Annotated in this window: 110 protein-coding genes and 1 tRNA gene (2 of these 111 only partly in view); 68 read left to right on the plus strand and 43 right to left on the minus strand. The window is 74.3% G+C overall.

Annotation, left to right across the window (positions count from 1 at the left end):
* A protein-coding gene (locus tag ACI784_RS01695) for a biotin carboxylase N-terminal domain-containing protein (RefSeq protein WP_456922299.1) crosses the window boundary here: on the plus strand, positions 1-132 show its end. The gene continues 912 nt to the left of window position 1, outside the view; only the last 132 of its 1,044 coding nucleotides appear in the window; the start codon falls outside the window, past its left edge; the stop codon is at positions 130-132.
* 51 nt (positions 133-183) lie between these two features.
* Positions 184-402 (plus strand): biotin/lipoyl-binding carrier protein, encoded by a 219-nt coding sequence (locus tag ACI784_RS01700; RefSeq protein ID WP_456922298.1) that lies wholly within the window; start codon positions 184-186, stop codon positions 400-402.
* A gap of 4 nt (positions 403-406) precedes the next feature.
* Here the strand turns inward: ACI784_RS01700 and ACI784_RS01705 are convergent, their stop codons facing one another.
* A complete protein-coding gene (locus tag ACI784_RS01705) occupies positions 407-913 on the minus strand; it encodes a GNAT family N-acetyltransferase (RefSeq protein ID WP_456922297.1) in 507 nt (168 codons plus the stop codon).
* A 92-nt stretch (positions 914-1,005) separates the two neighbouring features.
* Here ACI784_RS01705 and ACI784_RS01710 point away from each other — a divergent pair, with 92 nt between their 5' ends.
* Positions 1,006-2,490 (plus strand): sensor histidine kinase, encoded by a 1,485-nt coding sequence (locus tag ACI784_RS01710; protein ID WP_457012351.1) that lies wholly within the window; start codon positions 1,006-1,008, stop codon positions 2,488-2,490.
* 100 nt (positions 2,491-2,590) lie between these two features.
* Here ACI784_RS01710 and ACI784_RS01715 read toward each other — a convergent pair whose 3' ends face one another.
* Positions 2,591-2,881 (minus strand): WhiB family transcriptional regulator, encoded by a 291-nt coding sequence (locus tag ACI784_RS01715; protein WP_425432564.1) that lies wholly within the window; start codon positions 2,879-2,881, stop codon positions 2,591-2,593.
* 371 nt (positions 2,882-3,252) lie between these two features.
* Complete coding sequence (locus ACI784_RS01720) at positions 3,253-4,275, minus strand: diacylglycerol/lipid kinase family protein (RefSeq protein ID WP_457012352.1); 1,023 nt, start codon at positions 4,273-4,275, stop codon at positions 3,253-3,255.
* Between the two features lie 99 nt (positions 4,276-4,374).
* Between ACI784_RS01720 and ACI784_RS01725 the strand changes: the two genes are divergently transcribed.
* Positions 4,375-4,854, plus strand: a complete 480-nt coding sequence (locus ACI784_RS01725) for a hypothetical protein (protein ID WP_456922294.1) — start codon at positions 4,375-4,377, stop codon at positions 4,852-4,854.
* Between the two features lie 3 nt (positions 4,855-4,857).
* Here ACI784_RS01725 and ACI784_RS01730 read toward each other — a convergent pair whose 3' ends face one another.
* The 6 genes from ACI784_RS01730 to sodN form a co-directional block, all read right to left on the minus strand.
* Positions 4,858-5,670 (minus strand): HAD-IIA family hydrolase, encoded by an 813-nt coding sequence (locus ACI784_RS01730; protein ID WP_456922293.1) that lies wholly within the window; start codon positions 5,668-5,670, stop codon positions 4,858-4,860.
* Entirely contained in the window at positions 5,667-6,152 is a 486-nt protein-coding gene (locus ACI784_RS01735) for an N-acetyltransferase family protein (RefSeq protein WP_457012353.1), read from the minus strand. Before ACI784_RS01735 ends, ACI784_RS01730 begins: the two co-directional genes overlap by 4 nt.
* Positions 6,149-6,976, minus strand: a complete 828-nt coding sequence (gene pssA / locus ACI784_RS01740) for a CDP-diacylglycerol--serine O-phosphatidyltransferase (RefSeq protein WP_456922291.1) — start codon at positions 6,974-6,976, stop codon at positions 6,149-6,151. Before pssA ends, ACI784_RS01735 begins: the two co-directional genes overlap by 4 nt.
* Positions 6,977-6,987: 11 nt before the next feature.
* Positions 6,988-7,653: a phosphatidylserine decarboxylase gene (locus ACI784_RS01745; RefSeq protein ID WP_457012354.1), complete on the minus strand. Its 666-nt coding sequence runs from the start codon at positions 7,651-7,653 to the stop codon at positions 6,988-6,990.
* Positions 7,654-7,685: 32 nt separating this feature from the next.
* Entirely contained in the window at positions 7,686-8,972 is a 1,287-nt protein-coding gene (locus ACI784_RS01750) for a PP2C family protein-serine/threonine phosphatase (protein ID WP_457012355.1), read from the minus strand.
* 91 nt (positions 8,973-9,063) lie between these two features.
* Positions 9,064-9,465 carry a superoxide dismutase, Ni gene (gene sodN / locus ACI784_RS01755; RefSeq protein ID WP_072918931.1) on the minus strand — a complete coding sequence of 134 codons (402 nt, stop codon included), beginning with the start codon at positions 9,463-9,465 and terminating at the stop codon, positions 9,064-9,066.
* A gap of 51 nt (positions 9,466-9,516) precedes the next feature.
* Between sodN and ACI784_RS01760 the strand changes: the two genes are divergently transcribed.
* On the plus strand, positions 9,517-9,894 hold the full coding sequence (locus tag ACI784_RS01760) for a S26 family signal peptidase (RefSeq protein WP_456922288.1): 378 nt from the start codon (positions 9,517-9,519) through the stop codon (positions 9,892-9,894).
* On the opposite strand, the gene ACI784_RS01765 is transcribed toward ACI784_RS01760, so the two are convergent.
* On the minus strand, positions 9,877-10,482 hold the full coding sequence (locus ACI784_RS01765; protein WP_457012356.1) for a dTDP-4-dehydrorhamnose 3,5-epimerase family protein: 606 nt from the start codon (positions 10,480-10,482) through the stop codon (positions 9,877-9,879). The two genes, ACI784_RS01760 and ACI784_RS01765, sit on opposite strands and share 18 nt — an antisense overlap.
* A 53-nt stretch (positions 10,483-10,535) precedes the next feature.
* On the opposite strand from ACI784_RS01765, the gene ACI784_RS01770 reads away from it, so the two are divergent.
* Positions 10,536-11,744 (plus strand): NAD(P)-dependent malic enzyme, encoded by a 1,209-nt coding sequence (locus ACI784_RS01770; protein ID WP_457012357.1) that lies wholly within the window; start codon positions 10,536-10,538, stop codon positions 11,742-11,744.
* Positions 11,745-11,783: 39 nt separating this feature from the next.
* On the opposite strand, the gene ACI784_RS01775 is transcribed toward ACI784_RS01770, so the two are convergent.
* The 7 genes from ACI784_RS01775 to ACI784_RS01805 form a co-directional block, all read right to left on the minus strand.
* The gene (locus ACI784_RS01775) at positions 11,784-12,497 is read right to left on the minus strand and encodes a metal-dependent hydrolase (protein WP_456922285.1); all 714 of its coding nucleotides are present in this window, start codon (positions 12,495-12,497) and stop codon (positions 11,784-11,786) included.
* A gap of 65 nt (positions 12,498-12,562) precedes the next feature.
* Entirely contained in the window at positions 12,563-12,985 is a 423-nt protein-coding gene (locus ACI784_RS01780) for a DUF2269 family protein (RefSeq protein WP_457012358.1), read from the minus strand.
* A 58-nt stretch (positions 12,986-13,043) separates the two neighbouring features.
* Positions 13,044-13,229, minus strand: coding sequence for a DUF6104 family protein (locus tag ACI784_RS01785; protein WP_456922283.1), 186 nt, complete (start codon positions 13,227-13,229; stop codon positions 13,044-13,046).
* Between the two features lie 69 nt (positions 13,230-13,298).
* Entirely contained in the window at positions 13,299-17,132 is a 3,834-nt protein-coding gene (locus tag ACI784_RS01790; protein ID WP_457012359.1) for a multifunctional oxoglutarate decarboxylase/oxoglutarate dehydrogenase thiamine pyrophosphate-binding subunit/dihydrolipoyllysine-residue succinyltransferase subunit, read from the minus strand.
* 147 nt (positions 17,133-17,279) lie between these two features.
* Entirely contained in the window at positions 17,280-18,089 is an 810-nt protein-coding gene (locus tag ACI784_RS01795; protein WP_457012360.1) for an ankyrin repeat domain-containing protein, read from the minus strand.
* 56 nt (positions 18,090-18,145) lie between these two features.
* On the minus strand, positions 18,146-18,901 hold the full coding sequence (locus ACI784_RS01800) for an ABC transporter permease (RefSeq protein WP_457012361.1): 756 nt from the start codon (positions 18,899-18,901) through the stop codon (positions 18,146-18,148).
* Complete coding sequence (locus tag ACI784_RS01805; RefSeq protein WP_456922279.1) at positions 18,898-19,839, minus strand: ABC transporter ATP-binding protein; 942 nt, start codon at positions 19,837-19,839, stop codon at positions 18,898-18,900. The genes ACI784_RS01800 and ACI784_RS01805 overlap by 4 nt, the downstream gene beginning before the upstream one ends.
* 171 nt (positions 19,840-20,010) lie before the next feature.
* Here ACI784_RS01805 and ACI784_RS01810 point away from each other — a divergent pair, with 171 nt between their 5' ends.
* The 4 genes from ACI784_RS01810 (at position 20,011) to ACI784_RS01825 (ending at position 23,760) form a co-directional block, all read left to right on the plus strand.
* Entirely contained in the window at positions 20,011-20,469 is a 459-nt protein-coding gene (locus ACI784_RS01810; RefSeq protein ID WP_456922278.1) for a universal stress protein, read from the plus strand.
* A gap of 105 nt (positions 20,470-20,574) precedes the next feature.
* Positions 20,575-21,558, plus strand: a complete 984-nt coding sequence (locus ACI784_RS01815; RefSeq protein ID WP_456922277.1) for an adenylate/guanylate cyclase domain-containing protein — start codon at positions 20,575-20,577, stop codon at positions 21,556-21,558.
* A gap of 24 nt (positions 21,559-21,582) precedes the next feature.
* The gene (locus ACI784_RS01820) at positions 21,583-23,217 is read left to right on the plus strand and encodes an ABC-F family ATP-binding cassette domain-containing protein (protein ID WP_457012362.1); all 1,635 of its coding nucleotides are present in this window, start codon (positions 21,583-21,585) and stop codon (positions 23,215-23,217) included.
* 138 nt (positions 23,218-23,355) lie between these two features.
* The gene (locus ACI784_RS01825) at positions 23,356-23,760 is read left to right on the plus strand and encodes a YybH family protein (protein ID WP_457012363.1); all 405 of its coding nucleotides are present in this window, start codon (positions 23,356-23,358) and stop codon (positions 23,758-23,760) included.
* 11 nt (positions 23,761-23,771) lie between these two features.
* Here the strand turns inward: ACI784_RS01825 and ACI784_RS01830 are convergent, their stop codons facing one another.
* The 7 genes from ACI784_RS01830 to ACI784_RS01860 form a co-directional block, all read right to left on the minus strand.
* Positions 23,772-24,491, minus strand: a complete 720-nt coding sequence (locus ACI784_RS01830) for a hypothetical protein (RefSeq protein ID WP_457012364.1) — start codon at positions 24,489-24,491, stop codon at positions 23,772-23,774.
* An 81-nt stretch (positions 24,492-24,572) separates the two neighbouring features.
* The gene (locus ACI784_RS01835; protein WP_457012365.1) at positions 24,573-25,760 is read right to left on the minus strand and encodes an MFS transporter; all 1,188 of its coding nucleotides are present in this window, start codon (positions 25,758-25,760) and stop codon (positions 24,573-24,575) included.
* A 20-nt stretch (positions 25,761-25,780) separates the two neighbouring features.
* A complete protein-coding gene (locus ACI784_RS01840) occupies positions 25,781-26,332 on the minus strand; it encodes an N-acetyltransferase family protein (protein ID WP_456922272.1) in 552 nt (183 codons plus the stop codon).
* A complete protein-coding gene (locus ACI784_RS01845; protein WP_457012366.1) occupies positions 26,329-27,423 on the minus strand; it encodes an alpha/beta fold hydrolase in 1,095 nt (364 codons plus the stop codon). The genes ACI784_RS01840 and ACI784_RS01845 overlap by 4 nt, the downstream gene beginning before the upstream one ends.
* The gene (locus tag ACI784_RS01850) at positions 27,344-27,727 is read right to left on the minus strand and encodes a hypothetical protein (protein WP_457012367.1); all 384 of its coding nucleotides are present in this window, start codon (positions 27,725-27,727) and stop codon (positions 27,344-27,346) included. The genes ACI784_RS01845 and ACI784_RS01850 overlap by 80 nt, the downstream gene beginning before the upstream one ends.
* Positions 27,728-27,749: 22 nt before the next feature.
* The gene (locus ACI784_RS01855; protein WP_456922269.1) at positions 27,750-28,949 is read right to left on the minus strand and encodes an acyl-CoA dehydrogenase family protein; all 1,200 of its coding nucleotides are present in this window, start codon (positions 28,947-28,949) and stop codon (positions 27,750-27,752) included.
* Positions 28,946-30,445, minus strand: coding sequence for a long-chain-fatty-acid--CoA ligase (locus ACI784_RS01860; protein WP_457012368.1), 1,500 nt, complete (start codon positions 30,443-30,445; stop codon positions 28,946-28,948). The genes ACI784_RS01855 and ACI784_RS01860 overlap by 4 nt, the downstream gene beginning before the upstream one ends.
* Positions 30,446-30,599: 154 nt before the next feature.
* On the opposite strand from ACI784_RS01860, the gene ACI784_RS01865 reads away from it, so the two are divergent.
* A complete protein-coding gene (locus ACI784_RS01865) occupies positions 30,600-31,370 on the plus strand; it encodes an SDR family NAD(P)-dependent oxidoreductase (protein ID WP_457012369.1) in 771 nt (256 codons plus the stop codon).
* A 67-nt stretch (positions 31,371-31,437) separates the two neighbouring features.
* Here the strand turns inward: ACI784_RS01865 and ACI784_RS01870 are convergent.
* From ACI784_RS01870 to ACI784_RS01880, 3 genes are all read right to left on the minus strand, one after another.
* Positions 31,438-31,509: transfer RNA gene (locus ACI784_RS01870), tRNA-Arg, on the minus strand.
* A gap of 57 nt (positions 31,510-31,566) precedes the next feature.
* Entirely contained in the window at positions 31,567-32,229 is a 663-nt protein-coding gene (locus tag ACI784_RS01875) for a DUF305 domain-containing protein (RefSeq protein ID WP_457012370.1), read from the minus strand.
* Positions 32,226-33,020, minus strand: a complete 795-nt coding sequence (locus tag ACI784_RS01880; protein WP_457012371.1) for a DUF3105 domain-containing protein — start codon at positions 33,018-33,020, stop codon at positions 32,226-32,228. Before ACI784_RS01880 ends, ACI784_RS01875 begins: the two co-directional genes overlap by 4 nt.
* Before the next feature lie 229 nt (positions 33,021-33,249).
* On the opposite strand from ACI784_RS01880, the gene argS reads away from it, so the two are divergent.
* From argS to ACI784_RS01995, 23 genes are all read left to right on the plus strand, one after another.
* The gene (argS, locus tag ACI784_RS01885) at positions 33,250-34,911 is read left to right on the plus strand and encodes an arginine--tRNA ligase (protein WP_457012372.1); all 1,662 of its coding nucleotides are present in this window, start codon (positions 33,250-33,252) and stop codon (positions 34,909-34,911) included.
* On the plus strand, positions 34,908-36,401 hold the full coding sequence (gene lysA / locus ACI784_RS01890; protein WP_456922263.1) for a diaminopimelate decarboxylase: 1,494 nt from the start codon (positions 34,908-34,910) through the stop codon (positions 36,399-36,401). Before argS ends, lysA begins: the two co-directional genes overlap by 4 nt.
* On the plus strand, positions 36,398-37,693 hold the full coding sequence (locus ACI784_RS01895; protein ID WP_456922262.1) for a homoserine dehydrogenase: 1,296 nt from the start codon (positions 36,398-36,400) through the stop codon (positions 37,691-37,693). The genes lysA and ACI784_RS01895 overlap by 4 nt, the downstream gene beginning before the upstream one ends.
* Positions 37,690-38,775 (plus strand): threonine synthase, encoded by a 1,086-nt coding sequence (thrC, locus tag ACI784_RS01900; RefSeq protein ID WP_457012373.1) that lies wholly within the window; start codon positions 37,690-37,692, stop codon positions 38,773-38,775. Before ACI784_RS01895 ends, thrC begins: the two co-directional genes overlap by 4 nt.
* Entirely contained in the window at positions 38,772-39,722 is a 951-nt protein-coding gene (gene thrB / locus ACI784_RS01905; protein ID WP_457012374.1) for a homoserine kinase, read from the plus strand. The genes thrC and thrB overlap by 4 nt, the downstream gene beginning before the upstream one ends.
* A gap of 249 nt (positions 39,723-39,971) precedes the next feature.
* Complete coding sequence (gene rho / locus ACI784_RS01910) at positions 39,972-42,152, plus strand: transcription termination factor Rho (protein ID WP_457012375.1); 2,181 nt, start codon at positions 39,972-39,974, stop codon at positions 42,150-42,152.
* Positions 42,153-42,304: 152 nt separating this feature from the next.
* Complete coding sequence (gene rpmE, locus ACI784_RS01915) at positions 42,305-42,523, plus strand: 50S ribosomal protein L31 (RefSeq protein ID WP_456922258.1); 219 nt, start codon at positions 42,305-42,307, stop codon at positions 42,521-42,523.
* Between the two features lie 108 nt (positions 42,524-42,631).
* Positions 42,632-43,711, plus strand: coding sequence for a peptide chain release factor 1 (gene prfA / locus ACI784_RS01920; protein ID WP_457012376.1), 1,080 nt, complete (start codon positions 42,632-42,634; stop codon positions 43,709-43,711).
* Positions 43,712-43,725: 14 nt separating this feature from the next.
* Complete coding sequence (gene prmC / locus ACI784_RS01925) at positions 43,726-44,568, plus strand: peptide chain release factor N(5)-glutamine methyltransferase (RefSeq protein ID WP_457012450.1); 843 nt, start codon at positions 43,726-43,728, stop codon at positions 44,566-44,568.
* Between the two features lie 14 nt (positions 44,569-44,582).
* Positions 44,583-45,239, plus strand: coding sequence for an L-threonylcarbamoyladenylate synthase (locus ACI784_RS01930; protein WP_456922256.1), 657 nt, complete (start codon positions 44,583-44,585; stop codon positions 45,237-45,239).
* Positions 45,240-45,423: 184 nt separating this feature from the next.
* The gene (locus ACI784_RS01935; RefSeq protein ID WP_456922255.1) at positions 45,424-46,689 is read left to right on the plus strand and encodes a glycosyltransferase family 4 protein; all 1,266 of its coding nucleotides are present in this window, start codon (positions 45,424-45,426) and stop codon (positions 46,687-46,689) included.
* Positions 46,686-47,162, plus strand: a complete 477-nt coding sequence (locus ACI784_RS01940; RefSeq protein ID WP_456922254.1) for a hypothetical protein — start codon at positions 46,686-46,688, stop codon at positions 47,160-47,162. The genes ACI784_RS01935 and ACI784_RS01940 overlap by 4 nt, the downstream gene beginning before the upstream one ends.
* Before the next feature lie 131 nt (positions 47,163-47,293).
* The gene (locus ACI784_RS01945; protein ID WP_457012377.1) at positions 47,294-47,506 is read left to right on the plus strand and encodes a hypothetical protein; all 213 of its coding nucleotides are present in this window, start codon (positions 47,294-47,296) and stop codon (positions 47,504-47,506) included.
* Entirely contained in the window at positions 47,503-48,333 is an 831-nt protein-coding gene (gene atpB / locus ACI784_RS01950; RefSeq protein WP_456922252.1) for a F0F1 ATP synthase subunit A, read from the plus strand. The genes ACI784_RS01945 and atpB overlap by 4 nt, the downstream gene beginning before the upstream one ends.
* Before the next feature lie 64 nt (positions 48,334-48,397).
* Positions 48,398-48,625 (plus strand): ATP synthase F0 subunit C, encoded by a 228-nt coding sequence (atpE, locus tag ACI784_RS01955; protein ID WP_056288464.1) that lies wholly within the window; start codon positions 48,398-48,400, stop codon positions 48,623-48,625.
* Positions 48,626-48,674: 49 nt separating this feature from the next.
* Complete coding sequence (locus tag ACI784_RS01960; protein ID WP_456922251.1) at positions 48,675-49,253, plus strand: F0F1 ATP synthase subunit B; 579 nt, start codon at positions 48,675-48,677, stop codon at positions 49,251-49,253.
* The gene (locus ACI784_RS01965) at positions 49,253-50,071 is read left to right on the plus strand and encodes a F0F1 ATP synthase subunit delta (protein WP_457012378.1); all 819 of its coding nucleotides are present in this window, start codon (positions 49,253-49,255) and stop codon (positions 50,069-50,071) included. The genes ACI784_RS01960 and ACI784_RS01965 overlap by 1 nt, the downstream gene beginning before the upstream one ends.
* 71 nt (positions 50,072-50,142) lie before the next feature.
* Positions 50,143-51,780: a F0F1 ATP synthase subunit alpha gene (gene atpA, locus ACI784_RS01970; protein WP_456922249.1), complete on the plus strand. Its 1,638-nt coding sequence runs from the start codon at positions 50,143-50,145 to the stop codon at positions 51,778-51,780.
* Positions 51,781-51,782: 2 nt separating this feature from the next.
* Positions 51,783-52,754 carry a F0F1 ATP synthase subunit gamma gene (locus tag ACI784_RS01975; protein WP_456922248.1) on the plus strand — a complete coding sequence of 324 codons (972 nt, stop codon included), beginning with the start codon at positions 51,783-51,785 and terminating at the stop codon, positions 52,752-52,754.
* A gap of 72 nt (positions 52,755-52,826) precedes the next feature.
* Positions 52,827-54,263, plus strand: a complete 1,437-nt coding sequence (gene atpD, locus ACI784_RS01980) for a F0F1 ATP synthase subunit beta (RefSeq protein WP_456922247.1) — start codon at positions 52,827-52,829, stop codon at positions 54,261-54,263.
* Between the two features lie 189 nt (positions 54,264-54,452).
* Positions 54,453-54,626, plus strand: coding sequence for a hypothetical protein (locus ACI784_RS01985; protein WP_456922246.1), 174 nt, complete (start codon positions 54,453-54,455; stop codon positions 54,624-54,626).
* A 186-nt stretch (positions 54,627-54,812) separates the two neighbouring features.
* Positions 54,813-55,202, plus strand: coding sequence for a F0F1 ATP synthase subunit epsilon (locus ACI784_RS01990; RefSeq protein ID WP_456922245.1), 390 nt, complete (start codon positions 54,813-54,815; stop codon positions 55,200-55,202).
* Positions 55,203-55,241: 39 nt separating this feature from the next.
* Positions 55,242-55,643, plus strand: a complete 402-nt coding sequence (locus tag ACI784_RS01995; RefSeq protein WP_456922244.1) for a DUF2550 domain-containing protein — start codon at positions 55,242-55,244, stop codon at positions 55,641-55,643.
* A 13-nt stretch (positions 55,644-55,656) separates the two neighbouring features.
* Here the strand turns inward: ACI784_RS01995 and ACI784_RS02000 are convergent, their stop codons facing one another.
* On the minus strand, positions 55,657-56,268 hold the full coding sequence (locus ACI784_RS02000) for a cob(I)yrinic acid a,c-diamide adenosyltransferase (protein ID WP_456922243.1): 612 nt from the start codon (positions 56,266-56,268) through the stop codon (positions 55,657-55,659).
* A gap of 58 nt (positions 56,269-56,326) precedes the next feature.
* Here ACI784_RS02000 and murA point away from each other — a divergent pair, with 58 nt between their 5' ends.
* Positions 56,327-57,607: a UDP-N-acetylglucosamine 1-carboxyvinyltransferase gene (gene murA, locus ACI784_RS02005; RefSeq protein ID WP_457012379.1), complete on the plus strand. Its 1,281-nt coding sequence runs from the start codon at positions 56,327-56,329 to the stop codon at positions 57,605-57,607.
* 28 nt (positions 57,608-57,635) lie between these two features.
* Here murA and ACI784_RS02010 read toward each other — a convergent pair whose 3' ends face one another.
* Positions 57,636-57,956, minus strand: a complete 321-nt coding sequence (locus ACI784_RS02010; protein ID WP_457012380.1) for a hypothetical protein — start codon at positions 57,954-57,956, stop codon at positions 57,636-57,638.
* A gap of 95 nt (positions 57,957-58,051) precedes the next feature.
* Here ACI784_RS02010 and ACI784_RS02015 point away from each other — a divergent pair, with 95 nt between their 5' ends.
* Positions 58,052-60,070 carry a methylmalonyl-CoA mutase family protein gene (locus tag ACI784_RS02015; RefSeq protein WP_457012381.1) on the plus strand — a complete coding sequence of 673 codons (2,019 nt, stop codon included), beginning with the start codon at positions 58,052-58,054 and terminating at the stop codon, positions 60,068-60,070.
* On the opposite strand, the gene ACI784_RS02020 is transcribed toward ACI784_RS02015, so the two are convergent.
* Positions 60,060-61,085 (minus strand): Gfo/Idh/MocA family protein, encoded by a 1,026-nt coding sequence (locus tag ACI784_RS02020; RefSeq protein ID WP_457012382.1) that lies wholly within the window; start codon positions 61,083-61,085, stop codon positions 60,060-60,062. The genes ACI784_RS02015 and ACI784_RS02020 overlap by 11 nt on opposite strands.
* 86 nt (positions 61,086-61,171) lie before the next feature.
* Between ACI784_RS02020 and ACI784_RS02025 the strand changes: the two genes are divergently transcribed.
* The 4 genes from ACI784_RS02025 (at position 61,172) to ACI784_RS02040 (ending at position 64,960) form a co-directional block, all read left to right on the plus strand.
* The gene (locus ACI784_RS02025; RefSeq protein ID WP_457012383.1) at positions 61,172-62,386 is read left to right on the plus strand and encodes a diguanylate cyclase domain-containing protein; all 1,215 of its coding nucleotides are present in this window, start codon (positions 61,172-61,174) and stop codon (positions 62,384-62,386) included.
* A 9-nt stretch (positions 62,387-62,395) separates the two neighbouring features.
* Entirely contained in the window at positions 62,396-63,169 is a 774-nt protein-coding gene (locus ACI784_RS02030) for an enoyl-CoA hydratase-related protein (protein WP_457012384.1), read from the plus strand.
* A gap of 71 nt (positions 63,170-63,240) precedes the next feature.
* Complete coding sequence (locus tag ACI784_RS02035; RefSeq protein WP_457012385.1) at positions 63,241-63,369, plus strand: hypothetical protein; 129 nt, start codon at positions 63,241-63,243, stop codon at positions 63,367-63,369.
* A 232-nt stretch (positions 63,370-63,601) separates the two neighbouring features.
* Positions 63,602-64,960, plus strand: a complete 1,359-nt coding sequence (locus ACI784_RS02040) for a dicarboxylate/amino acid:cation symporter (RefSeq protein ID WP_457012386.1) — start codon at positions 63,602-63,604, stop codon at positions 64,958-64,960.
* 55 nt (positions 64,961-65,015) lie between these two features.
* On the opposite strand, the gene ACI784_RS02045 is transcribed toward ACI784_RS02040, so the two are convergent.
* Positions 65,016-65,870, minus strand: coding sequence for a hypothetical protein (locus ACI784_RS02045; RefSeq protein WP_457012387.1), 855 nt, complete (start codon positions 65,868-65,870; stop codon positions 65,016-65,018).
* A 79-nt stretch (positions 65,871-65,949) separates the two neighbouring features.
* Between ACI784_RS02045 and nucS the strand changes: the two genes are divergently transcribed.
* The 3 genes from nucS (at position 65,950) to ACI784_RS02060 (ending at position 68,777) form a co-directional block, all read left to right on the plus strand.
* Entirely contained in the window at positions 65,950-66,621 is a 672-nt protein-coding gene (nucS, locus tag ACI784_RS02050; RefSeq protein WP_456922232.1) for an endonuclease NucS, read from the plus strand.
* 61 nt (positions 66,622-66,682) lie between these two features.
* A complete protein-coding gene (locus ACI784_RS02055; RefSeq protein ID WP_456922231.1) occupies positions 66,683-68,464 on the plus strand; it encodes a 3-hydroxyacyl-CoA dehydrogenase family protein in 1,782 nt (593 codons plus the stop codon).
* A 7-nt stretch (positions 68,465-68,471) separates the two neighbouring features.
* On the plus strand, positions 68,472-68,777 hold the full coding sequence (locus ACI784_RS02060) for a hypothetical protein (RefSeq protein WP_456922230.1): 306 nt from the start codon (positions 68,472-68,474) through the stop codon (positions 68,775-68,777).
* 5 nt (positions 68,778-68,782) lie between these two features.
* Here the strand turns inward: ACI784_RS02060 and ACI784_RS02065 are convergent, their stop codons facing one another.
* The 5 genes from ACI784_RS02065 to mce all read right to left on the minus strand — a co-directional run bounded on the left by ACI784_RS02065 (position 68,783) and on the right by mce (position 73,636).
* A complete protein-coding gene (locus ACI784_RS02065) occupies positions 68,783-69,376 on the minus strand; it encodes a class F sortase (protein ID WP_456922229.1) in 594 nt (197 codons plus the stop codon).
* A complete protein-coding gene (locus tag ACI784_RS02070) occupies positions 69,373-70,131 on the minus strand; it encodes a DUF4397 domain-containing protein (RefSeq protein ID WP_457012388.1) in 759 nt (252 codons plus the stop codon). The genes ACI784_RS02065 and ACI784_RS02070 overlap by 4 nt, the downstream gene beginning before the upstream one ends.
* A gap of 101 nt (positions 70,132-70,232) precedes the next feature.
* Positions 70,233-71,606, minus strand: a complete 1,374-nt coding sequence (locus ACI784_RS02075) for a hypothetical protein (RefSeq protein ID WP_457012389.1) — start codon at positions 71,604-71,606, stop codon at positions 70,233-70,235.
* Positions 71,607-71,752: 146 nt separating this feature from the next.
* Complete coding sequence (ccrA, locus tag ACI784_RS02080) at positions 71,753-73,084, minus strand: crotonyl-CoA carboxylase/reductase (RefSeq protein ID WP_457012390.1); 1,332 nt, start codon at positions 73,082-73,084, stop codon at positions 71,753-71,755.
* 96 nt (positions 73,085-73,180) lie between these two features.
* Positions 73,181-73,636 (minus strand): methylmalonyl-CoA epimerase, encoded by a 456-nt coding sequence (gene mce, locus ACI784_RS02085; RefSeq protein ID WP_456922225.1) that lies wholly within the window; start codon positions 73,634-73,636, stop codon positions 73,181-73,183.
* Positions 73,637-73,817: 181 nt separating this feature from the next.
* Between mce and ACI784_RS02090 the strand changes: the two genes are divergently transcribed.
* From ACI784_RS02090 to ACI784_RS02110, 5 genes are read left to right on the plus strand one after another with little or no spacing between them, the layout of a single operon-like run.
* Positions 73,818-75,008 (plus strand): acetyl-CoA C-acetyltransferase, encoded by a 1,191-nt coding sequence (locus ACI784_RS02090; RefSeq protein WP_456922224.1) that lies wholly within the window; start codon positions 73,818-73,820, stop codon positions 75,006-75,008.
* The gene (gene meaB, locus ACI784_RS02095; protein ID WP_456922223.1) at positions 75,005-76,024 is read left to right on the plus strand and encodes a methylmalonyl Co-A mutase-associated GTPase MeaB; all 1,020 of its coding nucleotides are present in this window, start codon (positions 75,005-75,007) and stop codon (positions 76,022-76,024) included. Before ACI784_RS02090 ends, meaB begins: the two co-directional genes overlap by 4 nt.
* 23 nt (positions 76,025-76,047) lie before the next feature.
* Positions 76,048-77,517, plus strand: coding sequence for a phytoene desaturase family protein (locus tag ACI784_RS02100; protein ID WP_456922222.1), 1,470 nt, complete (start codon positions 76,048-76,050; stop codon positions 77,515-77,517).
* A 38-nt stretch (positions 77,518-77,555) separates the two neighbouring features.
* Complete coding sequence (locus ACI784_RS02105) at positions 77,556-78,080, plus strand: MarR family winged helix-turn-helix transcriptional regulator (protein WP_457012391.1); 525 nt, start codon at positions 77,556-77,558, stop codon at positions 78,078-78,080.
* A 42-nt stretch (positions 78,081-78,122) separates the two neighbouring features.
* Entirely contained in the window at positions 78,123-79,097 is a 975-nt protein-coding gene (locus ACI784_RS02110; RefSeq protein WP_457012392.1) for a tetratricopeptide repeat protein, read from the plus strand.
* Between the two features lie 120 nt (positions 79,098-79,217).
* Here ACI784_RS02110 and ACI784_RS02115 read toward each other — a convergent pair whose 3' ends face one another.
* From ACI784_RS02115 to ACI784_RS02135, 5 genes are all read right to left on the minus strand, one after another.
* Positions 79,218-80,630 (minus strand): neutral zinc metallopeptidase, encoded by a 1,413-nt coding sequence (locus ACI784_RS02115; RefSeq protein ID WP_457012393.1) that lies wholly within the window; start codon positions 80,628-80,630, stop codon positions 79,218-79,220.
* Between the two features lie 121 nt (positions 80,631-80,751).
* The gene (gene glgB, locus ACI784_RS02120; RefSeq protein ID WP_457012394.1) at positions 80,752-83,610 is read right to left on the minus strand and encodes a 1,4-alpha-glucan branching protein GlgB; all 2,859 of its coding nucleotides are present in this window, start codon (positions 83,608-83,610) and stop codon (positions 80,752-80,754) included.
* A gap of 53 nt (positions 83,611-83,663) precedes the next feature.
* On the minus strand, positions 83,664-85,034 hold the full coding sequence (locus tag ACI784_RS02125) for a maltokinase N-terminal cap-like domain-containing protein (RefSeq protein WP_456922217.1): 1,371 nt from the start codon (positions 85,032-85,034) through the stop codon (positions 83,664-83,666).
* The gene (gene treS / locus ACI784_RS02130) at positions 85,031-86,899 is read right to left on the minus strand and encodes a maltose alpha-D-glucosyltransferase (protein WP_456922216.1); all 1,869 of its coding nucleotides are present in this window, start codon (positions 86,897-86,899) and stop codon (positions 85,031-85,033) included. Before treS ends, ACI784_RS02125 begins: the two co-directional genes overlap by 4 nt.
* A gap of 55 nt (positions 86,900-86,954) precedes the next feature.
* Positions 86,955-88,988, minus strand: a complete 2,034-nt coding sequence (locus ACI784_RS02135; RefSeq protein ID WP_457012395.1) for an alpha-1,4-glucan--maltose-1-phosphate maltosyltransferase — start codon at positions 88,986-88,988, stop codon at positions 86,955-86,957.
* Positions 88,989-89,132: 144 nt separating this feature from the next.
* Between ACI784_RS02135 and glgP the strand changes: the two genes are divergently transcribed.
* Complete coding sequence (gene glgP / locus ACI784_RS02140; RefSeq protein ID WP_456922214.1) at positions 89,133-91,682, plus strand: alpha-glucan family phosphorylase; 2,550 nt, start codon at positions 89,133-89,135, stop codon at positions 91,680-91,682.
* Between the two features lie 111 nt (positions 91,683-91,793).
* On the plus strand, positions 91,794-92,804 hold the full coding sequence (locus ACI784_RS02145) for an FHA domain-containing protein (protein WP_457012396.1): 1,011 nt from the start codon (positions 91,794-91,796) through the stop codon (positions 92,802-92,804).
* A 373-nt stretch (positions 92,805-93,177) separates the two neighbouring features.
* On the opposite strand, the gene glgX is transcribed toward ACI784_RS02145, so the two are convergent.
* The gene (gene glgX / locus ACI784_RS02150; RefSeq protein ID WP_456922212.1) at positions 93,178-95,316 is read right to left on the minus strand and encodes a glycogen debranching protein GlgX; all 2,139 of its coding nucleotides are present in this window, start codon (positions 95,314-95,316) and stop codon (positions 93,178-93,180) included.
* A gap of 74 nt (positions 95,317-95,390) precedes the next feature.
* Between glgX and ACI784_RS02155 the strand changes: the two genes are divergently transcribed.
* The 14 genes from ACI784_RS02155 (at position 95,391) to ACI784_RS02220 (ending at position 110,677) form a co-directional block, all read left to right on the plus strand.
* Complete coding sequence (locus ACI784_RS02155) at positions 95,391-96,182, plus strand: ABC transporter ATP-binding protein (RefSeq protein ID WP_456922211.1); 792 nt, start codon at positions 95,391-95,393, stop codon at positions 96,180-96,182.
* 66 nt (positions 96,183-96,248) lie between these two features.
* Positions 96,249-97,034 carry an enoyl-CoA hydratase/isomerase family protein gene (locus ACI784_RS02160; RefSeq protein WP_457012397.1) on the plus strand — a complete coding sequence of 262 codons (786 nt, stop codon included), beginning with the start codon at positions 96,249-96,251 and terminating at the stop codon, positions 97,032-97,034.
* Positions 97,035-97,186: 152 nt separating this feature from the next.
* Complete coding sequence (locus tag ACI784_RS02165; RefSeq protein ID WP_457012398.1) at positions 97,187-98,314, plus strand: extracellular solute-binding protein; 1,128 nt, start codon at positions 97,187-97,189, stop codon at positions 98,312-98,314.
* Entirely contained in the window at positions 98,290-99,246 is a 957-nt protein-coding gene (locus ACI784_RS02170) for an ABC transporter permease (RefSeq protein ID WP_456922208.1), read from the plus strand. The genes ACI784_RS02165 and ACI784_RS02170 overlap by 25 nt, the downstream gene beginning before the upstream one ends.
* On the plus strand, positions 99,243-100,124 hold the full coding sequence (locus tag ACI784_RS02175) for an ABC transporter permease subunit (protein ID WP_456922207.1): 882 nt from the start codon (positions 99,243-99,245) through the stop codon (positions 100,122-100,124). Before ACI784_RS02170 ends, ACI784_RS02175 begins: the two co-directional genes overlap by 4 nt.
* Entirely contained in the window at positions 100,121-101,257 is a 1,137-nt protein-coding gene (locus ACI784_RS02180; protein WP_457012399.1) for an ABC transporter ATP-binding protein, read from the plus strand. Before ACI784_RS02175 ends, ACI784_RS02180 begins: the two co-directional genes overlap by 4 nt.
* 116 nt (positions 101,258-101,373) lie before the next feature.
* Positions 101,374-102,153, plus strand: a complete 780-nt coding sequence (locus tag ACI784_RS02185) for an electron transfer flavoprotein subunit beta/FixA family protein (RefSeq protein ID WP_456922205.1) — start codon at positions 101,374-101,376, stop codon at positions 102,151-102,153.
* Between the two features lie 42 nt (positions 102,154-102,195).
* Positions 102,196-103,161 (plus strand): electron transfer flavoprotein subunit alpha/FixB family protein, encoded by a 966-nt coding sequence (locus tag ACI784_RS02190; RefSeq protein WP_457012400.1) that lies wholly within the window; start codon positions 102,196-102,198, stop codon positions 103,159-103,161.
* A 149-nt stretch (positions 103,162-103,310) separates the two neighbouring features.
* Positions 103,311-104,705 carry an MFS transporter gene (locus ACI784_RS02195; protein ID WP_457012401.1) on the plus strand — a complete coding sequence of 465 codons (1,395 nt, stop codon included), beginning with the start codon at positions 103,311-103,313 and terminating at the stop codon, positions 104,703-104,705.
* Positions 104,702-105,892 carry a cysteine desulfurase family protein gene (locus ACI784_RS02200; RefSeq protein WP_457012402.1) on the plus strand — a complete coding sequence of 397 codons (1,191 nt, stop codon included), beginning with the start codon at positions 104,702-104,704 and terminating at the stop codon, positions 105,890-105,892. Before ACI784_RS02195 ends, ACI784_RS02200 begins: the two co-directional genes overlap by 4 nt.
* Positions 105,892-106,980: a tRNA 2-thiouridine(34) synthase MnmA gene (gene mnmA, locus ACI784_RS02205; RefSeq protein ID WP_457012403.1), complete on the plus strand. Its 1,089-nt coding sequence runs from the start codon at positions 105,892-105,894 to the stop codon at positions 106,978-106,980. The genes ACI784_RS02200 and mnmA overlap by 1 nt, the downstream gene beginning before the upstream one ends.
* Before the next feature lie 63 nt (positions 106,981-107,043).
* Positions 107,044-108,075, plus strand: a complete 1,032-nt coding sequence (locus ACI784_RS02210; RefSeq protein ID WP_457012404.1) for a methionine synthase — start codon at positions 107,044-107,046, stop codon at positions 108,073-108,075.
* A gap of 57 nt (positions 108,076-108,132) precedes the next feature.
* Positions 108,133-110,313, plus strand: a complete 2,181-nt coding sequence (gene ligA, locus ACI784_RS02215) for an NAD-dependent DNA ligase LigA (protein ID WP_457012405.1) — start codon at positions 108,133-108,135, stop codon at positions 110,311-110,313.
* Positions 110,306-110,677, plus strand: coding sequence for a DUF4440 domain-containing protein (locus ACI784_RS02220; protein WP_457012406.1), 372 nt, complete (start codon positions 110,306-110,308; stop codon positions 110,675-110,677). Before ligA ends, ACI784_RS02220 begins: the two co-directional genes overlap by 8 nt.
* A 6-nt stretch (positions 110,678-110,683) precedes the next feature.
* Here ACI784_RS02220 and ACI784_RS02225 read toward each other — a convergent pair whose 3' ends face one another.
* Positions 110,684-111,367, minus strand: coding sequence for an ACT domain-containing protein (locus ACI784_RS02225; RefSeq protein ID WP_456922197.1), 684 nt, complete (start codon positions 111,365-111,367; stop codon positions 110,684-110,686).
* A 214-nt stretch (positions 111,368-111,581) separates the two neighbouring features.
* On the opposite strand from ACI784_RS02225, the gene gatC reads away from it, so the two are divergent.
* The 4 genes in view from gatC to gatB are tightly spaced (each overlapping or abutting the next) and all read left to right on the plus strand, a layout consistent with a single transcriptional unit that may run on beyond the window.
* The gene (gene gatC, locus ACI784_RS02230; RefSeq protein WP_456922196.1) at positions 111,582-111,899 is read left to right on the plus strand and encodes an Asp-tRNA(Asn)/Glu-tRNA(Gln) amidotransferase subunit GatC; all 318 of its coding nucleotides are present in this window, start codon (positions 111,582-111,584) and stop codon (positions 111,897-111,899) included.
* Complete coding sequence (gene gatA / locus ACI784_RS02235; protein ID WP_457012407.1) at positions 111,896-113,443, plus strand: Asp-tRNA(Asn)/Glu-tRNA(Gln) amidotransferase subunit GatA; 1,548 nt, start codon at positions 111,896-111,898, stop codon at positions 113,441-113,443. Before gatC ends, gatA begins: the two co-directional genes overlap by 4 nt.
* Complete coding sequence (locus ACI784_RS02240; protein WP_456922194.1) at positions 113,440-113,619, plus strand: hypothetical protein; 180 nt, start codon at positions 113,440-113,442, stop codon at positions 113,617-113,619. Before gatA ends, ACI784_RS02240 begins: the two co-directional genes overlap by 4 nt.
* A protein-coding gene (gene gatB / locus ACI784_RS02245; RefSeq protein WP_456922193.1) for an Asp-tRNA(Asn)/Glu-tRNA(Gln) amidotransferase subunit GatB crosses the window boundary here: on the plus strand, positions 113,616-114,061 show its start. The gene runs 1,054 nt beyond the window's last position; only the first 446 of its 1,500 coding nucleotides appear in the window; its start codon is at positions 113,616-113,618; its stop codon lies off the right edge, out of view. Before ACI784_RS02240 ends, gatB begins: the two co-directional genes overlap by 4 nt.

Raw genomic sequence — 114,061 nt, forward strand, 5'->3', positions numbered from 1 at the left:
GACACCGCCACCGCGGCGCGGGCCGCCAGCGACGTCCTCACCGGTCTGCCGGAGACGGGGGTACCGCACGACGGCCCGGAGATCTGCCCGGTCCTCGACCGGCTGGCCGACGGCTCCACGCCGGGAGGCTGACCGCCCCGGCCTGCGTGCTTGGATGGGCGCAGGTCAGCGAGGGAGGTGCCGGTGGCGGTCGAGGAGATCCACGCCGAGATGGTGTCGAGCGTCTGGAAGGTGCTCGTGCAGCCGGGCAGCGAGGTGGCCGCGGGCGACACCCTGGTGATCCTCGAGTCGATGAAGATGGAGATCCCGGTCCTGACCGAGCGGGCCGGCACGGTGCGCGAGCTGCACGTCGTCGAGGGCGAGGTGCTCCAGGAGGGCGACCTCATCGCCACCGTGGGCTGAGGCGCTACAACTCGAGCGCGCAGACCATCAGGTCGACCCCGGGCGCCGGTGACCAGTCCCGGGCCGGGAGCCGGGTGAAGCCCAGCCGCGCGTAGAGCCGGTGGGCCGCGGTCATCCGCGGGTCCGTGGAGAGCACCATCCGCCGCTTCCCGGCCGCGCGCGCCCGCTGCAGGCAGGTGGTGACCAGCAGGGCGCCGACGCCCTGTCCCTGGGCCGCCGGGTCCACGACCAGCATCCGGAACGCGGCCTCCTCGTCGGACTCGGTGATCTCGCCGAAGTCGCCGTCGAGCACCAGCGCCACGCTGCCCACGACCTCGCCCCCGGCGTCCCGGGCCACCAGCAGCTGTGCGCGGGAGGCGCGACCGGCGACGTCGGCCAGCACGCGGCCGTACTCCGGTGAGGCCAGCCCTCCGCCGACGTAGACGTCGACGGTCAGCTGCGCGATGCGCGCGAAGTCACCGGGGACGGCGTCCTCGACGGTCACGGCGGGGGCGTCGGTGCGGGAGACCACGCCCCGAGCCTAGGGGCGGCCCTCCTGCAGGGGCCCGACGCGAGCTCGCGAGCGTTCGGGGGGCAGGAGGGTCCTTCTAGGCTCGGCTCACGATGAGCAGCCTCTCCGAACGCCTCACCCGGGGCGCCGCCTCCGCCCCCGCCCAGGTCGACCACGCCCGCCGGCTGGTCGCCGACTGGCAGCTGCTGGCCGACCTCTCCTTCGCCGACCTCACGCTCTGGGTGCCGCTGCCGACCGGCGCGTGGTGGTGCGTGGCGCAGGTGCGGCCGCTGACCGCTCCCACCAGCCAGCCGGAGGACCTCGTCGGCTCGGAGCTGCAGGGCCCTCCCGCGGAGCCGTTCGAGGTCGCCCACCGGGAGGGGCGCCCGGTCACCGAGGGCGAGCCGGACTGGTCGGGGGTGGCCCCGCGGCGCCGTGAGGTGATCCCGGTCCGGCACGACGGCGTCGTGGTCGCCGTCCTCGCGCGGGACACCAACCTGGCGGTGACCCGGGCGCCGTCCACGCTGGAGCTGACCTATCTCGACATCGCCGCGGACCTGTGCCTCATGGTCTCCGCGGGCACCTTCCCGCCCGAGAAGCTGCTGGACGCCGAGCTGAGCCCGCGGGTGGGTGACGGCCTGGTGCGCCTCGACGCCACCGGCTCCGCGGTCTACGCCAGCCCCAACGCGCTGTCGGCGTACCGCCGCATGGGCGTCACCGGGGACGTCGTCGGGTCGGACCTGGCCCGGCTCACCCGCGACGCGGCCGCTGACCGGGTGGCGGGGGAGACGGTGGTGGCGGGCATCCGTGCCGCCGTCGCCGGGCGGTTCCCCGACCCGATGGACGTCGAGGGGCAGGCCGCCACGATGCTGGTGCGGGCGCTGCCGCTGCAGGCCCCGGGCGGTGAGGAGGGCGCGCTGGTGCTCGTGCGCGACGTCACCGACGTCCGGCGCCGGGACCGCGCGCTGCTCACCAAGGACGCCACCATCCGCGAGATCCACCACCGCGTGAAGAACAACCTGCAGACGGTGGCCGCGCTGCTGCGGCTGCAGGCGCGGCGGATGACGGTGCCCGCGGCCCGGGAGGCGTTGGAGGAGTCGGTGCGCCGGGTGTCGTCCATCGCCGTGGTGCACGAGACGCTGGCCGGCAGCCGGGAGGACGTCGTCGACGTCGACGACGTCCTCGACCAGGTGCTGCCGATGCTGGGCGACCTGACCTCGGTCGGCCCCGCGGCCCGCACCCGCCGCGTGGGCCAGTTCGGCGAGCTGCCGGCGGTGGCGGCGACCCCGCTGGTGCTGGCGGTGACCGAGCTGCTGCACAACGCCGCCGAGCACGCGTTCCCGGAAGGCCGGCCCGGCACCATCGAGCTGGTGGCCGAGCGCGACGGGGAGGACCTGGTCGTGCGGGTGCGCGACGACGGGCGCGGCCTGCCCGACGACTTCGACGTCGCCGCCAGCGACGGGCTGGGGCTGCAGATCGTGCGCACGCTCGTCACCACCGAGCTGGGCGGGTGCCTGCGCATGGGCGGGTGGCCCACCGGGAGCCCGGGCACCGAGGTCGTGCTGACGCTGCCCGGAGCCGGCCGGCTCCGGCGCTGAACGGCCGCGAGGCCGGACCGGGGGATCCGGACCGGCCTCGCGACGGTTCAGTACTGCGGCGGCGCCGTGCGGGGAGCCCGGACGCCGTGGTGCGGTGTGATCAGGCGGTGCGGACCCGGGTGCGAGCCTGGCGCCGCTTGAGCGCGCGCCGCTCGTCCTCGGACAGCCCACCCCAGACGCCGGAGTCCTGACCCGAGCGCAGGGCCCAGTCCAGGCAGGACTCGACGACCGGGCAACGCCGGCACACACCCTTTGCCTGCTCGATCTGGCCGAGGGCCGGACCGGTCGTCCCGATGGGGAAGAACAGCTCCGGGTCCTCGTCGCGGCAGAGCGCGCGGTGGCGCCAGTCCATGGCGGTGTTCTCCTCGATGTCGTCTACGGTGTGGTGCATCAGTCGCCGGCCTCGGACCGTTCCGCAGGCCGGCACCGGGATTGGCCAGCGCCATGGCACAGCGACTTCGTGCATTTGTTACCGACAGGTTGCTTTCCAGCCGCGATGTTTTCACGGCGTGGGGGCCTGTCAAGCAGATCGAGGGCTTCGGTCGACCCCTCGTGAGCAAGCTCACCACGGGCATGCTAGGTGCGCCACTCGACCTGACCATCCCGCGGTCTCGACGTTGACAACCCTCGCCCGGCGTGCCTGAAGACGCAGGTCACACCGGCAATTCCGAGAACGGCCGGTTCAGGCGACGTCGTTCACCGGTCGCCTCCCGCCCCCGGTCCGCTCCTCGCTCGCCGGCGCTCGCTGCGATGCTCCCGGCGTCAGGCGACGACGCGTAGGGCGGACGGGACGCTGCACACGCGCAGCCCCGTCGCCGTCCCCAGGTGGTCGCCGTCGACCTGCCACCCCTGCGGCCGCTGCGCGGTGACGGTCAGCCCCGGCAGGTCGTGCCGTCGGTGCACGCCGCGCCCGCGGGCGTCGGGCCGGGCGGCGAGCACCTGGCGCACGTGGTGCAGCATCCGGAGCACCCCCATGCGGCCCATGGCGAAGACGTCCAGCCCGGTGTCGAAGGAGGCCTCCGGGCTCGGGTTCACCGCCCGCGCGCCGAGGTAGGTCCACGGCGAGACGTTGGAGACCAGGCAGAGGAACACCTCGTCCAGGGGCGGTTCCCCGGGGAGCTCGAGGGTCATCGGCGGACGCCGCCGCTCCCGCCCCAGGACGAACGCGCTGGTCGCCTCCACCACGTACAGCGCGCCGGTGGACCGCCGTCCCCGCGCCCGGTGCGCCTCCACCCGGCCGATGACGTCGGCGTCGAAGCCCAGGCCGGCGCTGAAGGCGAACCAGCGGGGCTCGGACCACCCCGGGTGGGCCGCGGCCCCCGCATCGGCGGCCCGCTGCGCCTGCGCGGGGTCGGGCAGCGCGACCGGTGCGCCGGTGGCGCCGCGGGCGCTGGCGGTTCCCAGGGAGATGCGGCGGGTGCGCCCGGCCCGCAGGGAGGCGGTGACCTCCGCAGCCGCCGTCACCGGGTCGCGGGAGCGCCCCAGGGCGCGTGAGAAGACGTTCGTCGAGCCGCCCGGGACGACGGCGAGCGGCGGCAGGTCATCGCCCGGCCCGTCGTGCAGGAGGCCGTTGACGACCTCGTTGACCGTGCCGTCCCCGCCGAGGGCGACGACGACGTCGACGCCGTCGGCGCAGGCCTGCCGGCCCAGTTCGGTCCCGTGGCCGCGGTGGGTCGTCTCGGCCAGGTCCACCTTGAGGTCGCCGCCGAGGACGCCGAGGACGTCGTCGCGGACGCTGCGGTTGGTCGTCGTCGCCGCGGGGTTGGCCACCACGAGCGCACGCATGACCGCCAGGTTAGCCAGGCCCGCGCCGGCTCCCCGGCAGGCGCAGGCCGACGCGGCAGGCGAGGGGGCCGCCCGGCCGCGGCGCGTACCCTCGCGGCCGTGACGGAGGAGGCGGGAGCGCGGCCCCCGAGACAGCACCGGCTGGCCGAGCGGCTGCTCGGCGGGGCCGCGGAGCCGTCGGCGCCGCGCCCGGCCCGGCGGACCGAGGCGCCGGGAGCCGTCCGACGCGCGGCACTGGTCGTCGCCGTGGAGGCCGCCGCGCTCGGCGTCGTCGCGCTGGTGCTGCTCTACCTGACGGCCACCTCGGACCCCGACAGCGTGGGCCGGGCCCTCGCCGAGGTGGTCTACGTCGGTTTCTTCGCCGTCCTGCTCGGCGCGGCGGCCATCGGGCTGTGGCGGGTGTCGGGCTGGGCCCGCGGGCCGGTGGTGGCGCTCCAGGTGCTGCTGGGCCTGTTCGGGTACTTCTCGGCGTTCGAGTGGGGCGGCCCGTGGGTGGGCGTCCCGCTGCTGGTCCTCGTGGCGCTCGAGCTGTGGCTGCTGGCCACGCCGGAGGCGCGGCTGGCCTTCTCCGACCGCTGAGGGTCAGACCAGGTCGACGACGTCGGCGATCGAGTCCAGGACCCGCCCCGGCCGGAACGGGAACCGCGCCACGTCGGTGGCCCGGGTGGAGCCGGTGAGCACCAGGATCGTCTCCAGCCCGGCCTCGATGCCGGCGACGACGTCGGTGTCCATGCGGTCGCCGATCATCACCGTCGACTCCGAGTGCGCGGCGATCCGGTTCATCGCGCTGCGGAACATCATCGGGTTCGGCTTGCCGACGAAGTAGGGCTCCGCCCCGGTCGCCTTGGTGATCATCGCCGCCACCGAGCCCGTGGCCGGCAGCGGGCCCTCGGGGGAGGGGCCGGTGACGTCGGGGTTGGTCGCGATGAAGCGCGCGCCGCGCCCCACCAGCCGGATGGCCCGGGTGATCGCCTCGAAGGAGTAGGTGCGGGTCTCCCCGAGGACGACGTAGTCGGGGTCGGTGTCGGTGAGGGTGTAGCCGGCCTCGTACAGCGCCGTGGTCAGCCCGGCCTCGCCGATGACGTAGGCCGAGCCGCCGGGCAGCTGGGTGGCGAGGAAGTCGGCCGTCGCCAGTGCCGAGGTCCAGATGGACTCCTCGGGCACGTCCAGGCCGGAGCGGGAGAGCCGGGCCGCCAGGTCCCGCGGGGTGAAGATCGAGTTGTTGGTGAGGACGAGGAATCGGCGTCCCCGCTCGACCAGCCGCTGCAGGAACTCCGCGGCGCCGGGCAGCGCGTTGCCCTCGTGCACCAGGACGCCGTCCATGTCGGTGAGCCAGCACTCGGCCGGCCGGCGCTCGGTGGCCGGGTGGGCGCGGGTGTCGGCCGGCCCGCTCACCGCAGCCGCCGGTCGGCGGCGAAACCGGAGAGGGCCTCGTCGGTGAGCCGGAAGACCGTCCACTCGTCCATGGGAACCGCGCCGGCACCCTTGTAGAAGTCGATCGACGGGGTGTTCCAGTCCAGCACCGACCACTCCAGCCGGCTGTAGCCGCGCTCGACGCACACCTCGGCGAGGGTGCGCAGCAGTTCGCGCCCCAGGCCGCTGCCGCGGTGCTGCGGCTGGACGTAGAGGTCCTCGAGGTAGATGCCGTGCGTGCCGCGCCAGGTGGAGAAGTTGAGGAACCACAGCGCCATGCCGACGACCTGGCCACCGGCCTCGGCGACGTGGCCGGACAGCCGCGGGGAGTCGCCGAACAGGGCGGCGCTCAGCTGCTCCTCGGTCAGCCGGACCTCGTGCGCGGCCTTCTCGTACTCGGCGAGCTCCCGGACCAGGCCGACCACGGCCGGGACGTCGTCGGGGCGGATGGGCCGCACGCTCATGTGAGGAGCTCCTTGAGGCGGGTGGGCACGAGGCGGGACAGCGGGGACAGCAGCGGCACGAGGACCGGCGCCAGCAGGTAGCCGTAGGCCAGCACGCAGCCGGTGACCACGGGCGCCAGTGCGAAGCCGACGACGATCGCCAGCGCGGCGGCGACCAGCCCGTAGGGCTTCCCGCTCTTCGGGCTGACCAGCGAGCGGAACGAGCGGAACCGGATGTTGCTCACCATGAGCAGCGCCGGCACGGCGACGATGAGCAGCACCCACAGCCGGTCGCGGCCGTTCATCTGGTCACCGAAGGCGAACACCGAGGCCAGGACGACGCCGGCGGCACCGGGGCTGGGCATGCCGGTGAAGTACCGCTTGTCGGCGGTGGGGTCGATCGTCGTGTTGAAGCGGGCCAGCCGGATGGCGGCGCAGGCCACCCACAGGAAGCAGACGATCCAACCGAGGGGGTCCCACTCGTCGCGGCCCTCGGAGAACAGCGTGAACGCCAGCAGGGCGGGGGCCAGGCCGAAGGAGACGAGGTCGGCCAGCGAGTCGAACTGCAGGCCGAAGGGGGTGACCGCGCCGACCAGCCGGGCCACCGCGCCGTCGGTGATGTCGAAGACCACCGACAGGCCGACCAGGACCGCCGCGAGGGTGTACTGCCCGCGGATCGACACCAGGATCGCGGCGAAGCCGCACATCATGTTGGCGAGGGTGAACAGGCTGGGCAGGGTGGCCAGGGCCCGACGACGGGTGCCGCGCACCGAGCCGCGGACGAACTCGACGGTGGCCGTGCGCCGGGTCTGCGGAGGCCGGTGGCCGGACGCTGAGCTGGGCATGGGGCGACTCCTCAGCCGGCCGCGGGCCACCGGGCGATGACGGTCTCGCCGCCCCGCACCCGCTGCCCCGTGCGGACGGTGATCGTGCACTCCCGCGGGACGAAGACGTCCATCCGGGAGCCGAACTTCATCAGACCCATCCGCTCGCCGGTCGCCAGCCGCTGCCCGACGCCGGTGCGGGTCACGATGCGCCGGGCGAGGACCCCGACGATCTGCCGGAACACCACGGTGCGGTCGCCGTCGCGCAGCCACAGCTCGCTGCGCTCGTTCCGGTGCGCGGACTCCTTGCGGTAGGCGGCGAGGAAGCTGCCCTTGCGGTAGGAGCTCTCCACGACCTCCCCGCGGTACGGGGAGCGGTTCACGTGCACGTCGACGACCGACAGGAAGACGCTGACCTGCTGCCAGTCCCCGTCGGGCGCGACGCCCTCCTGCGGCTCCCCGGCGACCATCACCACGCCGTCGGCGGGCGAGACGACGTCGTCGGGGTCCGGCGGCCGGACGTCGCAGCGCCGGTCGGGGTCGCGGAAGAACAGGGCCATGTAGGCGGCCAGGCCGACCAGCGGCCAGGCCGCGACCCGGAGCCCGCGTCGTCCGGTGGCCCGCCCCGCGGCGGTGAGCAGGGCGGCGGGGGCCAGTGGCCCGGTGATGAAGGGCCACCCGGCCGGGTCGATGCGCATCGTGGTCAAACGGTACCGGGACGCACCCGGCGTCACCCGGGGGCGGCAGGAGGGGAGACGCGCGCGGGATCGGCGCCGTGCTCGCTGCTGCGCGCCCGGAGCGGGCCGCCGTACCAGTCCAGGCACAGCATCGTCGCGTCGTCCTTCAGGTCGTGACCCGTGGCGCCGAGGACGGCGGCGCCCAGGGCGTGCACGACCTCCCGCGGGTGCAGGTCGGCGGTGGCGGCGAGCGTGGCGGCGACGTCGAGGCTGGCGGCGTTGCGCTCCTGCATGCCGTCGGTGAGGAAGACGATGCGGTCACCCGGCTCCAGCGGGAGGGGCTGGACGGTGAACGACCCGCCCGGCTGGACGCCGAACGGCGGGTCGATCGCCAGCGGGACCTCGCTGACCCGGCCGTTGCGCAGCCGGAGCGGGAAGGGGTGGCCGGCGTTGACGATGCGGGCGGTGCCGGTGTGCAGGTCCACGCGCACCAGCTGCCCGGTGACGAACTGGCCGGGGGCGGCGTTCTCGGCCAGCGAGTCGCTGGCGTACCGGGCCTGCTCGGCCAGGTCCAGGCCGCGACGCCGGCCGTTGCGCAGGCTGCCGACCAGCAGCGTGGCGAGGAGGGCCGCCGGCACCTGGTGGCCCACGGCGTCGGTGATCGACAGCTGCAGGACGTCGCGGTCGAGGGTGTAGTCGAAGGTGTCCCCGCCCACGGAGCTGGCCGGCTCCATCCAGCCGGCCAGGGTGAACTGCGCGGCCTCGCAGCTGTAGGCGGCCGGGAGCAGACGACGCTGGATCTCGGCGGCCAGGGTGAAGGGCGTGGAGCGCATGCCCCACTCGAAGACGTCGGTGTGCCGGCGGGCGGCGATGACGGCGTAGGCCAGCGCGTGCGCGGCGCTGCGAACCTGCTGCACGACCTGCGGTGTGGGCGCCTCGGGCAGGAGCAGCTCGACGAGGCCGATCGCGTCGCCGCGGTCGGTCACGGGGACCAGGGCCCGGTACAGCTCCCCCTCGAGGCGCACGTCGAGCTGCTGCGAGCGCAGCACCTGCTCGAAGACGCTGCCCTCGAGCGGCACGGTCTCGGCCCGCTCCGCCGCGTGGGTGCGAGCCCCGGCGACCGGCCCGGAGGAGGACAACCGGACCACGGCCCGGCCGCTGAAGTCGGCGATCAGGAAGCTGACCGCGGTCGCGCCCACCTGCTCGGCGAGGGCGTCGGCGACGGCCTCGACCGCCTCGATGGGTGCGGCGTCCTCGACCCGCTGGAGCAGTGCCCCGACGTCGATCGGAGACCTCCTCGTGTGACTCGTGCGGGGACCGTCGGGGTGGTGCCCCGTCATCGGACCGGCACCCGCCGGCGTGGGGTGGCAGACGGCAACGGCGCCGGCCGGCGGGGAAGCCCGTCGGTCGGCGCCGTTGCCCGGGGAGAGGTCAGGCCGCGGCCTTGGTCTCCCAGAAGATCTTGTCGATCTCGGCGATGTAGTCGAGCAGCTTCTGGCCCTCGGCGGGGTCCATGCTGCCCTTGCCGCCGGCGGCGCCGGCCTGCTTGGTCGCCTTGTTGAACAGCTCGTGCAGCTGCGGGTACTTCTCGAAGTGCGGGGGCTTGAAGTAGTCGGTCCACAGCACCCACAGGTGGTGCTTGACCAGGTCGGAGCGCTGCTCCTTGATCAGGATCGCCCGGGTGCGGAACGCCGGGTCCTCGTTGGCCTGGTACTTCTCCTGGATCGCCTTGACGGACTCCGCCTCGATGCGGGCCTGGGCCGGGTCGTACACGCCGCAGGGGAGGTCGCAGTGCGCGGTGGCCTCCACGGCGGAGAACATGCGGAAACGCATGGACTTGCCCTCCGGGTCTCGTGGGTCGTTTCGTCTGCGACCCTACTCCCGGTGAACGACGACGACAGGCCCGACGCCGGGCGCCCGGGCACGGTCCCGTCGCTGGTCACGCCCTGGGTCATGGCCCGCGTCGCCGGCCCGTCGATGTCCCCGACGGTGCGGCACGGCGACCGGCTGCTCGTGCGCCGCGTCGACGCCGCCGGCACGGTGGGCGCCGGCGACGTCGTCCTGGCCCGGTTCCCGTCCCGCCCGGAGCTCCTCGTGGTCAAGCGGGTGCGCCGGGAGGTGCCCGGCGGGCACTGGGTCGAGGGGGACAACCCGCTCGTCGCCGACGACAGCCGGGTGTTCGGTCCGGCGGTCGTCGTGGGCCGGGTCGTCGGCCGCCTGTGGCCGCGCCCGGGGCGGCTGGGGTCAGCGCCCGTCGCGTAGCTGCGCGTACCGCGCGGTGCACTCCTCCCAGGTCGGCAGCAGCCCCTGCTGGCGCGCCTGCTCCAGGGTGGGCGCCTGCTGGTCCTTGGCGGAGAGCTCGAACTCCACGTCGGCCGGCCAGGGCAGCCCCAGCGCCGGGTCGAGCGGGTGGATGCCGAACTCGCGGGCGGGGTCGTAGCCGCTGGACACCAGGTAGGTCACCGAGCTGGCGTCGGCGAGGGAGACGAAGGCGTGGCCGAGCCCCTCGGCCAGGTACACCGCCCGCGGCCGGTCGCTGTCCAGGACGACGGCGTCGTGCGCGCCGAACGTCGGGGAGCCGACCCGGACGTCGACGACGACGTCGAGCACCTGGCCCGCCGGGCAGTACACGTACTTGGCCTGCCCGGGCGGCACGAGCGCGAAGTGGACGCCGCGCAGCACCCCGCGGGCGGAGACGCTGTGGTTGGCCTGGGCGAGGTGCAGGCCGAACCCGAGGGCCCCGGAGAGGACGTCGGCGCGGTACCACTCGGTGAACCGGCCGCGGGCGTCCCCGTGGGGGACCAGGTCCAGGACGTAGGCGTCGCGCACGGCGAGTTCGCGGATCTGCACGGAGCGAACCGTAGTCATGCGGCGGACGGCGTCCGGTCTACGCTGCCGTGTCCATGGGCGGAACCCAGCATCCCGAGACCTCCGCTCCCCCCGCGGGGAGCCCCGACCGATTCGCCGACGACCCGGCGTTCGCGGTCCACGAGGGCGGGAAGCTGGCGGTACGCCCCACCCGGTCCATCGACTCCGTCGCGGACCTCGCGCTCACCTACACACCCGGCGTCGCCCGGGTCTCCAGCGCGATCGCCGTGGAGCCGGCGCTCGCGCGGCGGTTCACCTGGGCGCCGCGCGTGGTCGCCGTGGTCTCCGACGGCACCGCCGTCCTCGGCCTGGGCGACATCGGGCCGGCCGCCGCGCTGCCGGTCATGGAGGGCAAGGCCTGCCTGTTCAGCGAGTTCGCCGGGCTGTCGTCGGTGCCGGTGGTGCTGTCGACCACCGACGTCGACGCCATCGTCGAGACGGTGGCCGCGATCGCGCCGTCATTCGGGGGGATCAACCTCGAGGACATCAGCGCCCCGCGCTGCTTCGAGATCGAGGAGCGGCTGCGGGACCGGCTGGACATCCCGGTCATGCACGACGACCAGCACGGGACGGCGATCGTCGTCCTGGCCGCGCTGCGCAACGCAGCGCGCGTCGTCGGACGGGAGATCGGCGACCTGCGGGGCGTCGTCGCCGGGGCCGGGGCGGCCGGGATCGCCTGCACCAAGATCCTGCTCGAGGCCGGCATCGGCGACATCGCCGTGGCCGACTCCCGGGGGGTGCTGCACGTGGGCCGCGACGACCTCACGCCGATCAAGCGGTGGGTCGCGGAGAACACCAACCGCGCCGGCTACGCGGGCACGATGATCGGCGCGCTGGAAGGGGCCGACGTCTACCTGGGGCTGTCCGGCGGGTCCGTGCCGGAGTCGGCGATCGCCTCGATGGCCGACGGCTGCATCGTGTTCTCCCTGGCCAACCCGATCCCCGAGGTGGACCCGGAGATGGCGGCCCGGTACGCGGCGGTGGTCGCCACCGGGCGCAGCGGCGAACCGAACCAGATCAACAACGTGCTCGCCTTCCCCGGCGTGTTCCGCGGGGCCATCGACGCCGGGGCCACCTCGATCACCGAGGAGATGAAGCTGGCGGCCGCGACCGCGATCGCCGACGTGGTGGGCGACGAGGTGCGCGCCGACTACGTCGTCCCCAGCCCGCTGGACCGGCGGGTCGCCGAGGCGGTGGCGGCCGCGGTGGCGGCCACCGCACGGGAGCAGGGCGTCACGCGCTGAGGGAGGACCCCCGTGCGGTCGTCCGCACGGGGGTCGCGCTCAGAGCAGTCCGCGCAGGTCCTGCAGCCAGGGGTCGACCGCCGTCCGGACGCCGGTGTTGGCATAGAGGCACCACAGCGTGACGACGACGAACGCCGGCGCCAGGACCGCCGTCTCCAGGAACGTCCCGGTGCGCAGCGGGGTCAGCGCCAGCCGGCAGCGCCGGACCAGCCACACCAGCGGCACGGGCACGCCCTGGGTGGTGATCGCGTCGCCGGCGATGTGGGTGAGCACGCCCAGGGCGACCGCCCACGGCAGCCAGGCCGGTTGTGGCATGTGCTCCAGCAGCAGCCAGGCCGCGCCCCAGGACAGCACCAGGTTGCCGACGACGGTGTTCTCCGCCCGGCCGGGGATGACGAAGTGCAGCGCCCGCAGCGCCAGCCCGACGGCCAGGCTCATGAGCAGCAGGCTGGACCAGAAGGCGTTGGCCGCGGCGAGCGCGAGGGCGCCGAACGCGACGGGGGCCAGGACGGCGTCGTGGGTGCCCCAGCGGTGGCCCTGGGCCAGCCGGCCGATCGCGCCCGAGGGCACGTCCGTGACCGGACCCCACATGTCCGAGACCGTGGAGCCGCTGTGGTCCAGGTCGGGCAGCATCGACATCCCGCCGACGGCGGCGATCCACGCGACCTGGGCGACGGGGCCCTCCACCGGTGCCCACGGGAGTGTCGCGGCTCCGGCGGCCAGCCCGGACAGGGCGTGCGAGTGACCGAGCACGCACGAAGCGTGCCGCCGTCTGTGCCGTCAGCGGGGGATCCGGCCGCCCGGGCGTGTCGGTCGGGTCAGGGCTTCCAGGCCATCAGCACGGCCACGGCGACCAGGAGCAGGGAGACCACGCCCGAGCCGGCGGCGATGCGGCCGTAGAGCGCCGTGGCGGGCCGCCCCTGGGCGAGCTCGGCCGCCGCGCGGGTCAGCGACGGGACGACCAGCACGAGGCTTCCCACGAGGGCGAGCAGGTACAGCACGATCGACAGCCACAGCCAGGTCCGCGACAGCGGGATGTCCTCGACGCCGGAGACGCCGAAGCCGAACACGGCCACCGCCAGCGAGGCCCAGGTGAACACCTTCGTCGAACGGGTCAGCAGTCCGACCGCGGGGGCGTTGCCGGCCCGCAGCGCGCGCAGGGCGGTCTGCGGGAGCAGGGCCATCGGCCCGATGAGGAAGACGGCGCTGACGACGTGCAGGACGGCGAGGACGGTGCCCATGCCCCCACGCTAGGAGACCCCGGCCGCCAGTCCTCACGACACGGCCGTTGAGGAGCGATCAGTCGTCTTCGTCGTCGTCCGTGCCGCCGCGGGCCAGCCAGGTGGCCAGGCGCTCGACCGGCACCTCGAAGTCCGGGTGCTGGTCGACGAAGGCCTGCATCTGGTCCGCGAGCCAGGCGAGGGTGACCTGCTCCTCGCCCCGCCGGTCGGCGAGCTCCTCGAGACCCCGGTCGGTGAAGTACACGCAGCAGAACCTACGACGCCCGGCCACCGACTGGGTCGGCGGCCGGGCGTCGGCGGGGTACGGGGTGGCTCAGCGGGCGAAGGCGTCCGCGACGAGCTGCCGCTGCTCCGCCTCGTGGACCTTGGCCGAGCCGACGGCCGGGCTGGCCGAGGCGCGGCGGCTGACCCGGCGCAGGTTGCGGCCGGCCGGCAGGTGCTCGGGCAGGTTGACCGCCATGAACTGCCAGGCGCCCATGTTCGCCGGCTCCTCCTGCACCCAGACGACGTCCGAGGCGTTCGGGTACCGCTCCAGGGCCTGGGCGATCTGCTCGGCCGGCAGCGGGTAGAGCTGCTCGACCCGCACGACCGCGACGTCGGCGGTGCCCTCGGACTCACGCTGGGCGAGCAGGTCGTAGGCGACCTTGCCGCTGCACAGCAGCACCCGGCGGACGGCGGCGTCGTCGAGCGGGTCGCCCCCGACGCCCGGGTCGGGCAGCACCGGGCGGAAGGTCTCCTCGGTGAAGTCCGCGACCGGGCTGACGGCGGCCTTGGCCCGCAGCAGCGACTTCGGCGTGAACACGACCAGGGGCCGGTGCACGTCCGACAGCGCCTGGCGGCGCAGCAGGTGGAAGTAGTTCGCCGGCGTCGAGCAGTTGGCGACGGTCATGTTGTTCTCCGCCGACAGCTGCAGGAAGCGCTCGATGCGGCCGCTGGAGTGGTCCGGCCCCTGACCCTCGAGGCCGTGCGGCAGCAGCAGGACGACGCCGGACCGCTGGCCCCACTTGGCCTCGCCCGAGCTGATGTACTCGTCGATGACCATCTGGGCGCCGTTGACGAAGTCGCCGAACTGGGCCTCCCAGAGCACCAGCGCCTTCGGGTTGGCCAGCGAGTAGCCGTACTCGAAGCCCAGCGCCGCGTACTCGCTGAGCAGCGAGTCGTAGACGAAGAACTTCGCCTGCTCCTCGGACAGGTGGGCCAGCGGCGTGTACTCCGCGGCGGTCTCCCGGTCGATGAGCACCGAGTGGCGCTGCACGAAGGTGCCGCGGCGGGAGTCCTGGCCGGCCAGCCGGACCGGGATGCCCTGCATGAGCAGCGACCCGAAGCCGAGCAGCTCGCCCATGGCCCAGTCGATGCCGCCCTCGCTCACCATCGCCGCGCGCCGCTCCAGCAGCCGCTGGAGCTTCGGGTGGACGGTGAAGTCCTGGGGCAGCGAGACGTGCGCGTCGCCGATCGCCTTGAGCACCTCGGTGCTGATCGCGGTGGCGACGGTGCTCGACTCCTGGGCCGGCTGGTCCATGGCCGGCTGCGCCTTCGGGGTCTCCTGGGTGTCGTGGGTCTCGGCGAAGGCGCGCTCCAGCTGCCCGCGGTAGTCCTTGAGCGCCTCCTCGGCCTCGGCCAGCGTGATGTCCCCGCGGCCGATGAGCGCCTCGGTGTAGAGCTTCCGGACCGAGCGCTTGCGGTCGATGATGTCGTACATCAGCGGCTGGGTCATCGACGGGTCGTCGCCCTCGTTGTGCCCGCGACGGCGGTAGCACACCAGGTCGATGACGACGTCCTTCTTGAACTCCTGCCGGTACTCCACCGCCAGCCGGGCCACCCGCACGCAGGCCTCGGGGTCGTCGCCGTTCACGTGGAAGATGGGCGCGCCGATCATCCGCGCGACGTCGGTGGAGTAGAGGCTCGAGCGCGACTGGGCCGGGCTCGTGGTGAAGCCGACCTGGTTGTTGATGACGACGTGCACGGTGCCGCCGGTGCGGTAGCCACGCAGCTGCGAGAGGTTCAGCGTCTCGGCGACGACACCCTGACCGGCGAACGCCGCGTCACCGTGCAGCAGGACCGGCAGGACGGTGAAGCCCTGCTCGCCCTTGTCGATCATGTCCTGCTTGGCCCGCGCGATGCCCTCGAGGACGGGGTTGACCGTCTCCAGGTGCGACGGGTTGCTGGCCAGCGAGACGGCGATCTCGGCGTCCGGCCGGAACGGGTTGCTGAACGTGCCCTCGGCGCCGAGGTGGTACTTGACGTCGCCGGAGCCCTGGACGGTGCCGGGGTCGATGTTGCCCTCGAACTCGCCGAAGATCTTGGCGTAGCTCTTGCCCAGCACGTTGGCCAGCACGTTGAGGCGGCCGCGGTGGGCCATGCCGATCGCGACCTCGTCGAGCTCGTGGTCGGTGCCGGCGATGAGGACCTCGTCCAGCAGCGGGATGACCGACTCGCCCCCCTCGAGGCTGAACCGTTTCTGCCCGACGTACTTGGTCTGCAGGAAGGTCTCGAACGCCTCGGCGGCGTTCAGCCGGCCCAGGATGTGCTTCTGCTTGTCACGGTCGGGCTGGTCGGCCTTGAGCTCGACGCGCTTCTGGATCCACTCGCGCTCTTCGGGGTCGGTGATGTGCATGTACTCCACGCCGACGGTGCGGCAGTAGGAGTTGCGCAGCACGCCCAGCACGTCGCGCAGGGCCATGAGCTTCTCGCCGGCGAACCCGCCGACGGGGAACTTCCGGTCGAGGTCCCACAGCGTCAGGCCGTGCTGGAGGATGTCGAGGTCCGGGTGGCTGCGGACCTTGAACTCCAGCGGGTCCGTGTCGGCCATGAGGTGGCCGTTGCGCCGGTAGGCCTCGATGACCTCGATGACCCGGGCTTCCTTGTCGATCTGCCCCTCGCGGCTGACCCGCACGTCGGGCATCCAGCGCACCGGCTCGTACGGGATGCGCAGCGACCGGAAGACGCCGTCGTAGAAGCCGTCCTCGCCGAGCAGCAGCTGGTGCAGCCGGCGCAGGAAGTCACCGGACTGGGCGCCCTGGATGATCCGGTGGTCGTAGGTGGAGGTCAGCGTGATGATCTTGCTGACCGCCATCTCGGTGAGCGCCTCGGGGCTCATCCCCTGGAACTCCGCCGGGTACTCCATCGCGCCGACGCCGACGATCGTGCCCTGGCCGGCGGTCAGCCGCGGCACCGAGTGGTTGGTGCCGATCGTGCCCGGGTTGGTCAGGCTGATCGTGGTGCCGGAGTAGTCCTCGAGGGTCAACTTGCCGGCGCGGGCGCGGCGGATGACGTCCTCGTAGGCGGCCCAGAACTGGGCGAAGTCCATCTCCTCGGCGGCCTTGATCGAGGCGACGACGAGGGAGCGCGAGCCGTCGGGCTTGGGCAGGTCGATGGCCAGGCCGAAGTTCACGTGCTCGGGCTGCACCAGGGTCGGCTTGCCGTCGACCTCGGTGTAGGAGGCGTTCATCTCCGGGAAGTCGTCCAGGGCCCGGACCAGCGCGTAGCCGATCAGGTGGGTGAACGACACCTTGCCGCCGCGGGCGCGCGCCAGGTGGTTGTTGATGACGATGCGGTTGTCGACCAGCAGCTTCGCCGGCACCGCCCGCACGCTGGTCGCCGTCGGCACCGTCAGCGACGCGTTCATGTTCTTGACGATGCTGGCGGCCGCGCCGCGCAGCGGCGTGCGCTTGGGGCCCTCGCCGTCGGCGGGCTTCGGGGCCGTCTTGGCGGCGGGCTTCGGGGCGGGGGCGGCCGGCTGTTGCTGGGCGGTCCGCTCGGCGGCGCGGGTCACGACGGTGTCCTCGGTCTTGGGCTCGACGGAGGCCGCGCGGGACGGTGCGGCGCCCCCGGTGGCCGGCTGCTGCGGCTGGGGTGCCGGGGCCTGCGGCGCGGGGGTGGTCACCTCCTGCGACGGCGACGGGGTGGCGTAGGAGGTCGCCGGCGGCGTGGACCCGCCGTCGGGGGAGGCGGCGGGTGCCTCACGGTCGTCGCTGGCTGCCACGGGGCTCCCCGGCCGGTAGTCGGCGAAGAACTCGTGCCACGCCTGGTCCACGCTGGACGGGTCGGCGAGGTACTGCTGGTACATCTCCTCGACCAGCCACTCGTTCGTGCCGAACCCCGCCACCGGCGAGGAGGACGGATTGGCGGACGGCCGGGATGAGCTCACGCTTGACACGGGGTCGAGTGCCTTCTTCGTCGTCGGTGGACGTCTCTGGACCGGGCGGTCAGTCTACGCCCGTCCCGTGGCCCTGACCGGCCGTGCAGCCGCACGTCGGCAGGCCAGGGGCGGGAGCGGGGGCATCGGGGGAGGTGCTCAGTCCGTCGCGCCGCGGGCGACGAGGAGGTCGGCGACGGCGTCGTGGGCGGTCGCCTGACCTGCGTCGGCGCGCCGGGTGCGGGCCGCGGCCACCCGGCTGATGTCCAGGGCGCTCGCGCCGTCGTTGGTCGTCGCGTTGACGTCGGCGCCGGCGTCGAGGAGGGCCCGCACGACCTCGGGCGCGTCGCCGTCGACCCCGGCGGCCACCGCGGCGTGCAGCGGGGACCGGCCGGTGTCGGGGTCGCGGCGGTCGACGTCGGCGCCGGCCGCCACCAGCAGCCGGACCAGCTCCACGTGGCCGCCGGCCGCGGCGGCGTGCAGGGCCCCGCCGTCGGCGTCGGCCCCCCGGTCGAGCAGCGCCAGCGCGGTGCCGGCCGCGCCGCCGGCCGCCGCCCAGGTCAGCAGGTGCACCCCGGTGACCGGGTCGGCCAGCGGGGTGCCGCGGTCGAGCTCGGCGGTGAGCTGGTCGACGTCGTCGAGGTGGGCCGCGCTCGGCGCGTCCAGCGGGGCGCCCAGCTCGCGCAGCACCGCCACCAGGTGCGGGGCGGACTCCAGTGCCACGTGCAGCGGCGTCCGGTCGTGCTCGGTGCGCGCGCCGAGGTCTGCGCCGGCGGCCACCAGCTCCCGGACCACCTCGACCTGCGCCTCGGCGACGGCCACGTGCAGCGGCGTCCACCCGCTCTGGCCCGCCCGCTCCAGGGGGGTGGACAGCAGTCGCGGCGAGTCGCCGACGGCCGTGCGGACGGCGGCGGTGTCGCCCTCGGCGATCAGCCGGCCCAGCCGCTGTGCGGTCATGCGGACGGTCATCGGGGGATCCCCGTTCGTGGTGTCGGGTGTGTGCGGGTGCGGCGGCGTCCCGCAGGTCAGGCGACGTCGCGCCGGACCGCCAGCAGGGTGCCCAGGAGGGCCGCCACGAGACCGTATCCGAGGAGCAGGACGGCGCCCTGCCAGGGCTCGAGGAGGTCGGGCCCCTGGAAGGTCGCCGTCATGGCCTCCAGCCCGCCGCCGGGCAGCCACTTGTAGGCCGGTGCCGTCGCGGGGATCGACCGGATGATCGGCTCGACCACGAACAGGTAGACCAGCCCGCCGACGATGGCGCCGACCTGGTTGCGCAGGAGCGCGCCCAGGCCGACGCCGATGACGGCGTAGATGACCAGCGCCAGCCCGCTGCCGGCCAGGATCCGCAGGTTGTCCCCGGTCAGCGACGGCGCCGAGCCCTCGGCCCCGGCGTGGACGAGCACCACCAGGTAGTTGACGGCCAGGACGGCGAGCGCGAAGGGCACCGCCGCCAGCGCGTAGCCGACCAGCTTGGCGACGACGACGGAACCGCGGCGGGGCGTGGTGAGGAACGTCGGGGTGGCGGTCCGGTGCCGGTACTCCTGGGTCATCCCGATGATCCCGAGGATGAGGAAGAGCACCGTCACGTTGGAGGCCGTGGCGAGGACGAGGTCCTCGTACTGCTCCGTGCCGACCGCGGGCAGCCCGCTCTCGGCGTCGCCGGCGAAGGAGGTGAACAGGATCGCGAAGCCGGCGACCATCACGCAGGCGCCGAGCAGCAGCCCCATCCACACGCGCGTGGTGAACAGCTTGGTCCACTCGGCGCGGACGAGCGCGGTCATCGTGACGCTCCCTGCGTGGTGGTGTCGGTCGAGGAGGCCGCGTACTGCTCCTGGCCGGCGGTGAGCCGGAAGTACAGCTCCTCCAGGCCGCTGGACTCCGCCCGCAGCTCGTGCAGCTCGAGGCCGGCCTGGAAGGCTCGGGCGCCGACCTCGGCCGGCGTCGCGCCGGTGACCGTCACCAGGCCGTCGTCGCCGCCCCGGACGCCGAGCCCCGCGGCCCCCAGGACCTCGGCCAGCCGCGCCACCTCTGGGCTGCGGACGAGCACCGCGCCCTCGCCCTGGGCGCCCGAGCGCAGCTCGGCGATCGAGCCCTCGCGGACCAGGCGCCCGGCGCCGACGATGACCACGCGGTCGGCGGTGTGCTCCATCTCCGACAGCAGGTGGCTGGAGACCAGCACCGTCCGGCCCTGGTCGTGGGCCAGGTGGCGGATGAAGCCGCGCAGCCACTGGATGCCCTCCGGGTCCAGCCCGTTGGCCGGCTCGTCGAGCACCAGGACCGACGGGTCGCCGAGGAGCGCGGTGGCCAGCGCCAGCCGCTGCCGCATGCCGAGCGAGTAGCCGCCCGCCCGGCGCCCGCCCGCGTCGGACAGGCCGACCTGGGCCAGCACGTCGTCGGCCCGCGACAGCGGCAGCCCCGCGGCGCGGCAGTACACGCGCAGGTGGTTGCGACCGGAGCGGGCCGGGTGGAAGGCCGTCTCGAGGACCGCGCCCACGGTGCGCACCGGGGTGGGCAGGGAGGTGTAGGGGGCGCCGTTGAAGGTCGCCGTCCCGGAGTCGGGGCGCTCGAGGCCGAGCACCATGCGCATCGTCGTGGTCTTGCCGGCCCCGTTGGGGCCGAGGAAGCCGGTGACCGAGGCGGGCTCGACGGTGAAGGTGAGGTCGTCGACGGCGCGGACGGCGCCGAAGGTCTTGGTGAGTCCGCGGACCTCGACCCGCACGGGATCGGGGCGGGCGGTGGTGCCGGGGTGGATGGCGCTCTCCTCCGATCGGGGGGCCGGACGGCGCGTCCATCCAATCGCACGGGGACGGCGACACGGCAGTCCCGCCGGGCGTGGCGGACCCTGGTGACGCCGCGCACACACGGTGCTGAGCAGGTAGGTTGCCTGCCCGTGAGCGCCTATCGCACGGTGGTCGTCGGTACCGACGGGTCGGAGTCCTCCCTGCGCGCGGTGCGCCGCGCCGGCGCGCTGGCCGGGGCCTGCGCCGCCCGGCTGGTCATCGTCTGCGCCTACCTGCCTCCGCGGGTCGACGACCGCGAGCTCCAGGAGGCGAGGGACGTCTTCGGGGACGACGCCTACCAGGTGATCGGCTCGGGGCCGGCCGAGGAGAAGGTGCGGGTCGCGGCCGAGCGCGCGAAGGAGGCCGGCGCGACCGACGTCTACCCGATCTCCGTCGTCGGCTCGCCGGTGGAGACGCTGCTGGACGTCGTCGGCCGCGAGCAGGCCGACCTGCTCGTCGTGGGCAACCGCGGACTCAACAGCCTCAAGGGCCGGCTGCTGGGCTCGGTCCCCTCCGACGTGACCCGCCGTTCCCCGGTCGACGTGCTGGTCGTGCACACGACGGGCTGAGCGCTGCCCGACACCGGACCCGAGGGCGTCCCGGGCGTCCCGGACGCCCGCGAGGCGCTGGAACGGCTGCTGCTCGGCGGCCCGCGCCGCTACACGCGGCTCCAGGTGGCCGAGCAGGCCGGCATGCCGGCCCGGCGCACCCAGCGGCTGTGGCGGGCGCTGGGCTTCCCCGACGCCGCCGACGACGACCTGGTCTTCACCGACGCCGACGTCCAGGCGCTCGGGCTGCTGTCGTCCCTGATCGACGCCGGCTTCGTCGACGAGGGCACCGAGGCCTCCATCGCGCGGGCGATGGCGCAGTCGCTGGCCCGGCTGGCCGACTGGCAGACCGACATGCTCGCCGAGACCCTGACGCGCGAGGCCGGGGAGCAGGGCGCCGTCGACGTCGAGCGGGCCGCGGAGAGCACCCGGCGGCTGCTGCCCCTGCTGCGGGCCGTGCAGGACTACGTGTGGCGGCGGCACCTGGCGGCCAACGCCGAGCGGCTGCTGGGCGCCGCGGGCGCGGGCGATCGACGCGAGCTGTCGGTGGGTTTCGCCGACCTGGTCGGCTACACCACCCGCAGCCAGGGCATGAGCGCCCGCGAGCTCGGCGGGATGGTCGAGGACTTCGAGGCCATCGCGGCCGAGGTGATCGCCCGGCACCACGGCCGGGTGGTCAAGTCCGTCGGCGACGGCGTCCTCTACACGGCGGGGTCACCGGTCGACGCGGTGGAGATCGGGCTGGAGCTGCCCGAGGCCTGGCACGCGGAGGACCGGCCGCCGCTGCGGGTCGGCGCCGCCCACGGCACGGTGCTCACCCACCTCGGCGACGTCTACTCGCCGGTGGTCAACCTGGCCAGCCGGCTGACCTCGATCGCCCGCCCGGAGACGCTGCTGGTCGACCGCGAGCTGGCCCGGCGGCTGCACGCGCAGCCGCGGTACCGGGTGCGCCCGCTGCGCCGGGTCTCGGTGCGGGGCTACGACGAGCTGCAGCCGTGGCTGGTCCGCCGGCGTCCGCCCGGCGAGGAGGACAACGCCCTGGAGGGCATGCTCGACGAGATGGCCGCCGACGTCCTGGGGGGCGGCCGGGAGGACGACGAGGGGCCCTGACGGCGCGGTGAGAGGGTGGGGTGCGTGAGTGCCACCCTCGTCGCCCGTGGGCTGGCCGCCGGCCACGGTGCCCGCGTCCTGTTCTCCGACCTCGACCTCGTCGTCGCACCCGGCGACGTGGTCGGGCTGGTCGGCGTCAACGGCGCTGGGAAGTCGACGCTGCTGCGCACCCTCGCCGGGGAGTTGCCCGCGGAGTCCGGCAGCGTGACGGTGAGCCCGCCGACGGCGACCCTCGGGTACCTGCCGCAGGAGCACGAGCGGCGTCCCGGGGAGACGGTGCGGGCCGCGCTGGCCCGCCGCACCGGGGTGGCGGTCGCGCAGGCCGCCCTCGACGCCGCCACCGAGGCCCTCACTGCAGGGGCGGCCGGTGCCGACGACGCCTACGGGGAGGCACTGGAGCGCTGGCTGGCGCTCGGCGGCGCCGACGTCGACGAGCGGGCGGAGCTGGTGGTCGCCGAGGTGGCGCCGGGGGTGTCGCTGGAGGCGCCGATGACCGGCCTCTCCGGCGGGCAGGCCGCGCGGGTGGGGCTGGCCGCGCTGCTGCTGTCGCGTTACGACGTCCTCCTGCTCGACGAGCCGACCAACGACCTGGACCTCGTGGGCCTGGAGCAGCTGGAACGGTTCGTCGCCGATGCCCGCGGCGGGATCGTGGTGGTCAGCCACGACCGTGAGTTCCTGGCCCGCACCGTCACCCGGGTCGTCGAGCTCGACCTCGCCCAGCAGCTGGTGCGGGTGCACGACGGTGGCTACGAGGCCTACCTCGTCGAGCGGGAGGTCGCCCGCCGGCACGCCCGCGAGGAGTACGAGGAGTACGCCGAGACGAGGGCCGGGCTCGAGGGACGGGCCCGCATGCAGCGCAACTGGATGGCCAAGGGCGTGCGCAACGCGGTGCGCAAGGGCGATCCGGACAAGAACATCCGGGCCCACCAGCGGGCCACCGCGGAGAAGCAGGCGGCCAAGGCACGCCAGACCGAGCGGCGGATCGAGCGGCTGGAGGTGGTCGAGGAGCCCCGCAAGGAGTGGGAGCTGCGCATGGAGATCGCCGCCGCACCCCGGGCCGGCGCCGTCGTGGCCACGCTGTCGGGCGCGGTGGTGCGGCGGGGGAGGTTCACCCTCGGGCCGGTGGACCTGCAGGTCGACTGGGGCGACCGGGTGGCGATCACCGGCCCCAACGGCGCGGGCAAGTCGACCCTGCTGGCCACGCTGCTGGGGCGGGTGCCCCTGGACGAGGGGCGGGCCGCGCTGGGGCCGTCGGTGCGGATCGGTGAGATCGACCAGGCTCGGCAGGCGTTCCTCGGGTCGGAGACGCTGCTCGAGGCGTTCTCCGCCGAGGTCCCCGACTGGCCGACCGCCGAGGTGCGCACCCTGCTGGCCAAGTTCGGGCTGACCGCCGAGCACGTGCTGCGCCCCGCCGACACCCTCTCCCCGGGGGAGCGGACCCGCGCCGGGCTGGCCCTCCTGCAGGCCCGCGGGGTGAACGTCCTGGTGCTCGACGAGCCGACCAACCACCTGGACCTGCCGGCGATCGAGCAGCTCGAGCAGGCGCTGGCCGGCTACGAGGGCACGCTGCTGCTGGTCACCCACGACCGGCGGATGCTCGACGCGGTCGCGACCACCCGCCGGATCGCGGTCGACGACGGGCGGGTCGTCGAGCGCTGAGGGCGCACGCCGGGTCACCACCACACGCCGGCCGACGACGCCGCGCCCGGCCGCGGGTCTGACCGCCGCCGGACGGGGTCGCCCCGGCCAACCACCGCACTACCGTCGGCGGCTCCGCACCGCACGTGGGGAGAGGCCATGACACGCGGCGTCGCACTCGCAGAGATCCACCCGGCCCTCGAGGCCCGGCACAACGACCAGGACCTGGAGGGCCTCCTGGCGCTCTACGCGCCGGACGCCGCCCTGGTGGAGCTGGACGGCAGCACGGCCACCGGGCCCGAGGCGATCCGCGCGGCGTGGGCGGGGATCCTCGAGATGAAGGGCCGGATGACGGTCCGCAGCCGCTACGCCATCGAGGCGGGTGACCTGGCGATCCTCAGCAACGAGTGGACGCTCACCGTGGGCGACCAGTCGATGTCGGCCATCACCGCCGAGGTCGCCCGGCGGCAGCCCGGCGGCAGCTGGCTGTACGTCGTCGACCACCCGTTCGCCAGCCTCGAGGCCGAGGAACGCGCCGCGCTGGCCGCCGCCGTCGCCGGCTGAGCCGGGCATCCTCAGCGCGGCCCGGGCACCGCCACCCGCACCGGGGGTCGAGGGCCGGCCTCCAGCTCGGCGGCCACCGCGTACTCGGCCAGGGTGGCGAGCTCGTCGGCGGTCGCGCCGGTCGAGCCGAGGGCGGGCAGGGGCTGCACCTCGACGACGACGTCCCGCGCGGTGCCGATCCAGCGCAGTGCCGCCAGCAGGGAGCGGCCACCGGGCGCCGGCGGCGGGGTGCCGCCGTCCCCCTGGTAGCGCAGCGCCACCGGGCACACCGGGGCGCCGGTGTCGGCGGCGGCGGCGAACAGCTCGGGGGAGAAGCGGCCCAGCGTCGCCCGCCCACCGGCCGGGAGCTCGGGGCGGACGAGGACCGACGTCCCGCGGGCCAGCGCGGCGCGGACCGCGGCGACGGTCGCCGGGACGGTGGGGACCGGCACCCCGGCCACCCGGTCCGCGCCCGCGACGAGGGCCCCCGGGACGGCGGTGAGCAGCACCAGCGGGTCCAGCGGCGACACGGAGTTGGTCACCAGGAGAGCGCCCGGTCCGTGGCCGGTCCGCGGCCAGGCGACCGCCGGCGTCCGCACGGCGACCCGCACACCGAGGCCGGTCAGCAGCCGCGCGGCACCGCAGACCGCCCGGTGCCGGGCGCTGCCGGGGCGCAGCCGTTCCGCGGCGAGCACGGCACCGGAACGCAGCAGGCGGGAGCGGTCGGGCGGCAGCACGTCGGGTCGGGGCACCACGGACCTCCGGAGGGCTCAGGGCCCGGGCGGACCCGCATGCGCCGAGCGTGACCGGCCGAGGTGACCTGCCGATGACGGTCAGGGAGCGACCGGGGGTCGGTCCGGGGACGGTCGCGCTGCCACCCGCCCGGTGAGGGCGAGGGTGAGGGCGGCAAGGACGGCCAGGCCGGCGAGCAGGGCCGCGTACGGCACGAACGCCGCCAGCGCCGCGAGGACGACCGGGGCGGCGAACCCGAGGTAGGTCAGCGCGTAGTAGACGGCGGTCAGCCCGGCCAGCTCGCGGGGTGGGGCGACGCGCTGGGTCTCCAGCAGCCCGGCGACCAGGCAGAGGCCGTAGCCGCAGCCGAGCGTGACCGCGGCGAGCGCGACGAGCACCGGCTGCGTCCAGGCGGCGGCCCCCGCCGCGACGAGCAGTCCGGCCACGACGGCGACCATCCCGAGCGCCGACGCCCGGCGGGTGTCGGCCGCCGCCAGCCGGCGGGCGAGGGGCTGGACCAGGACGCCGCTGCCGAGGGTGACGCCGGCGACGGCGGCGTTGAAGGCCACCGTCCAGCCAGCGGTCGACTCGCGCACCAGCCCCGGCAGGACGGCGATCGAGATCGTCGCCACGCCGAACACCCAGGGGGCCACGGGCGCCACGTGCCGGCGGAACCGGCGGTCGCGGGCCGACGGCACGCGCATCCGCGACCACAGGGAGCCGGTGTCCGGCCCGGCGTCGGCCACCGTCTCCGGCGCCCGCCACAGCGGCACGAGGACCGCGAGGACGACGGCCAGGTGCGGCAGGTAGGCCGTGACCAGCGGTGCGGGCGCCCACTGGCCGATCAGCCCCGCGACGACCGGGCCCAGACCGAAGCCGGCGGTGAGCGACATGGCCGCCCGGCGCGCGCCGGCGCCGACCGGGGCGGCCGGGTCCCAGGGCGAGGTCGACAGCTCCTCCACCCACGCGCTGCCCGCGGCGAACGCGGCGCCGCTGGCCAGGCCGGCGAGGAACCGGCCGGCGTAGAGCGCGGGCAGGCCCTCGAGCAGCAGCACCAGCGTCGCGACCAGCGAGACCAGCAGCGCGGCGCGCAGCACCGGTGCCCGCCCGTGCCGATCGGAGACGGGGCCGAGGACCAGCAGCGCCGGGATCAGGCCGAGGGCGTAGACGCCGACCAGCGCGTCGACGGTGGCCACCGACAGCCCGCTGCGCTCCCGGTAGGCCACCAGCAGGCTGACGAACTGGTTGGCACCCCAGCCGATGGCGAACAGCGTCGCCGCGACCGGCACCCACGGACGGCCCGGCCGGCTCAGGGCGCGCCGTCCCCGAGGGTGTCGGTCAGGCCGACGGCATCCATGCCCGCCCAGGTGTCGCGGACGTGGTGGGCCAGCACCAGCAGGTCGCGCAGCTGCCCGTCGCGGTCCCGGATGTGGTCGACCAGCAGCGCCTCCCCGCTGAAGCCCAGGTCGGTGAAGAGCGCCAGCGCCGCGCCCTGCTCGGCGACGACCTCCACGACCAGCTTGGTGGCCCCGGACTCGACGGCCTGGGCCAGCGCGTGCCGGGCCAGGGCGCGGCCGAGCCCGGTGCCGCGGCTGTCCGGCGCGACGACCAGGCGCACCTCCCCGACGTGGTCGGACCAGCCCGGCAGCCGCAGCACCGCCACGTAGCCGGTCACCGCCGCGTCGGCGTCCAGGGCGACCCAACGCCGGACGCCGGGGGTCCCGCCGGCCGCCCACCCGCGGACGACGTCGGGGTCGGTGACCTCTTCCCGGATGAACGTGCGGTCGCCCTCGGGCAGGCCGCCGAAGAACCGCAGCAGCGCGTCGCAGTGCGCGTCGGAGAGCTCCACGACCTCGGTCACCGCGCGGCCCCCACGGGTTCGCTGCGCCGGCGGAGGAAGTCGATGATCGTCGGCACCGTCGTCCGGGCCGCCGTCCGGCCGACGACGAGGCCCATGTGCCCGGCCGCCAGCCGCAGCTCGTGCTTGTCGGGGGAGCCGACCAGGCCGATCAGCGGCGCGGTCGCCTCGGGCGGCACGATGTGGTCGCGGTCGGCGCGCACGGTCAGGAACGGCACGCGGACGTCGGAGAGGTGGACGCGGTCGCCGCCGACGGTGAGCCGGTCGGTGACCATCCCGTTGTCGCGCACCAGCATCCGCACCGTCTCCTCCGCCGCGGCGCCCGGGAAGGGCACGTGGTCGTCCGACCAGCTGGTCATCGCCTGGTACGCGGCGACGTACTCGTCGTTCCAGAGCCGCTCCCACAGCGTCACGTACCGGGTCACCTCCGAGGTGGGGGTCAGCGCGCGGAAGCCCCGCAGCACCACCTGCGGCGGCACGTTGCCGGAGGCGTCGAGCACCGAGGAGACCTCCAGGCCACCGACCCGGAACAGGTCGGCCAGCGGGCCCATGTGCCGGAAGTCCACCGGGGTGGCCAGCACGGTGAGGCTGCGCAGCGGGGAGTCGGGGGAGTGCGCGGCGTGCAGCAGGGCGAGGTCGCCGCCGAAGCAGTAGCCGACCATCGTCACCTCGGCGGCGCCGGAGACCTGCCGCACCCGCTCGATGCCGGCGGGGATGTAGTCGTCGACGTAGTCCTCCAGCGTGTTGGCCGCGTCGCGCTCGTCGGGCTCGCCCCAGTCGAGCAGGTAGACGTCGAAGCCCGCGGCCAGCAGGTGCTCCACGAAGCTGTTGCCCGGCGTCAGGTCGAGGACGTAGCTGCGGCTGACCAGGCTGAACACGATCAGCAGCGGCGGGGAGTACCGCACGTCCTCGTTGCGGTAGTGCCACAGCTGGGTGCGGCCGCGCTGCCAGACGACGTCCTTGGGGGTCAGCCCGACGCCGGGCCGGTCCAGCCCGCCGACCAGCTTGAGCCCGTTACGGGCGCGGAGGGCGTTGCGTTCGACGTCCCGCCGGACGCGGTCGAGGACCGTCTGCGGACTCGGCACTGTCGGCATGGCTCTCCTCGGACGGGCGTCTCTCCGCCTCCAGCTGCAGGGTCAGCCGCCGGACCTCCCGGTCCAGCGCACCGACCTGCGCGCGCAGCCGGCTGACGTCGGTGCCGGCCGGCAGGTCCAGCAGGTGCCAGAAGCGGGTGGTGGCCCCGCGCGCGGAGCCCCGGGCCACGGTGGTGGCCCGGCGCAGCAGCGCGGCGCCGATGGAGAAGGCGTCGCTGCGGACGAACTCCTCGGCGCGCGGGGTCACCCGCCGCTCGGCGGCGTCGAAGGCCTGCCGCCACAGTGGCGGTCGGGCGTCGGCCACGGTTCCTCCCCGGTGGGTGGGCTCAGGTGAAGGCGCCGACGCCGGTGATGTCGCGGCCGACGATGAGGGTCTGCACCGTCTCCGTGCCCTCGAAGGTGTGGATCGCCTCGATGTCGGCCATGTGCCGGATGACGTGGTTCTGCAGCAGGATGCCGTTGCCGCCAAGCATGTCGCGGGCCTCGGCGAGGATGTGCCGCGCCGTCCGGGTGTTGTGCATCTTGGCCAGCCCGGCGACGGTGGGGGAGAGCCGTCCCGCCTCGGCCAGCCGGCCGATCTGCATGCAGTAGAGCTGCATGCCGGTGAGGTCGGCGAGCATCCGCACCAGCCGCTCCTGGATGATCTGGAAGCTGACCAGCGGCTTGCCGAACTGCCGGCGCTCCTTGGCATAGGTCAGCGCGGCCTCGTAGCCGGCGGTCGCGTGGCCCAGCGCCATCCACGCGCAGGCGCCGCGGGTGGTGGCCAGGATCCGCCCCGTGTCGGCGAAGCTGTGCGCCTCCTGCAGCCGGTTCTCCTCGGGAACCCGGACACCACGCAGCTCGATCTGGGCCTGCCAGATCGACCGCAGCGACACCTTCCCCGTGATGACCGTCGCCTCGTACCCGTCGGCGGGCGTCTCGACGACGAAGCCCTTGACCTGGCCGTCGGCCGCGTCCCGCGCCCACACGACGACCAGGTCGGCCAGCGAGCCGTTGCCGATCCACCGCTTGGCGCCGTCGATCACCCAGGTGTCGCCCTCGCGGCGGGCGGTGGTCTCCAGGGCGACGGAGTCCGAGCCGTGCTGGGGCTCGGTCAGCGCGAACGCGCCGGTCTTCTCCAGCGTCGACATCCTCGGCAGCCAGCGGGCCTTCTGCTCCTCCGAGCCGCACATGTCGATCGACTGCATGGCCAGGCCGGCGTGCACGCCGACGAACGTGCCCAGGCTGCCGTCGCCGCGGTGCAGCTCCATCTGCACCAGCCCGGCGGCCATCGGGCTCAGCTCCGCCGCGCCGTAGCCCTTGATGCTGCCGCCGACGATGCCGAGCTCGGGCAGCCGGCGGATCAGCGGCCACGGCACCTCGGCGCGCTCCCAGTAGTCCCCGGCGACCGGCAGCACCTCGCGGTCGACGAACCGGCGGACGGTGATGAACTTCTCCCACTGCTCCTCGGTGAACTGCTCGCGCACCGAGAAGAAGTCGGTGCCCAGGGCCTCGCCCAGGTGGCTGGTGTCCAGCTGCTGCGTCACTTCACGACCTCCTGGGGGACCTCGACGGCGCGGCGCAGGATCTTGCCGGTCGGGCCCTTGGGCAGGGTCTCGACCAGCCAGACGTGCCGCGGGTACTTGTAGGCGGCGACCCGCTCCTTCACCCAGGCCTGCAGCTCGGCGGGGTCGGCCTGCGCGCCCGGCTTGAGCGCGACGGCGGCGGCCACCTCCTCACCCAGCTCGGGGTGCGGGACGCCGACGCACGCGGCCTCGGCGACCGCCGGGTGCTCGTAGAGCGCCTCCTCGATCTCCCGCGGGTACACGTTGTAGCCGCCGCGGATGATCATCTCCTTCTTGCGGTCGACGATGGCGTAGTAGCCGTCGGCGTCCCGGCGGGCGAGGTCGCCGGTGCGGAACCAGCCGTCGGGGATGGCCTTCGCGGTCTCCTCGGGCCGGTTCCAGTAGCCCCTCATGACGTTCTCGCCGCGGATCGCGATCTCCCCGACGTCCCCCTCGCGGACGTCGCGGCCCTCGTCGTCGACCAGGCGCATCTCCACGCCGCGGATCGGGGTGCCGATCGTGCCCGGCTTGCGCTCGGCGTGCGGGTGGTTGAACGACGCCACCGGCGAGGTCTCCGACAGCCCGTACCCCTCGAGCACGATGCAGCCGAAGGTCTCCTCGAAGCTGCGCATCACCTCGACCGGCATCGCGGACCCGCCGGAGATGCACACCCGCAGGCTGGAGACGTCGGCGTGGCCGGCGTCGGGGGAGTGCAGCATCGCGGCGAACATCGTCGGCACGCCCTCGAACACCGTCACCCGGTCCCGCCCGATCACCTGCAGCGCCTTCGCGCCGTCGAACCGCGGCAGCAGGGTCAGGCACGACCCGGCCAGGACGGCGGCGTTGAGCGCGCAGGTCAGCCCGAAGACGTGGAACAGCGGCAGGCAGCCCATGACGACGTCGTCCGGCGTGCCCTCCAGCAGCGTCTCCTGCGTGGTGCGGGCGTTGCCGCGCAGGTTGGCGTGGGTGAGCTCGGCGCCCTTGGGCGGCCCGGTGGTGCCCGAGGTGTAGAGGATGACCGCCGCGTCGTCGTCGCCCCGGTCGACCACGTCGCCGTCCGGGGTGCCGCGCAGCGCCTCCCCGGGGCCGGCCGGCCCGACCGTCACCGCCTCGATCCCGACGACGCCAGCGGCCTCGGTCGCGGCGTCGGCGACGGAGTCCAGGGCGACGACCAGCCGGGCGCCGGAGTCGCGCAGGTAGTACTCGACCTCCCGGGCCTTGAGCAGCGGGTTCATCGGGACGACGGCGGCGCCGGCCAGGAGCGCCCCGTAGAAGACGACCGGGAAGCTCAGCACGTTGGGCAGGACCAGTCCGACGCGGTCGCCCGGTGCCACCCCGCGGTCGCGCAGGCCGGCGGCGACCGCGGCGGCGTCGTCGCGGAACTGCGCGTAGGTGAGGACGGCGTCGTCCATGCGCAGGGAGGTGCGGTCGCCGTGCGCCGAGGCCGTGTCGAGCAGGTGCTGCGCGAGGTTGGTCATCGGCGCGCTCCCTCTCCTGGGGCCGGGTGCTCGGCCTGGGGGAGGGCCCCTACCCGGCTGGGATGTGGTCTACCCCACACCCCCGGCGAGGTGGCGCATCGGGGCTGCGACCGACAGGCTCGCGACCGGAAGGTCACCGACGACGGGAGCGCACGTGAGCGGCAGGACGATCCTCGACATGTTCCGGCTCGACGGCCGGGTGGCGATCGTGACGGGGGCGTCCTCCGGGCTGGGTGCCGTCTTCGCCCGGGCGCTGGCCGAGGCCGGCTGCGACGTCGCCCTCGGTGCCCGGCGCGAGGACCGGCTCGCCGGCACCCGGAAGGCGGTCGAGGCTGCCGGACGCCGGGCGATCACCGTGCGCACCGACGTCGCCCTGCCCGAGGACTGCCAGGGGCTCGTCGACGCCACCATGGCCGAGTTCGGGCGGGTCGACGTCCTGGTGAACAACGCCGGCGTCGGCACCGCCGTCCCGGCCACCCGCGAGACCCCGGAGCAGTTCCGGTCGGTCATCGACGTGAACCTCAACGGCTGCTACTGGATGGCGCAGGCCGCCGCGCGGGTCATGCAGCCGGGCAGCTCCATCGTCAACATCTCCAGCATCCTGGGCCTGACGACGGCGGGGCTGCCGCAGGCGGCCTACGCGGCCAGCAAGGCGGGCCTCATCGGGCTGACCCGGGACCTCGCCCAGCAGTGGACCGGCCGCCGGGGCATCCGGGTGAACGCGCTGGCGCCGGGATTCTTCGAGTCGGAGATGACCGACCAGTACCCGGAGGGCTACATCGAGGGCCAGCTCTCGCGCGTGCTGGCCGGCCGCAAGGGCGACCCCGACGAGCTGGCCGCGGCGCTGGTGTTCCTGGTCAGCGACGCCGGCGGCTACGTCACCGGCACCACGCTGCCGGTCGAGGGCGGCCTGCTCACCAGCTGAGACGGCCGAGGCCCTGCCGGCACCGGGCGTTCCCGGGCCGGCAGGGCCTCGACGTGTCCTGCTGGAGTGCCCCCGGCAGGATTCGAACCTGCGCACCCGCCTCCGGAGGGCGGTGCTCTATCCCCTGAGCTACGGGGGCTCGCGGTGGGGCGAGGAAGAAGTTACCAGCCCGCCCCGGACCGGCCGACGGCGGCTCTCAGGGAGCCGGCAGCGGGATGCCGCCGCGGGCGGTGAGCATCCGCGTCATCGTCGTCACCTCGGCGGTCTGGGTCTCGGCGATCGAGCGGCCCAGCGTCGCGACGGCGGGCACGGTGGCGTGCTCGGCGGTGTACTCCGCCATCTCCCTGCCGCCCTGGTGGTGGCGGATCATCAGCCGCAGGAACTGGACGTCGAACGCGGTGCCCGACAGGCCGCGCAGCTCGGCCAACTCCTCCTCCGTGGCCATCCCGGGCATCAGCCCGCCCGCCGCGTCGTGGCCGTGCGCCATCGTCGGGTCGTCCATCCAGGCCATCGTCTCGCCGCCCGACGGCGGCAGCCCCCACAGCGACAGCCAGCCCTGCATCCGCCCCACCTGGTTGGTCTGCGTCGCGGAGATGTCGAAGGCCAGCTGCCGCACCTCCGGGTCGGTGCTGCGCTCCAGGGCCAGGTTGGCCATCTCCACCCCCTGCAGGTGGTGGCGCGCCATGTCGCGGGAGAAGCCGGCGTCCACGGAGTCCGCCGTGGGGGTGGCCGGGGTGTCGTCCCGGCCGATGCCCAGGGCGACCGCCACCCCGCCCCCCAGCAGCACCAGCCCGACGGCGATCACCGCCAGCAGCGCGCTCCGCAGCCCCCGGCCCCGCGAGGCAGGGCCGGCGGTCACGGGGTGCCGGTCTCGGCCCCGGCCTCCGGAGTGGTCGGGGCGTCGGTCGTCATGGCCTCGGTGCCGCGGCTGCCGTCGTCCACCGTCAGCGGGTCGCTGATGAACTGCGGGTTCTCGCAGCTCGCGCCCACCTCGGGGTAGAACTCGGCGTTGAAGGTCATGAAGTCGGCGTACTGCACGATCCGCGGGTCGGTCACCGAGTCGACCTTCAGCTGGTGGTTCCACGACTGCAGGCTGATCGGGGAGTCCTGGCCGGCGTAGGGCGACAGCATCCGGCCGGACTCCTCGGCCACGTCGGCCAGCGTGGCGACGTCGTCCGCGGAGAGGGCGTCGGGGTCGTAGGTGATCCAGACCGCGCCGTGCTCCATGCTGTGGACGGCGTTCTCGTGCCGGATGTCGACGTCGTAGACGGTGCCGGTGCAGTCGGCCCACTCGCCGTCGTGCGGACCGCCCACCGGCGGGGACTGCTCGTACTGCACGGGCGTGGTGACGTGCTCCTGCCCGGCGTCGTAGTCGAAGGTCTGCACGCCGGCGATCTCGTCCACCGAGTCCACCCGGGCCTCGTCGGCCTCGCGCACCTGCACCACCGCGTAGGTGATGACGGCGGCGGCGAACACCACGACGGCCACGGCCGCCGCGATCAGGCCCCACGGACGCTGCGGGCTGACCACGTTGGTCACCGGGGGCCGGGTGCGACCGCCCTTGCCGCCGGCGCCCGGCCGGCCGCCGGTACCCGGCTTGCCGGACCCGCCGCGCGCGCGGCCGTCCTGGGGCTTGCGGTCGTTGGCCACGGCCTGCTCCTCGTGCTCGGTCCTCGGGGACCGCGCGATGCGTCCGGCCGGGCGCACCGCCCGCGCCGGACACCGGCCCCGGGGGATCGGGCCGTGTGCCCCTCCCCGGGAGGCCAGTCTAGGGCTGGGAGCTGGCAGTCCCCCGTGAGGCGAGGCCCGTGCCGGAGGTGACGCAGGTCGCCGCAGGGACGGCTCCGGGACACGCCGCGGCGGTCAGTACGCTCGTGCGGTGACACCGGAGCAGTTGCGCGACGTCGTCCGGACCGCCGTGGCCGCCGCCGTCGAGCGCGGCGCGCTGTCGGTCGAGGTCCCCGCCGACGTCCTCGTCGAGCGGCCGAAGAACCCCGAGCACGGCGACTACGCCACCAACGTGGCCCTGCGCCTGGCCAAGCCCGCCGGCCGCCCGCCGCGCGAGGTCGCCGAGGTGCTCGCCGGGGAGCTGCGCGCCTCCGCGGGCATCGCGTCGGTCGACATCGCCGGCCCCGGCTTCCTGAACATCACCCTCGCCCAGGGCGCGCTCGGCCGGATCGCCGTCGACGCGGTGCGCGCGGGGGAGGCCTACGGCCGCACCGAGGCCCTCGCCGGTCAGCGCCTCGACCTGGAGTTCGTCTCGGCCAACCCGACCGGGCCCGTGCACATCGGCGGCAGCCGGTGGGCGGCGGTCGGCGACGCGATCGGCCGCCTGCTGGAGGCCAGCGGCGCCGAGGTGACGCGCGAGTACTACATCAACGACGCCGGCGCGCAGATCGACCGCTTCGCGCGCAGCCTGCTGGCCGCGGCGAGGGGCGAGCCGGTCCCCGAGGACGGCTACGGCGGCACCTACATCGCCGACATCGCCGCGCAGGTGCAGGCGCTCGAGCCCGACGTCCTCGGGCGGGACGACGCCGAGCAGCTGCAGGTCTTCCGCGACCGCGGCGTCGCGCTGATGCTCGACGAGATCCGCCGGTCCATGGAGGACTTCGGGGTCGACTTCGACGTCTGGTTCAGCGAGAAGTCGCTGTACGAGACCAGTGCGGTGGAGAAGGCGCTGGCGCGGCTGCGGGACCAGGGGCACGTCTACGAGGCCGACGGCGCGGTGTGGCTGCGCACCACCGACTTCGGCGACGACAAGGACCGCGTGCTGGTCAAGGCCGACGGCGAGACGACGTACTTCGCCTCCGACTGCGCCTACTACCTGGACAAGCGGGCCCGGGGCTTCGACCGGGTCGTGATCATGCTGGGCGCCGACCACTCCGGGTACGTCGGCCGCTACAAGGCCCTGGTGGCCGCCGCCGGGGACGACCCCGACACCCACCTCGAGATCCTCATCGGCCAGCTGGTCAACCTGCTGCAGGGCGGCGAGCCGGTGCGCATGAGCAAGCGCGCCGGCACGATCGTGCTGCTGTCGGACCTGGTCGACGCGATCGGTGTGGACGCCGCCCGGTACGCCCTGGCCCGGGCCTCGGTCGACCAGCAGATCGACATCGACGTCGACCTGTGGAGCCGGCAGACCAACGACAACCCGGTCTTCTACGTGCAGTACGCGCACGCCCGCATCTCCTCGGTGCTGCGCAACGCCGCCGACCTCGGCCTGGTACTCGGTGGGGCCGGGGACGTCGACGCCGCGCAGCTGACCCACGACCGGGAGAACGACCTGCTCCGGGCGATCGGGGAGTTCCCGCGGGTGCTGACCTCGGCCGCCGAGCTGCGCGCGCCGCACCGGGTGGCGCGCTACCTCGAGGAGCTGGCCGGCACCTACCACCGGTTCTACGACAACTGCCGGGTGCTGCCGCGCGGCGACGAGGAGCCGACGCCCCTGACCACCGCCCGGCTGTGGCTGTGCTCCGCGACCGCCGTCGTCCTGCGCAACGGCCTCGGCGTCCTCGGCGTGACCGCCCCGGAGCGGATGTGAGGGCGCACCCCGCCGGCCCGCTGCACGGCGGGCTGACCCCGCCGTCGGCGGCCGGCGCACCGCCGGAGGACCTCGGCGCGCTCGCGCCGGCGGTGTGGCCGCGCTCCGCGACCCGCGTCGACGGCGAGCTGCACCTGGGCGGCCGGCCGGTCACCGAGCTGGCCCGCGCGCACGGCACGCCGCTGTTCGTCCTCGACGAGGGCGACTTCCGGGGCCGGGCGGCCGACTTCGCCGCGGCCTTCGACGGCGCCGACGTCCACTACGCCTCCAAGGCGTTCCTCTGCGGCCAGGTGGCCCGCTGGATCGCCGCGGACGGCCTGCACCTGGACGCCTGCTCCGGCAACGAGCTGGCCCTCGCCCTGGCCGCCGGGTTCCCGGCCGAGCGGATCGCGCTGCACGGCAACAACAAGTCCGTCGTCGAGCTGCAGCTGGCCGTCGACTCCGGCATCGGGCACGTCGTCCTCGACTCCTTCGACGAGATCGAGCGGCTGGTCCCGCTCGCGGCCGCGCGCGTGGCCGCCGGCGGCGCGCCGGTACCGGTGCTCATCCGGTCCACCGTCGGCATCGAGGCGCACACCCACGAGTTCATCGCCACCGCGCACGAGGACCAGAAGTTCGGTTTCTCGCTGGCCACCGGCGACGCGCTGACCGCCGCCGTGCGGGTGATCCGCGAGCCCGCGCTGCGGCTGACCGGCCTGCACAGCCACATCGGCTCGCAGATCTTCGACACCGCCGGCTTCGAGGCCGCGGCGCACCGCGTCGTCGGGCTGATGGGACAGGTGCACCAGGCCACCGGGCACGTCCTCGAGGAGCTCAACCTCGGCGGCGGCTTCGGGATCGCCTACCTCGCCGAGGACGACCCGGTCAGCCCCGCCGACGTCGCGCGGCGGCTGCGCGCCGTGGTCGAGGCCGAGTGCGCCATGGCCGGGTTGCCCGTGCCGCGGCTGGCCGTCGAGCCGGGCCGGGCCATCGCGGGGCCGGGCACGGTCACCCTCTACGAGATCGGCACCATCAAGCCCGTGCGGCTGGGCGCCAGCGGAACCCCGGGCGCGCCGCTGGTGCGCAACTACGTCTCCGTCGACGGCGGGATGAGCGACAACATCCGCACCGCCCTCTACGACGCCGCCTACACCTGCGTGCTCGCCAACCGCGTCTCCACCGCCCCGCCCGCGCTGTGCCGGGTGGTGGGCAAGCACTGCGAGAGCGGCGACGTCCTGGTCCGCGACCTGTGGCTGCCCTCGGACGTGCAGCCCGGCGACCTGCTGGCCGTCGCCGCCACCGGCGCGTACTGCTGGTCGATGGCCAGCAACTACAACTACCTGCTCAAGCCCCCGGTGGTCGCCGTGCGGGACGGCGTCGCCACGGAGGTGGTCCGGCGTCAGACACTGTCGGACGTGTTCGCCCTCGACGCCGTCCTCGCCGACGTGCCCGCGCCCTCGCCGGCGATCGACCAGCCCGCGCCCGAGCACCCGGCGGGGGTGACCTCGTGACCACCACGCCCCTGCGGGTCGCCCTCCTCGGTTGCGGCACCGTCGGCAGCGCCGTGCTCCGCCGGCTGGAGGACCAGGCCGAGGACCTCGCCGCCCGCATCGGCCGGCCGGTCGAGGTCGCCGGGGTCGCCGTGCGCCGTCCCGACCGGCACCCCGACGTCCCGGCGCACCTGCTCACCACCGACGGGCACGGGCTGGTGACCCGGCCCGACGTCGACCTCGTCGTCGAGGTGATCGGCGGCATCGAGCCGGTGCGTTCCCTGCTGCTGGCCGCCTTCGAGGCGGGCAAGTCGGTGGTCAGCGCCAACAAGGCGCTGCTCGCCGACGACGGCGTCGAGCTGCACGCCGCCGCCGCCAAGGCCGGCGTCGACCTCTACTACGAGGCCGCGGTGGCCGGCGCGATCCCGCTGCTGCGCCCGCTGCGCGAGTCCCTGGCCGGTGACCAGCTGCGCCGCGTGGTCGGAATCGTCAACGGGACGACGAACTACATCCTGTCCCGCATGGCCGAGACCGGGCACGGCTTCACCGAGGCGCTGGCCGAGGCGACCGAGCTCGGCTACGCCGAGGCCGACCCCACCGCCGACGTCGACGGGTTCGACGCCGCCGCGAAGGCCGCCATCCTCGCCTCGCTGGCCTTCCACACCGAGGTCACCGCCGCCGACGTCCACCGCGAGGGGATCTCCACGGTCACCGCGACCGACGTCGCCCGCGCCGCGGAGATCGGCTGCACGGTGAAGCTGCTGGCCATCTGCGAGCGGGTGCCGGGGGACGGCGGCGACTCGGTCGCCGTCCGCGTGCACCCGGCGATGATCCCGACGACGCACCCGCTGGCCGCCGTCGGCGGGGCGTTCAACGCCGTCTTCGTGGAGGCCGAGGCCGCCGGCCAGCTGATGTTCTACGGCCAGGGGGCCGGCGGTGACGCCACCGCCAGCGCCGTGCTCGGCGACCTGGTGGCCGTCGCGCGCAACCGCGTCGCCGGCGTGGCCGGGCCCGGGGTGACCACCTACGCGGGCCTGCCCGCGCGGCCGATCGCCGAGACCCCGACCCGCTACCACGTCAGCCTGGACGTCGCGGACAAGCCCGGCGTGCTCGCGACGGTGGCGCAGGAGTTCGCCCGCCACGGCGTCAGCATCGCCACCGTCCGCCAGGACGGGCACGGCGACGCCGCCACGCTGGTCATCGTCACCCACAGCGCCCCGGACGCCGCACTGTCGGCGACGGTGACCGCGCTGCGGGAGATGCCCGCGGTCCGCGGCGTGACCAGCATCCTGCGTGTGGAGGGACTCTCATGACGACCCAGCTGCCCGTCCGGGGCACCGTGTCGCCGCTGTGGCCGGGCCTGATCGAGGCCTACCGCTCGCGGCTGCCGGTCAGCGACACCACCCCGGTCGTGACGCTGCAGGAGGGCGCGACCCCGCTGGTCCCGGCGCAGGAGCTGTCCCGGCGCACCGGCTGCGAGGTCTTCCTCAAGGTCGAGGGCGCCAACCCGACCGGGTCGTTCAAGGACCGCGGGATGACGATGGCCATCACCAAGGCCGTCGAGGAGGGCTCGCAGGCGGTCATCTGCGCCTCCACCGGCAACACCAGCGCCAGCGCCGCCGCCTACGCCGCCCGCGCCGGGCTGGTCTGCGCCGTCCTCGTGCCCCAGGGCAAGATCGCGCTCGGCAAGCTGGCCCAGGCTCTCGTGCACGGCGCCAAACTGCTGCAGGTCGACGGCAACTTCGACGACTGCCTGGCGCTGGCCAGCAAGCTGGCGATCGACTACCCCGTCAGCCTGGTCAACAGCGTCAACCAGTACCGCATCGAGGGGCAGAAGACCGCCTCGTTCGAGATCGTCGACGTGCTCGGCGACGCCCCGGACATCCACTGCCTGCCGGTCGGCAACGCCGGCAACATCACCGCCTACTGGCAGGGCTACCGGGAGTACGCCGACGACGGCACCGCCACGAAGCGGCCCCGGATGTGGGGCTTCCAGGCCGCCGGCGCGGCGCCGATCGTCACCGGCCGGGTCGTCGAGCGCCCGCAGACCATCGCCACCGCCATCCGCATCGGGAACCCGGCGTCGTGGACCAAGGCGCTGGCCGCCCGTGACGACTCCGGCGGGCTCATCGACAGCGTCACCGACCGAGAGATCCTCGCCGCCTACCGGCTGCTGGCCCGCACCGAGGCCGTCTTCGTCGAGCCGGCGTCGGCCGCGTCGGTCGCCGGGCTGCTCAAGGTGGCGCAGGCCGGCGGGCTGGAGCCCGGCCAGCGGGTGGTCTGCACGGTGACCGGCAACGGCCTCAAGGACCCGGAGTGGGCCATCTCCGGTGCCCCGGCGCCGGTGACCGTCCCGGTCGACGCGGCCGTCGCGGCGGCGCAGCTGGGCCTGTGAGCGCACCGGCCGACGCCTCGGTGCGGGTGCGCGTCCCCGCGACCAGCGCCAACCTGGGCCCGGCGTTCGACTGCGCCGGCCTGGCGCTGGCGCGCCACGACGCCCTCGACTTCACCTGCACCGCGGGCGGGCTGGAGGTCGTCATGACCGGCGAGGGTGCGCACAGCCTGCCCGCCGACGAGTCGCACCTCGTCGTCCGGGCGTTCCGCGCGGCCTGCGAGCGGCTCGGCTGGCGCCCCGCGGGTCTGCGCGTGGTCGCGGAGAACACCATCCCGCAGGGCCGGGGGATGGGGTCCTCGGCGGCCGCCGTCGTCGCCGGCATCGTCGGGGCCTGGGCGCTGTGCCCGGACGCCGAGTCGGTCGACCTCGCCGCCGCCCTCGACCTGGCCACCGAGATGGAGGGCCACCCCGACAACGTCGCGCCGTGCCTGCTGGGCGGGGCGACGCTGTCGTGGACGACGCCCAGCGGGGCGCGGGCCGAGCGGCTGGCGGTGCACGCCGACGTCGTGCCCGTCGTCCTCGTGCCGCAGGTGACGCTCTCGACGCACGTGGCCCGCAGCCTCCTGCCCGAGCTCGTGCCGCACGGGGACGCGGTGTTCAACGCCTCCCGGGCGGCGCTGCTCACCCACGCGCTGACCACCGCGCCGCACCTGCTGCTCGACGCGACCGACGACCGCCTGCACCAGCGCCAGCGCGCCGCGGCCATGCCCGACACCCTCACGCTGCTGGAGCGGCTGCGCTCCGCCGGGCACGCGGCCGTCGTCTCCGGCGCCGGGCCCAGCGTCTGCGTGCTGGCCCGCCGCGCCCCCGGTGAGACGGCGGAGGAGCCGGTCGCCGTGCGGGAGGTGGCCGATCTCACCCCATCGGGGTGGTCGGTGCTGCCGTTGGACGTCGACGCAGGTGGCGCCGCCGTCCTGGACCGGCCCGTTCAGGTATCGTCTCGGTAACGAGGAACACACCGGTACTCACCAGTGTTGTCGTGTCCGTGAGCGCGGTTTAGGCTCACGGCGTAGCCGCCCTCAGGGGCGAGCCTCGCGCGGGGCGTTGCAGACGAAATCCATTCCGTCGCCGCAGATTCCGCCTCGCACCTCATCGATCCCGTTCTCCGTGCTGTCCCGCTCCCGGGCCGGACCGAGGGGGAACCGGGTCACCCCCTGCGCTGGTAGGCGCAGGTCTCCGCAGGGAAGGACCTGTACGTGAGCGAGACCACCGACCTCGTCGCCGCGCCCCAGGGTGCCGGGACCGACGAGGCATCTGCCGCTTCTGGGACGGCGGGCCGGACCCGTCGCCGCGGCAGCGGGCTGTCCGGCATGCTGCTGCCCGAGTTGCAGCGGCTGGCGGCCGAGCTCGGCATCTCCGGCACCGGCCGGATGCGCAAGGGCGACCTGGTCGCCGCCATCTCCGCCCGCCAGGTCGGCGGCGAGGGCAGCGGCCCCGCCGCGTCGGCCGAGGGCCGGACCACCGGCATCCCCACGGCCCGCGGCACCGAGCGCGCCGCGTCCACCGAGAGCAGGGCCACCGAGAGCCCCCAGGGCGCCGACGCCGCCCGCGGCGTCGCCGCCACGGCCGCGCCGCTCGAGGCGCCGGTCAGCGGCGGGGCCAACAGCGGTCCGGTGACCGCGCCGGCCGACACCCCGGCCGAGCCCGCCCCGCGGCGGCGTCGCGCGGCCAGCCGGCCCGCGGGTGCCCCCGCGGTCGACGCCGCGGCCCCGGCCACCGAGGCCTCGGCGACCGAGGCCCCGGCGACCGAGGCCCCGGCCCCGGCGGTCGAGCCGCGCGCCGAGGCGCCGGCTGCCGAGACGGCTGCTCCCGCCTCCGAGCGGACCGACGGCGAGCGCGCCGACGGGGACCGTCCGCAGCGCAACCGCGACCGCGGCGAGCGCGGCAACCGCAACCGCGGCGACCGCGACGGCGGCAACCGCGAGGGCGGCGACCGTGCCGAGCGCGGCAACCGCGAGAACCGCGACGGCAACCGCGAGGGCGGCGAGCGTGCCGAGCGCGGCAACCGCGAGAACCGCGACGGCAACCGTGGCCCCGACCGCGCCGAGCGCAACGACCGGGGCGGCCGGCCGGACAACCGCAACGACAACCGCGGCCGTGCCGACGACCGCAACGACGAGGACGACGACGACTTCGAGGGCGGCCGCGGCCGCCGCGGGCGTCGCTACCGGGACCGCAACCGCCGCGGCGCCAACGGCCGCGAGCGTTTCGACCAGGGCGAGCCCACCGTCAGCGAGGACGACGTCCTGCTGCCGGTCGCCGGCATCCTCGACGTCCTCGACAACTACGCCTTCGTCCGGACGTCGGGCTACCTGACCGGCCCGAACGACGTCTACGTGTCGCTGTCGCAGGTGCGCCGCTACGGCCTGCGCCGCGGTGACGCCATCACCGGCGCCGTCCGCCAGCCGCGCGAGGGCGAGCGCAAGGACAAGTACAACGCGCTGGTCCGGCTGGACACCGTCAACGGCCTGGAGCCCGAGCAGGCCCGGCAGCGTCCGGAGTTCACCAAGCTGACCCCGCTCTACCCGCAGGAGCGCCTGCGGCTGGAGACCGAGCCGCACCAGCTGACCACCCGGGTCATCGACCTGGTCATGCCGATCGGCAAGGGGCAGCGCGCGCTGATCGTCAGCCCGCCGAAGGCCGGCAAGACCATGGTGCTGCAGTCGCTCGCGAACGCGATCACGACGAACAACCCCGAGTGCCACCTCATGGTCGTCCTCGTCGACGAGCGGCCCGAGGAGGTCACCGACATGCAGCGCTCGGTGAAGGGCGAGGTCATCGCCTCGACCTTCGACCGGCCGCCGTCGGACCACACCACGGTCGCGGAGCTGTCCATCGAGCGGGCCAAGCGCCTGGTCGAGATGGGCCACGACGTCGTCGTCCTGCTGGACTCGATCACCCGCCTGGGCCGCGCCTACAACCTGGCGGCCCCCGCCAGCGGGCGCATCCTCTCCGGTGGTGTCGACTCCACGGCGCTCTACCCGCCCAAGCGCTTCCTCGGCGCCGCCCGCAACATCGAGAACGGCGGCTCGCTGACCATCATCGCCTCCGCGCTGGTGGAGACCGGGTCCACGATGGACACGGTCATCTTCGAGGAGTTCAAGGGCACCGGTAACGCGGAGATCAAGCTCGACCGCCGCCTGGCGGACAAGCGGGTCTTCCCGGCCGTCGACGTCAACGCGTCGGGCACGCGCAAGGAGGAGATCCTCATGTCGCCCGACGAGCTGGCCATCGTCATCAAGCTGCGCCGGGTGCTCGCCGCGCTCGAGCCCCAGCAGGCCCTCGAGCTGCTGCTGGACAAGCTCAAGAAGACGCGGAACAACATCGAGTTCCTCATGCAGATCCAGAAGACGACGCTGGGACCCGAGCGCGACTGAACGAGGGCCCCGTCCTCCCACGACGGGGCGGCCGCCGGCGGGGCTCGCGCATCAGGGATACTGAGCGACTGAGCCCCGCTGCGCGGCCGGAATGCCCGGCCGGCCGCCGGCGTTCGACAGACCAGTACGGCACAGACCCCGGAAGAGGCGAGATGAAGCCCGGAATCCACCCCGACTACCACACCACCACGGTGACCTGTGGCTGCGGGAACACCTTCACCACCCGCAGCACGGCGCCCGGCGGCACGCTGACCGTCGAGACCTGCTCCGCCTGCCACCCCTTCTACACGGGCAAGCAGCGGATCCTGGACACCGGTGGCCGCGTCGCCCGCTTCGAGAAGCGGTTCGGCAAGCGCACCGCCGGCAAGTAGCACCCCCGACGGCGCCCGTCCCACCTCGTGTGGGGCGGGCGCCGTCGTCGTGTCCAGCCCCACTCCCGCCGGTCCCCGCGGGGACCGCCCCCTCCCGGAGCCACCCCGTTGAGCAGCCCTCCCGAGACCGCGCCCGACCGTCTGTCCGGTCTGCTCGCCGAGCACGCCGCCCTGGAGATCGAGCTGGCCGATCCCGCCGTCCACGCCGACGCCGGCCGCGCCCGCCGGCTCGGCCGCCGCTACGCCCAGTTGGCGCCCCTGGTCGAGACCAAGCGCGGGCTGGACGCCGCCCGCGAGGACCTCACCGCCGCCCGTGAGCTGGCCGCCGAGGACGCCTCGTTCGCCGCGGAGGCGACGGCGCTGGAGCAGCGGATCGTCGAGCTGGAGGAGCGGCTGCGCGAGCAGCTGCTGCCCAAGGACCCCGACGACGACAAGGACGTCATCCTCGAGATCAAGGCGGGGGAGGGCGGTGCGGAGTCGGCGCTGTTCGCCGGCGACCTGCTGCGCATGTACCTCCGCTACGCCGAGCGCCGCGGCTGGTCGGCCGAGGTCATCGACGCCGTCGACGCCGACCTGGGCGGGTTCAAGGACGTGTCGGTCGCCATCAAGTCCCGCACGGACGACGGGATCTGGTCGCGGCTGAAGTTCGAGGGCGGTGTGCACCGGGTGCAGCGGGTGCCGCTCACCGAGAGCCAGGGCCGCATCCACACCTCCGCGGCCGGCGTCCTCGTGCTGCCCGAGGCCGAGGAGGTCGACGTCACCGTCGACCCGAACGACCTGCGCATCGACGTCTTCCGCTCGTCCGGTCCCGGCGGGCAGAGCGTGAACACCACCGACTCCGCCGTCCGGATCACCCACCTGCCCACCGGCATCGTGGTCAGCTGCCAGAACGAGAAGAGCCAGCTGCAGAACCGCGAGTCGGCGCTGCGCATCCTGCGCTCCCGGCTGCTGGCCGCCGCCCGCGAGGAGGCCGCCGCCGCGGCCAGCGACCAGCGGCGCAGCCAGGTCCGCACCGTCGACCGCAGCGAGCGGGTGCGCACCTACAACTTCCCGGAGAACCGGATCTCCGACCACCGCGTGGGCTTCAAGGCGCACAACCTCGACGCCGTGCTCGACGGCGAGCTCGACCCGGTCATCGACGCGCTGACCCGCGCGCACACCGCCGAGCTGCTGGCGGCCGGCTCCTGAACGCGCGCAGCCTCCTGGCCGACGCCGCCCGCCGGCTGGCGGACGCCGGCGTCGAGTCCCCGCGGGTGGACGCCGAACTGCTGCTGGCCCACGTCGTCGGCGTTCCCCGCACCGGCCTGCTGACCCTCGACGCGGTCGCGGACGACGCGGCGACCCGGTTCGACGGGCTGCTGGACCTGCGCGCCAGCCGGGTGCCGCTGCAGCACCTGACCGGCCGCGCCCCGTTCCGGCACCTGGAGCTCGCCGTCGGTCCGGGGGTGTTCGTCCCGCGGCCGGAGACCGAGCTGCTGGTCGAGTGGGCCCTCGGGCGACTGGCCGGTGTCGTGGAGCCCCTCGTCGTCGACCTCGGCGCCGGCTCGGGCGCCATCGCGCTGTCCATCGCCCACGAGCACCGCACCGCCCGCGTCCTCGCCGTCGAGCGCGACGCCGGCGCCATCGAGTGGACCCGCCACAACGCCGCCGCCCGGGCCGCCGCCGGGGACCCCCCGGTCGAGGTGCTCGGGGGCGACATGACCTCCCCGCAGCTGCTGACCGACCTGGACGGGCGCGTCGACCTCGTCGTCTCCAACCCGCCGTACGTGCCCGACGACGCCCGCGTGCCGCGCGAGGTCGCCGACCACGACCCGCCGCTGGCGCTGTGGGGCGGCCCCGACGGGCTCGACGTCGTCCGCGGCCTGCTGCGCACCGCCGCGCGGCTGCTGCGGCCCGGTGGCCACCTGGGCATCGAGCACGCCGACCAGCAGGGGAGTGCGCTGCCCGCGCTGGTCCGCGCGCAGGGCGGCTTCGACGACGTCGCCGACCACGGCGACCTCGCCGGCCGCCCCCGGTTCACCACCGCCCGCCGCACGGCGGGATGACAGACTGCGGCCTCGTGGCCTCACCTTCGACCCCGGCGACCTACGACTGCTCCGACCCCGACGCCCGCACTGCCGGGCTGGACGCCGCCGCGGCGGCGATCGGGCGCGGCGAGCTGGTGCTGCTGCCCACCGACACCGTCTACGGCGTGGCCGCCGACGCGTTCGACCCGTCGGCGGTGATGGCCCTGCTCGCCGCGAAGAACCGGGGGCGCACGATGCCGGTCCCGGTCCTCGTCGGGGAGGCGTCGACCCTGGCCGGCCTGGTGCTCACCGTCCCCGAGGCCGCCCAGAAGCTCGCGGAGGCGTTCTGGCCCGGGGGGCTCACCCTCGTCCTCGAGCACGCGCCGTCCCTGGCCTGGGACCTCGGGGACGCCGAGGGGACCGTCGCCGTCCGCCTGCCCGACGACGAGGTCGCCCGCGACCTGCTGCGCCGCACCGGGCCCCTGGCGGTGTCCAGCGCCAACCGCTCCGGCCGGCCGGCCGCCACCACCGCCGACGAGGCGGTCGCCCAGCTGGGCACCCGCGCGGCCGTGGTCCTCGACGGTGGTCCCCGTGCGGACTCCGCCCCCAGCACGATCGTCGACTGCACCGCCCCCGTGCCCCGCGTGCTCCGCATCGGCGCCGTCCCGCTCGACCGGCTGCGCGAGGTCGTGCCCGACCTGGCCGACTGAGGGAGGACCCGTCCGCCGCGGACGGGCCACGGGGCACGCGGGTGCCGGTGGTGGGCAGGCCGGAGAGATACCGTTGGGCGACCGTCCGTCGCCGAGCCCCGGGAGATCCGCCGCGATGAGCACGACCTCCTGCGGCTCCTCCGCCGGCCGGACGCGCGTCGCCGCTCCCGGACCCGCCTGACCGATGCGCGAGTACGTCGTCGTCCTGCTCACCGCGGGGCTGGTCACCTTCCTGGCCACCCCGGTGGTGCGGATGGCGGCGATCCGGCTGCGGATGATGGCCGCCCCGCGCGAGCGCGACGTGCACGTCATCCCGACCCCGCGCGGGGGAGGGGTCGCCATGTACCTGGGCGTCGCGGCCGCGATCCTGGTCGCCACCCGGCTTCCCGCGCTGCAGAGGACCTTCGAGGACTCCCAGACCGCCGCCGTGCTGGCCGCCGGCGGGCTGATCTGTGCGCTCGGCGTGCTCGACGACAAGTTCGGCCTCGACGCGCTCACGAAGCTCACCGGCCAGATCGCCGCGGCCGGCGTCATGGTGCTGCTCGGCGTGCAGCTGGCGTTCGTGTTCCTGCCGGTCGCCGACATCGGGACGCTGTCGCTGGGCCCCTCCATCGGGGTCCCGCTGACGATCCTGCTGACCGTCCTCACCGTGAACGCGCTGAACTTCATCGACGGCCTCGACGGGCTGGCCGCGGGTGTCTCGGCCGTGGCCGCGCTGGCCTTCTTCGCCTACAGCTACAACCTCGGCCTGGTGGGCTACGACGAGGTGGCCAGCGCCCCGGCCCTCATCACCGCCGTCCTGGCCGGGGCGTGCCTGGGCTTCCTGCCGCACAACTTCAGCCCGGCGCGCATCTTCATGGGCGACTCCGGGTCGATGCTGGTCGGCCTCATGCTGTCGGCGGCCGCGGTCACGGCGACCGGCCGGGTGGACCCGCAGTCGTTCGACTCCGCGGCCAACCTGCTGCCGCTGGCGCTGCCGCTGCTCGTGCCGGTCGCCGTCCTGGCCATCCCGTTCATCGACCTGGTCCTGGCCGTGATCCGCCGCAGCCTGCGGGGCCAGTCGCCGTTCTCGCCGGACAAGATGCACCTGCACCACCGGCTGCTGGCGATCGGCCACTCGCACCGGCGTGCGGTGCTCGTCATGTACTTCTGGGCGGCGCTGCTGTCCTTCGGCGCGGTCGCGCTGTCGATCACCGGGGGCCGGGCCGAGCTGCTCGTCGCGATCGGCGTCCTGCTGGTCGTGGGCGTCGTCGTCGTCCTCAGCCCCCGGGCCCGCCGAGCCGCGCGGGAGGCCCGCGCCGCGGAGCTCGCGGCCCAACGCCGGCGCAGCCGCGCCGACCACCCGACGGCGCGGGCCTCCCGCGCCGCCACCTCGACCACCTCCGGCCGCCCCGACGTGGCCGACGAGCCGTCCCCGCATGCCGCCGGGGCGGGGCAGGGAGTCCGATGACCGGCACCGACCCTCAGCGGGAGGCCCCCTGGGACCTCTCCTTCCTCCGGGTGGGGACGGCGGTCACCGCGGCGCTCACCGTCGTCGCCGCCCCCGTCGCCGGGCTGCTCGGCGGGTGGGACGACGCACTGGCCGTGCTGCTCGGTGCCGCCGTGGTCACCGCCTTCTTCGCGCTGTCCGGGCTGGTCATCGCGTGGGCCGGCCGGCACGGCGACGCCTTCACGCTGCCCGCCGCGATGGGCTCGTTCCTCGTGAAGATCGTGGTCCTGGCCGCGGTCCTGCAGTCGCTGCCGGCCGAGGGCTGGCTCGACCGGCGCACCTTCGCATGGGTCGTCGTCGTGGGCGCGCTGCTGTGGAGCGTCGTCCAGCAGAGGTGGGTCTGGACCCGCCGTCTGTACTACGTCCAGCCCCCCGCGCCACCCACGTCCGGGCGTATCTCCAGTGCACCGGGAGGCGCCCCGACACGCGGCTGATAGTGTCCGGGCCGATGGCCGAGGACAGCTCCGCTCGCGGGGTCTCTCGGCCCCGACCTGCACCGCCCGCCGAACGTCACCCCAGTGGGGCCGACATCGGCTGGGGGATCACCGGGACCATGCTGTCCGGGATGATCGTGTGGGGCGGGGCCGGGCTGCTGCTCGACCGCTGGCTGGGCACCAACTTCATCGCCCTGATCGGCGTGCTCCTCGGTCTCACGGTGGCCATCTACCTGGTGGTCGTCAAGTACGGCGCCGTGCCCCCGGCCGAGGGGGCCGGGCGCACCGGCTCCACCCGGGGCGGGCGACGCAGCCCACCCAGGACGCAGAAGGGACAACGGTGACCTCCAGCGCCCTCGCGCTCGCAGACGTGCTCGCCGCAGCCGAAGGTGGCGAGGACACCGGCTTCCAGGCTCCGAGCATCGAGGAGTTCTACCCGGAGCCGATCGCCTCGTTCTCCCTGCTGGGCATCGACTTCGAGATCACCCGCATCACGATCATCCTCTGGATCGCCACCCTGGCGATCACGGCCCTGCTGGTCGCGGCGGTGCGCAAGCCCTCCATCGTGCCGGGCAAGCTGCAGTACCTCGGCGAGAGCGGCTACTCCCTCGTCCGCGACGGCATGGCCCGCGACGTCATCGGCCCCAAGGGCCTGCCGTTCGCGCCGTTCCTCGCGTCGCTGTTCTTCTTCATCCTCGCGAACAACGCGATGAGCATCATCCCGTTCGCGCAGATCTCCCCGAACTCCAAGTTCGCGATCCCGCTGGTCCTCGCGGTGATCGTCTGGGTGCTCTACAACTGGGTCGGCATCCGTGAGCAGGGCGCGGCCAAGTACTTCAAGGACGCCGCCATCCCGCCGGGTGTGCCGGTCGGCGCGCTGATCCTCGTGACGCCGATCGAACTGCTGCAGGTCTTCGTGATCCGGCCGTTCACCCTCGCCGTCCGACTCTTCGCGAACATGTTCGCCGGCCACATGCTGCTGGTCGTCTTCTCGCTGGGCGCGACCTACCTGCTCTTCGTGGGCAACTTCTCGGTGATCTTCAGCCCGCTCTCGTTCCTCATGGCGATCGTCATGACCTTCTTCGAGGTCCTCGTGATCGTCCTGCAGGCCTACGTCTTCACCATCCTCACGGCGACCTACCTCAACGGCGCCGTCGAGCCTGCCCACTGACCGCTCCACCCCCGCCAGCCGCCCGGGACGACCCGGGCGACCGACACAGGAGGAATCCTCAGCAATGGACGTTCTGGCAGAACTGACCGGCAGCATCGGCTCGGTTGGTTACGGCCTCGCCGCCATCGGCCCCGGCATCGGCGTGGGCATCGTCTGGGCCGCCTACATCCAGGCGACCGCCCGGCAGCCCGAGTCCGCCGGCCTGACCCGGACCTACGCCTTCCTCGGCGCCGCCCTCTCCGAGGCGCTGGCGCTGATCGGCCTGGTCGTCCCCTTCATCTTCGGTCAGTGACCCCGGGCCTCACCGGTTCGGACACCGCTGACGTAGGGACGTGCAGATCATGAGCATCCTGGCTGCGGAATCACACAACCCGCTCCTCCCGCCCGTGGGCGAGATCGTCGTCGGGTTGATCGCCTTCGCGCTCGTCTTCTTCGTGTTCGCGAAGTACGTCGCCCCGCGCTTCGAGCAGGTCTTCCGGGCCCGCCGCGAGGCGATCGAGGGCGGCATCGAGCGGGCCGAGGCCATGCAGGTCGAGGCCAAGACGGCGCTGGAGCAGTACCGGGCGCAGCTGGCCGAGGCCCGCACCGAGGCGGCGCAGATCCGCGACCAGGCGCGCGCCGAGGGCCAGCAGATCCTCGAGGAGCTGCGGGCCCAGGCCCAGCAGGAGTCCGCGCGGATCCTGGCCCGTGGCGAGGAGCAGCTGGCGGCGTCCCGTCAGCAGGTCGTCAACGAGCTGCGTGGCCACATCGGCGCGCTCGCCGTCGACCTGGCCGGCCGCGTGGTCGGGGAGTCCCTGGAGGACGACGCGCGTCGCCGCGGCACCGTCGACCGGTTCCTCGACCAGCTCGACGGCATGGCCGCCGGTTCGCCCGACGGGCGCACCGGCAGCTCGGTGTACGCGCCGGAGGGCAACCGCTGATGGACGCCTCCAGCCGGGCGGCGCTCGCGCAGGTGCGCGAGCGCCTGACCGACCGGACCAGCGGCGCCACCGGGAACGCCCTCGTCGGCCTGGCCGACGAGCTGTTCGCCGTGGCCCGCCTGCTCGACGGTCAGATCGGGCTGCGCCGGGCGCTGTCGGACCCGTCCGGCTCGCCGGCGGAGCGGGCGGGCCTGGCCCGCCGGCTCCTCGGCGGCAAGGTCTCCGAGGCCGCCGTCGACGTGGTGGAGACCGTCGCCCGGCAGCGCTGGTCGCGGCCGCTGGACCTGGTCGAGGCCACCGAGACCGTCGCGACGGAGGCGGCGCTGGACGCGGCCGCCGCGCGGGGCGAGCTGGACGGCGTGGAGGACGAGCTCTTCCGCTTCGGCCGGATCATCGGCGGGGACGCCGAGCTCTCCCGCATCCTCAGCGACCGCTCAGCCCCGGCCGAGGGGAAGAGCGCCCTCGTCGAGCGGCTGCTGGCCGGGCGGGTCAGCCCGATCACCGTCCTGCTGCTGCGCAACCACCTCACCGGCCGCAACGTCGGCAACGCCGCGACGGTCGTCGAGCGGCTCTCCGAGGTGGCCTCCGGCCGTCGTGGCCACTCCGTGGCCCGCGTGACCACCGCCGTCCCGCTCACCGTCGCGCAGGAGCGCCGACTGACCGACGTGCTCAGCCGCCTCTACGGCCGGGCGATGGGGCTGCAGGTGACCGTGGACCCCGCCGTCCTCGGTGGCCTGGTGATCCGGGTCGGTGACGAGGTCATCGACGGCAGCATCACCCACCGCCTCGAGGCCGCCGGCCGACGGCTGGTCGGCTGACCGGCGTCGTCACTCCGCAGCCCCCAGTCCAGCAGACAGACACCACCCCAGCAGGGAAGAGGACGCAGACCATGGCCGAGCTGACGATCTCCGCAGACGAGATCCGCAGTGCCATCCAGACTTACGTCACCGACTACACCCCGGACGTGTCCCGGGAAGAGGTCGGGATCGTCACCGAGGCCGGCGACGGCATCGCCCGGGTCGAGGGCCTGCCCTCGGTCATGACCAACGAGCTGCTCGAGTTCGAGAGCGGCGTCCGCGGCCTGGCCCTGAACCTCGACGTGCGCGAGGTCGGCGTGGTCGTGCTCGGCGACTACGCCGGCATCGAGGAGGGCCAGCAGGTCCGCCGCACCGGCGAGGTGCTCTCGGTGCCGGTCGGCGACGGCTACCTCGGTCGCGTCGTCGACCCGCTGGGCAACCCGATCGACGGCGCCGGCCCGATCGCCACCACCGGCCGTCGCGCCCTCGAGCTCCAGGCCCCCACCGTGGTGCAGCGGCAGTCGGTGCACGAGCCGATGCAGACCGGCATCAAGGCCATCGACGCCATGACGCCGATCGGCCGCGGCCAGCGGCAGCTGGTCATCGGTGACCGCCAGACCGGAAAGACGGCGATCGTCACCGACACGATCATCAACCAGAAGCAGGCCTGGGCCACCGGCGACCCGAAGCAGCAGGTCCGCTGCATCTACGTCGCGGTCGGCCAGAAGGGCTCCACGATCGCCGCCATCCGCGCCGCCCTCGAGGAGGCCGGCGCGATGGAGTACACGACCATCGTCGCCGCGCCGGCGTCGGAGGCCGCGGGCTTCAAGTACATCGCCCCCTACACCGGCTCGGCCATCGGCCAGCACTGGATGTACGAGGGCAAGCACGTCCTGATCGTCTTCGACGACCTGTCCAAGCAGGCCGAGGCCTACCGCGCGGTGTCCCTCCTGCTGCGCCGTCCGCCGGGCCGCGAGGCCTACCCCGGCGACGTCTTCTACTTGCACTCCCGGCTGCTCGAGCGCTGCGCCAAGCTCTCCGACGAGCTCGGTGCCGGCTCGATGACCGGCCTGCCGCTGATCGAGACCAAGGGCAACGACGTGTCGGCGTACATCCCGACCAACGTCATCTCGATCACCGACGGGCAGATCTTCCTCGAGACGGGTCTGTTCAACTCCGGCGTCCGCCCGGCCATCAACGTCGGTATCTCGGTGTCCCGCGTCGGTGGCTCGGCGCAGATCAAGGCGATGAAGTCCGTCGCCGGCCGCCTGCGGCTGGACCTGGCCCAGTACCGCGAGCTCGAGGCCTTCGCCTCGTTCTCCTCGGACCTCGACGCCTCCAGCCGGGCCACCCTGGACCGCGGTCAGCGTCTGGTCGAGCTGCTCAAGCAGGGCCAGTACCAGCCCTACCCCGTCGAGCGCGAGGTCGTCTCCATCTGGCTGGGCACCACCGGCAAGCTGGACAAGGTCCCGGTGCCGGAGGTCCGCCGCTTCGAGTCCGAGTTCCTCGACTTCATCGGTCGCGGTGACAACGGCATCTACGACGAGATCCGCCAGACCAAGGCGCTGGGCGACGACGCGGTCCGCAGCCTGGAGGCCGCGGTCGAGGAGTTCTACCGGCAGTTCCAGACCTCCGACGGCGGCACCCTGCACATCAACGAGCCCGAGGCCGAGGCGATGGACGCGTCCGAGCGCGGCCAGGAGCGCGTCCAGGTCAAGCGGGGCAGCTGACCGTGGCCGGCAACCTCCGCGCGCTGCGGCGCCGCATCCGCTCCACGCAGTCGACGAAGAAGATCTTCTCGGCGCAGGAGCTGATCGCCGGTGCCCGCATCGTGCGTGCCCAGGCCCGGGTGGAGGCGTCCAAGCCCTACGCCCGGGAGATCACGCGGGTCCTGTCGGCGCTGGCCTCCTCGGCGTCGCTGGACCACCCGCTGCTCACCGAGCGGCAGAACGCGCGCCGGGCCGCGGTCCTCGTGATCACCTCCGACCGCGGGTTCGCCGGCTCGTACAACGTCAACGTCCTGCGCCGCACCGAGGAGCTGCTGTCGCTGCTCCGCCAGGAGGGCAAGCAGCCGCTGCTGTACGTGGTCGGGCGGAAGGGGGAGACCTACTACTCCTTCCGCAACCGCGAGATGGCCGACACCTTCACCGGTTTCTCCGAGCAGCCGAACTACACCGACGCCCAGCGCGTGGGGGAGGCGCTCATCACCGCCTTCACCGCCGGTGAGGACGACGACGAGACCGGTGCCGGCGCCGACGGCATCCTCGGGGTCGACGAGCTGCACATCGTCTACACCGAGTTCCGCTCGCTGCTCTCCCAGGTCCCGGTCGCCAAGCGGATGGCCCCGCTGGAGGTCGAGGAGGTCGAGGAGTTCGACTACGAGCGGGAAGACCGCGAGCACGGGATCACCGGCGACAGCGGCGTCCCGACCTCGTACGAGTTCGAGCCGTCGGCCGAGGCCCTGCTCGACGCCCTGCTGCCGAAGTACGTGACGACGCGGATCTTCGCGGCGATGCTCGAGTCCGCGGCGTCGGAGTCGGCATCCCGGCGGCGGGCGATGAAGTCGGCGTCGGACAACGCCGAGGAACTGGCGAAGAACCTCTCGCGGCAGGCCAACCAGGCCCGCCAGGCCGAGATCACCCAGGAGATCAGCGAGATCGTCGGCGGCGCCGACGCGCTCGTGTCGGCCGGCGCCGACGACTGACCCCGTCCCCGCCACGGCGGGGACATCCACGACGCGGATCCAACCGAGCCCGAGGGCAGGAGAGCAGTACAGATGACCGTCACCGAGGACCGTCCGACCACCCAGACGACCGGCCGCGTCGTCCGGGTCACCGGCCCGGTCGTCGACGTCGAGTTCCCGCGCGACGCGATGCCCGACCTGTTCAACGCCCTGAAGGTGGAGGTCACCCTCGCCGACCTGGGCAAGACGCTGACCCTCGAGGTCGCCCAGCACCTGGGTGACAACGTGGTCCGCACCATCTCGATGCAGCCGACCGACGGCCTGATCCGCGGCGCCGAGGTCCGGGACACCGGTGCGGCGATCTCGGTGCCCGTCGGCGACGTGACCACCGGCCACGTCTGGAACGCCCTCGGCGAGTGCCTGGACGAGCCGGGCTACGGCCGCGACGCCGACCGCTGGGAGATCCACCGGCACGCGCCGCGGTTCGACCAGCTCGAGGGCCGCACCGAGATGCTGGAGACCGGCATCAAGGTCATCGACCTGCTCACGCCCTACGTGGCCGGCGGGAAGATCGGCCTGTTCGGCGGCGCCGGCGTGGGCAAGACGGTGCTCATCCAGGAGATGATCCGCCGCGTCGCCCAGGAGTTCGGTGGCGTGTCGGTGTTCGCCGGCGTCGGCGAGCGCACCCGTGAGGGCAACGACCTCATCACGGAGATGACCGAGTCCGGCGTCATCAACTCGACCGCGCTGGTCTTCGGCCAGATGGACGAGCCGCCGGGCACCCGCCTGCGGGTCGCGCTGTCGGCCCTGACGATGGCGGAGTACTTCCGCGACGAGAAGAACCAGGACGTCCTGCTCTTCATCGACAACATCTTCCGGTTCACGCAGGCCGGGTCCGAGGTCTCCACGCTGCTCGGCCGCATGCCGTCCGCGGTGGGTTACCAGCCCACCCTGGCCGACGAGATGGGCGAGCTGCAGGAGCGGATCACCTCGACCCGCGGCCACTCGATCACCTCGATGCAGGCGATCTACGTGCCCGCCGACGACATCACCGACCCTGCGCCGCACACCACGTTCGCCCACCTCGACGCGACGACGGTGCTCTCCCGGCCGATCTCGGAGAAGGGCATCTACCCGGCCGTGGACCCGCTGGACTCCACCAGCCGGATCCTCGACCCGCAGTACGTGGGCCAGGAGCACTACACGATCGCCCGTGAGGTGCAGCGGATCCTGCAGCGCTACCAGGAGCTGCAGGACATCATCGCCATCCTCGGCATCGACGAGCTCGGTGAGGAGGACAAGGTCACCGTCAACCGGGCCCGGCGCATCGAGCGGTTCCTCTCGCAGAACATGTTCGTGGCGGAGGCGTTCACCGGTCAGCCGGGGTCCTTCGTCCCGCTGGCGGAGACGCTGCAGGCGTTCAAGGCGCTGACCGAGGGCGAGTACGACCACGTCCCCGAGCAGGCGTTCTTCATGTGCGGTGGCCTCGAGGACCTCGAGCGCAACGCCGACAAGCTCAAGAAGGGCTGAGTTCCGCACCCAGCCCGCCGGAACGGCCGGGTCCCCGCTGGGGGCCCGGCCGTTCCGCGTCCCGGGCCCGGGCGGTGTCGCCGGGACGTGACGAAGAGCCCTGGTGCGCGGGTCTCAAGCGCGGCAGGCTCCGTGCCGATCACCCGAGCAGGGGTCCCGGACGGTCCGGGCAGGGTGCAGGAGACGACAGTGGACGGGACGAGCAGGCCGGACGGCGCCGACTGGAGCTGGCCACCCTCGGCGGCGGTCCCGTACATCGGCGGCCGGCACTTCGTCACCGAGCGGTGGGCGCCGGCGTCCACCGTGCGCCGTCCGTGGGTCCGCGTCGGTCGCTGGACGCTGCTGTACCGCCGCGCCGCCTGACGCCCCGGTCGCGCTGTCGCCGCCGGCTCCCGTGCCGGTCGGGTCCCGGCGTGGCCCGAAGGGGTGGTCCCGGGGATCGCCGGGAGGCCCGGGCGCCCGGGCCGATAGAGTGGGGCCCGAACCGTCGCCGTGTCCACCCGGACGAGGCGACCCCGCACCGCCCGGCGGTGGACCCCGAGGAGTGTCGTGGCGACCCTGCAGGTCGAGTTGGTGGCCGTCGAGCGGATGATCTGGTCGGGCGAGGCCAGCATGGTCATCGCGCGCACCACGGAGGGCGAGCTGGGTGTCCTGCCCGGCCACGCGCCGCTGCTCGGGGAGCTCGCGCCCGGCGGCGTGGTCCGCATCCGGACCACCGAGGGCCAGGACATGGTCGTGGCCGCGCACGGCGGCTTCCTGTCGGTGACCGACCGGGGCGTGTCCATCCTCGCCGAGACCGCGGAGATCTCCTCCGAGATCGACGTCGAGCGTGCCCGTGAGGCGCTGCGCCGCGCCGAGGGCGCCGGCGACGACCCCGAGGCCCTGGCCGCTGCCCGCCGCGCCCAGTCGCGCCTGCGGGCCGCCGGTCAGGAAGCCTGAGGCCCGGCCGACCGGCACCCCGATGAGCCTGCCGGCAGGATGACCACCGCACTGCTGGTCCTGGCCGGGCTGCTCCTCGTCGTGGTGGTGGTCGCCTTCCTGCTGCGCCGCCGGTTCCTGCTCTCCGGCCTGGGCGCGGTCACCATGTGGCTGCGTCCGGGCGGGTCGTCGCGCTGGTCCGTGGGCGTGGCCTGGTACGGCGGGGACGCGCTGCTCTGGTATCGCGCGCTGTCGCTGTCGGTGCGGCCCCAGCAACGGCTGTGCCGCGCCGAGTTCCTGGTCGAGGGACGCCGCGGCGCCGGCCCCGAGGACGTCGCACTGCCGCCGGACGTCGTCGTCCTCTCCTGCGTCACCGCCGCGGGACGCCGGGAGCTGGCGATGGACCCCTCGACGGTGACCGGCTTCCTCTCCTGGGTGGAGTCCGCCCCGCCCGTCCGCTGAGCGCGGCCCGGGATCAGTGCTCGGGGGTGGACGCTTCCCGCTGGGCGTGGGCGCCACTGTGCGCGCCCGGCTCCCACAGCACGTCGCCGCCGGGGTTGGCCACCCGCGCCAGGATGAACAGCAGATCCGACAGCCGGTTCAGGTAGCGGGCCGTCTCGGCGTTGGTGCGGTCGGCGTCGGCCTCCAGCAGCGCCCACACGCTGCGCTCCGCGCGCCGGGTGACCACCCGGGCCTGGTGCAGCAGCGCGGCCAGCGGCGTGCCGCCGGGGAGGATGAAGCTGGCCAGCTTGGGCAGGGTCTCGTTGTACGTGTCGCAGGCCGCCTCGAGCCGCTCGGTGTAGGCGGCGGTGACCCGCAGCGGCGGGAACTCCGGGTCCGGGGCGATCGGCGTGCACAGGTCGGCGCCCACGTCGAACAGGTCGTTCTGCACGCTGCGCAGCAGGTCGGCCAGCTCCGCGGGGGGCGAGCCGAGTGCCAGGGCGACACCGAGCACGCTGTTGGCCTCGTCGACGTCGGCGTAGGCCACGAGGCGCGCGTCGGTCTTCGCCACGCGGCTCATGTCGCCGAGGTGGGTCTGCCCGGCGTCACCGGTCTTCGTGTAGATGCGGGTCAGCCGAACGGTCATGCCTGCGCAGCCTAGGCGCTGCCGTCGGCGGGTTCCCGGCGCGCCGTAGGGTGGTCGGGTGGAGTGCTTCGAGGTCACCGGCGGCACGGCTCTGCGGGGCCAGGTCCGGGTGACCGGTGCGAAGAACAGTGCCCTCAAGCTCATGGCCGCTGCGCTGCTGGCGTCCGGGCGGACCACCATCGAGGAGGTGCCCGACATCCTCGACGTGGCGATCATGAGCGAGGTGCTGCGGCGCCTGGGCTGCGACGTCACCTACGAGCGCCACCCGCACGGCGGGGGCGGCGGCCGGGTCGTCGTCGACGTGCCGGAGGAGCCGGCCACCGAGACCGACTACGACCTGGTGCGCAAGATGCGCGCCTCGATCAGCGTGCTGGGCCCGCTGGTGGCCCGCTGCGGGTCGGCGAAGGTCGCGCTGCCCGGCGGTGACGCCATCGGCTCCCGCGGGCTGGACATGCACATCTCCGGCCTGGAGCGGCTGGGCGCCACCATCGAGAGCGAGCACGGCTTCCTCGTCGCGACCGCTCCGCGGCTGACCGGCACGAGCATCTGGCTGGACTTCCCCTCGGTCGGGGCCACGGAGAACCTCGTGATGGCCGCCGTCCTCGCCGAGGGCACCACGGTGATCGACAACGCCGCCCGCGAGCCGGAGATCGCCGACCTGTGCGCGATGCTCACCGCGATGGGCGCGGTCATCGACGGCGCCGGCACCTCCACCATCACCGTCGAGGGCGTCTCCACCCTCAAGCCGGTCACCTACACGACCGTGCCCGACCGGATCGTGGCCGGCACCTGGGCGATCGGCGCGGTCATGACCCGCGGGGACGTCGTCATCGAGCGGGCCGTGGCCGACCACCTCACCGTCGCCCTGGACAAGCTCACCGATGCCGGCGCGCACGTCCAGCCGCTGGACGGCGGGCTGCGGGTGGCGATGGACGGGCGGCCGCGCTGCGTCGACGTCGTCACGCTGCCGTACCCGGGGTTCCCGACCGACCTGCAGCCGATGGCGGTGGCGCTGGCGTCGGTCTCCACCGGCACCGCGCTGATCACCGAGAACGTGTTCGAGGGCCGGTTCATGTTCGTCAACGAGCTGGTGCGGCTGGGCGCCTCGGTGCGCATCGACGGGCACCACGCCGTCGTCCGCGGCCGGGAGCGGCTCTCCAGCGCCCCGGTGCTGGCCACCGACATCCGGGCCGGCGCCGGGCTGGTGCTGGCCGGGCTGGTCTCCGACGGCGTCACCGAGGTCCAGGACGTGCACCACGTCGACCGCGGCTACCCCGACTTCGTCGAGCAGCTGCGCGGGCTCGGCGTCCAGATCGAGCGGGTGCAGCGCCCGGACTGAGAGGGCCCTCGCTCGACCAGGGCTGTCCTCAGCCCGCGGGGAACGAGCTGGCCAGCCGGCGGGCCCGGTCGGCGTCCTCGGGGAAGACGAGCACCTCGGCGCGGTGCGCGGCGGGGAGGCGGATCGTCGAGCGGATCCCGGCGTCGGAGAGGACGGCGCGCAGCGCCAGCGCGGACTCCCGCGTGGACAGGGTGGCGACGAGCGTGAGCAGGCCGTCGTCCGGCGGGGGACGGCGACGGTCGTCGGAGCCGAACGCCCAGCGCAGGAACAGCGCGAGCAGGGCCATGACGGCGAACGCGATCGCCGGACCCACCAGGAAGTGCAGGCTGCTGCCCGCCCCGATCGGCATCGGCGACCTCCTCCCTCGTGCCCTGCGAGTGTGCCACCGGAGCCCTCCGGAGGGGGTCCTGCTACCGACCGGTAACCGCCCTACACTCCGCGGGCATGCCGTTCCCGCACACGCCGGACGAGCGCGACCGCCCCTGGGTCATGCGCACCTACGCCGGGCACTCCTCGCCGGCGGAGTCCAACGCGCTGTACCGGCGGAACCTGGCGAAGGGACAGACCGGGCTGTCGGTGGCGTTCGACCTGCCCACGCAGACCGGCTACGACCCGGACGACGAGCTCGCGGTCGGTGAGGTCGGCAAGGTCGGCGTCCCGGTGACGCACCTCGGCGACATGCGTGCGCTGTTCGACGGGATCCCGCTCGGCGAGATGAACACGTCGATGACGATCAACGCGACCGCGATGTGGCTGCTCGCGCTCTACCAGGTGGTGGCGGAGGAGCAGGGGGCCGACGTCGCGCAGCTGGCCGGGACGACGCAGAACGACATCATCAAGGAGTACCTGTCGCGGGGGACGTACGTGTTCCCCCCGGGGCCGAGTCTGCGGCTGACCACCGACATGGTCGCCTACACCGTCTCGGCGCTGCCGCGGTGGAACCCGGTCAACATCTGCAGCTACCACCTGCAGGAGGCGGGTGCGACGCCGGTGCAGGAGATCGCCTACGCGATGAGCACCGCCGTCGCCGTCCTCGACTCGGTGCGCGACTCCGGGCAGGTGCCGCTGGAGCGCTTCGACGAGGTGGTCGCGCGCATCTCCTTCTTCGTCAACGCCGGCGTGCGCTTCGTCGAGGAGATGTGCAAGATGCGCGCGTTCACCGAGCTCTGGGACGAGCTGACCCGCGAGCGCTACGGCGTCCAGGACCCCGCGCACCGCCGGTTCCGCTACGGCGTGCAGGTCAACTCGCTGGGCCTGACCGAGGCGCAGCCGGAGAACAACGTGCAGCGGATCGTCCTGGAGATGCTGGCGGTGACGCTGTCCCGCGACGCGCGCGCCCGGGCGGTCCAGCTGCCGGCGTGGAACGAGGCGCTGGGCCTGCCCCGCCCCTGGGACCAGCAGTGGTCGCTGCGGCTGCAGCAGGTGCTGGCCTACGAGACCGACCTGCTGGAGTACGAGGACCTCTTCACCGGCTCGGTGGTCGTCGAGCGGAAGGTCGCCGAGCTCGTCGAGGGCGCCCGCGCGGAGATGGCGCGGGTGCAGGAGATGGGCGGCGCGGTCGCGGCCGTCGAGTCCGGCTACATGAAGGGCCGGCTGGTGGCCTCGCTGGCGCAGCGGCGGCGGCGGATCGAGAGCGGCGAGGACGTCGTCGTCGGGGTCAACCGCTTCGAGGGCACCGAGCCCAACCCGCTGCTGGCCGACCTCGACACCGCGATCCAGACCGTCGACCCGGCGGTGGAGGCGGCGGCCTGCGCGTCGGTCCGACAGTGGCGGGCCGACCGCGACCCCGAGCCGGTCCGGCGCGCGCTGGACGCGCTGCGCGTCGCCGCCGGCGGCGCGGAGAACCTCGTGCCGGCGACCCTGGAGTGCGCCCGCGCCGGCGTGACGACGGGGGAGTGGGCCGGCGTGCTCCGCGAGGTGTTCGGCGAGTACCGGGCACCCACCGGCGTCGCCGCGGCCACCGGCGGGGCGGCGGACGCGACGCTGGCCGGGGTCCGCGAGCGGGTCCGGGTCACGGGGGAGGAGCTCGGCGGCCGGCTGCGCCTGCTCGTCGGCAAGCCGGGGCTGGACGGGCACTCCAACGGTGCCGAGCAGATCGCCGTCCGGGCCCGGGACGCCGGCTTCGAGGTCGTCTACCAGGGCATCCGGCTCACCCCGGCGCAGATCGTCTCCGCCGCGGTCGAGGAGGACGTGCACGTCGTCGGCCTGTCGGTGCTGTCCGGCTCGCACCTGCAGGTCGTGCCTGCGGTGCTGCAGGGACTGCGCGACGCCGGGCTGGACGACGTCCCGGTCGTGGTCGGCGGGATCGTGCCCGACGGCGACGCCCGGCGGCTGCGGGAGCAGGGCGTCGCCCGGGTCTTCACCCCCAAGGACGTCGGGCTGACCGACATCATGGGCCAGATCGTCGACGTGGTGCGGGCGGCGAACGGGCTGGACCGGGCGGTGCCGGCCCCTACGGCGTGACGACGGCGCCGTCGGTGGCGCTGCGGCGGGCGGCGTCCAGCACGGTGGCGGTGGCCACGGCGTCCCGCGGGTCGACCGGCACCGGCCCCTGCCCCCGGACGGCGGCGGCGAAGGCCGGGTAGAAGGTGTCCCAGCGCCCGCGCTCGGTGGGCACCGTCTCGGCGTCGTCCCCGCGGCGCAGCCGGCCCCAGCGCTCCTGCGGCTCGGCGCCCCAGCGGTCGCCGAGGGTCGCCGGGGTCTGGCCGGCCAGCAGCAGCCCCTCCTGCCCGTCCATCGGTCCGCCGACGACGTAGGCGCCCTCGGTGCCGGCCACCCGGAAGCGGTCACCGGGCGCCCCCTGGCTCCAGCTGCCCCACAGGTGGGAGCGGGCGCCACCGGCGTGGGTGAGCGCGACGAAGACGTCGTCGTCCAGACCGCTGTCGCGCCGCCGCCACTCGGCGTAGACGCCGGTCACCGGGCCGAGGAGCACCAGCGCCTGGTCGACCAGGTGGCTGCCGAAGTCCAGCAGTGTGCCGCCGCCGGCCGCGGGCGGGCCCGGCTCGGGGGCGAACCGCTCGAACCGCGACTCGAAGCGGGTGACGGTGCCCAGCCGGCCGGCGTCGACGAGCGCCCGGACGGTGCGGAAGTCGGAGTCCCAGCGGCGGTTCTGGTACGGCGCCAGGGGGAGGCCGAGCTCCTCGGCCAGCCGCACGGAGCCGCGGGCGGCCTCCGCATCGAGCGCGAACGGCTTGTCGCACACCACGGCCAGCCCGAGCCGCAGCGCCTCCTCGGTCAGCGCGGTGTGGGTGTCGGCCGGGGTCGAGACGGCCACGGCCTCGGCACCGGCGTCGGCCAGCTCCGCCAGCGAGGCGAAGGTGCGCAGGCCCGGGTGCTCGCCGGCCACCTGCGCCCGCCGCTCGGCCGAGGTGGTGACCACGCCCAGCAGGTCGCACTCGGGGGCGGCGGCCAGCAGGGGCGCGTGGAAGTACCGGCCGCCGAAGCCGTACCCCACCAGTCCGAAGCGCACGGGATCCATGGGCCGATCATGCCCTGCACCGGTTCCGAGACCGGGCGTACCGCGGCACGCACAAGACGTGACCGACACCCGCTACGGTGCCGCGCGTGCTGAGCCCCCGCCCCGCCGTCGCCGACCCCGACCGGCTGGCCGCCCTCGCCAGCTACCGGCTCGGTGGCCACGCCGGGGACGCCGACCTCGACGCGGTCGTGGCCTACACGGCCCGCGCGCTGCACGCGCCGATCGCGGTGATCAACCTCGTCGGCCCGGACCTGCAGTGCTTCCCCGCCGAGATCGGGGTCGGCGCGCCGTTCTCCACCGTCCCCGACGAGCTGTCGTTCTGCGCCTACGTGGTGGCCATGCGGGTGCCCCTCGAGGTGCCCGACGCGCTCGCCCACCCCGTGTTCGCCGAGAACCCGGCGGTGGCGGCCGGCGCGATCCGGTCCTACCTCGGTGTCCCCCTGATCGACGAGGACGGCTTCGTGCTCGGCTCGCTCGGCGTCTTCGACGACGACGTCCGCAGCTTCTCCGGCGACGACCTCGACGTCCTGGAGATCCAGGTGCGCCTGGTGCGCAGCGTCCTCTCCCTGCGCCGCCAGGTGGCCGCCCACCGCTGGGACGCCCGGCTGCTCGCCCTGCAGGGCCGGGTGCTGGAGGCCGTCGCGACCGGCGCCCCGCTGGAGGACGTCCTCGACCTGCTCGCGGCCGCGGTCCGCGACCTGACGCCCGACGCGGACGCCGGGCAGCAGCTGGCGCTGACCGAGACCGTCGACCGGCTGACCACCGTGGCCGCCGAGGCCGACGGGTGGCGCCGGGCCATGACGCGGGTGGCGCGGCAGGACCCGCTCACCGGGCTGGCCAACCGCGCCCACCTGCTCGACGCCGGGCGGGCGGCCCTGGCCGGGGGCGGCGCGGTGCTGTTCATCGACGTCGACCGCTTCAAGGAGGTCAACGACCGCGGCGGCCACGCGGTGGGGGACCAGCTGCTCGTCCGGCTCGCCGACCGCCTCCGCGACCAGCTGGAGGAGGTGCCGGACGCGGTGGTCGGCCGGCTCGGCGGGGACGAGTTCGCCGCCGTCCTGCCCGGCCTGGACCGCGAGACGGCGGCAGCGGTCGGCGAGCGCCTGGCGGCCGCGCTGGTCGACGAGGTGGAGGTCGGCCGGCGCAGCGTCCGGGTCTCGGCCAGCATCGGGCTGGCCGTGGCGGAGCCGGGGATGGCGTTCGAGGACGTCCTGCAGGCGGCGGACCTCGCCATGTACGGGGCCAAGGAGCGCGGCCGCGGGCGGTTGCACGGCGGCACCTCGCCGGTCGAGGTCCGCTAGCGTCGGCTCATGAGTGCTGAAGGTGCGCCCCGGGTCGCCCGCGACGGCGACGTCGTCACCATCACGATGTGCCGCCCGGCCAAGCGCAACGCGCTGTCCCGCGAGCACCTCGGTCAGCTGCTGGCCGCGGTCACCGAGGTGGGGGAGAGCGACGCGGCCGGCATCGTGCTGGCCGCCGAGGGGCCGGTGTTCAGCGCCGGGCACGACTTCGCCGACGTCGCCGGCCGGCCGGTGACCGAGGTGCGCAGCCTGCTGCAGCTGTGCACCGAGCTCATGCAGACGCTCCAGGACGTGCCGCAGGTCGTGCTGGCCCGCGTGCACGCCCTGGCCACCGCGGCCGGCTGCCAGCTGGTCGCCTCCTGCGACCTCGCCGTCGCGGCGGAGTCGGCCGGCTTCGCCGCTCCCGGCGGCAAGGGCGGCTGGTTCTGCCACACGCCGATGGTGGCGATCGCCCGCAACGTGGGCCGCAAGCGGGCGATGGAGCTGGCGCTCACCGGCGACGTCATCGACGCGCGGACGGCGCTGGACTGGGGGCTGGTCAACCGGGTGGTGCCCGACGCCGAGCTTGACCAGGCCGTCGCCGACCTGATGGAGCGCGCCACCCGCGGCTCGCGGGCCAGCAAGGCGTGGGGCAAGCAGACGATGTACGCCCAGCTGGACCGCCCGGAGCGGGACGCCTACGCGACCGCGGTGGAGGTCATGGCCTCGGCCAGCCAGCTGCCCGGCGCCGTGGAGGGCATGACCTCCTTCCTGGAGAAGCGCCGCCCCGTCTGGCCCGACTGACGTGTGCGGTCCTCCCGGCTCGGGGTGGAGGCGCGGCCACCACGTCCAGCGGGGAAGGGCAGGACCAGCGCATGAGTGAGCAGACCCCCGAGCACGCCGAGGTCGAGCGGGGCGGGATGGACGAGCAGAGCGACGCCCCGCTCACCGAGACCGAGGTCGAGACGTCGAAGAAGCCCGAGGACCGCGACAGCGACGTCTGACGCGAGAGCGCCGGCGTCACCTCCCGGGAGACAGGGAGGTGACGCCGCACGCGGTGAGTCCGGACACACCGGGGATGGTGCGGAGCGCGCGGCGCCTTGACCCCTGCGTGCGCAACGTGTGGGGCCTGACCCGGCGGCGCGCGCTCGACTTCGGGCGGATGACGGCCGACGGCTGAGTGCGCATCCCGCGCCCCCGTCGTCCTCTCTCGAACTCCCCGGAAGGCACTCTCCCGTGCTCGCTCGTCTCCGCCGCGTCCCGTTCGCGGCGCAGGTCCTCCTGGGCCTCGTGCTCGGCATCGCCCTCGGGCTCGTCGCCCGAGACCTCGGCCCCGTCGCCGACGGCACCCCCAACTGGCTGACCAGCACCCTCCAGACCGTCGGCTCCACCTTCGTGACGCTGCTGAAGACCCTGGTCCCGCCGCTGATCGTCACCGCGGTGATCGTCAGCATCGCCAACCTCAAGCAGGTCTCCAACGCCGCCCGCCTGGCCGGCCAGACCCTGCTGTGGTTCGCCGTCACGGCGCTGATCGCCGTCTCCATCGGCATCGGTCTCGGCCTGCTCACCGAGCCCGGCCGCAACAGCTCCGTCGACGCGGCGGCGCAGACCGACCCCGGCACCACCGGCTCGTGGTGGGACTTCCTCAACGGCATCGTCCCCGGCAACGTCTTCGGTCTCCAGGCCGCCCCGGCCGACGACGGGACGATCGGGCTGTCGTTCAACGTGCTGCAGCTGATCGTCATCGCGGCCGCCGTCGGCATCGCCGCGCTCAAGGTCGGCGAGCCGGCCGAGCCGTTCCTCGGCCTGGTCCGCTCCGCGCTCGCGATCGTGCAGAAGGTGCTGTGGTGGGTGATCCTGCTCGCCCCGCTGGGCACCGTCGGCCTGATCGGCAACGCCGTCGCCACCTACGGCTGGGAGTCCCTCGGCTCGCTGGGCGTCTTCGCCGGTGCCGTCTACGCCGGCCTCGCGCTGGTGCTGTTCGTCGTCTACCCGGTGCTGCTGCGGCTGCACGGCCTCTCGCCGCTGCGGTACTTCGCCGGTGCCTGGCCGGCCATCCAGCTGGCCTTCGTCTCCCGGTCCTCGATCGGCACGCTGCCGGTGACCGAGCGGGTGACCGAGCAGAACCTGGGCGTCCCGCGCTCCTACGCCTCCTTCGCCGTCCCGCTGGGCGCGACCACGAAGATGGACGGCTGCGCGGCGATCTACCCGGCGCTGGCGGCGATCTTCGTCGCGCAGTTCTTCGGGGTGGACCTGTCGATCACCGACTACCTGCTGATCGCGCTGGTCTCCGTCATCGGCTCGGCAGCCACCGCCGGGGTCACCGGCGCGGTGGTCATGCTGACGCTGACCCTCTCCACGCTGGGCCTGCCGCTGGCCGGCGTCGGCCTGCTGCTGGCGATCGACCCGATCCTCGACATGGGCCGCACCGCGGTGAACGTGGCCGGCCAGGCGCTCGTGCCGACGATCGTGGCCAAGCGCGAGGGGATCCTCGACGTCGAGCGCTACCGGTCGACGTCGACGACCGACCCGCTGGCCCCCGCCGACGAGCACGGTGGTGTGGACGTCGACCTGCGCGAGCCCGCCACGGTCTGAGAAGTACCACCACCGGCCGGCCCGGTCCTCCGCCTGGAGGGCCGGGCCGGTCGCGTCAGTGCTGCTGGAGGTCGGCGCAGCCGGTCTCGTGCGGCAGCAGCGGGCGCAGGGTGAGCGCCCAGCGGCTGCCGTCGGCGGCCAGCCACGGCGTGAGGGCGTTGGCCCGGCCCGCCGCCTCGAGGACGGCGTCGGCCTCCGCGCCGCGGGCGACCACGCACGAGAGCCCGAGCCGCTCCTCCAGCCACTCGCCCGGAAGTGCCGGGCCGGGCCAGGTCGACTCCGGCTGGACGAGGTCCGGCTCCGGGGCGGCGGTGTACTCGGTCGCCACCGCGGCGACCGCGGCCGGCACGAAGGGCTCCGGACCCGCGGCGCCCAACGACGCGTCCGGCGAGCTCAGGACGTCGATCAGGCCCATCAGCTCACCGCGGACGGCGCGCTGCTCCAGGGTGAGGCCGCCGTCGTCGGGCAGCTCGAAGAGGGCCTGCACCTCGCGGACCGACGTGCCCTCCTCGGTGACCAGCGTGAAGCGGGTCGCCGGGGCGTCGGCGACCGGCGGGCTGCCCAGGTCGCCGGTCTCGGGGACCCCGGCGGCCACGGCGCGGTCGACCACGGTCCGCACGCCGTCGGCGTCCAGCTGCCAGACCTGCACGTTGGGGAGCGCCGGCCCGGGGTAGATCGCCGGCACCGGGCCCTGGGTGAGCACCCGCCCGTCGGCGTACACGGCGACCAGCGGCAGCCGCGCGGCCAGCAGCTCCGGCGTCACGAAGCCGCCCACGTGCTCGACCAGCAGCACGGGCCGGCCCGGGTCGCCGGCGGCCGGGGCCTGGGGGGCGTGCGTGTCGCCCCCTCGCTGGGCGCACGCGCACAGCAGGAGGAGCAGGGCCAGGGCGACGGGCAGGGCTCTGGTCACGCCCGCCAGGATGCCGTGCGGCGCCCTGCCCGCCCCGGTCCGGCGACCCGTCGTTGCCGGTTCGGTACCGTCGGACCCCGTGCGCCTGGTCATCGCCCGTTGCTCGGTCGACTACATCGGGCGGCTCACCGCCCATCTCCCGATGGCGTCCCGCCTCCTGCTGGTCAAGGCGGACGGCTCGGTGTCGGTGCACGCCGACGACCGCGCCTACAAGCCGCTGAACTGGATGACGCCGCCGTGCTCGCTCAAGGAGGAGCTGACTGACGGGTCGGGCACCTGGACGGTCACGAACAAGGCCGGCGAGCAGCTGGTCATCACCATCGAGTCGGTCGAGCACGACTCCTCGCACGAGCTGGGCATCGACCCGGGCCTGCAGAAGGACGGCGTCGAGGCGGAGCTGCAGCGGCTGCTGGCGCTGCACGTGGAGACCTTCGGGGCCGGCTGGTCACTGGTCCGGCGCGAGTACCCGACCGCGATCGGCCCGGTGGACCTGCTCTGCCGGGACGCCGACGGCGCCACCGTCGCCGTCGAGGTCAAGCGGCGAGGGGAGATCGACGGCGTCGAGCAGCTGACCCGCTACCTGGAGCTGCTCAACCGCGACCCGCTGCTCGCGCCGGTCCGCGGCGTGTTCGCCGCCCAGGAGATCAAGCCGCAGGCGCGGGTGCTCGCCGGCGACCGCGGCATCGACTGCCTCACCGTCGACTACGCCGTCCTGAAGGGCACCGACGACCCGTCGCAGCGCCTGTTCTAGCGGCGAGCGGAGTCGCCCGAGCGCGGGAAGCGTCACCGAGAGACTCCGCTACCTTGGCAGCGTGGCCAGGGAACTGAACGAGGTCGGTGTCGTCGGGCTGGGCACCATGGGTGCCGGGATCGCCGAGGTGCTCGCCCGCGCGGGCCTGTCGGTGACCGCCGTGGACGTCGACGACGCGGCCGTGGCCCGTGGGCGAGAGCACCTGGAGCACTCCACCGGACGCGCGGTGCAGCGCGGCAAGCTGGACCCGGCCGAGCGCGACGCGATCGTGGAGCGGATCCGGTTCAGCACCTCGCTGGAGGACCTCGCGCACGCGGAGCTGGTGGTCGAGGCCGTGCCCGAGCGCATGGACCTCAAGTGCGAGATCTTCGGGAAGCTGGACAAGATCTGCCTCCCGGACACCATCCTGGCGACCAACACCTCCAGCCTGTCGGTCACCGAGATCTCCGTGGCCACCGGCCGGCCGAGCAAGGTCATCGGCATGCACTTCTTCAACCCGGCGCCGGTCATGAAGCTGGTCGAGGTCGTGCGCACCGTCGTCACCGAGCCGTCGGTGGTGGAGGACGTCGAGGCCCTGGCCACGCGGCTGGGCAAGGTCGACGTCACCATCGGCGACAAGGCCGGGTTCATCGCCAACGCGCTGCTGTTCGGCTACCTCAACCACGCCGTGTCGATGTACGAGAACCACTACGCCAGCCGCGAGGACATCGACGCAGCCATGCGGCTGGGCTGCGGCCTGCCCATGGGCCCGCTGGCGCTGATGGACCTCATCGGCATCGACACCGCCTACGAGATCCTCGACACGATGTACAAGCAGTCGCGCAACCGGCTGCACGCGCCCGCCCCGATCATCAAGCAGATGATGACCGCGGGGCTGCTGGGCCGGAAGACCGGCCGCGGCTTCTACACCTACGCCGACCGGGACTCCGCCCAGGTCGTCCCCGACGCCCTCACGCCGGCCGAGGGTGCCGCCGGCGCGGGCGCCCGGGCGGTGCGCCGGGTCGGTGTCGTCGGCTCGGGCACGATGGCGACCGGCATCGTGGAGGTGGCCGCCAAGGCCGGTCACGAGGTCGTCTTCGTCGCCCGCACCCTGGACAAGGTGGAGGCGGTGCAGGCCGCCCTGGGCCGCTCGCTGGACAAGCAGGTCGTCCGCGGCCGGCTGGAGGAGTCCGCCCGCGACGAGGCGCTGGGCCGGGTCACCGGCAGCGCGTCGCTGGACGACCTCGCCGACGTCGACCTGGTCATCGAGGCCGTGGTCGAGCACCTCGGCGTCAAGCGGGCGCTGTTCGCCAACCTCGGCGAGATCTGCAAGCCCGGGGCGGTGCTGGCCACGACGACCTCCAGCCTCCCGGTCATCGAGTGCGCCCAGGCCAGCGGCCGCCCGGCCGACGTCGTCGGCCTGCACTTCTTCAACCCCGCCCCGGTCATGAAGCTGGTGGAGGTCGTCTCCACGATCGCCACCGCGCCCGACGTCGCGGCCACCGCCCACGCGGTCTCGCAGACGCTGGGCAAGCACCCGGTCGCCTGCACCGACCGGGCCGGCTTCATCGTCAACGCGCTGCTGTTCCCGTACCTCAACGACGCGGTCCGGATGCTCGAGGCGCACTACGCGACCGCCGACGACATCGACGCGGCCATGAAGGTCGGCTGCGGCTACCCGATGGGCCCCTTCGAGCTGCTGGACGTCGTGGGTCTGGACGTCGCCCTGGCCATCGAGCGCGAGCTCTACGTCGAGTTCCGCGAGCCCGGTTTCGCCCCCGCCCCGCTGCTGGAGCACCTGGTCACCGCCGGCTACCTCGGCCGCAAGACCGGTCGCGGGTTCCGGGACCACGCGCGGGACTGAGCGCCAGGTGCCCCGCCGGAACGGCCGCAACGGGCCGCGCCCGGCCGCCCGCGACCCGTTCCGCCGTCCCGACCCCGTCGAGGAGGCCGCCGACGGGGACTGGGTGGTGCGGGCGGTGACCGGGGCGGCGACCGGCAAGACCTACCGCTGCCCGGGGTGCGACCAGGAGATCCGGCCCGGGGTGCCGCACGTCGTCACCTGGCCGGCCTACGCCCGCGACTCCGACCTCGACCCCTGGGACACCGGCTCGGCGGCCGACTCGCGCCGGCACTGGCACACCGCCTGCTGGCGCGCGCGGTCCCGGCGGCGCTAGGCGTCCTACAGCTGGGCGAGGACCGCCGTCACGACCACGTTGTCGGTGTAGCTGCGCCGGCCCCGGTCGAACTCCCCGCCACAGGTGACCAGCCGCAGCTCCGCGCGGGGTGTCGGGCCGTAGACCGCCGCGGTCGGGAACTCGTCCTTCGCGTACCGGCCGACCCCGGTGACCACGAAGCGGGCGGTCGTCCCGTCGCCGCGGTCCACGAGCACCTCGTCGCCGGCCGCGAGGTCGCGCAGCCGCCAGAAGACGGCCGGGCCCTCCCGCGAGTCGACGTGGCCGGCGACGACCGCCGGCCCCACGTCGCCGGGCGCCGCGGCGCCGGGGAACCACCCGGCCCGGTCGTACGCGGCGGGCGGCACCAGCGCGCCGGCCGCGTCCACCCCGAGCCGGACCAGGGGGCTGTCGACGCCGATGGCCGGCACGCGGACCCGCAGCGGCGCGGCCGACGGGGCGGCGGCGTCCTCGACGGCGACCGGCGTTCCCGCGGGCGCCGCCGGCGCGGGGGACAGCAGCGCCACGGCGCCGCCCACCAGCGCGGTGGCGGCCAGCAACCGGCGCACCACCGGCAGCACCGGACGCCGGGCCGCGCTCACCGGATCCGTGCCCGCAGCCGCAGCACGGTGAGGACGGCGGCGGCCAGCGCCGCACCGGCCACGACGGCGGGCAGGGGGGAGCGGCCCGCCGTCCCCCCGGCACCGGTCTCGATACCGCCGGTGGGGACGACGGCCGCGCCGGCGGCGTCGAGCAGGACGCGGACGGTCAGCCCGCCGTCCGGCCGGTCGAGCACGAGCAGGCTGTAGAGGCTGCCGGCGGCCAGCTCGACCGGGACGTCGGCCGGCGCACCGCCGGACCGCAGCTGCAGCGCGGTCGCGCCCGCCGGCACCGCGACGTACGACCCGGCCTCGGGAGAACGCAGCCCGCCGGCGACCACGACGCCGTCGGCGGTGACGTCGAGGGACGGCGTCCCCGCGGCGGCGGCCACCACGCGGACGCGCGCCGACCCGGCCGGGGGAGGCGTGCGGTCGTCGTCCAGGACCACGAGCCGCAGGTCGGCGAAGGAGCCCACCGCGGCCACCGTGCGGGCGGCGCCGGCGGGCAGCTCGACGGTCGACGACAGCACCGGCGGGCTGCCGGGCGCGGCACCGACGGCGCGGACGCTGACCGCGTAGGTGCCAGGAGGCACCTCCTGGTGCGTCGAGGCGTCGCCGTAGCCCAGCTCCTGGGGCGGGACGATCCCATCCGTGCCGCGGGCGGTCACCGAGAGGGTGACGGCCGGGGTGTCGGGAGAGAGGTGCGCGACCCGCAGCAGGGCCGTCTCCGCTGCCGCCGCGGGCAGGCCGGGGAGCACGGCGCCCGCGGCGAGCAGGACGACGACGAGGGCCCGCAGCGCGCGAGGGACGCCCCCGGCCGGGCGGGCGGCGCGCGCCGGGCGGGGGAGCAGGGAGCCGCTCAGCGGCGGCCGGGGGTCACCGGGCGGCTGCCGGTGTCGGGCTGGTCGGGCTTGACCGCCGGCTGGACCAGGGTCGGCGGGTCGACCCTGGCCCCGGTGGCCGTGCTGCCGGCCCCGACGGGTCGCAGCTGCTGGGTGGTCTGGGCCGACGGGTCCGGAGCGTCATTCCGGTCGTCCTCGTCCGACGGCGCCGAGGCCGGGGCCTGCTGCGACGGTGTCTCGTGCGCGGGCCCCTGCTGCGGTGCCCCAGGGGAGTCCGGCGCGGCCGGCTGCGCCGGCGGCCGGGTGGGCTGACGGGCCGCGGCCGCCTCCCCGGTGCCCGTGCGCGGCGGCTCGGCCGGGCGGGTGGCCGCCGGCTGCGGGGCCGTGGTGGGGCGGACGGCAGGCTGCTGGGCGGTCACCGGCCCGACGGGCTCCTGCGCCGCCGGGCGCGGCCCGGGCTGCGGCGCCGGCGACGGCTGCGGCGCAGGCGACGTCTGGGGTGCAGCGCCCTGCTGCGGCTGGCGGGGCGTCGGCGATGGCCGGTCCTGCCCGGGGACGGGCGGCCGCGGGCCGGTCGTGGGCTCGGGACGCCGGTCGCCGAGGTCGGGGAGCGTGTCCAGCACCCGCCGGGCCTCGGTCAGCCGGCCGACCAGCTCGTCGCGCACGGAGCGGACCGCCGCCGCGGCGGCCTCGGCCTCGCCGACCAGCCGGGCGGCGTGCTGCTCGGCCGCCGCGACCCGCTGCCGGGCGGCCTCGGCGGAGGCGTGGTCGCGCTCCTGGTCACGCTGGGCGGCCTCCTGCCGGCGGGCCCGCTGGGCGATCTCGAAGTCCTCCTCGACCTTCGTCCGCCGGGCCTGGGACTCGGCGTCGAGCCGGGCCACCTTCTCCTGGGCCTTGGCGACCAGCTCGTCGGCGCGGATCTGCGCCTTGGTGGCGATCTGCTCGGCGTTCTGACGGGCCTCGGCGATCATCCGCTCGACCTCGGCGCGGCCGGCGGCGTGCCGCTCGTGCATCGCCCGCTCCTCGGCGGCGGTCTGCTCGCGCAGCGCCTGCGCCTCCTCCTGGGCGGCCCGCCGGATGTCGGCGGCCTCCTCCTCGGCGAGCCGCAGCATGTGCGAGATGCGCTCGCTCATGTTCTCGAAGGTGGCCGGGCCCGCGGAGGCGGCCTTGCGGCGCAGCGCCTCGATCTCCCCGTGCATGGCCTGGAGCTGGCCGGCGAGGTCGGTGGAGCGGGCCATCGCGGCGTCCCGGTCGGCGTACGCCACCCGGATGTCGGCCTCGAGGCGCTCGATCGTCTCGGCGACCTGGTGTCGGTCGAAACCCCGCAACACGACGTCGAACGAGTGCTGGGCCTCACGCATGGGCAGCATGTCGCGGCGGGGGTCGCTCATACGTCCATCCTCGCAGAGTCGGGGTACGGGGTCCGGCGTGTCGCCGAGTCTCCCAGCAGACTGCCAGGGCCACCCTGCCCCGGAGCTACCCCGACCCCGACCGGGGTGCGGGCGGGGTCGGGAGAGCGCGGCGGAGGGCGGCGTGGTCACACGCCCCGGAAGCGGTTGATCGCGGAGAGGTGCTTCGCCCGCTTCTCGTGGTCGGTGACCCCGAGGCCCTCCCGCGGGGCGAGGGTCAGGACGCCGACCTTGCCCTGGTGGGCGTTGTTCTTGACGTCGCAGGCGGCCTGGCCGACCTGCTCCATCGGGTAGACCTTCGACAGGGTCGGGTGGACCAGCCCACGGTCGATGAGCCGGTTGGCCTCCCACGCCTCCTTGTAGTTGGCGAAGTGCGACCCGATGACCCGCTTGAGGTTCATCCAGAGGTAGCGGTTGTCGTACTGGTGCAGGAAACCGCTGGTGGATGCGCAGGTGACGATCGTGCCGCCCTTCTTCGCGACGTAGACCGACGCGCCGAAGGTCTCCCGGCCCGGGTGCTCGAAGACGATGTCGGGGTCGTCACCGCCGGTCAGCTCGCGGATCCGCTTGCCGAACCGCTGCCACTCCCGCGGGTCCTGGGTGTCCTCGTCCTTCCAGAACGTGTAGCCCTCCGCGGAGCGGTCGATGACCAGCTCGGCACCCATCGAGTGCACGATGGCGGCCTTCTCCGGGCTGGAGACGACGCAGACCGGGATGGCGCCGCCGTTGAGGGCCATCTGGGTGGCGTAGGAACCCAGGCCACCGGAGGCGCCCCAGATGAGGACGACGTCCCCCTGCTTCATGGCCGCCCCGTTGTGGCTGACCAGCTGCCGGTAGGCGGTGGAGTTGACCAGCCCGGGGCCGGCGGCCTCCTCCCAGGTGAGGTGGGCCGGCTTGGGCATGAGCTGGTTGCTCTTGACCAGGGCCAGCTCGGCCAGGCCGCCGAAGTTGGTCTCGAAGCCCCAGATCCGCTGCTGCGGGTCGAGCATGGTGTCGTCGTGGCCGGCCGGGTCCTCCAGCTCCACCGACAGGCAGTGGGCGACCACCTCGTCGCCGGGCCGCCACTTGTGCACGCCCGGGCCCACCCGCAGGACGACGCCGGCCAGGTCGGACCCGACCACGTGGTAGGGCAGGTCGTGCCGCTTGGCCAGGTCGTGCAGCCGGCCGTAGCGCTCCAGGAAGCCGAAGGTGGAGACCGGCTCGAAGATCGACGTCCAGACGGTGTTGTAGTTCACCGACGAGGCCATCACCGCCACGATCGCCTCGCCCGGGCCGAGCTCCGGGGTCGGCACCTCCTCGACGTGCAGCGACTTGCGGGGGTCCTTGTCCTTGGTGGGCAGGCCCTCGAACATGTCCTGCTCGTCCTTGCGGACCAGCACGGCCCGGTAGGACTCCGGCACCGGCAGCCCGGCCAGGGCGTCGGTCTGCTCGGCGAGGATGGCGTCCCTGATCTCGAACACGTGCGTCTCCCGGGGCTTCGTCGACGAAGAACGGTGCCGTGGCGCGAGACGTTACCGGCGAGTAGCCGCGGCGGCAGGTCGCCGTCCCGAGGTGGGTCAGTGACCGTCGGCCGCCGGCTCGACGAGCTCCACGAGCACCCCGCCGGCGTCCTTGGGGTGGACGAAGTTGACCCGGCTGCCGGCCGTGCCGCGCTTGGGGCTGTCGTAGAGCAGCCGCATCCCGCGCTCGCGCAGGGTGGCGGCGGCGGCCTCGACGTCCTCCACCCGGAAGGCCAGCTGCTGCAGGCCCGGCCCCGAGCGGCCGATGAACTTCGCGATCGTCGAGTCGGGGGTGAGCGGCGCCAGCAGCTGGATCCGCGTCCCGCCGTCCCCGACGGCGAGCATCGCCTCGTGGACGCCCTGTTCCTCGTTGATCTCCTCGTGCACCGACCGGATGCCGAAGGCGAGGTCGTAGAAGGCGATCGCCTCGCGCAGGTCGGGCACGGCGATCCCGACGTGGTCGATGGTGGTGAACAGCCCGGCGGGCAGGCCGGAGGGTGCGTCAGTGGTCACGGCGGCATCCTCCCCGACGAGACGTCTCAGACGACAGTCGCCTGTGAGGGCGGTCACAGACGGCCGTCGGAGCCCCTTCCCGACCTATCCTGGCTGGAAGCCCGAAGGCCGCGCGCTCCGCGCGGTCAGCTCTGAGAACAGCCGCACCGCCACCGACGGCGGCGCGGCACTGGAGGCCCCCATGCCCCGTTCGGTCATCGTCAGCGGCGCCCGCACCCCGATGGGCCGCCTGCTCGGCTCGCTCAAGGACTTCTCCGCGGCCGACCTCGGTGCGGTCGCCATCAAGGCGGCCCTGGAGCGGGCCGGCCTCTCCGGCGACCAGGTCGACTACGTGATCATGGGTCAGGTGCTGCAGGCCGGCGCCGGGCAGAACCCGGCGCGGCCCGCGGCCGTGGCCGCCGGCATCCCGATGTCGGTGCCGTCGCTGACCATCAACAAGGTGTGCCTGTCGGGCATCGACGCGATCGCCCTGGCCGACCAGCTGATCCGGGCCGGCGAGTTCGACGTCGTCGTCGCCGGCGGCATGGAGTCGATGACGCAGGCCCCGCACCTGCTGGCCGACTCTCGCACCGGCACGAAGTACGGCGACACGAAGCTCGTCGACTCGATGGCCCACGACGGGCTGTCCGACACCTTCGACCAGATCGCCATGGGCGCCCTGACCGAGAAGGCCAACGACCGCTACGGCCTGACCCGCGAGGAGCAGGACGCCTTCGCCGCCGGCAGCCACCAGAAGGCCGCCGCGGCCCAGAAGAACGGCCTGTTCGACGACGAGATCACCCCGGTGCTGATCCCGCAGCGCAAGGGCGACCCGATCGAGTTCCGCGAGGACGAGGGCATCCGGGCCGACACGACGGCCGACAGCCTGTCCAAGCTCAAGCCCGCCTTCGCGAAGGACGGCACGATCACCGCCGGCTCGGCCTCGCAGATCTCCGACGGCGCCTGCGCGGTCGTGGTGATGTCCGCGGAGAAGGCCGCCGAGCTGGGGCTGACCCCGCTGGCCGAGATCGGTGCGCACGGCGTCGTCGCCGGTCCGGACGCCTCGCTGCAGAGCCAGCCGTCCCGGGCCATCCAGAAGGCCTGCGCCCGTGAGGGCATCGACCCGGCCGGCCTCGACCTGGTCGAGCTCAACGAGGCCTTCGCCGCCGTCGGCATCGTCTCCACCCGCGAGCTCGGCATCGACCCGGAGAAGGTGAACGTCAACGGCGGCGCGATCGCGCTGGGGCACCCGATCGGGATGAGCGGCGCCCGCATCGTGCTGCACCTGGCGCTCGAGCTCGGTCGCCGCGGCGGCGGGGTCGGTGCCGCGGCGCTGTGCGGCGGCGGTGGGCAGGGCGACGCGCTCGTCCTGCACGTGCCCGCCCGCGCGTGACCCCGGACGGCGCCGCCGTCCCGCCGACCGGCCCCGCCGCCCCCCGTGGGCGGCGGGGCCGTCGCGCCGTCGACGTCGCCGACCTCGTCGCCCGTGCCCGTGACGGCGAGGCCCGCGCGGTGGCGCGGCTGGTCTCGCTGGTCGAGGACGCCGGCCCGGCCGTCCGCGAGGTCGCGGCGGCGCTGGCTCCACACACCGGGCACGCCCGGGTCATCGGCCTGACCGGCGCTCCCGGTGTCGGCAAGTCGACGACGACCGCCGCGCTCGTGCGCGCCCTCCGGCGGGCCGGGCAGCGGGTGGGTGTGCTCGCCGTCGACCCGTCGTCCCCCTTCTCCGGTGGGGCGCTGCTCGGCGACCGGATCCGCATGCAGGACTCCGCCGGGGACGCCGGCGTCTACATCCGCTCCATGGCCTCCCGCGGGCACCTCGGCGGGCTGGCCTGGGCCACGCCGCAGGCCCTGCGCGTGCTCGACGCCGCCGGGTGCGACGTCGTGCTGGTCGAGACCGTCGGCGTCGGGCAGTCCGAGGTGGAGGTCGCCGCGCTCGCCGACACCACGCTGGTGCTGGTGGCGCCGGGGGCGGGCGACGGCATCCAGGCGGCCAAGGCCGGGATCCTCGAGGTCGCCGACGTCCTCGTGGTCAACAAGGCCGACCGGGACGGCGCCGACCGCACCGTGCGCGACCTGCGCGCGGTGCTGGCGCTGGTCGAGCGTCCGGACGGCGCCTGGCGGCCCCCGGTCTGCCGGACCGTCGCCACCCGCGCGGACGACGAGGGCATCGGCACCCTCCTCGCGGCCGTCGACGAGCACCGCCGCTGGCTGGGGACGTCGGGGGAGGGCGCCCGCCGGCGGACGGCGCGGGCGGCCCGGGAGATCGAGGCGATCGCCCTGGCGGACCTGCGGGGGCGGATCGGCGAGGTGGGGGGCTCGACGGCGCTCGGAGCGCTCGCCGGCGCCGTGGTCGCGGGGGAGACCGACCCCTTCACCGCCGCCGACGCGCTCCTCGCGCAGTTGTGACCCGCTGAGGGCAGGATGGCGGGGTGAACGGGAAGCCGGACGCCGTCGTCGTCGGAGCCGGGCCGAACGGGCTGGCCGCGGCCCTGCGGCTGGCCGCCGCCGGCCTGCGGGTGCAGGTCGTCGAGGCGGCCGAGCGGCCCGGTGGCGGCATGCGCACCGAGGAGCTCATGCGGCCGGGCTACCGACACGACGTCTGCTCGATCGTGCAGCCGATGGCCGCCGCGGCGCCGTTCTTCCGCGAGTTCGACCTCGCCGGTCGCGGCGTCCGGCTGGTCCAGCCCGAGGTCAACTACGCGCACCCCCTGGACGGCGGCCGCGCCTCGGTCGCGTACCGCTCGATCGAGGAGACCGCCGCGGGCCTCGGTGTGGACGGGCCGGCCTACCGCCGCCTGTTCGAGCCGCTCGTCGAGCACGGCACCGACGTCGTCGACTTCTTCCTGACCAGCCAGCTGCGCCGGCTGCCCACGCGCAGCGTCGGGGCGATCACGAAGTTCGGGCTCAACGGGCTGCCCAACGTGCGCTGGCTGGCCCACCGGTACTTCGAGACCGAGGAGGCCCGCGCCCTGCTCGGCGGGGCGGCCGCGCACGGCATGCTCGACCTGACCCAGCCGCTGACCTCCGCGCTGGGGATGCTGCTCACGATGCTGGGCCACCACGTCGGCTGGCCGCTGGTCGAGGGCGGCTCGCAGAACCTGGCCGACGCCATGGTGACCGCGCTCGAGCAGCAGGGCGGCGAGGTGGTCACCGGGCACCTGGTCACCGACCTGCGCGAGTTCGACGGCGTGCCGGCCGTGCTGCTGGACACCACGCCCGAGGCGTTCGTGGCGATGGCCGGCGACCGGGTGCACGAGGGTTACCGCCGGTGGGTGCGGCGCTACAAGCACGGGGCCGGCGTGTTCAAGGTCGACTGGATCCTGTCCGAGCCGGTGCCGTGGACCAACCCCGACGTCCGCCGGGCCGGGACGATCCACATCGCCGGCACGCTGGAGGAGACGATCGCGGGCGAGCGGGCGCCCAACCAGGGGCAGCTCACCGACCGCCCGTACGTCCTCGCCGTGCAGCCGACCGTCCACGACCCCACGCGGGCGCCGGAGGGCGGGCACGTCTTCTGGGCCTACGTGCACGTGCCGCACGGCGCCGACGTCGACATGACCGAGGCCATCGAGAACCAGGTGGAGCGCTTCGCGCCCGGGTTCAAGGACACCGTGGTCGAGCGGGTCACCAAGGACGCCGTCGCCATGGAGAAGTGGAACCCGGCCTACATCGGCGGCGACATCTCCAACGGCCAGGCGACGCTGCGGCAGATGCTGGCCCGGCCGGTGCCGCGCTGGAACACCTACAAGACGCCGGTGCCGGGCGTGTACCTCGCCTCGTCGGCCACACCACCGGGGCCGGCGGTGCACGGCGCCTGCGGCGACAACGCGGCGCGGGTGGCGCTCCGCGAGGTCTTCGGCGTGCGGCACGTGCCCCCGCTGCGCCCCGCCCCGCGGTAGTCCGGCCGGCCCGGAGGCCAGCCCGTAGCCTCGGGGCCATGGTCCGACCGCTGGGGTTGCCCTTCGATCCCATCGAACGCGCCGGGGACTCGTGGGAGCAGCACTTCGGTCCGGCCGCGACGATGCGCGCCGCGACGTCGGTCTTCCGCGTCCAGCAGATCCTGCTCGCCCGCTTGGACGAGGCGCTGCGGCCGCACGCGCTGACGTTCGCGCGCTACGAGGTGCTCGTCCTGCTGACCTTCAGCCGCACCGGCGAGCTGCCGCTGAAGGTGATCGGCAGCCGGCTGATGGTCCACCCCACGAGCGTCACCAACGCGATCGACCGGCTGGTCGCGGCCGGCTACGTCGACCGCCGGCCCAACCCGGCCGACGGCCGCGGCGTGCTCGCCGGCATCACCGAGCGCGGCCGGTCCGTGGTCGAGACGGCCACCGCCGCGCTGACCGCGCTCGACTTCGGCCTGGGCGACGTGCCCGAGGACGAGCTCCGGACCCTGTTCGACATCCTCAAGCGGGTCCGGCTCGGCGCCGGGGACGTGGCCGACGCCGAGGCCGCGGTCGGCTGAACACCCCGGCGTCGCCGCGCCGGCGGTGGGATGATCGAGGTCATGCAGCCCTCCCGCCCCGGACGCCCAGACCCGCGCGCACAGGCCCAGCAGGCGCAGCTGGCCGCCTCACTCGCCGGCGCGGTCGACCTCGCCGCCGTCAAGGCCCGCTCCGAGGCCGCGGCACGGGCACAGGCCGCACCCCCGCCCGCGCCCGCCGCCCCCGGCGCCCCGGCCGGCGCCCCCGGCGGCGCGGTCGTCGACGTCACCGAGGCCACCTTCCAGACCGAGGTGCTCGACCGGTCCTTCCAGGTGCCGGTCGTGCTCGACCTGTGGGCCGAGTGGTGCGGGCCGTGCAAGCAGCTGTCCCCGGTGCTGGAGCGGCTGGCCGCGGAGGGCGGCGGGTCCTGGGTGCTGGCGAAGGTCGACGTCGACGCCAACCCGGCGCTGGCCCAGGGCCTCCGGGTGCAGGGCATCCCGGCGGTCAAGGCCGTCTGGCAGGGGCAGCTGGTCGCCGAGTTCACCGGCGCCATCCCCGAGGAGCAGGCCCGCGAGTTCGTCACCGAGCTGGTCCGCGCCACCACCGGCGGCGCCGTCCCGGGTGCCGAGCAGGGGGAGCCGGTTGACGACGACCCGCGCCTGGACGCCGCCGAGGCCGCCCTCGAGCGCGGCGACCTCGCCGCCGCGGAGGCCGCCTACCAGGCGATCGTCGACGCCGAGCCCGACCACCCGGTCGCCGGCCTCGCGCTGCGCCAGGTGCAGTTGTTCCGGCGCGCCGACGAGGCCGGCCCCGACGCCCTGGCCCGGGCCGACGCCGCCCCGGACGACGTGACCGCGCAGACCCGCGCCGCCGACTTCCTGCTCGGCACGGGGGACGTCGAGGGTGCGTTCGCCCGCCTGCTCGACGTCGTCCGCCGGACCGCGGGTGAGGAGCGCGACCAGGCCCGCAAGCACCTGGTGGAGCTCTTCGGGGTCGTCGGCGACCAGGACCCGCGGGTGGGCGCCGCCCGCCGCGAGCTCACCATCGCCCTGTACTGAGCCGGTCGGCTGGGCCGACCCCCACGGCGGGCCGGCTCAGCCGACGATGTCTGCTGGTCGGCTTCCGCGCCCTGGTCCGCTCCTCGCTCGCCGGCGCTCGCTGCGATGCTCCCAGGGCTGTCAGCCGACGCCGACGTCGCACGCGCGGGCGCCCTCGAGGAACCCGCTGCGGAAGAGGTCGACCAGCTGGAAGCCCGTGGCGTTCGTGTCGCCGAGCACCTGCGGGTCGTTGCCGTACTCGAGCAGGAACTGGACGCTCTCGTCCAGGTCGCCCGGCGAGATCAGGACGTTGGTGAGCTCGCCGTTGTAGACCTGCGCGCTGTACCAGCCGGCCAGGCAGACCGCCGAGCGCAGCGCCTCATCCCCCTCGGCGGACAGCCCCAGCTGGTCGCGCGCGGCCAGGGCGTACGGGATGGCGACGGCGGTGGGGACGGCGTAGTCGCCCAGTGACTCGTACGCAGGGCCGGTGAGGTCCTGCTCGTCGTAGCCGACCAGCCCGCCGTCGCCCGTGCCGTCCCCGGGTGGGCAGTACACGAGGTCGACGTCGCCGGCCGCGCACTCCGGTGCCTGGCCGCTGAAGGGTGCGAGCTCCGGCGCGGTGAAGGTGCCGTCGAGCACCTCGGTGAAGGCGCGGTCCCAGAACTCCGGCAGGGAGGTCTCGACGATCTGCTGGATCGTCGAGTAGGAGGAGTTGCCGCCGCTCTCGAAGTCGCGGTCGGTGGTGAACTCGCCCTGGGTGAACACGCGGTCGGAGCCGAAGCGGTCGCGGCAGGCCACCGGGCCGTCGTCGAAGCCCTCCTGGAACGCCGCGACCCGGTCGAAGTAGGAGCCGTGCGCCTGCTCCTCGTCGGTGCCGGTCCCGACGGGGTCGCGCAGCAGCAGGTAGCCGCGCAGCAGCTCGTCGAGCTCGGGCTCGCGGATCTGCGAGTGCGAGGCCTCGCCGTCGGCGACCCACGCCGTCCAGGCGCCGCCGAAGCAGTCGGCCTGCGTCTCGGTGGCGATCGACGTCGGTGGCGAGCCGACCCGGCCCTGGACGGCGTGACCGAACTCGTGCGCCATCACCAGCGCGGGGATGAACCGCCCGTAGCCGTCGGCGAGCTCGGCGAGGAAGGCCCGGTCGTAGCTGATCGAGTCGGAGTTCGGCGCCTGCGGCGCCTGGCAGTAGAAGGCGTTGCCCTCGACCTCGCGCGGGTCGGCACCGCACCCGACGCCCTGCGGGTAGACCGCGGGGTCGACGTCCCCGGGGTCGACGCTGAAGTAGCCCCCGGCCAGCGGGCTGAAGCGGGCGCCGAACACGTCGGGGAACTGCTCGGCCCAGTAGTCCTCGAGGTCGGCGAGGGCGTTGCGGGCGAGCACGTCGATCGGCCCGTCGACCGCACCCACGACGTCCACCCGGCCCGGTTGGGCGTCGTCCGGCGGTGGGTCGGCGGCCCTCGGCCGGCCGGGGACGACGACCATGCAGCCGGACACCGCGAGCAGCGCGGTCACGGCCAGGAGGGCCGGGACGACCCGGCGCAGCAGAGCAGCAGGCATGTCCCCGGCATCGTCTCATCGCGGAGCCGGCCCCGCTGGGGGAGCGGCCGCGCCGTCTCGCGGCGGACGGCCGGTGCCCCGCGCGGCCGGACCGGTCGGCCCGGCCGCGCAGGGGTGCTGCTCAGCCCTCGTGCAGGAACCAGACGGTGCCCAGTGGCGGGGCCGACAGCGTGGCCGAGTAGGGCTGGCCGTGCCACGGCTCCTCGACGGCCTCGATGCCGCCCAGGTTGCCGACGCCGGAGCCGCCGTAGCCCTCGGCGTCGGTGTTGACCACCTCGCGCCAGAACCCGGGGCGGGGCAGCCCGATCCGGTACCCGTGGTGCGGGGTGCCGGCGAAGTTGACGACGCACGCCAGCGTCTGGCCGGCGCCGGTCGCCCCACCCTCGTCGGCCGTCCCGTCCCCGGCTGTCCCGCCGCCCGCGCCCGGCAGCCCGAAGCGGAGGAACGACAGCACGTTGCCCGACGCGTCGTTGGCGTCGATCCACTGGAACCCGGCCGGGTCGACGTCCTGCGACCACAGCGCCGGCAGCTCCTTGTAGCGGGCGTTGAGGTCGGTGACCAGCGACAGCACGCCGCGGTGGGCGGGGTCGTCGAGGTGCCACCAGTCCAGCGAGCGGCTCTCGGCCCACTCGGCGTCCTGGGCGAACTCCGAGCCCATGAACAGCAACTGCTTGCCGGGGTGCGCCCACATGTAGGCCAGGTAGGCGCGCAGGTTGGCCAGCTGCTGCCACCGGTCGCCGGGCATCTTCCGCAGCAGGGAGCCCTTGCCGTAGACGACCTCGTCGTGGCTGATCGGCAGCACGTAGTTCTCGGAGTAGGCGTACATCATCGAGAACGTCAGCTGCCCGTGGTGGTAGCTGCGGTACACCGGCTCACGCTGCACGTAGGCCAGCGAGTCGTGCATCCAGCCCATGTTCCACTTGAAGCCGAAGCCCAGGCCGCCGAGGTGGGTGGGCCGGGTGACCCCCGGCCAGGCCGTCGACTCCTCGGCGATGGTGACCACCCCGGGTACCTCACGGTAGACGGTCGCGTTCATCTCCTGCAGGAACGCCACCGCCTCGAGGTTCTCCCGCCCGCCGTACTTGTTGGGCACCCACTCGTCGCGGGAGTAGTCCAGGTACAGCATCGAGGCCACCGCGTCGACGCGGACGCCGTCGACGTGGAACTCCTTGCACCAGTAGAGGGCGTTGGCGACGAGGAAGTTGCGCACCTCGGAGCGGCCGAAGTCGAAGACGTAGGTGCCCCAGTCCAGCTGCTCGCCGCGGCGGGGGTCGCCGTGCTCGTACAGCGGGGTGCCGTCGAAGCGGGCCAGCGCCCAGTCGTCCTTGGGGAAGTGCGCGGGGACCCAGTCGACGATCACGCCGATGCCGGCCTGGTGCGCCTTGTCCACCAGGTAGCGGAAGTCGTCGGGGGTGCCGTAGCGGGCGGTGGGGGCGTAGTAGGAGGTGACCTGGTAGCCCCACGAGCCGCCGAACGGGTGCTCGGCGACCGGCATGAACTCGATGTGGGTGAAGCCGGCCGCCACGACGTAGTCGACCAGCTCGTCGGCGAGCTGGCGGTAGGACAGCCCCTGCCGCCACGAGCCGACGTGCACCTCGTAGACGCTCATCGGCCGCTGGTGCCAGCCGGCCTGGGCCCGGTCGGCCAGCCACTCGTCGTCGGCCCACTCGTGGGTGGACTCGGTGACGACCGAGGCGTTCAGCGGCGGCACCTCGGTGGCGAAGGCGAGCGGGTCGGACTTCTCCCGCCACACGCCGTCGCGGCCCAGCACGTGGTAGCGGTACCGCGTGCCCACCTGGACGCCGGGGACGAAGATCTCCCAGACGCCGGAGGAGCCCAGCGACCGCATCGGGTAGGCGCGGGCCTGCCAGTAGTCGAAGTCGCCGGTCACCTTCACGCCCTGCGCGTTGGGCGCCCAGACGGCGAAGGACACACCCTCGACCGGGCCGCCCGGGGTGTCGTAGCGCCGGACGTGGGCGCCGAGCACGTCCCACAGCCGCTCGTGCCGGCCCTCGCGGATGAGGTGCTGGTCGAGCTCGCCGACGGTCGGCAGCCAGCGGTAGGGGTCGTCGACGGTGTAGGTGCTGGTCCCGCCCTGACCGTCGCCGTAGCTCACGTCGATCCGGTAGTCGCCGGGCTGCTGGGGGAGCCGCGCCTCGTAGATGCCGCCGCCGTGCAGCTGGCGGGCGTCGTACCGGGAGCCGTCCTGGTCGACGACGGTGACCGAGACCGCGTCGGGCCGCAGCGTGCGGACCACCCAGCCCTGCGCGGCCGGGTGCGGGCCGAGGACGCTGTGCGGCGCGTAGGACCAGCCCTCGACGATCGCGCGCAGCTGCTCCCCGGTGACCTCCTCGGCGGCCGGCCGCCCGTCGGGGACCGTGCCGGCGACGACCGTGTCCGCCGAGGCGGTGCCGGCCGGGGCGGTGTCCTCCGGCGCCTGCGGGGTGCTCGGCTCGGCCGGCTCGGGGCTCGGCGGCTCCGGCTGGGGAGCCGGCGCCCCGCTCGGGCTGCCCGGCTCGGCGATCGGCGCGGGGGCGACCACGGGTGTGGCGGTGCCGCCCTGCGCGAGGACGACGTCCTCCTGCGGGACGTCGGTGTCGCCGGCGGCCCGCGCGGCCGCGGCCTTCTTCGCCGCGGCCGTGCGGGGGGTGGTCTTCTTGGCCGCGGCCCGCTTGGTGGCCTTCTCGACCGGTGCCGCGTCGCCCTCGCCGCCCGCCACGGCGGCGGCGGTCTTCCTCGCCGCGGGGGCCTTCTTGGCGGCGGGGGCCTTCTTCGCCGCTGGTGCCTTCTTCGCCGCGGCGCGCTTGCGCGGCGCGGTCGGGTTCACCACCGGCTCGCTCTCGGCGGCCTCGGCCCGGGCCGCCTTCTCCTCGACGGCGGCCTGCAACTCCTCCTTGGTGGCCGGTGGGCGGCTGCCGGAGTCGATGGTGGGCTCGGGAGCACCGGTGGTGCCGTCGGTCGTCCCCTCGGGGGTCGTCATCGCGTCGCCGTCCTCTTCGGTGCGGGTGGTCGGTGGTCGGAGCTGCCCGCGCGTCAGTCCGCGGCGGTGAGCCGGGACAGCGACTGCAGCGGGATCATCAGCCAGTGCGGGCGGTTGCGCGCCTCGTAGACGCACTCGTAGACGGCCTTGTCCGCCTCGAAGGCCCGCAGCAGCGGTGAGTCGCCGCACGGGTCCAGGCCGCTGGCGGCCGAGTAGCCCGCGCAGAAGGCGCTGCGGTTGCGCTCTGCCCACTCCTGCGCCCGGTATGCCCGCTGCGGGTCCTCTGGCTGCTCGACGAGCATGTGACGTGCGGCGTAGTCGAAGCTGCGCAGCATGCCGGCGACGTCGCGCATGGGGCTGTCGAGCTCGCGGCGGGCGGCCAGCGGGCGGGCCGGCTCCCCCTCGAAGTCGAGCACGATCCAGCCGGTGGCGGTGCGAAGCACCTGCCCGAGGTGCAGGTCGCCGTGCACCCGCTGGCGGACGACGGTCTCCTGGGTGTCGGCCACGGCGGCGTACACCGCGCGCAGGCCGTCGGCGTGCTCGGCCAGCTGCGGGACGACGGCGATCGCCGACTCCAGACGGGAGGTCATCTGCTCGGCCAGCGTCGCGAACCACTCCTGGTCGGCGGACTCGGTGGGCAGCACCTTGGCCATGTCGGCGTGCACCGACGCGGTCGCCGCACCGAGCCGCTCGCTGTCGGCGGCGAAGTCCCCGCCCACCTCGTCGGCGTGCAGGTCACCCTCGGCGTACAGGTCGCGGACGCTGGCGGTGGCCAGCCGCCACCCGTCGCTGGCGTTGGGCACGAACGTCTGCAGCATCGCCACCGTCGCCGGCTCCGCCGACGCGTCGGAGGAGTCGATCTCGATGTGCCCGAGCAGCGGCGCGATGTGCGGGTTCTGCGTCTTGCGCAGCGCGTCGTGCACCTCGACGTCCGGGTTGAGCCCGGGCTCGAGCCTCCGGAACAGCTTGAAGATCGCCTCCTGGCCGTAGACCAGCGAGGTGTTGCTCTGCTCGGTGGAGAGGATGTCGCCGGGCACGCCCTCGGGGATGTAGGCCACCCCGGCGGGGTGGAAGTGCATCGGCCCGATCGTCGAGGCGTTGACCAGGTGGCTCAGCCACGGGGTGGTGGCGTCCCGGTCGCGCATGGCGTCGTAGGCGTAGCTCTCCCGGTCACCGGAGGGCACCGCGCCGATGAACGCCGCGCTGAGGTCCTCGGCCGGGTGGTCCCGCCAGGACAGCGGCACGAGGTAGGTCTCGGTCGCGCCGTCGGTGTAGGAGACCCGGACCCGGTGCACCGAGAGCACCGGGTCGGCCTGGTCGAGCAGGAACCCCTCCTCGGTGATGTCCGCCCACTCCCGGCCCTTGCTCCCGAACCAGCGCTGGTGGGGCATCCACTCGCGGAGCAGGTCGGTCAGTGCGCTCATCGGTCGCCTCCGGGGCTGGGCGGGACGTCGTCTCCGGACCGGGTGTCGCTGTCGCCGGGGATCTCCGTCGCGGCGGAGACCACGCCGGCGGCCAGCAGGGACTCCGCGACCGCGCTGGAGGCGGTGCTCTCCCAGTCCTCGGTCTCCTCGGGCGCGGGCTCCGCCGGCTTGCTGAGCTCGAACCAGTAGAAGCCGTGGCCGGCCAGGGTGAGCATGTAGGGCAGGACGCCGATCTGCGGGAACTCCACCCGGCCGGTGAGCTCGATCGGGGTGTAGCCCTCGAACTGGCGGAGGTCGAGCTCCACCGGCTGCGGGAAGCGGGACAGGTTGTTCACGCACAGCACGACGTCGTCGCCGAACCGGCGGACGAACGAGAGCACCGTCGGGTTGCGCGACCCGACCTCCTCGTAGCTGCCCAGCCCGAAGGTCGGGTGCTCCTTGCGGACCCGGATCATCTGCCGGATCCAGTGCAGCATCGAGTTGGTGTTGCGCAGCTGCGACTCGACGTTGGTGACCTGGTAGCCGTAGACCGGGTCCTGGTTCAGGGGCAGGTACATCCGCTGGGGGTCGGCGGTGGAGAAGCCGCCGTTGCGGTCCGGCGTCCACTGCATCGGCGTGCGCACGCCGTCGCGGTCACCGAGCCAGATGTTGTCGCCCATCGCGATCTCGTCGCCGTAGTACAGGACCGGCGAGCCCGGCAGCGACAGCAGCAGCGCGTTGAACAGCTCGAGGGTGTCCATGTCGTTGTCCAGCAGCGGCGCCAGCCGGCGGCGGATGCCGATGTTGGCCTTCATGCGGGGGTCCTTGGCGTACTCCGCCCACATGTAGTCGCGCTCCTCGTCGGTGACCATCTCCAGGGTCAGCTCGTCGTGGTTGCGCAGGAAGATGCCCCACTGGCAGTTGTCGGGGATGTCCGGCGTCTGCGCCATGATCTCCGAGATCGGGAAGCGCTGCTCCCGCCGCACGGCCATGAACAGACGCGGCATCACGGGGAAGTGGAAGGCCATCTGGCACTCGTCGCCGTCCTCGCCGAAGTACTCGACGACGTCGGCCGGCCACTGGTTGGCCTCGCACAGCAGCACCCGGTCGGGGTAGTCGGCGTCGACGACCTTGCGGACGTGCTTGAGGAACTCGTGGGTCTTCGGCAGGTTCTCGCCGTTGGTGCCCTCCTCCTCGAACAGGTAGGGGACGGCGTCGAGCCGGAACCCGTCGATGCCCAGGTCCAGCCAGAAGCGCAGGGCGTCGAGGATCGCCTCCTGCACCCGCGGGTTCTCGAAGTTGAGGTCGGGCTGGTGGGAGAAGAACCGGTGCCAGAAGTACTGCTTGCGCACCGGGTCGAAGGTCCAGTTCGAGCTCTCGGTGTCGACGAAGATGATCCGTGCGTCGGCGTAACGGGTGTCGTCATCGGACCACACGTAGAAGTCGCCGTAGGGCCCCTCGGGGTCGCTGCGGCTGGCCTGGAACCAGGGGTGCTGGTCCGAGGTGTGGTTCATGACGAAGTCGATGATCACGCGCATGCCGCGGGCGTGGGCGGCGTCGAGGAACACCTTGAAGTCCTCGATGTCGCCGAACTCGGGCAGCACCGCGGTGTAGTCGCTGACGTCGTAGCCGCCGTCGCGCAGCGGCGAGGCGAAGAACGGCGGGAGCCAGAGGCAGTCGACGCCCAGCCACTGCAGGTAGTCGAGCTTGTCGAGCATGCCGCGCAGGTCGCCGACACCGTCGGCGTTGCTGTCGGCGAAGCCACGGACCAGCACCTCGTAGAAGACGGCGCGCTTGTACCACTCGGGGTCGGCGCCGGGGGCCGGCAGCGCCGACCGCGGGGAGTCGGGCCGGTCGTCGGGGAGGCCAGGGACGGGAACGGTCATCGCAGGAAGTCGCCCTCGGTTCTGCAGGGGAGGCGGGTGGGGGAGTTCGTGGCCGTCACGCCACCGGCGGCGGCACCTGGACCGTCCGCGGGTAGGTGACGGAGAGGACGTGCGCCGGCTCCCGGAAGGGGTCGAGCTCGAGGTAGTTGAACTGGCCCCAGTCGTAGCTGGCGCCGGTGAGCTCGTCGGTCACGGTGAACCGCTCGTACCAGTCGAGCCCGAGCGACGGCAGGTCCAGGGCCGTCGTCCCGATCTGGGTGTGGTGGCTGGCCAGGTTCACCACCGTGATGACGGCGTCCTGCGAGCCGGGGTCGGTCTTGGAGAAGCAGATCAGGTTCGGGTTGTCCACGGAGTGGAACCGCAGCGTGCGCAGCTGCTGCAGCGCCGGGTGGGCGCGGCGGATCTCGTTGAGCCGGCGCAGGTAGGGCGCGAGGCTGCGCCCGGACGCCTCGGCCCCGGCGAAGTCGCGGGGACGCAGGCGGTACTTCTCGCTGTCGTGGTACTCCTCGCTGCCCGGCCGGACGGCGACGTGCTCGAACAGCTCGAAGCCGGAGTAGACGCCCCAGGTGGGGCTCATCATCGCGGCGAGGACGGCGCGGATCTTGAACATCGCCGGCCCGCCGTACTGCAGGGACTCGTGGAGGATGTCCGGGGTGTTCACGAAGAAGTTCGGCCGCATGTAGTGGCTGTTGCTGGCCAGCTCGCGGCCGTACTCCTCGATCTCGCCGCGCTCGGTGCGCCACGTGAAGTACGTGTAGGACTGCGTGAACCCGATCCGGGCGAGCTGGTGCATCATCGCCGGCCGGGTGAAGGCCTCGGCGAGGAACAGCACGTCGGGATCGGTCTTCTTGACCTCCCAGATCAGCCAGTGCCAGAAGTCCAGCGGCTTGGTGTGCGGGTTGTCGACCCGGAAGATGCGCACCCCGGCGTCCATCCAGACGCGCACGACCCGCAGCACCTCGGCGTAGATGCCCTCGGGGTCGTTGTCGAAGTTGACCGGGTAGATGTCCTGGTACTTCTTCGGCGGGTTCTCCGCGTAGGCGATCGTGCCGTCGGGCTTGGTGGTGAACCACTCCGGGTGGCTCTTCACCCAGGGGTGGTCGGGCGCGGCCTGCAGCGCCAGGTCCAGCGCCACCTCCATGCCGAGCTCACCGGCCCGCCGGACGAACTCCTCGAAGTCCGGCATCGTGCCCAGCTCCGGGTGGACGGCGTCGTGCCCGCCCTCGTCGCTGCCGATGGCCCAGGGTGAGCCGACGTCGTCCGGCCCCACCTCGTGCGGGTTGCCGCCCGGGAACTGCGGGGTGTTCGGGCCCTTCCGGTTGACCTTGCCGATCGGGTGGATCGGCGGCAGGTAGACGACGTCGAAGCCCATCTCGGCGACCGCGGGCAGCCGGTCACCCGCGGTGGTGAAGGTGCCGTGGGTGGGCTTCCCGCCGACGACCGGTCCGGTCGAGCGCGGGAAGAACTCGTACCAGGAGCCGTAGAGGGCCCGCGGCCGGTCGACCCACACCTCGTACCGCGGGCCGCCGGTCACCAGCTCGCGGACGGGGTGCTCGTGCAGGTACTCCTGCAGCCCGGAGGCCAGGGCGGGGGCCACGCGCGCGGTGAGGTCACGCGTGGTGTCGCGCAGCGCGGCGGCGGCGTCGGTGACCCGTCCGCGCCACTCGTCGGAGGCCTCGGCGGCGACGCGGTCGAGCAGCCGGGCACCCTCCTCGAGGTCGTTGGCGAGCTCCTCGGGCCCCTGACCGGCCCCGATCTTCACCTCGACGGCGTGGTGCCAGGTGGCCAGCGGGTCGCTCCACGCCTCGACCTGGAAGGTCCACCGGCCCTCCCGGTCGGGGACGACCGTGGTGATCCACCGGTCCGGCTCGGACCCGAAGCGGGCCATGCGGCGCAGCGGCTGACCGGCGCCGTCCTCTCCGGGCGGGGTCCAGACGACGTTCGCCGCGACGGCGTCGTGGCCCTCGCGGAAGACGGTGGCGGTGATCGGCAGGTGCTCGCCGACCACGGCGCGGGCCGAGAAGGACCCGCAGGACACGACGGGGGCGACATCGGTGATGCCGAGGCGGAGGTCAGCGCGGCGAGTCATCCGGGCCACGCTATCGAGGTCCCGGCGTGCGGGCACGTCGGCGGATGGACCCCCGGGGAGAGGCTCGATGAGCACCGTGCTGCGGCCGTGTGAACCGCCCGCGACGCACTGTGGCGTGGCCCGGGTGCTGGTTAGTCTCGGCCGGTGCGCGCTCTCCGCCGGTTCACCGTCCGGGCATCGCTCCCCGAGGAGCTGATGCCGCTGTCCCAGCTGGTGACGAACCTCCGCTGGTCGTGGCACCCCGAGACCCGGGACCTGTTCGAGGCCCTCGACCCGAACCTGTGGGGCACCTGCACCGGCGACCCCGTGAAGGTGCTCGGCGAGGTGTCGGCGGAGCGGCTGGCGGCGCTGGCCCGGGACCGCCGCTTCGTCCGCCGCCTCCAGGACGTCGTCGACGACCTGCAGGACTACCTGTCGGGCCCGCACTGGTACCAGTCCCTGGGCCCGGAGGCGCCGGCGTCCATCGCGTACTTCTCCGCCGAGTTCGGCATCACCGAGGTGCTGCCGCAGTACTCCGGCGGCCTGGGCATCCTCGCCGGCGACCACCTCAAGGCCGCCTCCGACCTCGGCGTCCCGCTCATCGGGGTGGGGCTGCTGTACCGCGCCGGCTACTTCGAGCAGGGGCTGTCCGCCGACGGCTGGCAGCTCGAGCACTACCCCTCGCTGGACCCGCACGGGCTGCCGGTCAAGCTGCTGCGCCGGTCCGACGGCTCGGCGGTGGTCATCACCGTCCCGCTGCCGGAGGGGCGCACGCTGCACGCCCACGTCTGGCGGGCCCAGGTCGGCCGGGTCTCGCTGCTGCTGCTCGACAGCGACATCGAGGAGAACGCGCCCACCGAGCGGGGCGTCACCGACCGCCTCTACGGCGGCGACGAGGACCACCGGCTGCGCCAGGAGATGCTGCTGGGCATCGGCGGCGTCCGCGCCCTGCGCGCCTACTGCTCGCTCACCGGCACCCCGCAGCCGGAGGTCTTCCACGCCAACGAGGGCCACGCCGGCTTCCAGGGCGTGGAGCGGATCCGCGAGCTCACCGAGTCCCACGGGCTGTCGTTCGCCGAGGCCCTGCAGGCGGTGCGCGCCGGCACGGTGTTCACCACCCACACGCCCGTGCCGGCCGGCATCGACCGCTTCCCGCGGGCGCTCATCGAGCGCTACTTCGCCGGCTTCGGCGTCCCGCTGGACCAGCTCATCCCGCTGGGGGCCGAGCAGGACCCGAGCAAGTTCAACATGGCCCACATGGGGCTGCGGCTGGGCCAGCGCGCCAACGGCGTCAGCCGGCTGCACGGGCACGTCAGCCGGTCGATGTTCCGCAACCTGTGGCCCGGCTTCGACGAGGGCGACGTGCCGATCAGCTCGATCACCAACGGCGTGCACGCGCCCACCTGGACCGCCCGCGAGCTGGTCGACCTGGGCAGCCAGGCCAGCAGCCAGGGCGACCCGGTCGAGGTCGAGGGCACGGTCCACTTCGACGGCGTCGACCACATCTCGGCCGGCGACCTGTGGAGCACCCGCCGCCTGCTGCGCGGCCGGCTGGTCGAGGAGGTGCGCCGCCGGCTGCGCGAGACCGCGCTGTCGCGGGGGGCCGCGGAGTCGGAGGTCGGCTGGACCGCCTCCGCCTTCGACCCCGACGTCCTCACGATCGGCTTCGCCCGCCGCGTGCCCTCGTACAAGCGGCTGACCCTCATGCTGCGCGACCCGGAGCGGCTCAAGGCCCTCCTGCTGGACCCGGAGCGGCCGGTCCAGCTGGTGATCGCGGGCAAGAGCCACCCCGCGGACGACGGCGGCAAGCAGCTGATCCAGCAGATGGTGAAGTTCGCCGACGACCCCGAGATCCGGCACCGCATCGCGTTCCTGCCCGGCTACGACATCGGCATGGCCCGCTACCTCTACTGGGGCTGCGACGTCTGGCTGAACAACCCGCTGCGGCCGCTGGAGGCCTGCGGCACCTCGGGCATGAAGGCCGCGCTCAACGGCGGGCTGAACCTCTCCATCCGCGACGGGTGGTGGGACGAGTGGTTCGACGGCCAGAACGGCTGGGCCATCCCCACGGCCGACGGCGTCAGCGACGCCGACCGGCGTGACGAGATCGAGGCGCGGGCGATCTACGACCTGCTCGGCACCCAGGTGCTGCCGCGGTTCTACGAGACCGACCGCGACGGCATCCCGACCCGGTGGGTGGAGATGGTGCGCCACACGCTGCGCGAGACCGGCCCCAAGGTGCAGGCCACCCGCATGGTCCGCGACTACGTGCAGCAGCTGTACGTGCCGGCGGCCGGGTCGGCCCGGGCGATGGCCGAGTCCGGCTACGGGGCCGCCCGCACCGAGGCCGGCTGGCGGGCACACCTGCTCGACCACTGGAACTCCGTGCGGGTCGCCCACGTCGAGGCCACCGGCGCCGGGGACACCCCCGAGATCGGGTCGACGCTGGCGCTGCGCGCGGAGGTGGAGCTGCCCGGCCTGACCCCCTCCGACGTGCAGGTGCAGGCCGCCTACGGCCGGGTGGACGACGCCGACGGGCTGCACGAGGTGACGACGCTGCCCATGACGCACGAGCACACCGACGGGTCCCGGCACTGGTTCAGCGCGACCGTGCCGCTGGAGCGCACCGGGGCCTTCGGGTACACGGTCCGGGTGCTGCCGGACTCGCCGCACCTGGCCGATCCGGCGGAGCTGGGCGTGGTCGCCAGCGCTTGACGCGTGGCACACCAGCCACGGCGGTCGCACTCGTCCCGGGAGCGTCACGGCGTGTCGGCGTGGCGCGTCGCCGGTCCGCCTCCTGGTGCCTGCGGTCATTAGGCTTGCGCCATGCCCGACCGCTGTGAAGTCCTGCCCGGAGACTCCGTCGTCGCGCGACGCGGAGGCGGTCTGCTGTGGGTCGACGCGCCGGGCTCGCCGGCCCTCGTCGCCGCCCTGCACGCCTGCCTGGGCGTCTCCGGCCCCGGCGCCGAGCGGGTGCTCGGTGCGGTCGCCGGTCAGGTCGCCGCGCTCGGCGGCAGCTCGGTGTCCTTCGCGCTGGTCCTGGTCGACACCGCCGCGGGCGGCACGGGCACCGGCGTCGCGCTGTGGTGCGGCAAGGGCCAGCCCGCCGTCGACGGCGTCCCGGTGTCCGGCACGTCGGTGGACAACTGCACCCTCGCCTCCGGCTTCCAGCTGGGGCAGACCCTCTACGTGGGCCCCGGCCAGCCGGTCCCGTCGATGCCCCCGGGCGTCGCCTACGACCTGGTCGAGGGCACCGTCCCCGGGTCCGGGGCGATGCTGCAGCTCGCCGCCGCCGCGCACCCCTCGTCCGCCGCGGTGCCGTCGTCCCCGGCGCCGTCGTCGTTCACTGCCGGCTCCGACGCCGGCTTCGGCAGCGCCGGCTCCGACGCCGGCTTCGGCAGCGCCGGCTCCTCGGGCTACGGGGCCACGGCCACCGCGACCCCGGAGTCCGACGGCGGGGAGGCGACCGCCTTCTGGAAGCCCGAGCCGCCGGCGGCGCCCATCCTGCGCTTCGACGACGGCCTGGTCGTGACCGTCGACGAGGACCTCGTCCTCGGCCGGCGGCCCGACAACCACGAGCTGGTCACCGCGGGCTCGGCCCGGCCGGTGCCGATCGCCGACACCCAGAACGTGCTCTCCTCGGCCCACGCCGCGATCCAGCGCAACGGCCGGGAGGTCTCGCTGGTCGACCTCGGCTCGCTCAACGGCACCCACGTCGCCGGGCCGGAGGCCACCGAGTGGACCCAGCTCGAGCCCGGCGTCGCGCACCCGCTCTCCGACGGCGACCGGTTGCTGCTGGGCTGGACGGTCATCACCTTCGAGCAGGTCCAGGACTGAACAACCTCGTCGGCCTCCGGCCGACACCGCGGCCAGGGGCCGTCCCCGGCCGCCGCGGAGCCGCTGCCCGTGTCCCGGTCGGGAGGCCCTCCGGGCCCCCGCGACCGGTCCACCCGCGGCCAGGGGCGTCCCCGGCCGCCGCGGAGCCGCTGCGAGAGCCCCGATCCCACGGTGGATCGGGGCTCTCGCCGTTCTCGGCCACTGCGCACTGCCGGCGTTCCTCGGGCGTCGCCGGGCCCACAGGAACGGCACTGCACGAGAACCGCCCGCAACGGCTCAGCCGACCCTTGAGCCCGCGCTCCCGCGGTGTTGCGCCCGCTCCCGCGGTGTCGCAGCACCGCAGGAGGGCGGAGAACGCCGCAACAGCGACCCGTCAGGGGCGGCGGAGGACCCGCAGCAGCGCGAGGCTGCGCGCGGGCAGCTCCAGCGGGCCCGGCGCGACGATCGCCGGCCGCGGTGGCACGCCGGTCGGGAACTCCGTGGAGACGACGAACTCGTAGCCGTCCGACCACGGCGGCCCCGGCAGCCTGACGGTGACCGGCTCCGGCCCGGCGTGGACCTGCAGCAGGTACGAGTCGTCCTGCACGGGCCGGCCGCGCTCGTCCCGGTGCCGGATGCCGCGCCCGTCCAGGTACATGCCGATGGTCTGCAGCCCGGTGTCGAACCAGTCCGCGGTGGTCAGCTGCTCGCCCCCGGGGGCGAACCAGGCGAGGTCGCGGGTGCCGCCGGTGCCGGGGATCTCGTGGCCCTCGAAGAACGCCTCCTGCCGCAGCACGGGAGAGGACCGGCGCAGGGCGACGATGCGCGCGACGAAGGCGAGCAGGTCCTCGTCGACGGCGTCCCAGTCGATCCAGGAGATCTCGTTGTCCTGGCAGTAGGCGTTGTTGTTGCCCTGCTGGGTGCGGCCGAGCTCGTCGCCGGCGGTGAGCATCGGGACGCCGGTCGACAGCAGCAGCGTGGCCAGGTGGTTGCGCACCTGCCGGGCGCGGAGCTCGCGCACCTGCGGGTCGTCGGTGGGGCCCTCGACGCCGCAGTTCCAGTTCCGGTTGTGGCTCTCGCCGTCCCGGTTGTCCTCGCCGTTGGCCTCGTTGCGCTTGCGCTGGTAGGTGACCAGGTCGGCGAGGGTGAAGCCGTCGTGGGCGGTGACGAAGTTGATGCTGGCGAACGGCCGCCGGCCGTCGGAGCGGTAGAGGTCGGAGGAGCCGGTGAGCCGGTAGGCGAGGTCCCGCACCCCCACGTGCGCCCCCGACCACACGTCCCGCACGGTGTCGCGGTACTTGCCGTTCCACTCGGTCCACAGCGGCGGGAAGTTGCCGACCTGGTAGCCGCCCTCGCCGACGTCCCAGGGCTCGGCGATCAGCTTCACCCGGCTGACCACCGGGTCCTGGTGGACGACGTCGAAGAACGCCGACAGCCGGTCCACGTCGTGCATGGAGCGGGCCAGCGCCGCGGCGAGGTCGAACCGGAAGCCGTCGACGTGCATCTCGGTGACCCAGTAGCGCAGCGAGTCCATGAGCAGCGCCAGCACCGGCGGACGGCGGACGTCGAGGGTGTTCCCGCAGCCGGTGTAGTCGGTGTAGCGGGAGGGGTCCTCCCCGCCGAGCCGGTAGTAGCCGCCGTTGTCGATGCCCTTGAACGACAGGGTCGGGCCGGTGTGGTCGCCCTCGGCGGTGTGGTTGTAGACGACGTCGAGGATCACCTCGATGCCGGCGGCGTGCAGCGCCTTGACCATCGCCTTGAACTCGGTCACCTGCCGCCCGCCGGACCCGGCCGAGCTGTAGGCGGCGTGCGGGGCGAAGTAGCCGAGGGTGTTGTAGCCCCAGTAGTTGGTCAGCCCGCGGCGGAGCAGGTGCGGTTCGCTGACGAAGTGGTGCACCGGGAGCAGTTCGACGGCGGTCACCCCGAGGGCCTTCAGGTGCGCGACGAACGCCGGGTGTGCCAGGCCCGCGTAGGTGCCGCGCAGCGCCGGCGGGACGTCGGGGTGGCGCATGGTCGCGCCCTTGACGTGCACCTCGTAGATGACGGTGTCCGACCACGGCGTGGCCGGTGGCCGGTCGCCGTCCCACGGGAACGAGTCGTGGACGACGACCCCGCGGGGCACGTAGGGCGCGGAGTCGTGCGGGTCGGGGAGCGGCGTGTCGGGCGCGGACTCCACGTAGCCGAACAGGGCCGGGTGGAGCGTCAGGTCCCCGTCCACCGCGCGGGCGTAGGGGTCCAGCAGCAGCTTGGCCGGGTTGTACCGCGATCCCGAGCCGGGGTCGTAGCCGCCGTGGACGCGGTAGCCGTAGCGCCGGCCGGGGGCGATCCCGGGCAGCCGGCCGTGCCACACCTGGTGGGTGGTCTCCTGCAGCCGGTGGCGGTGCTCGGTGCCGTCGTCGTCGAACAGGCAGAGGTCCACCGCGTTCGCGCCGGCCGACCAGAGGGCGAAGTTGGTGCCGGTGCCGTCCCAGTGCGCCCCCAGCGGTGTGAAGGAGCCGGGCCAGACCTCCGCGTCGTCCGCGCTGCTGAGCACGGTGTGATGGTGCCAACTCGACGCCGTCAGCGGGTGGAGGGCGGTCGATCCGGGCGGGTTGGTTGGATGGGGGCGTGTCGAGCGAGCCGGTCGTCGAGATGCACGGGGTGGACGTCGTCCGGGGGCAGGCGTACCTGCTGCGCGGGATCGACTGGACGGTCGAGGCGGACCAGCGCTGGGTGGTGCTGGGCCCCAACGGCGCGGGGAAGACGACGCTGTTGCAGCTGGCCGCCGCCCACATGCACCCGACGCGGGGCACCGTGCAGCTGCTGGGGGAGACCCTCGGCGCGGTCGACGTCTTCGAGCTGCGGCCCCGGATCGGGCTGACCAGTGCCGCGCTGGCCCAGCGCATCTCGCCGACGGAACGGACCGGCGACATCGTCCTGTCCGCCGGGTACGCCGTGGTCGGCCGATGGCGGGAGCGCTACGACGTCCACGACCTGACCCGCGCGGCGCTGCTCATGCAGCAGTGGGGCGTCTCCCCGCTGGCGCACCGCCCGTTCGGCACCCTGAGCGAGGGCGAGCGCAAGCGGGTGCAGATCGCCCGCGCGCTCATGCCCGACCCCGAGCTGCTGCTGCTCGACGAGCCCGGCGCGGGGCTGGACCTCGGCGGCCGGGAGGACCTCGTCAGCCGGCTGGCCGACCTCGCCACGTACCTGTTCGCCCCGGCGCAGGTGCTGGTCACCCACCACGTCGAGGAGATCCCGCCCGGCTACACCCACGCCCTGCTGCTGCGCGGCGGCGAGGTCGTGGCCGGCGGGCCGGTCGAGCAGGTGCTGACCCGGCAGACGCTGTCGGACACCTTCGGGGTGGCGCTGACGGTGGAGCGGTCCGACGGCCGCTGGACCGCCCGCCGCGCCGCCTGAGAGAGGGCGGGCAGGGGGTCCTCTAGGGTGCGGCGACGACGTCGTCCACCCCCTTGGAGGTCCGCCATGGCAGCGCCGGAGTTCGTGACCCTGCAGGTGGCGGACGGGGTGGGCACGATCCGCCTCGACCGTCCGAAGATGAACGCGATCGACGAGCAGCTGCACCGGGAGGTGCGCGCCGCCGCCATCGAGGCCGGCGCGCGCGAGGACGTCCGCGCGGTGGTGGTCTACGGCGGGGAGAGGGTCTTCGCCGCCGGCGCCGACATCAAGGCCATGTCCCAGCTGGACGGCCGGGGCATGGTCGCGTGGGGCCGGGAGCTCACCGACTCGTTCACCACGGTGCAGCAGATCCCCAAGCCGGTCATCGCCGCGATCACCGGCTACGCCCTCGGCGGCGGCTACGAGCTCGCCCTGTGCGCCGACTTCCGGGTCATGGGCGCGGGGGCGAAGGTCGGCCAGCCGGAGATCCTGCTCGGCGTCATCCCCGGTGCGGGCGGCACCCAGCGGCTGGCGCGCCTGGTCGGCCCCGCGAAGGCCAAGGACCTCGTCTTCACCGGCCGGCACGTGGGGGCGGAGGAGGCGCTGGAGATCGGGCTCGCCGACGCCGTCGTCCCCGACGACGAGGTGTACCCCACCGCCGTGGCGATGGCCCGCAAGTTCGCCGCGGGGCCGCCGCTGGCGCTGGCCGCCGCCAAGCGCGCCATCGACGAGGGGCTGGACCGCACGCTCGCCGAGGGGCTGGCCCTCGAGAGCGAGCTGTTCGCCGGGCTCTTCGACACCGAGGACCAGAAGGCCGGCATGCGCTCCTTCCTCGAGGACGGCCCCGGCAAGGCGACGTTCACCGGCCGCTGAGCAGGCCGACCCCGGCCGTTCCCCGGATCGACACCCGCCGTCGGCGTCCGCGACCGGCCCGGGCGGCCGCTGTCTGCCACCATCCCGGCAGGCCACGGATCCACCCCTGGAGGACAGCAGTGCACCGCAGCGCCCCGAGCAGACGATCCACCGTGCGGACGGCGGCCACCCTGGCCACCGCCGCCCTGGTCCTGGCCGCGTGCGGGGGTGGCGACGAGGGCTCCGGCGGCGGCTCGGACAGCGACGCGGCGAGCGCCACCTCGCTGCAGGACTTCGGGGACCTCGACGCCCTGGTCGAGGCCGCGCAGGCCGAGGGCACGCTCAACGTCATCGCACTCCCGCCGGAGTGGGCCAACTACGGCGAGATGATCGACACCTTCAGCGAGAAGTACGACATCGAGGTCGTCAGCGCCCTGCCCGACGGCTCCAGCCAGGACGAGCTCAACGCGGTCACCAGCCAGCGCGGCCAGGACCGCGCGCCCGACGTGCTCGACCTGGGCACGGCCTTCGCCCGCCAGGCCCAGGCCCAGGACCTGCTCGCCCCGTACCGGGTGCAGACCTGGGACGACATCCCCGAGGACCAGAAGGACCCCGAGAGCCACTGGTACAACGACTACGGCGGCTACATCTCGATCGGCTGCAACGCCACCGTGGTCGCGCAGTGCCCGGCGACCTTCGCCGAGCTGCTGGACCCGCGGTACGCCGGCCAGGTGGCGCTCAACGGCAACCCGACGCAGGCCGCGGCCGCCTTCGCCGGGGTGTGGGCCGCCGCCCTGGCCAACGGCGGCGACCTCGACGACATCGGCCCGGGCATCGACTTCTTCGGCCAGGTGAAGGACGCCGGCAACTGGAACCCGGTCGAGATCACCCCGGCCACGATCCTCAGCGGCGAGACCCCGATCTCCATCGACTGGGACTACAACAACGCCGCCCTGACCGACGACCTCACCGCGCAGGGCGCCCAGTGGCAGGTCGCCGTCCCGACCGACGGGCTGTTCGGCGGCTACTACAGCCAGGCCATCAGCCGGTTCGCCCCGCACCCGGCCGCCGCGCGGCTGTGGCAGGAGTTCCTCTACAGCGACGAGGGGCAGAACATCTGGCTGAACGGCGGCGCCCGCCCGGTGCGCCTGCCCGTGATGCAGGAGGCCGGCACGGTCGACGCCGACGCCCTGTCGGCGCTGCCGCCGGTCGAGGGCACCGCGGAGTTCCCGACGCAGGAGCAGGAGACCGCCGCGCAGCAGGTGGTCGCCGAGCGGTGGAACGCGGAGATCTCCGGCTGAGCACCGCAGCGGACACCCCGGTCCGGGACGGCGGCGCGCGGGCCGCCGCCCCGGACCGGCCGCGCCGGGGCGGCCGCGGCCGCGGCGGGGTGCTGGTCTGGCTCGGCGCCGTCCCGTTCTTCCTGTACGTCGCGGTCTTCCTCGTGCTGCCGGTGGTCGTCCTGGGGGTGGAGGCGTTCCGGGTCACCGACCCGGTGACCTTCGAGGAGGACTGGTCGGCGGCCAACCTCGCCACGATCACCGGGGGCGCCTACCGGCGCGCCTACGTCGGCAGCCTGCAGCTGTCGGCGATCACCGCCGTGCTGGGCGCGGTCCTCGGGCTCGTCCTGGCGATCGCGGTGCTGCGGACCCGCCGCGGCCGCGTGCTGCGCCGGCTGGTGCTCACCGCCTCGGGCGTGCTGGCCAACTTCGGCGGCATCCCGCTGGCCTTCGCCTTCATCGCCACGATCGGCAACGCGGGGGTGGTGACGGCGCTGCTCACCGACACCCTGGGCCTGCCGGGCTTCTCGCTCTACTCGATGGCGGGGCTGGCGCTGGTCTACCTGTACTTCCTGGTGCCGCTCATGGTCCTGACCATCACCCCCGCGCTGGAGGCGCTGCGCCCGCAGTGGCGGGAGGCCGCGGACAACCTGGGGGCCAGCGGCTGGCAGTACTGGCGGTACGTCGGCGGACCGGTGCTCGCGCCACCGGTCATCGGCGCGACCATGCTGCTGTTCGCCTCGGCCTTCGCCGCCTACGCCACCGCCCGTGCGCTGGTGGGCAGCAGCATCCCGCTGGTCACCCTGCAGATCGCCGACGCCCTCTCCAGCAACGTCGTCGTCGGCTCGGAGAACCTCGGCAAGGCGCTGGCGCTGGGCATGGTCGTGCTCATCGGCCTGGTCATGGCGTTCTACGCCTGGGTGCAGCGCCGCACGCAGCGGTGGCTGTCGTGACCTCGCTGTCGACGGTGACCGGCGCGGGCGGTGTCGCGCCGGAGACGCCCGTCCGCCACGGCCGTCGTGGGGGCGGTGCCTGGCGCTGGGGAGTCCTCGCTCTCTCCGGCCTGTACTTCCTGGTGCCGATCGGCGCCTCGCTGTGGTTCACCGTCCGCGACCGCGGCACCGGTGGGCTGACGGCGGAGAACTACACGAGCATCCCGGGCGCCGAGGGGTTCGCCGAGACCTTCGGCCGCTCGCTGACCATCGCGGTGCTCACCGTGCTGCTGTCGCTGCTGCTCATGGTGCCGACCGTCGTCCTCGTCGAGCTGCGCCTGCCCCGCCTGCGGACGACGGTGGAGCTGCTCACCCTGCTGCCGCTGGTGCTGCCGCCGATCGCGCTGGTCGTCGGGGTGCGCAGCGTGCTGGCCTGGGCGCCCGACCACTTCTTCGGCACCCCGCTGGCCGAGGCGTTCTTCGCCCTCCAGCGCCCGTCGCTGCCGTGGATCCTCGTCCTCGTCTACGTCGTCCTGGCGCTGCCGTTCGTCTACCGCGCGCTGGACGCCGGCCTGCGCGGTACCGACCTGCGCACGCTCACCGAGGCCGCCCGCAACCTCGGCGCCTCGTGGCCGCGGGTGCTGGTGTCGGTCGTGCTGCCGGTGCTGCGCACGTCGGTGCTCAACGCCTCGTTCCTGACCCTCGCCCTGGTGCTGGGGGAGTTCACCATCGCCCAGATCCTGGGCTTCCGGACCTTCCCGACGTGGATCCTGGAGATCTCCGGGTCCCAGCCGCAGCTGTCGGTGGCGGTCTCGGTGCTCTCCCTGGTGCTGACCTGGGTGCTGTTGCTGCTGATCTCCGCGCTGGACCGCCGGCGGACGGGGAAGGAGTCCGCATGACGACCACCCCGGTCCCGGCCCGTGCCGCCGCGGCCCCGGCCGACCTGCGCGAGCGCCCCGGCGTCGCCGTCCGGCTCGACGGCATCACCCGCCGGTACGGCTCGGTCCTGGCCCTCGACGGGCTCGACCTCGACGTCCGCGGCGGGGAGTTCCTCGCCCTGTTGGGCCCGTCCGGGTGCGGCAAGACGACGGCGCTGCGGGCCATCGCCGGGTTCGAGCGGCCCGACGCCGGGCGGGTGCTGCTCGACGGCCGCGACGTCACCGGCGTCCCGGCCAGCAAGCGGGACACGGGGATGGTGTTCCAGGCCTACAGCCTGTTCCCCAACCTGACCGTGGCCGACAACGTCGGCTTCGGCCTGCGGGTGCGCCGGCGGGGCCGGGCCGAGCAGCGGCGGCGGGCCGCCGAGCTGCTCGAGCTCGTCGGGCTGGCCGACCGGGGGAGGCACTACCCGCACCAGTTGTCCGGCGGTCAGCAGCAGCGGGTGGCCCTGGCCCGGGCGCTGGCCGTCGCCCCGCAGGTGCTGCTGCTCGACGAGCCGCTGTCGGCCCTGGACGCGCAGGTGCGGGTGCAGCTGCGCGAGGAGATCCGCCGCATCCAGCTCGAGCTGGGGATCACCACCGTCTTCGTGACCCACGACCAGGCCGAGGCGCTGTCGGTGGCCGACCGCGTCGGGGTCCTGCGCCAGGGCCGGCTCGAGCAGGTGGCCTCGCCCGACGACCTCTACGAGCGTCCCGCGACGGCGTTCGTCGCCGAGTTCGTCGGCACGATGAACCGGGTGCCCGCCGAGCCGGTCGACGGGGCAGTGCGGCTGCTCGGCGTCCGGCGGCCGGTGTCCGGGGCACTGCCCGCGGCCCCGCTGGTCGCGCTGGTGCGGCCGGAGTCCCTCGCCGTCCGCGCCGACCCGTCCGGGGACGGCCGGGTCGTGACGCGCACGTTCTCCGGCGCCACCACGCGCCTGGCCGTCGCCCTGCCCGGGGACCTCGAGGTGGCGGTCGACGTGGCCAGCGCCGAGAGCGCCGACCTCGTCCCCGGCGCCACGGTCACGGTGACCCCGGCCGAGCGTCCGGTGCTCGTGGCCCCGATCGGTCCGGAGCTGTCGGACGACGCCTCCGGCGGCGAGCGGACGGCGTGACGGGGGTCACCGGAGCCAGGCAGGGCGTCTCCGTTACCCGGCGGTAACCTCCACTATCGGAGCGAGGCGGGCGCCGGCCCGCGACCCCTGACCCCAGCGCGGAGGTAGGTCTGACGATGAACATCGTCGTTCTGGTCAAGCAGGTCCCCGATTCCGGGAGCGAGCGCACCCTGGACCCGGCGGACAACACCGTCGCCCGGGGCAGTGCGGACAACGTGCTCAACGAGATCGACGAGTACGCCCTGGAGGAGGCCCTGCAGCTCAAGGAGGCCCAGGGCGGCGAGGTCACCGTCCTCACCGTGGGGCCGGACTCGGCCGCCGACGCCATCCGCAAGGCGCTGTCGATGGGCGCCGACCGGGCGGTGCACGTCTCCGACGAGGCGATCCACGGGTCGGACGCGGTGCAGACCTCCGCGGTGCTGGCCGCGGCGCTGTCGCAGCTGGAGTACGACCTCGTGCTGTGCGGGGCGGAGGCCACTGACAGCCAGATGTCGGTGATGCCGGCGCTGCTGGCCGAGCGGCTGGGCCTGCCGCAGCTGTCGGGTGCGCGCAAGCTCACCGTCGACGGCGGGGTGGCCAAGGTGGAGCGGCAGACCGACGGCGGCTACTGGGCGCTGGAGGCGCCGCTGCCGGCCATCGTGTCCACCTGGGACACCATCAACGAGCCGCGGTACCCCTCCTTCAAGGGGATCATGGCCGCGAAGAAGAAGCCGGTGGAGAAGAAGACGCTGGCCGACCTGGGCATCGACGCCGGCGCGGTGGGTGCGGGCTCGGCGACCAGCCAGGTGCTCGACTTCGCCGGCCGCCCGCCCAAGGGCGAGGGCGTGAAGGTCCCCGACGAGGGCGACGGCGGCCAGAAGCTGGTCGACTACCTCGCCGCCCAGAAGATCGTCTGACCCGGCCCAGACCGACACCCGCACGAGGAGACGAGAGCAGTCATGGCAGAGGTCCTGGTCCTGGTCGAGCTGAACCCGGCCGGCGGCGGCGTCCGCAAGACCACCCTGGAGGCGCTGACCGCGGCCCGCGCGCTCGGTGAGCCGTCGGCGGTCGTCGCCGGCGCCCCCGGCTCGGCGGCGGAGGCCAAGGCGCAGCTGGCCGAGTACGGCGCGGCGAAGGTCTACGTCGCCGAGTCCGACGAGATCGAGCAGTACCTCGTCGCGCCCAAGGCCGAGATCCTGGCGCAGCTGGTGGCGCAGGTGTCCCCGGCCGCCGTCGTCATCCCCTCCTCCCCGGAGGGCAAGGAGGTCGCCGCGCGGCTGGCGGTGAAGACCGGCAGCGGCTTCCTCACCGACGTCACCGAGATCGCGCCTGACGGCACCGCCACCCAGGCCGCGTTCGCCGGGGCCACGGTCGTGCACTCGCGCGTCACCGCCGGCACCCCGATCTACACGGTGCGCGGCAACTCGGTCACTCCGACCCCGGCGCCGGCGGCCGCCGCCGAGGAGACCGTGGCGGTGCAGCTGTCGGACGCGGCGCGGGCCACGCGCGTGGTGGACCGGGTGGTGGAGCAGAAGTCCTCGCGCCCGGAGCTGACCGAGGCCGCGATCGTGGTGTCCGGCGGCCGGGGTGTGGCCAGCGCGGAGAACTTCTCGATCATCGAGGGCCTGGCCGACTCGCTCGGCGCCGCCGTCGGTGCGTCGCGGGCCGCGGTGGACTCCGGCTTCTACCCGCACACCTTCCAGGTCGGGCAGACCGGCAAGACGGTCTCCCCGCAGCTCTACATCGCCGTCGGCATCTCGGGGGCCATCCAGCACCGGGCCGGCATGCAGACGTCGAAGACCATCGTCGCGGTCAACAAGGACCCCGAGGCCCCGATCTTCGAGCTGGCCGACTTCGGCATCGTGGGCGACCTGAACACCGTCGTCCCCGCGGCGACCGAGCTCATCACCGCCCGCAAGGGCTGAGAGAGGGCCCCGTCCTCACGCCTCGCTCCGCTCGGCGCGAGCCTCGGGACGGGACCGGTCGGGCGCCGACCCCTTCCCGGGGCCGGCGCCCGACGCGTGTCCGGAGTGGGAAGCCGTCGCCGCGGGCGACGGTTGGCGGGGAGGTGGACGTGGCGGCGGCAGGGGCTGGGCTGTTCGACCGTCGGCACCGGCTGCCGACGTCCGGACTGCTCCTCCTGGTCACCCTGGTCGCGTTCGAGGCGATGGCCGTCGGGACGGCGATGCCCACCGTGGTCGCCGAGCTCGACGGGCTGGCCTGGTACGGCTGGCCGTTCAGTGCCTACCTCGTGGCCTCGGTCATCGGGATGGTCGTGGGCGGCGACCTCGGCGACCGGCGGGGCCCCCGCGCGGCGCTGGGCGCGGGCGTCGCGGTGTTCGGCGCCGGGCTGCTGGCCGCGGGCCTGGCCGGGACCATGGGGCTGCTGGTGGCCGCCCGGGCCGTGCAGGGTCTCGGCGGGGGGCTGATCGCGGTCTCGCTCTACGTCGTCGCCGGGCAGGCCTACGACGCGTCGCTGCGGCCCCGCCTGTTCGGTGCGATCTCGGCCGCCTGGGTGCTCCCGGCGCTGGTGGGACCGGTGGTCGCCGGGCTGGTCACCTCGCACGCCGGCTGGCGCTGGGTCTTCCTCGGGCTGCTGCCCCTGGTCACGGTCAGCGTGCTGCTGGTCCTGCCGGCGCTGCGCGGCCTGGGCGCGCCGACGTCGCCCGGGGCGCCCGGAGGGGTGGCGCGCCCGGCCTGGGCGGCGCTCGCCGGGCTCGGGATCGGCGCCCTGCAGGTGGCCGGCCAGCGGCTGGACCTCGCCGCCGTGGCCCTGGCCGGTGGTGGCCTGCTCGCGCTCGCGCTCGGCCTGCGGCGGCTGCTGCCCGCCGGGGTGGTACGCGCGCGGGCCGGGCTGCCGGCCGTCGTCGGCGCCCGCGGGCTGCTGGCGGGGGCGTTCTTCGGGATGGACGTCCTGCTGCCCCTGGCCCTCACCCAGCTGCACGGCTTCACCCCGGCCGCCGCCGGCCTCCCGCTGACCGCCGGCGCCGTCGGCTGGGCCACCGCGTCCCACCTGCAGGGGCGCCACCCGGCGGTGTCCCGGGGCAGCCTCCTGCGGGTCGGCTTCGTGCTGCTGGCCGCGGGCGTCGGCGCCAGCGCGCTCGTCGCCGTCCCGGGGCTGGGCGGGTGGCCGGCCTACGCGACGTGGGCGGTGGCCGGGCTCGGCATGGGGCTGGGCATGCCCAGTGTCGGTGTGCTGCTGCTCGCGCAGTCGCCGGGGCACCGGCGGGGCGCGGACTCCGCGGCCTTCCAGATCGCCGACGTCACCGGGTCGGCCCTCTGCGTCGGGCTGGTCGGCGTGCTCGTCGCCGCGGCCACCGCGGCGCTGCTGCCGCTGCCCGGTGCGGTCGCCGTCGCCGCGGCGGTGCTCACCGGCCTGGCGCTGCTCGGCGCGGTCGTCGCCCCGCGGGCGGCCGCCCCCGCCGAGGAGGGCGCCGCCGCGCCCACGACTACATTGGCGGCGTCATGACCTACCTGGACCACGCGGCGACCACGCCGATGCTGCCCGAGGTCCTGGCTGCGATGACCGAGCAGCTGGGCCGGGTCGGCAACGCCTCCTCGCTGCACGCCAGCGGCCGCGCCGCGCGCCGCTCCGCCGAACAGGCCCGCGAGCGGCTGGCCGAGGCGCTCGGCGCCCGCCCCTCGGAGGTCCTGTTCACCGGCGGCGGCACCGAGAGCGACAACCTCGCCGTCAAGGGGCTGTTCTGGGCCCGCCGCGACGCCGACTCCCGCCGCCGGCGCATCGTGGTCAGCCCGGCCGAGCACCACGCCGTCCTCGACAGCGTCGAGTGGCTGGCCAAGCACGACGGCGCCGACATCACCTGGCTGCCGGTGGAGCCCACCGGCCACGTCACCCCCGGCGCGCTGGGCGAAGCGCTCGGGACGGGGGAGGACGTCGCGCTGGCCAGCGTCATGTGGGCCAACAACGAGATCGGCGCGGTCAGCGACCTCACCGCCCTCGCCGAGGTGGCGCACGCCGTGGGGGTGCCGCTGCACACCGACGCCGTGCAGGCCGTCGGCCAGGTGCCGGTGGACTTCGCCGCCAGCGGCGTCGACGCGCTGACCATGACCGGCCACAAGCTGGGCGGCCCCATGGGTGCCGGGGTGCTCCTGCTGCGCCGGGACGCCGAGTGCACGCCGCTGCTGCACGGCGGCGGCCAGGAGCGCGACGTGCGGTCCGGCACGCTGGACGTGGCCGCGATCGTCGGCCTGCAGGTGGCGACGACGGCGGCCGTGGCGACCCGTGGAGAGCGGACCGCCCGCGTCGCGGCCCTGCGCGACCGGCTGGTCGCCGGGGTGATCGCGCAGGTGCCCGACGTCCAGCTCAACGGTCCCCCGCTCGACGACGTCGTCGCCGGCGGGCCCGGCCGCCTCCCGGGCAACGCGCACCTGTCCTTCCCCGGGGCCGAGGGCGACGCCCTGCTCATGCTGCTGGACGCGCGCGGCGTGGAGTGCTCCACCGGCTCGGCCTGCAGCGCCGGGGTGGCACGGCCGAGCCACGTGCTGCTCGCCGTGGGCGCCGACGCCGACCGCGCCCGCAGCTCGCTGCGGTTCTCCTTCGGCCACACCTCGGTGGACGCCGACGTCGACGCCGTGCTCGAGGTGATCGGGCCGGTGGTGGAGCGCGCCCGGCGGGCCGGGATGGGACGGCGGTAGTGCGCCTGCTCGCCGCCATGAGCGGCGGCGTGGACTCGGCGGTCGCCGCGGCGCTGGCCGTCGACGCCGGCCACGACGTCACCGGGGTGCACCTGGCGCTGTCCCCGGACCGGCAGACGCTGCGCAGCGGCGCCCGGGGCTGCTGCAGCGTCGAGGACGCCCACGACGCCCGCCGCGTCGCCGACGAGCTGGGCATCCCGTTCTACGTCTGGGACCTCGCCGAGCGGTTCACCGAGGACGTCGTCGAGGACTTCGTGGCCGAGTACGCGGCCGGCCGGACGCCGAACCCGTGCCTGCGCTGCAACGAGAAGATCAAGTTCGCCGCGGTGCTGGACCGGGCGCGGGCCCTGGGCTTCGACGCCGTCGTCACCGGCCACCACGCCCGGCTGGACGGCGGGCAGCTGCGGCGCTCCGTCGACGCGGCCAAGGACCAGTCCTACGTCCTCGCCGTCCTGACCGCGGAGCAGCTGGCCGGCGCGCGCTTCCCGCTCGGGTCGATGACCAAGCAGCGGGTCCGGGAGATCGCCGCGGAGCGGGGCTTCGCCGTCGCCACCAAGGCCGACTCGCACGACATCTGCTTCATCCCCGACGGGGACACCCGCGGCTTCCTGGCCCGGCGGCTCGGGCACCGGCCCGGGCCGGTCGTCGACGCCGCCACCGGGGCGACGGTGGGGGAGCACGGCGGCACCTACGGCTTCACCGTCGGGCAGCGCCGCGGCCTCGGTGTCGACGTCGGTGACTCCCGTCCGCGCTACGTGCTCGGCATCGAGCCGGTGACCCGCACCGTCACCATCGGGACCGCGGAGCTGACCGGTGTGACCGAGGTGCGCACCGCCGAACCCACCTGGGCCGGTCCGGCACCGCGGCTGCCGTTCGAGGCCGAGGTGCAGCTGCGTGCGCACGGCACCCCCGTGCCCTGCGTGGTGACCGCGGCCGAGGGCGGCGGGCTGGTGCTGCGGCTGGGCGCCGAGCAGCGCGGCGTGGCGCCGGGGCAGTCGGCGGTGCTGTACGCGCCCGACGCCGAGCGGGGCGACCTCGTGCTGGGCCAGGGGACCGTCGTCTCCGCCGGCCGGCCCGTCCCCGCCTGAGCGTCCCTGGACGCGGGGACGCCCCTGCGGGTCGCCCTCGCCCGCGCGACTAGCGTCGGTGCCGTGGCCTCGCCGACCGATCCCGCCTCGCCCAGCGACCCCACCCCGGATCCCGGGCCGCTGTCCTGGGGGCCGGCGACCGGGGTCGGCTCGCTGCCCGGCACCGACCCCGCCGAGGCGCTGCGCACGGTGACCGGTGAGCTCCCCGACTTCCCGCACCTGCCCGAGCTGCCCGGCCGCGGCGCCGGCGCGGACCTGGTCGGCCGCGGCGCCGCGCTGCTGGTGGAGATCGCCGTGGAGCTGACGCCGGCCGGCTGGCGGCTGGTCCCGCGCCCCGGCGTCGACCAGCGCCGGGCGGAGGAGTTCCTGGCCCGCGACCTGGACGCCCTGTACGACGTCGCCGAGGCCTACGAGGGGCCGTTCAAGCTGCAGGTGACCGGTCCGTGGACGCTCGCCGCGGGGCTGGAGCGCACCCGCGGGGACCGCGCCGTCGTCGACCCCGGCGCCCGCCGCGACCTCGGGCAGTCGCTGGCCGAGGGGGTGACGCAGCACGTCGCCGCGGTCACCGCCCGGGTGCCCGGCGCGCGGGTCGTGGTGCAGCTCGACGAGCCCTCGGTGCCCGCCGTCCTGCAGGGGGCGCTGCCCACGGTCAGCGGCTTCGGCCGGCTGCCGGCGGTCGAGGCGGCCGTCGTCGAGCAGGAGCTCGCCGCCGTCATCGGCGCGCTGGACGTGCCCGTGGTCGTGCACTGCTGCGCCGACCGCGCGCCGCTGGAGCTGTTCCGGGCCGCCGGCGCCGACGCGGTCTCCTTCGACCTCGGCCTGGTCCAGGACCTCGACGCCATCGGCACCGCGGTCGAGGCTGGCACCCACCTCCTGCCCGGCGTCGTCCCCGGTACCGACGCGACGCTGCCCGCGCCGAGGGCGACCGCCTCCCGGCTGCAGGCGTGGTGGCGGGAGCTGGGCTTCCCGGTGGAGGGGCTGCACACCGCGGTCACGCTGACGCCGGCCTGCGGGCTGGCCGGGGCGACCCCCGGCTACGCGCGGTCGGTGATGACCCACGTGCGCGAGGCGGCCCGGTACCTGCTGCCAGAGTGACGCACACGGCCGGGTGAGCGCCGGTTCGCTGTCGGACCGGGCGGATACCGTTCGGTCGTGACCACCGAAGCCGAGCCGCTGGACGAGCCGCTGGTCGACGCGCCCGAGGTGGCTGTGGCCACCGACCGGGAGGACCTCACCGAGGTCCCCGACGAGGCGCGCACCCGCCACCGGGACCTCTCCGAGGAGCTCGACCGGTACGCCTTCGCCTACTACGTGCAGGACGCGCCGCTGGTCAGCGACGCCCGGTACGACGAGCTGATGGGGGAGCTCAAGGCCATCGAGGCCGGGCACCCGGCGCTGGTCACCCCCGACTCGCCCAGCCAGAAGGTCAACGGCGGCTTCACCGCGACCTTCGCCCCGGTCCAGCACCGGGAGCGGATGCAGAGCCTGGACAACGCGTTCAGCAGCGACGAGCTCTCCGCCTGGGCCGGGCGCATCGAGCGCGAGGTCGGCGACGCGGCGGCCTACCTGTGCGAGCTCAAGGTCGACGGCGTCGCGGTGGCGCTGCTGTACGAGCAGGGCCGGCTGGTCCGGGCGGCGACCCGCGGCGACGGCGTCACGGGCGAGGACGTCACGGCCAACGTCCGCACCATGGACGACGTCCCGCAGCAGCTCACCGGCGACGACGTGCCCGAGCTGCTGGAGGTCCGCGGCGAGATCTACTTCCCGGTCGCCGCGTTCGCCGACGTCAACGCGGGCATGGTCGAGGCCGGCAAGGCGCCGTTCGCCAACCCGCGCAACGCCGCCGCCGGCTCGCTGCGGCAGAAGGACCCGCGGGTCACCGCGTCCCGGCCGCTGCGGCTGGTCGTGCACGGCCTCGGCGCGCGGGAGGGGTTCACCCTCGAGCGCCAGTCGGCCGCCTACGACCGGCTGCGCGAGCTCGGCCTGCCGGTGAGCAACCGGTACGAGGTGGTCGACGACCTCGAGGGCGTGTGGGCCTACATCGAGCGGTACCGGGAGCAGCGGCACTCCGTCGAGCACGAGATCGACGGTGTCGTCGTCAAGGTCGACCAGGTCGCCCTGCAGCGGCGGCTCGGGTCCACCTCGCGGGCCCCGCGGTGGGCGATCGCGTTCAAGTACCCGCCGGAGGAGGCGACCACCAAGCTCCTCGACATCCGGGTCAACGTCGGGCGCACCGGGCGGGTCACCCCGTTCGCGTTCATGGAGCCGGTCAAGGTCGCCGGGTCGACGGTGCAGCTGGCGACGCTGCACAACGCCAGCGAGGTCAGGCGCAAGGGCGTGCTGATCGGCGACACCGTCGTCATCCGCAAGGCCGGCGACGTGATCCCCGAGGTGCTCGGCCCGGTGGCCGCCGCCCGCACCGGTGACGAGCGCGAGTTCGTCATGCCGACGCACTGCCCGGAGTGCGGCACCGAGCTGCGCCCGGAGAAGGAGGGGGACGCCGACATCCGCTGCCCGAACGCCCGGTCGTGCCCGGCGCAGCTGCGGGAGCGCGTGTTCCACGTCGCCGGCCGGGGGGCCTTCGACATCGAGGTGCTCGGGTACGAGGCGGCGATCGCACTGCTGGAGAGCTCCCTCCTGCAGGACGAGGGCGACGTGTTCACCCTCGACGAGGAGGCGCTGTGCCGCACCGACTTCTTCACCAAGAAGGACGGCACCCTCTCGGCCAACGGCCGCAAGCTGCTGGCCAACCTGCAGACCCGCAAGGAGGTCCCGCTGTGGCGGGTGCTGGTCGCGCTGTCGATCCGGCACGTCGGCCCCACCGCGGCGCAGGCGCTGGCCCGCGACTTCCGTTCGCTGGACCGGATCGCGGAGGCCTCCGAGGAGGAGCTCGCGGCGGCCGACGGCGTGGGCCCCACCATCGCGCGGTCGGTGCGTGACTGGTTCGCCGTCGACTGGCACCGCGAGGTCGTCGAGAAGTGGCGGGCGGCCGGCGTCCGGATGGCCGACGAGGGCGAGGACGCCGGCCCCGGTCCGCTGACCGGGGTCACCGTCGTCGTCACCGGGGCGCTGCGCGACCTCAGCCGCGACCAGGCGATCGCGGCGATCCAGGAGCGCGGCGGCAAGGTGACCGGGTCGGTGAGCAAGAAGACCGGCTTCGTCGTCGTCGGTGCCGATCCCGGCAGCAAGTACGACAAGGCGGTGCAGGTCAAGGCGCCGATCCTGGACGACGACGGCTTCCGCGTGCTGCTGGAGGAGGGGCCCGAGGCGGCCCGCGCGGTGGCCACCACCGGCGACGGCAGCGAGCCGGCGGGGCAGGGCGCCGATGCCTGAGCCGGTCGACGACGACCTCGCCGCGCTGGAGGAGCGGGGTTGGCAGGCGCTGTCGACCTCCCCGGAGCAGGCGCTGGCCTTCTACGACCGCGTGCTCGACGACGCCGTGGAGATGCTCCTGCCCGGCGGCATGCGGCTGGACGACCGCGCCACCGTGCTGGCCGCGATGGGCGGCCCGCCGTGGAGCTCGTACAGGCTCGAGGACACGGTCGTCCGACGGCTGTCGGCCGACTCCGGACTGGTCACCTACGGGGTGGTCGCACGGCGGGAGGGCGTCCCGCCGTACTCCGCGCTGATCAGCAGCGTGTACGTCCGGCGGGACGGCGGCTGGAGGCTCGCGTTCCACCAGCAGACGCCACGCTGAGCGGCGTCAGAGCGGTGGCAGGTGGGCGACGCTGGCGGCGATCCCGGTGAGGTGCACCAGACGCAGCAGCTCCGAGCGGCGGTAGGCCGGGCCGCCCGAGCGGCCCAGCACCACCGCCGTCCGCGGGCTGCCGAAGGGGGTCGCCATCATCTCGATGGCCATCTCCCGCCAGCGCGCGGGCAACCAGTCGTCCTCGCTCGGCAGCAGCCGGGGCGTGGGCAGCGGCAGCCACGGCAGTGGCATGCCCTCGAAGCTGGGGGCCGCATCGGAGGCGGCGAGCACCTCGCACGGGCCTCCCTCGTCCTCACCGTGCAGCACGGCCGCCCAGCCGCTGTGGAAGACGCGGGGCAGCTCGGCCGCGAGCAGCTTGACCGCGAGGGTGGAGGGGGGATCGGTCGCCGCCCGGGCCAGCGACTCCAGCAGCTCCAGCTCGCGGTGCGTGTCCAGCGGCCCGGCGAACGGCCGCAGCGACTCCACCTCGACGCCCTCCACCGCCTGGGCAGCGGTGATCAGGCTGTCGGGGAGGCGGCCGGGGGGCAGGTCCACCACGATGTCGTCGACCGCGACCCCGCCGCCGCGCTCGAGCACGTCGACCGAGACGATGTCGATCCCGGCCGTGCCGAGCGCGGTGGCCACGGCGCCGAGGATGCCGGGGCGGTCGGGGACGACCAGCCGCAGGAGATAGGACACGGGTCCCTCCGGTTCGAGGTACGGGCCGATCTCCGTCGATCGCGGGCGACCAGCTTCCCCCATCGACCCGTCGGCGGTCGAGACACCCCCGGGCGCGCCGCCGGCCGACGTCGCCGCCGGACGGTGCCGGAGGCGCCCCACGTACAGTGGCGGGGTTGGTTCCCTGGTCGCGAGCGGCCTCGGAAGGCACCACCGAAGTGGAGTCCCCACCGCAGTGAGCACCCCCTCCCCGCAGGAGTCCCTCGGGCGGCAGGACCTCGCGCACCTGGCGCGACTGGCCCGGCTGGCCCTCAGCGACGACGAGCTCGACCACTTCGCCGGGCAGCTGTCCGCGGTGCTCGACGCCGTGGCGCAGGTCGGCAAGGCCGACGTGGCCGACGTCCCGCCCATGACCCACGCGGTGCCGCTGACCAACGTCACGCGCCCCGACGTCGTCACCCCGTGCCTGCCGCGGGACGTCGTCCTCGCCCAGGCCCCGGCCGCGGAGGACGACCGCTTCCGGGTGCCGCAGATCCTCGGGGAGGAGGAGTGAGCGCCCCGGTGGACAGCGACCTCACCGCCCTCGACGCCACGGAGCTCGGCCGCCGGCTCGCCGCGGGTGAGCTCAGCTCGGTGGAGCTGACCGGCGCCTACCTCGACCGGATCGCCGCCGCCGACGGCGTACTGGGCGCCTACCTGCACGTCGACCCGGACGCCGCACTGGCCCGCGCCGGGGAGATCGACGCCGCCCGCGCCGCGGGGGAGGAGCTCGGCCCGCTGGCCGGCCTGCCCGTCGCGCTCAAGGACGTCTTCGTCACCGAGGGCGTGCCCACCACCAGCGGCTCGAAGATCCTCGAGGGCTGGCGGCCGCCGTACGACGCGACCGTCGCCGCGCGGCTCAAGGACGCCGGCACGGTGCTGCTCGGCAAGACCAACATGGACGAGTTCGCGATGGGCTCCTCCACGGAGAACTCCGCCTACCGGCCGACCCGCAACCCCTGGGACACCGACCGCATCCCGGGCGGCTCCTCGGGCGGCTCCTCCGCCGCGGTCGCCGGCGGCCTCGCCCCGTGGGCGCTGGGCACCGACACCGGCGGCTCGATCCGCCAGCCGGCCGCGGTGACCGGCCTGGTCGGGCACAAGCCCACCTACGGCGCGGTGTCGCGCTACGGCCTCATCGCCTTCTCCTCCAGCCTCGACCAGGCCGGCCCGATGGCGCGCACCGTGCTCGACGCAGCGCTGCTGCACGAGGCGATCGGCGGGCACGACCCGCGCGACTCCACGAGCATCGACGCGCCCGTCCCGGTGCTGGTGAAGGCCGCCACCGAGGGTGCCGGTGGCGAGCTGGCCGGGCTGCGGGTCGGCGTCGTCCGCGAGCTCGGCGGCGACGGGCACACCGACGGCTACGAGGCCGGCGTGCTGGCCCGGGTCCAGGAGACCGTGGCGCTGCTCGAGGGCATGGGCGCCGACGTCCGCGAGGTCTCCTGCCCGTCGTTCGACCTGGCCCTGCCGGCGTACTACCTCATCGCCCCCAGCGAGGCCTCGTCGAACCTGGCCCGCTTCGACGGCATGCGGTTCGGCCTGCGGGTCGGCGACGACGGCGCCCACTCCCTCGACGAGGTCATGTCGCTGACGCGTGACCAGGGCTTCGGCGCGGAGGTCAAGCGCCGCATCATCCTGGGCACCTACGCGCTGTCGGCCGGCTACTACGACGCCTACTACGGGCAGGCGCAGAAGGTCCGCACGCTGATCACCCGCGACTTCACCGCCGCCTTCGACGACGTCGACGTGCTGGTCAGCCCGACGAGCCCGACCGTGGCGTGGCCGATCGGCGCCCGCGTCGACGACCCGCTGGCCATGTACGCCGCCGACCTGTGCACGCTGCCGGCCAGCCTCGCGGGGCTGCCGGCCATCTCGGTGCCCTGCGGGCTGTCCGACGGGCTGCCGGTCGGGTTCCAGGTCATGGCGCCGGCCCTGGCCGACGACCGCTGCTACCGGGTCGCCGCCGCCGTCGAGGCCGCCCTGGACGCCGCCCGCGGGCACCGGCTGCTCGACGAGCTGGCGCAGCGGACGGCGACCGCGGGGGCCGAGGCGTGAACGGTCCCCTCAAGGCCGCCTGGGCCCTCACCGCGTTCGTCGTCCTCGTGGGCCTGATCGGCTGGATCGCGACCGGCGAGGCGTTCTTCGCCGTCTTCATCGTCCTGGGCCTGCTGACCGCGGTCGGTGCGTGGATGACCGGTCGCACCGGCCCGAAGGAGAACACCCCCTCATGACCGAGACCCTGGTGGACTACGACGAGGTCCTCACCCGCTACGAGCCGGTCATCGGCCTGGAGACCCACGTCGAGCTGGGCACCGCGTCGAAGATGTTCTGCGGCTGCGCCACCACCTTCGGCGCCGAGCCCAACACCCAGACCTGCCCCGTGTGCCTCGGCCTGCCCGGCTCGCTGCCGGTGGCCAACGCCGCCGCCATCGAGGCGACCATCCGCATCGGGCTGGCGCTGGGCTGCCGGATCGCCGGCTGGTGCCGGTTCGCGCGGAAGAACTACTTCTACCCGGACATCCCCAAGGGCTTCCAGACCAGCCAGTACGACGAGCCGCTGTGCACCGCCGGGCACCTCGACGTCGAGGTCGACGGCGAGACCTACCGGGTCGAGATCGAGCGGGTGCACCTCGAGGAGGACACCGGCAAGAACCTGCACGTCGGTGGCGCGAC

The sequence above is a fragment of the Geodermatophilus sp. SYSU D01186 genome, assembly GCF_054050215.1.

Excerpts from the sequence above, each read along its gene's own strand:
- ACI784_RS02020 (WP_457012382.1), bottom strand. The coding sequence starts at position 61,085 with ATGGATCCCGTGCGCTTCGGACTGGTGGGGTACGGCTTCGGCGGCCGG.
- ACI784_RS01845 (WP_457012366.1), bottom strand. The coding sequence starts at position 27,423 with ATGCCGACAGTGCCGAGTCCGCAGACGGTCCTCGACCGCGTCCGGCGG.
- ACI784_RS01940 (WP_456922254.1), top strand. The coding sequence starts at position 46,686 with ATGACCGGCACCGACCCTCAGCGGGAGGCCCCCTGGGACCTCTCCTTC.
- ACI784_RS02185 (WP_456922205.1), top strand. The coding sequence starts at position 101,374 with ATGAACATCGTCGTTCTGGTCAAGCAGGTCCCCGATTCCGGGAGCGAG.
- ACI784_RS01750 (WP_457012355.1), bottom strand. The coding sequence starts at position 8,972 with ATGACGGGGCACCACCCCGACGGTCCCCGCACGAGTCACACGAGGAGG.
- ACI784_RS02090 (WP_456922224.1), top strand. The coding sequence starts at position 73,818 with ATGCCCCGTTCGGTCATCGTCAGCGGCGCCCGCACCCCGATGGGCCGC.
- ACI784_RS01795 (WP_457012360.1), bottom strand. The coding sequence starts at position 18,089 with ATGACCGTCCGCATGACCGCACAGCGGCTGGGCCGGCTGATCGCCGAG.
- ACI784_RS02010 (WP_457012380.1), bottom strand. The coding sequence starts at position 57,956 with ATGCCGATCGGGGCGGGCAGCAGCCTGCACTTCCTGGTGGGTCCGGCG.
- ACI784_RS01715 (WP_425432564.1), bottom strand. The coding sequence starts at position 2,881 with ATGCACCACACCGTAGACGACATCGAGGAGAACACCGCCATGGACTGG.
- ACI784_RS02160 (WP_457012397.1), top strand. The coding sequence starts at position 96,249 with ATGGCAGCGCCGGAGTTCGTGACCCTGCAGGTGGCGGACGGGGTGGGC.
- ACI784_RS01860 (WP_457012368.1), bottom strand. The coding sequence starts at position 30,445 with ATGACCAACCTCGCGCAGCACCTGCTCGACACGGCCTCGGCGCACGGC.
- ACI784_RS02030 (WP_457012384.1), top strand. The coding sequence starts at position 62,396 with ATGAGTGCTGAAGGTGCGCCCCGGGTCGCCCGCGACGGCGACGTCGTC.
- treS (WP_456922216.1), bottom strand. The coding sequence starts at position 86,899 with ATGACCGTTCCCGTCCCTGGCCTCCCCGACGACCGGCCCGACTCCCCG.
- ACI784_RS02145 (WP_457012396.1), top strand. The coding sequence starts at position 91,794 with ATGCCCGACCGCTGTGAAGTCCTGCCCGGAGACTCCGTCGTCGCGCGA.
- ACI784_RS01945 (WP_457012377.1), top strand. The coding sequence starts at position 47,294 with ATGATCGTGTGGGGCGGGGCCGGGCTGCTGCTCGACCGCTGGCTGGGC.
- ACI784_RS02015 (WP_457012381.1), top strand. The coding sequence starts at position 58,052 with ATGCCGTTCCCGCACACGCCGGACGAGCGCGACCGCCCCTGGGTCATG.
- ACI784_RS02075 (WP_457012389.1), bottom strand. The coding sequence starts at position 71,606 with ATGAGCGACCCCCGCCGCGACATGCTGCCCATGCGTGAGGCCCAGCAC.
- ACI784_RS01780 (WP_457012358.1), bottom strand. The coding sequence starts at position 12,985 with ATGGGCACCGTCCTCGCCGTCCTGCACGTCGTCAGCGCCGTCTTCCTC.
- ACI784_RS02125 (WP_456922217.1), bottom strand. The coding sequence starts at position 85,034 with ATGAGCGCACTGACCGACCTGCTCCGCGAGTGGATGCCCCACCAGCGC.
- atpE (WP_056288464.1), top strand. The coding sequence starts at position 48,398 with ATGGACGTTCTGGCAGAACTGACCGGCAGCATCGGCTCGGTTGGTTAC.
- rpmE (WP_456922258.1), top strand. The coding sequence starts at position 42,305 with ATGAAGCCCGGAATCCACCCCGACTACCACACCACCACGGTGACCTGT.
- ACI784_RS01995 (WP_456922244.1), top strand. The coding sequence starts at position 55,242 with ATGACCACCGCACTGCTGGTCCTGGCCGGGCTGCTCCTCGTCGTGGTG.
- glgB (WP_457012394.1), bottom strand. The coding sequence starts at position 83,610 with ATGACGACCCCCGAGGGGACGACCGACGGCACCACCGGTGCTCCCGAG.
- ACI784_RS02220 (WP_457012406.1), top strand. The coding sequence starts at position 110,306 with ATGCCTGAGCCGGTCGACGACGACCTCGCCGCGCTGGAGGAGCGGGGT.
- ACI784_RS01825 (WP_457012363.1), top strand. The coding sequence starts at position 23,356 with ATGACACGCGGCGTCGCACTCGCAGAGATCCACCCGGCCCTCGAGGCC.
- ACI784_RS01770 (WP_457012357.1), top strand. The coding sequence starts at position 10,536 with ATGGGCGGAACCCAGCATCCCGAGACCTCCGCTCCCCCCGCGGGGAGC.
- pssA (WP_456922291.1), bottom strand. The coding sequence starts at position 6,976 with ATGCCCAGCTCAGCGTCCGGCCACCGGCCTCCGCAGACCCGGCGCACG.
- ACI784_RS01745 (WP_457012354.1), bottom strand. The coding sequence starts at position 7,653 with ATGCGCATCGACCCGGCCGGGTGGCCCTTCATCACCGGGCCACTGGCC.
- ACI784_RS02110 (WP_457012392.1), top strand. The coding sequence starts at position 78,123 with ATGCAGCCCTCCCGCCCCGGACGCCCAGACCCGCGCGCACAGGCCCAG.
- ACI784_RS01960 (WP_456922251.1), top strand. The coding sequence starts at position 48,675 with ATGAGCATCCTGGCTGCGGAATCACACAACCCGCTCCTCCCGCCCGTG.
- ACI784_RS01965 (WP_457012378.1), top strand. The coding sequence starts at position 49,253 with ATGGACGCCTCCAGCCGGGCGGCGCTCGCGCAGGTGCGCGAGCGCCTG.
- ACI784_RS02180 (WP_457012399.1), top strand. The coding sequence starts at position 100,121 with ATGACGACCACCCCGGTCCCGGCCCGTGCCGCCGCGGCCCCGGCCGAC.
- atpD (WP_456922247.1), top strand. The coding sequence starts at position 52,827 with ATGACCGTCACCGAGGACCGTCCGACCACCCAGACGACCGGCCGCGTC.
- atpA (WP_456922249.1), top strand. The coding sequence starts at position 50,143 with ATGGCCGAGCTGACGATCTCCGCAGACGAGATCCGCAGTGCCATCCAG.
- ACI784_RS02115 (WP_457012393.1), bottom strand. The coding sequence starts at position 80,630 with ATGCCTGCTGCTCTGCTGCGCCGGGTCGTCCCGGCCCTCCTGGCCGTG.
- ACI784_RS02105 (WP_457012391.1), top strand. The coding sequence starts at position 77,556 with ATGGTCCGACCGCTGGGGTTGCCCTTCGATCCCATCGAACGCGCCGGG.
- ACI784_RS02000 (WP_456922243.1), bottom strand. The coding sequence starts at position 56,268 with ATGACCGTTCGGCTGACCCGCATCTACACGAAGACCGGTGACGCCGGG.
- ACI784_RS02190 (WP_457012400.1), top strand. The coding sequence starts at position 102,196 with ATGGCAGAGGTCCTGGTCCTGGTCGAGCTGAACCCGGCCGGCGGCGGC.
- thrC (WP_457012373.1), top strand. The coding sequence starts at position 37,690 with ATGACGACCCAGCTGCCCGTCCGGGGCACCGTGTCGCCGCTGTGGCCG.
- ACI784_RS01735 (WP_457012353.1), bottom strand. The coding sequence starts at position 6,152 with ATGAGCGTGCGGCCCATCCGCCCCGACGACGTCCCGGCCGTGGTCGGC.
- ACI784_RS01800 (WP_457012361.1), bottom strand. The coding sequence starts at position 18,901 with ATGACCGCGCTCGTCCGCGCCGAGTGGACCAAGCTGTTCACCACGCGC.
- ACI784_RS02135 (WP_457012395.1), bottom strand. The coding sequence starts at position 88,988 with ATGACTCGCCGCGCTGACCTCCGCCTCGGCATCACCGATGTCGCCCCC.
- ACI784_RS01720 (WP_457012352.1), bottom strand. The coding sequence starts at position 4,275 with ATGCGTGCGCTCGTGGTGGCCAACCCCGCGGCGACGACGACCAACCGC.
- sodN (WP_072918931.1), bottom strand. The coding sequence starts at position 9,465 with ATGCGTTTCCGCATGTTCTCCGCCGTGGAGGCCACCGCGCACTGCGAC.
- ACI784_RS01935 (WP_456922255.1), top strand. The coding sequence starts at position 45,424 with ATGCGCGAGTACGTCGTCGTCCTGCTCACCGCGGGGCTGGTCACCTTC.
- ACI784_RS02200 (WP_457012402.1), top strand. The coding sequence starts at position 104,702 with ATGACCTACCTGGACCACGCGGCGACCACGCCGATGCTGCCCGAGGTC.
- ACI784_RS02035 (WP_457012385.1), top strand. The coding sequence starts at position 63,241 with ATGAGTGAGCAGACCCCCGAGCACGCCGAGGTCGAGCGGGGCGGGATG.
- ACI784_RS01710 (WP_457012351.1), top strand. The coding sequence starts at position 1,006 with ATGAGCAGCCTCTCCGAACGCCTCACCCGGGGCGCCGCCTCCGCCCCC.